The sequence below is a fragment of the Streptomyces sp. NPDC050085 genome (genome assembly GCF_044460595.1).
Taxonomy (GTDB): Bacteria; Actinomycetota; Actinomycetes; order Streptomycetales; family Streptomycetaceae; genus Streptomyces.
The window spans coordinates 1-112,478 of sequence record NZ_JBITJZ010000019.1; the positions used below are offsets into that span (position 1 = coordinate 1).

At 70.9% G+C, this 112,478-nt stretch carries 106 protein-coding genes and 2 pseudogenes (1 of these 108 running past the window's edge); 39 read left to right on the top strand and 69 right to left on the bottom strand.

Annotated features, from left to right (window positions below):
- A pseudogene (locus ACIBUY_RS38455) lies at positions 1-196 on the top strand (2-oxoacid:ferredoxin oxidoreductase subunit beta); the annotation flags it as partial.
- A 219-nt stretch (positions 197-415) separates the two neighbouring features.
- Complete coding sequence (locus ACIBUY_RS38460) at positions 416-652, top strand: hypothetical protein (protein WP_365576900.1); 237 nt, start codon at positions 416-418, stop codon at positions 650-652.
- Between the two features lie 11 nt (positions 653-663).
- On the opposite strand, the gene ACIBUY_RS38465 is transcribed toward ACIBUY_RS38460, so the two are convergent.
- Together ACIBUY_RS38465 and ACIBUY_RS38470 are read right to left on the bottom strand one after the other, a co-directional pair.
- The gene (locus tag ACIBUY_RS38465; RefSeq protein WP_365576898.1) at positions 664-1,170 is read right to left on the bottom strand and encodes a DUF6082 family protein; all 507 of its coding nucleotides are present in this window, start codon (positions 1,168-1,170) and stop codon (positions 664-666) included.
- Positions 1,171-1,392: 222 nt separating this feature from the next.
- A complete protein-coding gene (locus tag ACIBUY_RS38470; RefSeq protein WP_399155137.1) occupies positions 1,393-1,794 on the bottom strand; it encodes a winged helix-turn-helix transcriptional regulator in 402 nt (133 codons plus the stop codon).
- Positions 1,795-1,885: 91 nt separating this feature from the next.
- Here ACIBUY_RS38470 and ACIBUY_RS38475 point away from each other — a divergent pair, with 91 nt between their 5' ends.
- Positions 1,886-2,743, top strand: coding sequence for an SDR family oxidoreductase (locus ACIBUY_RS38475; protein ID WP_365576894.1), 858 nt, complete (start codon positions 1,886-1,888; stop codon positions 2,741-2,743).
- 197 nt (positions 2,744-2,940) lie between these two features.
- On the top strand, positions 2,941-3,855 hold the full coding sequence (gene rarD, locus ACIBUY_RS38480; RefSeq protein WP_399155193.1) for an EamA family transporter RarD: 915 nt from the start codon (positions 2,941-2,943) through the stop codon (positions 3,853-3,855).
- Here the strand turns inward: rarD and ACIBUY_RS38485 are convergent.
- The gene (locus ACIBUY_RS38485; protein ID WP_399155138.1) at positions 3,834-5,354 is read right to left on the bottom strand and encodes an MFS transporter; all 1,521 of its coding nucleotides are present in this window, start codon (positions 5,352-5,354) and stop codon (positions 3,834-3,836) included. The two genes, rarD and ACIBUY_RS38485, sit on opposite strands and share 22 nt — an antisense overlap.
- A gap of 99 nt (positions 5,355-5,453) precedes the next feature.
- Here ACIBUY_RS38485 and ACIBUY_RS38490 point away from each other — a divergent pair, with 99 nt between their 5' ends.
- On the top strand, positions 5,454-5,933 hold the full coding sequence (locus ACIBUY_RS38490; RefSeq protein ID WP_365576888.1) for a helix-turn-helix domain-containing protein: 480 nt from the start codon (positions 5,454-5,456) through the stop codon (positions 5,931-5,933).
- On the opposite strand, the gene ACIBUY_RS38495 is transcribed toward ACIBUY_RS38490, so the two are convergent.
- Entirely contained in the window at positions 5,867-6,952 is a 1,086-nt protein-coding gene (locus tag ACIBUY_RS38495) for a hypothetical protein (RefSeq protein WP_365576886.1), read from the bottom strand. The two genes, ACIBUY_RS38490 and ACIBUY_RS38495, sit on opposite strands and share 67 nt — an antisense overlap.
- A 161-nt stretch (positions 6,953-7,113) precedes the next feature.
- On the opposite strand from ACIBUY_RS38495, the gene ACIBUY_RS38500 reads away from it, so the two are divergent.
- Entirely contained in the window at positions 7,114-7,563 is a 450-nt protein-coding gene (locus ACIBUY_RS38500) for a VOC family protein (protein ID WP_365576884.1), read from the top strand.
- An 83-nt stretch (positions 7,564-7,646) separates the two neighbouring features.
- Here the strand turns inward: ACIBUY_RS38500 and ACIBUY_RS38505 are convergent, their stop codons facing one another.
- Complete coding sequence (locus ACIBUY_RS38505) at positions 7,647-8,525, bottom strand: oxidoreductase (protein ID WP_365576882.1); 879 nt, start codon at positions 8,523-8,525, stop codon at positions 7,647-7,649.
- Positions 8,526-8,784: 259 nt separating this feature from the next.
- Here ACIBUY_RS38505 and ACIBUY_RS38510 point away from each other — a divergent pair, with 259 nt between their 5' ends.
- Both ACIBUY_RS38510 and ACIBUY_RS38515 read left to right on the top strand, forming a co-directional pair.
- Positions 8,785-9,729: a M28 family metallopeptidase gene (locus ACIBUY_RS38510; protein ID WP_399155139.1), complete on the top strand. Its 945-nt coding sequence runs from the start codon at positions 8,785-8,787 to the stop codon at positions 9,727-9,729.
- A 103-nt stretch (positions 9,730-9,832) separates the two neighbouring features.
- Positions 9,833-10,420 carry an NAD(P)H-dependent oxidoreductase gene (locus tag ACIBUY_RS38515; protein WP_365576879.1) on the top strand — a complete coding sequence of 196 codons (588 nt, stop codon included), beginning with the start codon at positions 9,833-9,835 and terminating at the stop codon, positions 10,418-10,420.
- 25 nt (positions 10,421-10,445) lie between these two features.
- Here ACIBUY_RS38515 and ACIBUY_RS38520 read toward each other — a convergent pair whose 3' ends face one another.
- From ACIBUY_RS38520 to ACIBUY_RS38530, 3 genes are all read right to left on the bottom strand, one after another.
- Positions 10,446-11,357: an ABC transporter permease gene (locus ACIBUY_RS38520; protein ID WP_365576877.1), complete on the bottom strand. Its 912-nt coding sequence runs from the start codon at positions 11,355-11,357 to the stop codon at positions 10,446-10,448.
- Positions 11,344-12,315 (bottom strand): ABC transporter ATP-binding protein, encoded by a 972-nt coding sequence (locus tag ACIBUY_RS38525; protein ID WP_365576875.1) that lies wholly within the window; start codon positions 12,313-12,315, stop codon positions 11,344-11,346. Before ACIBUY_RS38525 ends, ACIBUY_RS38520 begins: the two co-directional genes overlap by 14 nt.
- 77 nt (positions 12,316-12,392) lie before the next feature.
- Positions 12,393-13,619, bottom strand: coding sequence for an outer membrane lipoprotein carrier protein LolA (locus tag ACIBUY_RS38530; RefSeq protein ID WP_399155140.1), 1,227 nt, complete (start codon positions 13,617-13,619; stop codon positions 12,393-12,395).
- A 310-nt stretch (positions 13,620-13,929) separates the two neighbouring features.
- Here ACIBUY_RS38530 and ACIBUY_RS38535 point away from each other — a divergent pair, with 310 nt between their 5' ends.
- Positions 13,930-14,442, top strand: coding sequence for a hypothetical protein (locus ACIBUY_RS38535; protein WP_399155141.1), 513 nt, complete (start codon positions 13,930-13,932; stop codon positions 14,440-14,442).
- 28 nt (positions 14,443-14,470) lie between these two features.
- On the opposite strand, the gene ACIBUY_RS38540 is transcribed toward ACIBUY_RS38535, so the two are convergent.
- The gene (locus ACIBUY_RS38540; RefSeq protein ID WP_365576869.1) at positions 14,471-15,481 is read right to left on the bottom strand and encodes a polyprenyl synthetase family protein; all 1,011 of its coding nucleotides are present in this window, start codon (positions 15,479-15,481) and stop codon (positions 14,471-14,473) included.
- 234 nt (positions 15,482-15,715) lie between these two features.
- Between ACIBUY_RS38540 and ACIBUY_RS38545 the strand changes: the two genes are divergently transcribed.
- Both ACIBUY_RS38545 and ACIBUY_RS38550 read left to right on the top strand, forming a co-directional pair.
- Entirely contained in the window at positions 15,716-17,221 is a 1,506-nt protein-coding gene (locus ACIBUY_RS38545; protein WP_365576867.1) for a peptide MFS transporter, read from the top strand.
- Between the two features lie 10 nt (positions 17,222-17,231).
- Positions 17,232-19,244, top strand: coding sequence for a CocE/NonD family hydrolase (locus ACIBUY_RS38550; RefSeq protein WP_399155142.1), 2,013 nt, complete (start codon positions 17,232-17,234; stop codon positions 19,242-19,244).
- A 39-nt stretch (positions 19,245-19,283) separates the two neighbouring features.
- On the opposite strand, the gene ACIBUY_RS38555 is transcribed toward ACIBUY_RS38550, so the two are convergent.
- From ACIBUY_RS38555 to ACIBUY_RS38570, 4 genes are all read right to left on the bottom strand, one after another.
- Complete coding sequence (locus tag ACIBUY_RS38555) at positions 19,284-20,090, bottom strand: HAD family hydrolase (RefSeq protein ID WP_365576863.1); 807 nt, start codon at positions 20,088-20,090, stop codon at positions 19,284-19,286.
- A 156-nt stretch (positions 20,091-20,246) separates the two neighbouring features.
- Positions 20,247-21,257 (bottom strand): hypothetical protein, encoded by a 1,011-nt coding sequence (locus tag ACIBUY_RS38560; protein ID WP_365576861.1) that lies wholly within the window; start codon positions 21,255-21,257, stop codon positions 20,247-20,249.
- Positions 21,258-21,269: 12 nt separating this feature from the next.
- On the bottom strand, positions 21,270-21,728 hold the full coding sequence (locus tag ACIBUY_RS38565; protein WP_399155143.1) for a hypothetical protein: 459 nt from the start codon (positions 21,726-21,728) through the stop codon (positions 21,270-21,272).
- The gene (locus tag ACIBUY_RS38570) at positions 21,718-26,445 is read right to left on the bottom strand and encodes a DUF6531 domain-containing protein (protein WP_399155144.1); all 4,728 of its coding nucleotides are present in this window, start codon (positions 26,443-26,445) and stop codon (positions 21,718-21,720) included. Before ACIBUY_RS38570 ends, ACIBUY_RS38565 begins: the two co-directional genes overlap by 11 nt.
- 159 nt (positions 26,446-26,604) lie before the next feature.
- Here ACIBUY_RS38570 and ACIBUY_RS38575 point away from each other — a divergent pair, with 159 nt between their 5' ends.
- Complete coding sequence (locus tag ACIBUY_RS38575; protein ID WP_399155145.1) at positions 26,605-27,450, top strand: helix-turn-helix domain-containing protein; 846 nt, start codon at positions 26,605-26,607, stop codon at positions 27,448-27,450.
- Positions 27,447-27,656 carry a DUF397 domain-containing protein gene (locus ACIBUY_RS38580; RefSeq protein ID WP_399155146.1) on the top strand — a complete coding sequence of 70 codons (210 nt, stop codon included), beginning with the start codon at positions 27,447-27,449 and terminating at the stop codon, positions 27,654-27,656. Before ACIBUY_RS38575 ends, ACIBUY_RS38580 begins: the two co-directional genes overlap by 4 nt.
- On the opposite strand, the gene ACIBUY_RS38585 is transcribed toward ACIBUY_RS38580, so the two are convergent.
- A complete protein-coding gene (locus tag ACIBUY_RS38585; RefSeq protein ID WP_365576852.1) occupies positions 27,653-28,855 on the bottom strand; it encodes an FAD-dependent oxidoreductase in 1,203 nt (400 codons plus the stop codon). The two genes, ACIBUY_RS38580 and ACIBUY_RS38585, sit on opposite strands and share 4 nt — an antisense overlap.
- A 101-nt stretch (positions 28,856-28,956) precedes the next feature.
- The gene (locus ACIBUY_RS38590) at positions 28,957-30,249 is read right to left on the bottom strand and encodes an ATP-grasp domain-containing protein (protein ID WP_399155147.1); all 1,293 of its coding nucleotides are present in this window, start codon (positions 30,247-30,249) and stop codon (positions 28,957-28,959) included.
- A 289-nt stretch (positions 30,250-30,538) separates the two neighbouring features.
- On the opposite strand from ACIBUY_RS38590, the gene fahA reads away from it, so the two are divergent.
- Positions 30,539-31,783 (top strand): fumarylacetoacetase, encoded by a 1,245-nt coding sequence (gene fahA, locus ACIBUY_RS38595; protein ID WP_365576848.1) that lies wholly within the window; start codon positions 30,539-30,541, stop codon positions 31,781-31,783.
- Between the two features lie 135 nt (positions 31,784-31,918).
- Here the strand turns inward: fahA and ACIBUY_RS38600 are convergent, their stop codons facing one another.
- From ACIBUY_RS38600 to ACIBUY_RS38675, 16 genes are all read right to left on the bottom strand, one after another.
- Positions 31,919-32,488 carry a TIGR03086 family metal-binding protein gene (locus ACIBUY_RS38600; RefSeq protein WP_399155148.1) on the bottom strand — a complete coding sequence of 190 codons (570 nt, stop codon included), beginning with the start codon at positions 32,486-32,488 and terminating at the stop codon, positions 31,919-31,921.
- Between the two features lie 102 nt (positions 32,489-32,590).
- Positions 32,591-34,561 (bottom strand): DNA helicase RecQ, encoded by a 1,971-nt coding sequence (gene recQ, locus ACIBUY_RS38605; protein ID WP_399155149.1) that lies wholly within the window; start codon positions 34,559-34,561, stop codon positions 32,591-32,593.
- 145 nt (positions 34,562-34,706) lie between these two features.
- Positions 34,707-36,356, bottom strand: coding sequence for an NADH-quinone oxidoreductase subunit NuoN (gene nuoN, locus ACIBUY_RS38610; protein WP_365576842.1), 1,650 nt, complete (start codon positions 36,354-36,356; stop codon positions 34,707-34,709).
- A gap of 8 nt (positions 36,357-36,364) precedes the next feature.
- On the bottom strand, positions 36,365-37,939 hold the full coding sequence (locus tag ACIBUY_RS38615) for an NADH-quinone oxidoreductase subunit M (RefSeq protein ID WP_365576840.1): 1,575 nt from the start codon (positions 37,937-37,939) through the stop codon (positions 36,365-36,367).
- 5 nt (positions 37,940-37,944) lie between these two features.
- A complete protein-coding gene (nuoL, locus tag ACIBUY_RS38620; protein WP_399155150.1) occupies positions 37,945-39,840 on the bottom strand; it encodes an NADH-quinone oxidoreductase subunit L in 1,896 nt (631 codons plus the stop codon).
- Positions 39,841-39,853: 13 nt separating this feature from the next.
- Complete coding sequence (gene nuoK, locus ACIBUY_RS38625) at positions 39,854-40,153, bottom strand: NADH-quinone oxidoreductase subunit NuoK (protein ID WP_365576836.1); 300 nt, start codon at positions 40,151-40,153, stop codon at positions 39,854-39,856.
- Complete coding sequence (locus ACIBUY_RS38630; protein ID WP_365576834.1) at positions 40,150-40,956, bottom strand: NADH-quinone oxidoreductase subunit J; 807 nt, start codon at positions 40,954-40,956, stop codon at positions 40,150-40,152. Before ACIBUY_RS38630 ends, nuoK begins: the two co-directional genes overlap by 4 nt.
- The gene (gene nuoI / locus ACIBUY_RS38635) at positions 40,953-41,582 is read right to left on the bottom strand and encodes an NADH-quinone oxidoreductase subunit NuoI (protein WP_399155151.1); all 630 of its coding nucleotides are present in this window, start codon (positions 41,580-41,582) and stop codon (positions 40,953-40,955) included. The genes ACIBUY_RS38630 and nuoI overlap by 4 nt, the downstream gene beginning before the upstream one ends.
- On the bottom strand, positions 41,575-42,948 hold the full coding sequence (gene nuoH / locus ACIBUY_RS38640; RefSeq protein WP_365576904.1) for an NADH-quinone oxidoreductase subunit NuoH: 1,374 nt from the start codon (positions 42,946-42,948) through the stop codon (positions 41,575-41,577). The genes nuoI and nuoH overlap by 8 nt, the downstream gene beginning before the upstream one ends.
- Before the next feature lie 11 nt (positions 42,949-42,959).
- Positions 42,960-45,458, bottom strand: a complete 2,499-nt coding sequence (locus ACIBUY_RS38645) for an NADH-quinone oxidoreductase subunit G (RefSeq protein WP_399155152.1) — start codon at positions 45,456-45,458, stop codon at positions 42,960-42,962.
- Positions 45,455-46,822 carry an NADH-quinone oxidoreductase subunit NuoF gene (nuoF, locus tag ACIBUY_RS38650; RefSeq protein WP_365576829.1) on the bottom strand — a complete coding sequence of 456 codons (1,368 nt, stop codon included), beginning with the start codon at positions 46,820-46,822 and terminating at the stop codon, positions 45,455-45,457. Before nuoF ends, ACIBUY_RS38645 begins: the two co-directional genes overlap by 4 nt.
- On the bottom strand, positions 46,822-47,646 hold the full coding sequence (gene nuoE, locus ACIBUY_RS38655; RefSeq protein ID WP_399155194.1) for an NADH-quinone oxidoreductase subunit NuoE: 825 nt from the start codon (positions 47,644-47,646) through the stop codon (positions 46,822-46,824). The genes nuoF and nuoE overlap by 1 nt, the downstream gene beginning before the upstream one ends.
- Before the next feature lie 44 nt (positions 47,647-47,690).
- A complete protein-coding gene (locus ACIBUY_RS38660) occupies positions 47,691-49,013 on the bottom strand; it encodes an NADH-quinone oxidoreductase subunit D (protein ID WP_365576825.1) in 1,323 nt (440 codons plus the stop codon).
- Positions 49,010-49,729, bottom strand: a complete 720-nt coding sequence (locus tag ACIBUY_RS38665) for an NADH-quinone oxidoreductase subunit C (protein ID WP_399155153.1) — start codon at positions 49,727-49,729, stop codon at positions 49,010-49,012. Before ACIBUY_RS38665 ends, ACIBUY_RS38660 begins: the two co-directional genes overlap by 4 nt.
- Positions 49,726-50,280: an NADH-quinone oxidoreductase subunit B family protein gene (locus tag ACIBUY_RS38670; RefSeq protein WP_006133126.1), complete on the bottom strand. Its 555-nt coding sequence runs from the start codon at positions 50,278-50,280 to the stop codon at positions 49,726-49,728. Before ACIBUY_RS38670 ends, ACIBUY_RS38665 begins: the two co-directional genes overlap by 4 nt.
- 34 nt (positions 50,281-50,314) lie before the next feature.
- On the bottom strand, positions 50,315-50,674 hold the full coding sequence (locus tag ACIBUY_RS38675; RefSeq protein WP_007383963.1) for an NADH-quinone oxidoreductase subunit A: 360 nt from the start codon (positions 50,672-50,674) through the stop codon (positions 50,315-50,317).
- Between the two features lie 718 nt (positions 50,675-51,392).
- On the opposite strand from ACIBUY_RS38675, the gene ACIBUY_RS38680 reads away from it, so the two are divergent.
- A complete protein-coding gene (locus tag ACIBUY_RS38680) occupies positions 51,393-52,205 on the top strand; it encodes a C40 family peptidase (protein ID WP_365576821.1) in 813 nt (270 codons plus the stop codon).
- A gap of 1,155 nt (positions 52,206-53,360) precedes the next feature.
- On the opposite strand, the gene ACIBUY_RS38685 is transcribed toward ACIBUY_RS38680, so the two are convergent.
- Complete coding sequence (locus tag ACIBUY_RS38685) at positions 53,361-54,662, bottom strand: geranylgeranyl reductase family protein (protein ID WP_399155154.1); 1,302 nt, start codon at positions 54,660-54,662, stop codon at positions 53,361-53,363.
- 143 nt (positions 54,663-54,805) lie between these two features.
- Between ACIBUY_RS38685 and ACIBUY_RS38690 the strand changes: the two genes are divergently transcribed.
- Positions 54,806-55,321: a GNAT family protein gene (locus tag ACIBUY_RS38690; protein ID WP_365576815.1), complete on the top strand. Its 516-nt coding sequence runs from the start codon at positions 54,806-54,808 to the stop codon at positions 55,319-55,321.
- Between the two features lie 124 nt (positions 55,322-55,445).
- Positions 55,446-55,730: a PASTA domain-containing protein gene (locus ACIBUY_RS38695; protein WP_365576902.1), complete on the top strand. Its 285-nt coding sequence runs from the start codon at positions 55,446-55,448 to the stop codon at positions 55,728-55,730.
- Between the two features lie 17 nt (positions 55,731-55,747).
- Here ACIBUY_RS38695 and ACIBUY_RS38700 read toward each other — a convergent pair whose 3' ends face one another.
- From ACIBUY_RS38700 to ACIBUY_RS38710, 3 genes and pseudogenes are all read right to left on the bottom strand, one after another.
- Positions 55,748-58,036, bottom strand: coding sequence for a hypothetical protein (locus ACIBUY_RS38700; protein ID WP_399155196.1), 2,289 nt, complete (start codon positions 58,034-58,036; stop codon positions 55,748-55,750).
- A 90-nt stretch (positions 58,037-58,126) separates the two neighbouring features.
- Positions 58,127-58,195, bottom strand: a pseudogene (locus ACIBUY_RS38705) (zinc-ribbon domain-containing protein); the annotation flags it as partial.
- A 162-nt stretch (positions 58,196-58,357) separates the two neighbouring features.
- Positions 58,358-59,047 carry a demethylmenaquinone methyltransferase gene (locus tag ACIBUY_RS38710; RefSeq protein WP_365576813.1) on the bottom strand — a complete coding sequence of 230 codons (690 nt, stop codon included), beginning with the start codon at positions 59,045-59,047 and terminating at the stop codon, positions 58,358-58,360.
- A gap of 81 nt (positions 59,048-59,128) precedes the next feature.
- Here ACIBUY_RS38710 and ACIBUY_RS38715 point away from each other — a divergent pair, with 81 nt between their 5' ends.
- Positions 59,129-59,482, top strand: coding sequence for a hypothetical protein (locus ACIBUY_RS38715; protein WP_399155155.1), 354 nt, complete (start codon positions 59,129-59,131; stop codon positions 59,480-59,482).
- A 21-nt stretch (positions 59,483-59,503) separates the two neighbouring features.
- Here ACIBUY_RS38715 and ACIBUY_RS38720 read toward each other — a convergent pair whose 3' ends face one another.
- The 5 genes from ACIBUY_RS38720 to ACIBUY_RS38740 form a co-directional block, all read right to left on the bottom strand.
- Complete coding sequence (locus ACIBUY_RS38720; protein ID WP_399155156.1) at positions 59,504-60,097, bottom strand: imidazolonepropionase-like domain-containing protein; 594 nt, start codon at positions 60,095-60,097, stop codon at positions 59,504-59,506.
- Positions 60,098-60,115: 18 nt separating this feature from the next.
- Positions 60,116-61,324: a cyclic dehypoxanthinyl futalosine synthase gene (mqnC, locus tag ACIBUY_RS38725; RefSeq protein ID WP_365576807.1), complete on the bottom strand. Its 1,209-nt coding sequence runs from the start codon at positions 61,322-61,324 to the stop codon at positions 60,116-60,118.
- A gap of 46 nt (positions 61,325-61,370) precedes the next feature.
- Positions 61,371-62,042, bottom strand: a complete 672-nt coding sequence (locus tag ACIBUY_RS38730; protein ID WP_365576805.1) for an A24 family peptidase — start codon at positions 62,040-62,042, stop codon at positions 61,371-61,373.
- 4 nt (positions 62,043-62,046) lie between these two features.
- Positions 62,047-63,720: a protein kinase gene (locus ACIBUY_RS38735; protein ID WP_399155157.1), complete on the bottom strand. Its 1,674-nt coding sequence runs from the start codon at positions 63,718-63,720 to the stop codon at positions 62,047-62,049.
- Between the two features lie 235 nt (positions 63,721-63,955).
- On the bottom strand, positions 63,956-64,849 hold the full coding sequence (locus ACIBUY_RS38740) for a menaquinone biosynthesis protein (protein WP_365576801.1): 894 nt from the start codon (positions 64,847-64,849) through the stop codon (positions 63,956-63,958).
- 280 nt (positions 64,850-65,129) lie between these two features.
- Between ACIBUY_RS38740 and ACIBUY_RS38745 the strand changes: the two genes are divergently transcribed.
- Positions 65,130-65,333 carry a cold-shock protein gene (locus tag ACIBUY_RS38745; protein WP_266600482.1) on the top strand — a complete coding sequence of 68 codons (204 nt, stop codon included), beginning with the start codon at positions 65,130-65,132 and terminating at the stop codon, positions 65,331-65,333.
- Positions 65,334-65,439: 106 nt separating this feature from the next.
- On the opposite strand, the gene ACIBUY_RS38750 is transcribed toward ACIBUY_RS38745, so the two are convergent.
- Positions 65,440-66,012 carry an XRE family transcriptional regulator gene (locus tag ACIBUY_RS38750; RefSeq protein ID WP_365576799.1) on the bottom strand — a complete coding sequence of 191 codons (573 nt, stop codon included), beginning with the start codon at positions 66,010-66,012 and terminating at the stop codon, positions 65,440-65,442.
- A gap of 112 nt (positions 66,013-66,124) precedes the next feature.
- On the opposite strand from ACIBUY_RS38750, the gene ACIBUY_RS38755 reads away from it, so the two are divergent.
- Together ACIBUY_RS38755 and ACIBUY_RS38760 are read left to right on the top strand one after the other, a co-directional pair.
- A complete protein-coding gene (locus ACIBUY_RS38755; protein WP_399155158.1) occupies positions 66,125-66,883 on the top strand; it encodes an AzlC family ABC transporter permease in 759 nt (252 codons plus the stop codon).
- Positions 66,880-67,194, top strand: a complete 315-nt coding sequence (locus tag ACIBUY_RS38760; RefSeq protein WP_365576795.1) for an AzlD domain-containing protein — start codon at positions 66,880-66,882, stop codon at positions 67,192-67,194. Before ACIBUY_RS38755 ends, ACIBUY_RS38760 begins: the two co-directional genes overlap by 4 nt.
- Here the strand turns inward: ACIBUY_RS38760 and ACIBUY_RS38765 are convergent.
- Positions 67,160-68,392, bottom strand: a complete 1,233-nt coding sequence (locus ACIBUY_RS38765) for an MFS transporter (RefSeq protein WP_365576793.1) — start codon at positions 68,390-68,392, stop codon at positions 67,160-67,162. The genes ACIBUY_RS38760 and ACIBUY_RS38765 overlap by 35 nt on opposite strands.
- Positions 68,393-68,471: 79 nt before the next feature.
- On the bottom strand, positions 68,472-68,918 hold the full coding sequence (locus tag ACIBUY_RS38770; RefSeq protein WP_365576791.1) for a DUF2000 domain-containing protein: 447 nt from the start codon (positions 68,916-68,918) through the stop codon (positions 68,472-68,474).
- Positions 68,919-68,967: 49 nt separating this feature from the next.
- Here ACIBUY_RS38770 and ACIBUY_RS38775 point away from each other — a divergent pair, with 49 nt between their 5' ends.
- Entirely contained in the window at positions 68,968-69,807 is an 840-nt protein-coding gene (locus tag ACIBUY_RS38775) for a helix-turn-helix domain-containing protein (RefSeq protein WP_399155159.1), read from the top strand.
- Here ACIBUY_RS38775 and ACIBUY_RS38780 read toward each other — a convergent pair.
- Positions 69,804-71,210: an MFS transporter gene (locus tag ACIBUY_RS38780; protein WP_399155195.1), complete on the bottom strand. Its 1,407-nt coding sequence runs from the start codon at positions 71,208-71,210 to the stop codon at positions 69,804-69,806. The two genes, ACIBUY_RS38775 and ACIBUY_RS38780, sit on opposite strands and share 4 nt — an antisense overlap.
- Positions 71,211-71,439: 229 nt before the next feature.
- On the opposite strand from ACIBUY_RS38780, the gene ACIBUY_RS38785 reads away from it, so the two are divergent.
- Positions 71,440-72,285 carry a helix-turn-helix transcriptional regulator gene (locus tag ACIBUY_RS38785; RefSeq protein ID WP_365576785.1) on the top strand — a complete coding sequence of 282 codons (846 nt, stop codon included), beginning with the start codon at positions 71,440-71,442 and terminating at the stop codon, positions 72,283-72,285.
- A gap of 3 nt (positions 72,286-72,288) precedes the next feature.
- On the opposite strand, the gene ACIBUY_RS38790 is transcribed toward ACIBUY_RS38785, so the two are convergent.
- Positions 72,289-73,572 (bottom strand): acetyl-CoA C-acetyltransferase, encoded by a 1,284-nt coding sequence (locus tag ACIBUY_RS38790; RefSeq protein ID WP_399155160.1) that lies wholly within the window; start codon positions 73,570-73,572, stop codon positions 72,289-72,291.
- Between the two features lie 69 nt (positions 73,573-73,641).
- On the opposite strand from ACIBUY_RS38790, the gene ACIBUY_RS38795 reads away from it, so the two are divergent.
- Both ACIBUY_RS38795 and ACIBUY_RS38800 read left to right on the top strand, forming a co-directional pair.
- Complete coding sequence (locus tag ACIBUY_RS38795) at positions 73,642-75,006, top strand: 3-oxoacyl-ACP reductase (RefSeq protein ID WP_399155161.1); 1,365 nt, start codon at positions 73,642-73,644, stop codon at positions 75,004-75,006.
- 152 nt (positions 75,007-75,158) lie between these two features.
- The gene (locus tag ACIBUY_RS38800; protein WP_399155162.1) at positions 75,159-76,025 is read left to right on the top strand and encodes a MaoC family dehydratase; all 867 of its coding nucleotides are present in this window, start codon (positions 75,159-75,161) and stop codon (positions 76,023-76,025) included.
- On the opposite strand, the gene ACIBUY_RS38805 is transcribed toward ACIBUY_RS38800, so the two are convergent.
- From ACIBUY_RS38805 to ACIBUY_RS38815, 3 genes are all read right to left on the bottom strand, one after another.
- Positions 76,014-76,628 carry a helix-turn-helix domain-containing protein gene (locus ACIBUY_RS38805; protein ID WP_365580674.1) on the bottom strand — a complete coding sequence of 205 codons (615 nt, stop codon included), beginning with the start codon at positions 76,626-76,628 and terminating at the stop codon, positions 76,014-76,016. The genes ACIBUY_RS38800 and ACIBUY_RS38805 overlap by 12 nt on opposite strands.
- A gap of 170 nt (positions 76,629-76,798) precedes the next feature.
- On the bottom strand, positions 76,799-78,112 hold the full coding sequence (locus ACIBUY_RS38810; RefSeq protein ID WP_365580653.1) for a dicarboxylate/amino acid:cation symporter: 1,314 nt from the start codon (positions 78,110-78,112) through the stop codon (positions 76,799-76,801).
- A gap of 352 nt (positions 78,113-78,464) precedes the next feature.
- Positions 78,465-78,758, bottom strand: a complete 294-nt coding sequence (locus tag ACIBUY_RS38815; protein ID WP_365580655.1) for a DUF4229 domain-containing protein — start codon at positions 78,756-78,758, stop codon at positions 78,465-78,467.
- Positions 78,759-78,866: 108 nt separating this feature from the next.
- On the opposite strand from ACIBUY_RS38815, the gene ACIBUY_RS38820 reads away from it, so the two are divergent.
- A complete protein-coding gene (locus ACIBUY_RS38820; RefSeq protein ID WP_399155163.1) occupies positions 78,867-79,391 on the top strand; it encodes a GNAT family N-acetyltransferase in 525 nt (174 codons plus the stop codon).
- A 1-nt stretch (position 79,392) separates the two neighbouring features.
- Here ACIBUY_RS38820 and mqnE read toward each other — a convergent pair whose 3' ends face one another.
- Positions 79,393-80,556 carry an aminofutalosine synthase MqnE gene (gene mqnE / locus ACIBUY_RS38825; protein WP_399155164.1) on the bottom strand — a complete coding sequence of 388 codons (1,164 nt, stop codon included), beginning with the start codon at positions 80,554-80,556 and terminating at the stop codon, positions 79,393-79,395.
- A 62-nt stretch (positions 80,557-80,618) separates the two neighbouring features.
- Positions 80,619-81,074, bottom strand: coding sequence for an Lrp/AsnC family transcriptional regulator (locus ACIBUY_RS38830; protein WP_164301061.1), 456 nt, complete (start codon positions 81,072-81,074; stop codon positions 80,619-80,621).
- A gap of 182 nt (positions 81,075-81,256) precedes the next feature.
- On the opposite strand from ACIBUY_RS38830, the gene ACIBUY_RS38835 reads away from it, so the two are divergent.
- A complete protein-coding gene (locus ACIBUY_RS38835; protein WP_365580676.1) occupies positions 81,257-81,385 on the top strand; it encodes a hypothetical protein in 129 nt (42 codons plus the stop codon).
- Here ACIBUY_RS38835 and ACIBUY_RS38840 read toward each other — a convergent pair.
- The gene (locus ACIBUY_RS38840) at positions 81,382-82,062 is read right to left on the bottom strand and encodes a UbiX family flavin prenyltransferase (protein ID WP_399155165.1); all 681 of its coding nucleotides are present in this window, start codon (positions 82,060-82,062) and stop codon (positions 81,382-81,384) included. The two genes, ACIBUY_RS38835 and ACIBUY_RS38840, sit on opposite strands and share 4 nt — an antisense overlap.
- A 95-nt stretch (positions 82,063-82,157) precedes the next feature.
- On the opposite strand from ACIBUY_RS38840, the gene ACIBUY_RS38845 reads away from it, so the two are divergent.
- From ACIBUY_RS38845 to ACIBUY_RS38855, 3 genes are all read left to right on the top strand, one after another.
- Complete coding sequence (locus ACIBUY_RS38845) at positions 82,158-82,769, top strand: rhomboid family intramembrane serine protease (protein ID WP_365580666.1); 612 nt, start codon at positions 82,158-82,160, stop codon at positions 82,767-82,769.
- Positions 82,770-82,849: 80 nt separating this feature from the next.
- Positions 82,850-83,419, top strand: a complete 570-nt coding sequence (locus ACIBUY_RS38850) for a hypothetical protein (protein WP_399155166.1) — start codon at positions 82,850-82,852, stop codon at positions 83,417-83,419.
- A gap of 101 nt (positions 83,420-83,520) precedes the next feature.
- Entirely contained in the window at positions 83,521-84,546 is a 1,026-nt protein-coding gene (locus ACIBUY_RS38855) for a hypothetical protein (protein WP_365580671.1), read from the top strand.
- A gap of 80 nt (positions 84,547-84,626) precedes the next feature.
- Here ACIBUY_RS38855 and mqnP read toward each other — a convergent pair whose 3' ends face one another.
- Positions 84,627-85,529 (bottom strand): menaquinone biosynthesis prenyltransferase MqnP, encoded by a 903-nt coding sequence (mqnP, locus tag ACIBUY_RS38860; protein WP_365571302.1) that lies wholly within the window; start codon positions 85,527-85,529, stop codon positions 84,627-84,629.
- Positions 85,530-85,605: 76 nt separating this feature from the next.
- Positions 85,606-87,063: a menaquinone biosynthesis decarboxylase gene (locus ACIBUY_RS38865; protein WP_365571299.1), complete on the bottom strand. Its 1,458-nt coding sequence runs from the start codon at positions 87,061-87,063 to the stop codon at positions 85,606-85,608.
- 258 nt (positions 87,064-87,321) lie between these two features.
- Here ACIBUY_RS38865 and ACIBUY_RS38870 point away from each other — a divergent pair, with 258 nt between their 5' ends.
- The 6 genes from ACIBUY_RS38870 to ACIBUY_RS38895 all read left to right on the top strand — a co-directional run bounded on the left by ACIBUY_RS38870 (position 87,322) and on the right by ACIBUY_RS38895 (position 93,056).
- Positions 87,322-87,714: a PLD nuclease N-terminal domain-containing protein gene (locus ACIBUY_RS38870; protein WP_365571296.1), complete on the top strand. Its 393-nt coding sequence runs from the start codon at positions 87,322-87,324 to the stop codon at positions 87,712-87,714.
- A gap of 119 nt (positions 87,715-87,833) precedes the next feature.
- Complete coding sequence (locus ACIBUY_RS38875) at positions 87,834-89,228, top strand: purine-cytosine permease family protein (RefSeq protein WP_399155167.1); 1,395 nt, start codon at positions 87,834-87,836, stop codon at positions 89,226-89,228.
- 15 nt (positions 89,229-89,243) lie between these two features.
- Complete coding sequence (locus tag ACIBUY_RS38880) at positions 89,244-89,702, top strand: nucleoside deaminase (RefSeq protein ID WP_399155168.1); 459 nt, start codon at positions 89,244-89,246, stop codon at positions 89,700-89,702.
- Positions 89,703-89,806: 104 nt separating this feature from the next.
- The gene (locus tag ACIBUY_RS38885) at positions 89,807-91,216 is read left to right on the top strand and encodes a purine-cytosine permease family protein (protein WP_399155169.1); all 1,410 of its coding nucleotides are present in this window, start codon (positions 89,807-89,809) and stop codon (positions 91,214-91,216) included.
- Between the two features lie 53 nt (positions 91,217-91,269).
- Positions 91,270-92,238: a zinc-binding dehydrogenase gene (locus tag ACIBUY_RS38890; protein ID WP_365571284.1), complete on the top strand. Its 969-nt coding sequence runs from the start codon at positions 91,270-91,272 to the stop codon at positions 92,236-92,238.
- A 224-nt stretch (positions 92,239-92,462) separates the two neighbouring features.
- Complete coding sequence (locus ACIBUY_RS38895; RefSeq protein ID WP_365571281.1) at positions 92,463-93,056, top strand: TetR/AcrR family transcriptional regulator; 594 nt, start codon at positions 92,463-92,465, stop codon at positions 93,054-93,056.
- On the opposite strand, the gene ACIBUY_RS38900 is transcribed toward ACIBUY_RS38895, so the two are convergent.
- A complete protein-coding gene (locus tag ACIBUY_RS38900) occupies positions 93,005-94,279 on the bottom strand; it encodes a PucR family transcriptional regulator (RefSeq protein ID WP_399155170.1) in 1,275 nt (424 codons plus the stop codon). The genes ACIBUY_RS38895 and ACIBUY_RS38900 overlap by 52 nt on opposite strands.
- 112 nt (positions 94,280-94,391) lie before the next feature.
- On the opposite strand from ACIBUY_RS38900, the gene ACIBUY_RS38905 reads away from it, so the two are divergent.
- Positions 94,392-95,459 carry an isopenicillin N synthase family dioxygenase gene (locus tag ACIBUY_RS38905; RefSeq protein ID WP_399155171.1) on the top strand — a complete coding sequence of 356 codons (1,068 nt, stop codon included), beginning with the start codon at positions 94,392-94,394 and terminating at the stop codon, positions 95,457-95,459.
- On the opposite strand, the gene ACIBUY_RS38910 is transcribed toward ACIBUY_RS38905, so the two are convergent.
- The 9 genes from ACIBUY_RS38910 to hemL form a co-directional block, all read right to left on the bottom strand.
- The gene (locus ACIBUY_RS38910) at positions 95,456-96,424 is read right to left on the bottom strand and encodes a CU044_5270 family protein (RefSeq protein WP_399155172.1); all 969 of its coding nucleotides are present in this window, start codon (positions 96,422-96,424) and stop codon (positions 95,456-95,458) included. The two genes, ACIBUY_RS38905 and ACIBUY_RS38910, sit on opposite strands and share 4 nt — an antisense overlap.
- A complete protein-coding gene (locus ACIBUY_RS38915) occupies positions 96,421-97,047 on the bottom strand; it encodes an RNA polymerase sigma factor (RefSeq protein WP_399155173.1) in 627 nt (208 codons plus the stop codon). Before ACIBUY_RS38915 ends, ACIBUY_RS38910 begins: the two co-directional genes overlap by 4 nt.
- Before the next feature lie 116 nt (positions 97,048-97,163).
- A complete protein-coding gene (gene ccsB / locus ACIBUY_RS38920; protein ID WP_399155174.1) occupies positions 97,164-98,261 on the bottom strand; it encodes a c-type cytochrome biogenesis protein CcsB in 1,098 nt (365 codons plus the stop codon).
- Entirely contained in the window at positions 98,258-99,994 is a 1,737-nt protein-coding gene (locus ACIBUY_RS38925; protein ID WP_365571266.1) for a cytochrome c biogenesis protein ResB, read from the bottom strand. The genes ccsB and ACIBUY_RS38925 overlap by 4 nt, the downstream gene beginning before the upstream one ends.
- A gap of 2 nt (positions 99,995-99,996) precedes the next feature.
- The gene (locus ACIBUY_RS38930; protein ID WP_399155175.1) at positions 99,997-100,770 is read right to left on the bottom strand and encodes a cytochrome c biogenesis CcdA family protein; all 774 of its coding nucleotides are present in this window, start codon (positions 100,768-100,770) and stop codon (positions 99,997-99,999) included.
- 6 nt (positions 100,771-100,776) lie between these two features.
- A complete protein-coding gene (locus ACIBUY_RS38935) occupies positions 100,777-101,397 on the bottom strand; it encodes a TlpA disulfide reductase family protein (protein WP_365571261.1) in 621 nt (206 codons plus the stop codon).
- Positions 101,398-101,522: 125 nt separating this feature from the next.
- A complete protein-coding gene (locus tag ACIBUY_RS38940) occupies positions 101,523-102,773 on the bottom strand; it encodes a hypothetical protein (protein WP_399155176.1) in 1,251 nt (416 codons plus the stop codon).
- A 171-nt stretch (positions 102,774-102,944) separates the two neighbouring features.
- Positions 102,945-103,649 carry a histidine phosphatase family protein gene (locus ACIBUY_RS38945; RefSeq protein WP_365571256.1) on the bottom strand — a complete coding sequence of 235 codons (705 nt, stop codon included), beginning with the start codon at positions 103,647-103,649 and terminating at the stop codon, positions 102,945-102,947.
- Positions 103,646-104,971 carry a glutamate-1-semialdehyde 2,1-aminomutase gene (gene hemL, locus ACIBUY_RS38950; RefSeq protein WP_365571253.1) on the bottom strand — a complete coding sequence of 442 codons (1,326 nt, stop codon included), beginning with the start codon at positions 104,969-104,971 and terminating at the stop codon, positions 103,646-103,648. Before hemL ends, ACIBUY_RS38945 begins: the two co-directional genes overlap by 4 nt.
- Before the next feature lie 251 nt (positions 104,972-105,222).
- On the opposite strand from hemL, the gene ACIBUY_RS38955 reads away from it, so the two are divergent.
- Positions 105,223-105,834 carry a hypothetical protein gene (locus ACIBUY_RS38955; protein ID WP_365571250.1) on the top strand — a complete coding sequence of 204 codons (612 nt, stop codon included), beginning with the start codon at positions 105,223-105,225 and terminating at the stop codon, positions 105,832-105,834.
- Positions 105,831-106,325, top strand: coding sequence for a DUF664 domain-containing protein (locus ACIBUY_RS38960; RefSeq protein WP_365571247.1), 495 nt, complete (start codon positions 105,831-105,833; stop codon positions 106,323-106,325). The genes ACIBUY_RS38955 and ACIBUY_RS38960 overlap by 4 nt, the downstream gene beginning before the upstream one ends.
- Here the strand turns inward: ACIBUY_RS38960 and ACIBUY_RS38965 are convergent.
- The 6 genes from ACIBUY_RS38965 to ACIBUY_RS38990 form a co-directional block, all read right to left on the bottom strand.
- The gene (locus ACIBUY_RS38965; RefSeq protein WP_399155177.1) at positions 106,318-107,061 is read right to left on the bottom strand and encodes a leucine-rich repeat domain-containing protein; all 744 of its coding nucleotides are present in this window, start codon (positions 107,059-107,061) and stop codon (positions 106,318-106,320) included. The genes ACIBUY_RS38960 and ACIBUY_RS38965 overlap by 8 nt on opposite strands.
- Before the next feature lie 18 nt (positions 107,062-107,079).
- Positions 107,080-107,946 carry an LLM class flavin-dependent oxidoreductase gene (locus ACIBUY_RS38970; RefSeq protein WP_399155178.1) on the bottom strand — a complete coding sequence of 289 codons (867 nt, stop codon included), beginning with the start codon at positions 107,944-107,946 and terminating at the stop codon, positions 107,080-107,082.
- An 89-nt stretch (positions 107,947-108,035) separates the two neighbouring features.
- On the bottom strand, positions 108,036-108,653 hold the full coding sequence (locus ACIBUY_RS38975) for a TetR family transcriptional regulator (RefSeq protein WP_365571238.1): 618 nt from the start codon (positions 108,651-108,653) through the stop codon (positions 108,036-108,038).
- Positions 108,650-110,236, bottom strand: a complete 1,587-nt coding sequence (locus ACIBUY_RS38980; RefSeq protein ID WP_399155179.1) for an MFS transporter — start codon at positions 110,234-110,236, stop codon at positions 108,650-108,652. Before ACIBUY_RS38980 ends, ACIBUY_RS38975 begins: the two co-directional genes overlap by 4 nt.
- Positions 110,237-110,344: 108 nt before the next feature.
- Positions 110,345-111,772 carry an ATP-binding protein gene (locus tag ACIBUY_RS38985; protein ID WP_365571232.1) on the bottom strand — a complete coding sequence of 476 codons (1,428 nt, stop codon included), beginning with the start codon at positions 111,770-111,772 and terminating at the stop codon, positions 110,345-110,347.
- 1 nt (position 111,773) lies between these two features.
- Positions 111,774-112,478 carry the 3' portion of a response regulator transcription factor gene (locus ACIBUY_RS38990; protein WP_365571229.1) on the bottom strand. Its footprint extends 27 nt past the window's final position, so the window shows 705 of its 732 coding nt (coding positions 28-732); its start codon lies off the right edge, out of view — the gene reads right to left on this strand; the stop codon is at positions 111,774-111,776.

Here is a 112,478-nt window from a genome sequence, read left to right on the forward strand (position 1 = left end):
GACGGCCTTCGCGCTGTCGCGCCTCGCCGACCCCGACACCCTGCACCACACCCCCATCGGGGTCCTGCGCAGCGTCGAGCGGCCCATCTACGACACGTTGATGGCCGACCAACTCGACACCGCCATCGAGCAGAACGGCAAGGGCGACCTCGCCGCACTCCTCGCCGGCGGCGACACCTGGACCGTCGTCGGCTGACCCGGCCCCGGTCCACCGGACCCCGGACCTCGGCCGACCTGCCCGGTTGCGCCCGTACGACCGTGCGAGCGCAACCGTCAGGGGCCCGTGGCCGTTAGAGGGAACATCGTGAACGAATCCGACGTGGCTCGTTCAGGGGGGCGTGGCCAAGTGATCGGATTCCGTTCGGCGCCGGGACCGCGCGCCCATCGCCGCATGCCGACCGAGGAGTTCCCCGAAGTGAAGATCGTCCGTCGCATGGGGGATTCGCCGCTTTTGCGCGGTTGTGCCACCGGAGAGACCTGCCCCGACATCTTCCTCCTGAGCGACGGCAACTTCGCGGTGATCGGCACCGAGTCGACCGCGGCCCTCGACTCCGCGCTCCCCGCCGGCACGTCCCGGAGCGAGCGTCAGCGCATCGTCGTGATCACGCGCGAGACCCTGATCAGGGCCAAGCGCGACCTGCCGGACGTCTGAACCCGCCCGGGCTACTCCCCCAGCTCGCCCGTTCCGCCCACGACCCACCACTCCTCCGGGTCCGTGGCCAGTTCCTCGAGCATGCCGTCCATCGCCTGGCACGCCTTGGCGTCCAGTGAGCCGTCGGGCAGGCTGCGGCGGTGCTCCACGGTCCGCTGCCAGTAGTCCTTGAAGATCTCGTTCTTGCACAGCACCCGCAGGTGCCCGATGAGCTCGTCCCACTCGAACGTGCCCACCCGGTGGGCGAGCAGCAGGACGGCGTACTCGCGGTTCGCGATGAGCATTCTGCGGCGGTCCTGGACCGTGAGCCCCGGCAGGGTGCTCAGCGCGGCCGCGTAGTCGGGATCGTCGATCGCGCGGTCCAACTGGTCGATGAACAGGGCGTGTTGACGCAGCACGTTGGCGCGGCGGATCTCCTCGACGAGCAGCGAGAGGAGCTCCTCCCGGCGTCGGCCGCGGCCGAGCCCGGACCTCACCCGGGCGCCGATCCCCCGCAGCGGCGTTATCAGTGTGGACATGGTGGATGAAGACCCCCCGGTCGGCGCTACGGGCGGAACGTACGGCCTCCAGGGTGCCCAGCAGGAACGGATGGCGCGGGAGGCGGACAGGGGGCGCACGGGTGGATGGCGGGTTTGGTGTAGACCGGCCCCCTATCGGGTGTGTGCCCCTTACGTGCCGTACGCATGCCGGGCCGAACGGCCCTGAGCCCTTCAAAGCCCTTGCCGCGGGCGGTAGTTACGTCAGCCGGACGACGCGGCCGCCCGGATCTCGTCGTACCCCGTCCGCGCCTGCTCGACCTCGCCCAGGCGCCGCTCGGTCCACTCCGCGAGCGAGCGCACCAGCGCCGAGGCCTCCCGGCCCAGCCCGGTCAGCGAGTAGTCGACGCGCGGCGGGATCACCGGTTTGGCGTCCCGGTGCACCAGGCCGTCGCGCTCCAGGGTCTGCAGGGTCTGCGTCAGCATCTTCTCGCTGACGCCGCCGATCTCCCGGCGCAGTTCGCCGAACCGGAACGAGCGCTCGTCGAGCGCGAGCAGAACGAGGACGCCCCAGCGGCTCGTGACGTGCTCGAGGACCAGGCGCTGCGGGCACATGCCCCCGCCCTCCATGGCCGTGGTCCACTGCCTCACCTTACTTACTACCATACCAGTACCTTACTTCAAAGTGGGTACTTTCGAATCCACAGCGCAGGTCGTACGGTGAGGACAGAACCAACCACTGAGGGAGATTCCAGACATGAGCCTCGTCGTCACCGGTGCCACCGGCCAGCTCGGCCGTCTCGTCGTCGAAGGGCTGCTCGCCGCGGGCGTGCCCGCCGGGCAGATCGCCGCCGTCGTACGCAGCAAGGAGAAGGCCGCGGACTTCGCCGAGCGCGGCGTCGAACTGCGGGTCGCCGACTACAGCGCGCCCGAGACGCTCGCGGGCGCCTTCCGCGCCGGCGACAAGGTGCTGCTGATCTCCGGCAGCGAGGTCGGGCAGCGCGTCCCCCAGCACCAGGCCGTCATCGACGCCGCGAAGGACGCGGGCGTGGCGCTGCTCGCGTACACCGGTGTGCTCGGCGGCCCCGAGGCCGACTTCGCGCTCGCCGACGAGCACAAGGCGACGGAGCAGGCGATCCTCGACTCCGGCCTGCCGTACACGTTCCTGCGCAACGGCTGGTACCACGAGAACTACACCGCGAACCTGGCCCCGGTCCTGGAGCACGGCGCCGTCCTGGCCAACGCGGGCGAGGGCCGGGTCGCCTCCGCCGCGCGCGCCGACTACGCCGCGGCCGCCGTCGCCGTACTGACCGGCGAGGGGCACGAGAACACGGCGTACGAGCTGAGCGGCGACGTCGCCTGGTCGCTGGCCGAGTACGCCGCCGAGGTCGCGAAGCAGTCCGGCAAGGACGTCGTCTACCGCTCCGTGACGCCCGAGCAGAACCGGGACGTACTGCTCGGCGCCGGGCTGCCCGCCCCCTTCGCCGACATCCTCGTCGGGGTCGACACCGCCATCGGTCAGGGGCTGCTCGCCCGCCGCAACGGTGACCTCGCGCGGCTCATCGGGCGGCCGACGACGCCGGTCGCCGACGCCATCGCCGACGCGCTGAAGTAGTCGCCGATACGGCAGGCCACGGCGTCAGGACCGTATGGCGATACGGGCATGACACGCACTGTCCCGCGGCGCTACCTTCTTGGGTGGCCGCCGCGGGGCTGCCGCATGTCATGAGGAGGACGGCCGTGGCCGACAGGGAACAGAGGCAGCAGCAGGACGGGCGCGTCGGACTCCTCAACGGATTCGCGGCCTATGGCATGTGGGGGCTCGTGCCCCTGTTCTGGCCGCTGCTCAAGCCCGCCGGGTCGGTGGAGATCCTCGCCCACCGGATGGTCTGGTCCCTGGTGTTCGTCGGCATCGCGATGGTCTTCTTCGTACGGAAGTGGGACTGGGCCCGGGAGTTGCTGCGGCAGCCGAAGCGGCTCGGGCTCGTCGCCCTCGCCGCGACCGTCATCACCGTCAACTGGGGCGTCTACATCTGGTCCGTGAACGCCGGGCACGTGGTGGAGGCCTCCCTCGGCTACTTCATCAACCCGCTCGTCTCCATCGCGCTCGGCGTGCTGCTGCTCAAGGAGCGGCTGCGGCCCGCGCAGTGGGCGGCCGTCGGGGTCGGCGTCCTCGCCGTGCTCGTGCTCGCCATCGGGTACGGGCAGCCGCCGTGGATCTCGCTGGTCCTCGCCTTCTCGTTCGGCACGTACGGGCTCGTGAAGAAGAAGGTCAATCTGGGCGGGCTCGAGTCGCTGGCCGCCGAGACCGCCGTCCAGTTCCTGCCCGCGCTCGGCTATCTGGTGTGGCTCGGCGCGCAGGGCGACCTGGTGTTCGGCAGCGCGGGCTCCGGGAACGCGCTGCTGCTCGTGTCCACCGGCCTGGTCACGGCCATCCCGCTGGTGTGCTTCGGGGCGGCCGCGATCCGGGTGCCGCTGACGACGCTCGGGCTGCTGCAGTACCTCGCGCCGGTGTTCCAGTTCGTGCTCGGGATCGTGTACTTCCATGAGGACATGCCGGCGGAGCGGTGGGCCGGGTTCGGTCTTGTGTGGGTGGCGTTGGTGGTGTTGACCTTCGATGCGTTGCGCTCCGCTCGGGCCGGGCGGGCTGCGTTGGACCGGGTTCAGGTTGCTGCCGGGCGGGGTGTGGGGGAGCCGGAGGTTGTTCAGCGGGAGCCGGTTGTTTGAGGCTTCTCGTCTGCCTTGTTGATGTCTCGTGGCCGGGTGCCGGTTGTACGTGGCTGGTCGCGCTCCGCGGCGGAGCCGCTGATCGACACAGCCCCGCGCCCCTGGAAGGTGCTGCGCACTCCCAGCGCCATAGTGGTTGCTCCCAAGATGACCATGGCCACCGGGACCGTCAGTGCTGTGCGGTAGGCCGTCAGGATGTCTGTCGGGGTCGTGCCGTTGAGTGACAGGCCGTACACCGCTGTCACCGCCGAGATGCCGAGGGCCGAGCCGAACTGGGTGGATGTGTGCAGGAGGCCGCTTGCCAGGCCCTGTTCGTGTTCCGCGACGCCGTCCGTCGCCGCTATCGTCAGCGGGCCGTAGGCCAGGGCGAACGCCGTGCCCGCGAGGACCAGCGTCGGGAACATGGCCGCGTACGCCCAGTCCATGCCGACCGGCAGGAACAGGCCGTAGGCGAGGATCGCCAGCAGGAAGCCGGTGAAGGCGACGGGGACGTTGCCGAAGCGGTTCACCAGGCGCGGAGTGAGCGTCGGGGCGAGGACCGCGTCGCAGCCCATCACCACCAGGGCGATCGCCGTCCGCAGTGAGGACCAGCCGCGCAGCTCCTGCAGGTACAGGGTCAGGATGAACTGGAAGCCGAAGAAGGCGCCGACGAAGAGCATCGCGCCCAGGTCGGCGCGGACCGTCGCCCTGTTGCGCAGGAAGCCGAGCCGGACCAGGGGCGCCCTGCTGCGCCGCTCGACCCGCACGAAGGCGAGCAGCAGGAGCAGACCGGCGAGGACCGCCCCGGCCGTCAACTGCCAGTCGTGCAGGCCGTGTTCGAGGCGTACGACGCCGAAGGCCAGCAGCAGCATCGCGCCCGCCGCCGTGAGCGCGCCGAGCGCGTCGAAGCCGGTGCCCGTGCGCCCGGGGGCGGGCTGCGGCGGGATCACCCGCAGCGCCGCCGCCAGGAGGCCGGACGCGAGGAGCACGGGCGCGAAGAAGACCCAGCGCCAGCCGAGTTCGGTGAGCAGCCCGCCGATGACGAGGCCCAGCGAGAAGCCGCCCGCGGCGGTGCCCGCGAAGACCAGGAGCGCCTGGTTGCGGCGGGGTCCTTCCTCGTAGGACGTCGTGATGAGGGAGAGTGCGGCCGGGGTCATGAACGCGGCCGCGACGCCCGTCATGAACCGCGCCACGATCAGTATCAAGGCGTCGGTGGCGAGACCGCCGAGGCCGGAGAAGAGGACGAAGACCGTCAGCCAGGTCAGGAACATGCGGCGGCGGCCGAGGAGGTCGGCGGCGCGGCCGCCGAGCAGGGTGAAGCCCGCATAGCCGAGGACGTAGGCGCTCATCACCCAGGCCGCCGCGCCCGTGCCGAGTCCCAGGTCGGATCTGATCGAGGGCACGGCCACCGCGAGCATCGCGACGTCGATGCCCTCCAGGAAGATCGTGCCGGACAGGACGAGCAGCAGGGCCCGGGCGCGGGCTCCGTTCAACCCGCCCTTCGCAGCCGTCGAGGTCATCGCCGGACTCCTCAAGTCGCGTACAGGAATGGGTGGTTACGCGAATGAGGGTCGGTTCCCTCTTGTAACCACTGGCATCCTGCGGCAGCATCGGCAGGCATGGAAGAAGGCACTTCTGAGTCACTCGGTTACTGCGCGCATACCGCCTCCGACCAGGACTACGGCGACGCCGATCCCTTCCAGTGGGACACCCGCGAGGACTGTCAGGTGCGGCAGATACTCGACCGGGTCGCCGACAAGTGGTCGCTGCTGGTGATCGCACTGCTCGACACCAGGTGCCTGCGGTTCAGCGAACTGCGGCGCGAGATCGACGGGATCAGCCAGCGCATGCTGACCGTCACGCTGCGGCAGTTGGAGCGTGACGGGCTGGTGAAGCGGACCGTGCATCCGGTGGTGCCGCCGCGCGTCGACTACGAACTGACCGCGCTCGGCGGCACGTTGCACGAGACGATCCAGTCCCTGGTGACCTGGACCGAGCGCCACCAGGGCGAGGTCGCGGCCGCGCGGACGGCCTATGACGCGCGGGCCGCCGCCGAGGGCGCCGCGACCGAGGACGCCGTGAGCGGCGGGCGGACCTGACGGGTCCTGCGGTCGACGGCCGTCGTCACGATCCACAACAGGGCGAGGTCCAGGGCGAGTTCGGTGACCGCAGCGAACTGGTTCACCGTGAACTTGAAGATCTGGCCGCACAGGATGTCGGTGAGCAGCGCGTAGCGCAGCAGCCGGTACGGGCGCGCCGGGTCGCCCCCTTCGGCCGGGCGCAGCAGCCGGACCAGACCGAGCACCCCGAACGTCCCGCCGAGCGCGGCGCTGGCCAGGATGCCGGCGCTCGCACCCTGCTGCGGGTCGCCGTCGAGGCCACCGCTCAGGAAGCTGATGCCGACCCACAGCACGAGCACGACCGCCTCGATCACCACCCACAGGACGGCGACGGTGACGGCGGGGCGGCTGCGGGCGATGCCGCGCAGGGTCCGTTCCGTACGGGTCAGGGTGCGGCGCAGGCGGCTCGCGGGTCCCGGGGCGCGCTCCGGCAGGGCCGCCAGGAGCCCGGCGAGCGCCCGGTCGACCTCGTCGGACGAGTCGCCGACCAGGCGCAGCGCGTCCTGGCGCTGCTCGGCGGTGAGACCCGAGGTGACGCCGGTCAGGGCGAGGTCGGCGGCGTTCGCGGTGCGCTCGCGGGCGGTGAGCGGGGCACGCCGGGACCGGTGGTGCACAAGCCGGGCCAGCAGCACGAGCAGGACGAAGCTGGCGTAGATGAGGCCCGCGGCCGGGCGGTAGAAGTAGCCGGGCTCGTCCGTGATCTGCTTGCCGATCTCGTCGATGAACAGGCCGAATCCGACGCCCCCGGTGACGGCGGCGCCGAGCCGGGCCGCGCGGCCCAGGAACACGACCGCGAGCAGCACCGCGGCGGCCATCAGGAGGCCGCCCCACAGCATGTGCGCGATGTGCAGGTGGCCGCCGCCGCCCAGCTTCGGGTATCCGGCGCTGGCCAGGAAGAAGCGCGTCGTGAGGACCGTGCCGATGCCCGCCAGGGCGAACGTGGTCAGGCAGGCGGCGGCGCCCACGCCGCGCACCGGACCGCCGTGGACCGCCGTCATGTCCTGCTCCCCTCGTCGTCGCCCGTGGTGCTCGTTGTCCTGTGCCGCTCGTCCAGGGTGCGGGTGCGGGGCGGGGGCACGGATCCGGGACATCCCCGACGCCGCCCTCAACTCCCCCTTAGGTGACGCCGGTTCACGCCTCGCCGGTCTATAACGGGGGCATGACCTTTGACTGGAAGCTCGTCGTCGATGCCGCCGATCCGCATGCACAGGCCGCGTTCTGGGCCGCCGCGCTCGGATACGAGGTCGAGGACAACGCCGCGCTCATCGGGGGCCTGCTCGGGGCCGGGGTGCTGAGCGAGGCGGAGACCGTGGAGTTCCAGGGGCGCCGGGCCTTCCGGGACCTCATCGCCGTACGGCATCCCGGTGATCCGGTGGACGAGCGGTCCGGCACGGGGCTGGGACGGCGGATCCTGTTCCAGCGGGTGCCGGAGGCGAAGGCCGGCAAGAACCGGCTGCACATCGACGTCCACGTGGGCCCCGAACGCCGCGCGGCCGAGACCGACCGGCTGGTCGGCCTCGGCGCGAAGGTGCTGAACACCTTCAAGGAGCAGGGCGGCGAGTGGGTGGCGATGGCCGACCCGGAGGGGAACGAGTTCGACGTGCAGTAGCGTCGCGCGGCGCAGTACGAAGGGCGGTGGCGGTGCGCCTGTGCACTTCGGGCCTGCTCGGCGAGCAGGCCGTCCGCGTTCCCTCAGCGCGGGCCGGCGTCCGTCCCCCGCGAGACCTTCTCCCACTCTGCGAGATCCGCCCGCTGCGCGTCCAGATGCCCGACGATGGCGTCCACCGCGTCACCGCCGAGCGGAAGGCGCAGCGGCGTGCGCTCCGCGTCCAGGGCGAGCCGGATCGCGGCCGCGGCCTTGGCGGGGTCGCCGGGCTGGGTACCGTCGGAGCCCTGCACCATCCGGCGGGTGGCGCCGGCCGTCTCGTCGTACGCGGGCAGGGGCTCGGAGAAGTAGGCGGCGCCCTTGCCGAAGAGGTTGGTGCGGAAGGCCCCGGGCTCCACGACGAGGACCTTGATCCCGTACGGCGCGACCTCGGCGGCGAGCCCCTCGGAGAGCTGCTCCAGGGCGGCCTTCGTCGCGCTGTACGCGGAGAACCCGCCGAAGGAGAGCTGGCCGCCGACGCTGCTCATGTTCACGACCGCGCCGCTGCCCCGCTCCCGCATGTGCGGCAGCAGCGCCCGGGTAAGCCGGGCCGGGCCGAAGACGTGCAGGTCGAAGAGGTCGCGCAGTTCGGCGTCGGTGGTCTCCTCGAAGGCGCCGACCTGGGTGCGGCCCGCGTTGTTCACCAGGACGTCGACCCGGCCGTGGCGCTCCAGGACCTCGGCGGCCACCGCGTCGATCCGCTCGCCGTCGGTGACGTCCAGGGCGATCGCCTCCACCTGGCCGGGGTGTGCGGCCACCAGATCGGCGAGGCCCTCGGTGCGGCGGGCCGTGCCGATCACCGTGTCACCGGCCGCCACCGCGGCCTGGGCGATGGCCCGGCCGAAGCCGCTGCTCGCGCCCGTGATCAGCCAGACCTTGGTGTTGTTCCCGGTCGTGCTGTTCCCGGTCGTGTTGTTCCCGGTCATCTCTGCTTGTCCCCCATCATTGTCAACTGCCGTTCGGGGCTTCCCCCTTGGCGTACTTCATCCTTGCGCCGTGCGCCGTTCCGCGTCCAAGGCCTTCCGTCATAGCCGTTGGTTATGGATACCGCGGCCCACCCCGACCGGCCGGTGTCCGCCATGCGAACAGCCCTGACCGGATTGCGCTCTTGACGGTGCACCGACAGGCCAGGACCATCGGGCCACCTCAATTCCCGTACCCCCAAAGGAATCAGGAGCCCCCCACATGCCCCTGCGCCCCATACGCGGACGGCTGGCCGCCGCCGCCCTGCTCGCCGCCACCGGACTCGTCGCCTCCGGCACCACCAGTGCCGGTGCGGCACCCACCGCCGCCGCGCCCGACATCCCGGTGGCCTCCGTCAAGGCCCATCTCGCCCAGTTCCAGTCCATCGCCACGGCCAACGGCGGCAACCGCGCCCACGGCCGGCCCGGCTACAAGGCCTCGCTCGACTACGTGAAGGCCAAGCTGGACGCGGCCGGATTCACCACCTCCGTCAAGCAGTTCACGTCCGGCGGCCGCACCGGCTACAACCTGATCGCCGACTGGCCCGGCGGCGACACCAACCAGGTCGTCATGGCCGGCGCCCACCTCGACAGCGTCACCGCGGGCCCCGGCATCAACGACAACGGCTCGGGTTCCGCCGCGGTCCTGGAGACCGCGCTCGCCGTCTCCCGCGCCCAGCTCAAGCCGGCCAAGCACCTGCGGTTCGGCTGGTGGGGCGCCGAGGAGCTCGGCATGGTCGGCTCCCGCAACTACGTCAACTCCCTTGCCACGGGCGACCGTTCGAGGATCTCCGGGTACCTGAACTTCGACATGATCGGCTCGCCGAACCCCGGCTACTTCGTGTACGACGACGATCCCGCCCTGGAGAAGGTCTTCCAGGACTACTTCACCGGCCTGAACATCCCCACGGAGATCGAGACCGAGGGTGACGGCCGCTCGGACCACGCCCCGTTCAAGAACGCGGGGATTCCGGTCGGGGGGCTGTTCAGCGGCGCCGACTACACGAAGACGGCCGCGCAGGCGCAGAAGTGGGGCGGCACCGCGGGCAAGCGCTTCGACGCCTGCTACCACGCGTCGTGCGACACCGCGTCGAACATCAACGACGCCGCGCTCGACCACAACAGCGACGCAATTGCCTATGCCCTGTGGGAGTTGGCCGCACAGTAGGACGCGGCTGGACACGGCCGGGCACGGTTCCCCCTATCCGATTTACTTGCATACGCATATACTGCAAGCGCAAGTAGTCGCCGCCTGCACCCATGGGGGAGCCATGTCCGACCGCCACTTCCTGTTCCTGCTCGGCAGCAGCCGACCCGGTGGCAACACCGAGATCCTGGCCCGCAAGGCCGCCGAGCAGCTGCCCGCGGGCGTGACCCAGCGGTGGATCGACCTGGCGGAGCACCCGCTTCCCGACTTCGAGGACCTGCGGCACGACAGCGATCACGTGCGGCCGCAGGGGGACGACGTCGCGCTGCTGCTCGACGCCACCCTGGAGGCCACCGACATCGTGATCGCGTCGCCCCTGTACTGGTACTCGGTGTCCTCCTCCACCAAGCGCTACCTCGACTACTGGTCGGGCTGGCTGCGCACCCCCGGCGTCGAGTTCAAGCAGACCCTCGCCGGGCGCACCCTGTGGGGCGTCACCGCGCTCGCGCACGAGGAGTTCGAGGTCGCCGACCCGCTGGTGGGCACCCTCAACAACTCGGCCGCGTACATGGGCATGCGCTTCGGCGGCGTCCTGCTCGGCAACGGCAGCAAGCCCGGTGACGTGCTCAAGGACGAGGAGGCGCTGAAGAACGCCAAGACGTTCTTCGCGCAGGACGCACCGCCGGCCACGTTCCCTTACGAAGACCGGTAGTTGGAGAGAGCAGGAGCAGTAGTGGTTACGCCGTGATGTCCTTCGCCGTGAAGCGCGCCCAGGCCGCCGAGCCGAACACGGCCGCGTACAGCGCCTGCAGTTCGAGGTTCTTGACCAGGTCGTCCCAGTAGACCGGGTCGCGCATCAGGTCGGCGAAGGACAGCCAGTGGTGCGAGAAGAAGTACGGCTGGATCGCGTGCAGTTGGGGGATCTGGTCCAGGATCTGGATCGTGATCAGCAGGCCGACCGTGGTGGCCATCGCCGCGATGCCGCTGCCGGTGAGCGTGGAGACGAACAGGCCGAGCGCGGCGATGCCGATCAGGGACGCCGCCACGGTGAGGGCGATGAGGAGCGCCCGCCACAGGCCGTCGGCGAAGCTGATCCGCGTACCGGAGATGGTGATCACGTCGCCGAGGGGGAACAGGATCGCCCCGGTGATCAGGGCCGAGACCGCCACCACCAGGGTCGCCACGACGCAGAACGCCATCGTGGTCGCGTACTTGGTGAGGAGGAGGCGGGTGCGTCCGGCGGGAGCGACGAGGAGGTAGCGCAGGGTTCCCGCGTTCGCCTCGCCCGCCACCGCGTCTCCCGCGATCACGCCCACCGACATCGGCAGGAAGAAGGGGAGCGTCGCGGCGAGGGCCGTGAACACGAGGAACAGGCCGTTGTTCGTGATCTGCGCGATGAACGCCGGGCCGCCGCCGCTCCCGTCGGGTCCTCCCGCGCCGATCGACGAGCCGTCGCTCGTCTCGATCTTGACCGCGATGCCGATCAGGATCGGGACGCCCGCGAGGACCGCGAGCAGGGCGAGGGTGCGCCAGCGGCGGAACGTCGTGGACAGCTCGCTGCGCAGCAGGCCAAGCGACCACAGGGGGTTCACCCGGTCCGCGCCGTCCGCCTTGAGGGCCTGCGGCGTCACCGCTTCAGCCTGCGACATCGAATCCCTCTCCCGTCAGGGCGACGAACGCGTCCTCCAGGGACGCGCGTTCCACACCGAAGCCGCGGACGCGGACGCCCGCGGTGACCAGCGCCGCGTTCAGCTCCGCCAAGTCCGTCTCGGGAGGCGGGGGTTCGGCGCACACGCGGTCGTCGTCCGTCGTGTCGAGGAGCGTCAGGCCGTGCTCCTTCAGTACGCGCGCCGCGTCCGCCGGGTCGGGCGTGGTGACCGTGAGCCTGCCGCGCGCGCCCGCCGCGAGCTCGGCCACCGGGCCCTGCGCGAGGAGGCGGCCCTGCGCCATCACGGCGGCGTGCGTGCAGACCTGCTCGATCTCGTCGAGGAGGTGGGAGGAGAGGAAGACCGTGGTGCCGTCGGAGGCCAACTCCCTTACCAACGCCCGGATTTCCCGCATGCCCTGGGGGTCGAGGCCGTTCGTCGGCTCGTCCAGGACCAGCAGGCGGCGCGGCTGGAGCAGGGCCGCGGCCAGGCCGAGGCGCTGCTTCATGCCGAGCGAGTACGCCTTCGCCTTCTTGGCCGCCGCGGCCGTCAGACCCACCCGGTCCAGGGCGTGCGCGACGCGCGCCCGGCGGGTCCGCGGATCGGCCGTCGGGTCCGCCGAGTCGTAACGCAGCAGGTTGTCCCGGCCGTTGAGGAAGCCGTACAGCGCCGGGCCCTCGATGAGCGCGCCCACGTGCGGCAGCACCTGGCGGGTCGCGCGGGGCATCGGGCGGCCGAGCACCCGGGCATCGCCCGACGTCGGCTCGATCAGGCCCATCAGCATCCGGATGGTGGTGGTCTTGCCCGATCCGTTCGGCCCGAGGAAGCCGAAGACCGCCCCCTCGGGGACGGTGAGGCTCAACCGGTCCACCGCGAGCTGCCCGCCCCGGTACCGCTTGGTGAGCTCCCGGGTCTCGATCACCGACGACACCGGCGACACCGGCGACACGGTCGACGCCATGCCCCTCCTTCCACGCCAGGCGGTGAGGGGGCGGTGCGCACCGCCCCCTCACCGTTACCGTCCCCACTGCCCTGTCGTCAGCCCGCGTCGGCCGCCTTCACCAAGGCGTCCTTGGTGACCGCACCGGCGTACACCTTCCCGTCCTCGGTGATCAGTACGTTCACCAGGCGGGTCGAATACACCGTGCCGCTGCCGAACTTCCCGGTCACCTTGTCGCCCAGGGAGTCCAGGAACTTCTGCGCGTCGGCCGGCATGTCGCCGCTGTGCTCGCCGGACGCCAGGCCCGCCGCACCCGAGTCGCCGGGCAGCTTCAGCTCGGCGATGGAGGTCCAGCCCTTGCCGAGCACGGTCAACCCCTCCAGGTCGCCCGCGCCCTTGAAGTCCTCGGCCCCGCGGCCGGCGCCGTGGTCCTGCGGGTCCTGCGCCGCCAGCTCGTCGGCCTCGGTGACCTTGGTGCCCTTCGACGGCTTGAAGTCGAAGGTGGAGGCGGCCGGCTTGCCGAAGTCGACCGTGGTGAAGCCCGCGTCGACGACGGCCGCGCCGCCGCTCGCCGGGGTCAGCGTGAACTTCAGCGGCGTACCGGTCTTGGCGTCCACGGACACGGTGATCGCGCCGACCGTCGACCCGGACTGCTTCGGCTTGATCTGCAGCCGGTACGCGTCACGGCCCGCGACCTGCGCCGTCCCGTCGACGCTGAACGACGTCGTGTCGCCGGACGCCTTGAGGATCTCGTCCGTCAACTCCTTGGGCGTGGCCGGGACTTCGGACGGCTTCCGCTTCGCGTCCCGGTCCGCCGCCCCGGTGTCCTTCGCGTGGTACGCCTGGTTCGACTTGCTGTCGTAGGCCCACAGGTCCGCGCCGTTGTGGATCACGCTGTACTCGGACGCGTCCTCCAGGATCGACAGCTTCTGCCGGTCCGGGCCGTCCGCGGCGACGCGCAGCGTGTGCGTGCCGGTGGCCAGCTCGGTGAGCTTCGCCTTCGGGTCCGCCGCCGAGCCGCCGTCCCGGTCACCTCCCTGCCCGCCGCCGATGCCGCCGGCGCCGCCGGTGAGCGCGCCGCCGAACGACGGCAGACCGAGATCCGTGTGGATCTTCACGGTGCCGGACAGCTGCTCGGTGTCCGACTTGGCGATCTTCTCGATGAGTTCCTGTGCGGTGACCTTGGGGAGATTCGGGTCGCCGGAGTCCGCGAGCGCCGGGACGAGTCCGATCGTCGCCGCCGCCACCCCCACCACGGCCACCGGGACCGCGTACCGCGCGGCTTTCCGGCGGCCGGTGCCCTCTTCGGTTTCGTTCGGTGCCATGTCTGTGCCCTACCTCCGTGATCGGCGGCGGCTTACCGTCCTGTGCACTCGTCCACCCCAAGCCGCCATTCTCACCCGAATTGGTCGGGAGTGGTGTTCTCAATCTGACCAAACCGGCCACGGGGAAGCGTCAGCCCCCGGGATCAACTCCGCGTACGCCCACGGGATGACATGGAGGTGCGCCGCCTCCCCCGACCCGTAAGGGGTGGCCCCGATGTGAGCTGCGTCACATTCCCTGTGGAAGGCGGGAAAGGCGACCCCGCGTCCGTACCTGAGGGTGGCAGCAGCAGGCACGGACTAGGGGGTCGTCATGCTCGCCATCAGGTATCTCACCGGATTCACCACCGCAGGCCTCGCCGTCGTCGCGCTCACGCTCGCCGGGTGCAGCGACAACAGCTCCGGGGGCGGCAAGGAGAGCACGCCGGACAGGGCGAGCGGGGGTGCCACGCTCGTCGCCGCCAAGGCGGAGAAGGTCACCGGCACCGTGGTCACCGACCGGGAGGGCTACGTCCTGTACCGGTTCGACGCGGACTCGGCGAAGCCGACGAAAGTGACCTGTTACGGGGGCTGCGCCAAGCTCTGGCCCGCGGCGACGGCCCCCTCCGGGGGCATCACCGTGAACGGGGTCGACCGGAAACTGGTGTCGACCGTCCAGCGGACGGACGGCACGAAGCAGCTCACGCTGGACGGCTGGCCCCTGTACCGGTACGCCAAGGACGATCAGCCCCGGGAGGCGTACGGCCAGGGCGTCGGCGGGACGTGGTTCGCGGTGACGCCCGCCGGCGGCAAGGCCTCGGGCGGCGCGGGCGGCTCCGGGTACTGAGAGCCCGCGGGGGTTCAAAGACAGGCTCTCAGCCCGCCCGGTGCACCACCGCGTCGCACAGCTCCACCAGCGCCGCCTTCGCCTCGCACTCCGGGAGCGGGGCGAGGGCCGAGCGGGCGTCCTGCGCGTACCGGACGGTGTCGCGGCGGGCCTGCTCGAGGGCCGGGTGGACGCGCAGCCGCGAGACGGCCTCGGCGAGCCGGGCGTCGTCCGTGAGGTCGGAGTCCAGGAGCTCGACCAGGGCCTTGTCCTCGGGCAGGCCGAGCAGGGCCGCGCGCTCGCGCAGCCGCAGGACCGGCAGCGTGGGAATGCCCTCGCGCAGGTCGGTGCCCGGCGTCTTGCCTGACTCGTGCGAGTCGGAGGCGATGTCGAGGACGTCGTCGGCGAGCTGGAAGGCGACGCCGAGCCGCTCCCCGTACTGGGTCAGGACGTCGACGACCGTCTCGTCCGCGCCGGACATCATCGCGCCGAAGCGGCACGCGACGGCGATCAGGGAGCCGGTCTTGCCGCTGAGCACGTCCAGGTAGTGGTCGACCGGGTCGCGGCCGTCGGCCGGGCCCGCGGTCTCCAGGATCTGGCCGGTGACCAGGCGCTCGAACGCCTCCGCCTGGATGCGCACCGCGTCCGGGCCGAGGTCGGCGAGGATGTGCGAGGCGCGGGCGAAGAGGAAGTCGCCGGTCAGCACCGCCACCGAGTTGCCCCAGCGGGTGTTGGCGCTGTCCACGCCGCGGCGCACGTCCGCCTCGTCCATGACGTCGTCGTGGTAGAGCGTCGCGAGGTGCGTGAGCTCGACGACGACGGCGGAGGGCACGATGCCCGGCGCGTACGGGTCGCCGAACTGGGCGGCCAGCGTCACGAGGAGCGGCCTGAAGCGCTTGCCGCCGGCCCGCACCAGATGCTGGGCGGCCTCGGTGATGAAGGGGACCTCGCTCTTGGTCGCTTCGAGCAGTCCCTCCTCGACAGCCACCAAACCGGCCTGGACATCGGCTTCCAGAGCCTGGTCCCGCACGCTAAGACCGAAAGTCCCGACGACGGTCACGAGTGGGTCTCCTGTCTGCTGACGATCACGACGATCACATGGCTAAACGCGGTCGATCTGGTCGATCATTCGGTCGATGACACGGTTTGTCGATGTGTCGCTGCCATCACCCGAGTCAGCGTATCCGGTCGCGTTTCGATCACAGGGGGCGCCTGCCCGCACAGGCCAGATCGGGCGGCCCTCTGACACCCCCGGTATGTTCTTGATCAGCCGATACGACCGGGAGTACGCACTTTGTCCCGCACCGCGACCGACACCGACCCCGCGGCCGAGCAGCCGCCGCCGGAGGACGACACGGCCTTCTTCGGGCAGCCCCGCGGCCTGCTGACCCTGTCCGGCCTGGAGGTCTGGGAACGCTTCTCGTTCCTCGGCATGCAGGCCATTCTCGTCCTGTACTTCGCCGACTCCGTCGCGGGCGGCGGCATGGGCATGGACCCCGGCACCGCCGCATCGGTCTCGGCGGCGTACGGAACGCTCGTCTACCTGGTCTCCGTCGCCGGCGGCTGGCTCGCCGACCGGATCCTCGGCTCGTACCGCGCGGTCCTGTGGGGCGGCATCCTCATCGCCTGCGGCCACTACTCGATGGCCGTGCCCACGCCGACGATGACCTGGGTCGGCCTCGGCCTGATCAGTGCGGGCACCGGCCTGCTCAAGCCGAACGTGGCCTCCATGGTCGGCAAGCTCTACCGCACCGACGACGAGCGCCGCGACGCCGGCTTCGCGCTGTACTACATGGGCATCAACATCGGCGCCTTCGCCGGACCGCTGATCACCGGCTGGCTCGGCGACCACAAGGGCTGGCACTGGGGCTTCTCCGCGGCCGCGATCGGCATGACCTTCGGCCTGATCCAGTACGTGGCCGGACGGCGTCACCTGGCCGGACGCAAGCACGCCGCCGAGTACGCGCTGCCGCCCGAGGGGATGCGCCGGGCGGTGCGGATGATCGTCATCGGCGCGCTCGTGGTCGCGGCCCTCGCCGTGGTCCTCGCGCTGGCCGGCTGGCTGACGATGGACCGCTTCGTCGACTGCCTCACGGTCATCTCGGTGATCGCACCGGTCGTGTACTTCGCGGTGATGTTCAGGAGCCCGCGGGTGACGGCCGAGGAGCGGGGCCGGCTCAAGCCCTATCTCGTGCTGTTCGTCGCGTCGGTCGCCTTCAACTTCATCCTGTTCCAGGCGTACTCGACGATGATGCTGCTCGCCTCGACGAACGCCGAGACGACCATCCTCGGCTTCCACTTCCCCGCCAGCTGGTACGCGTCCGCGCTCGGCGCCTTCGAGGTCGCCCTGGCGCCCGTGGTCGCGGGCCTGTGGGCGCGGATGGGCCCGCGCCAGCCGCACGCCTCCAACAAGATCGCCATCGGCGTGATCCTGGGCGGTCTGTCGTTCCTGCTGATGGTGATCCCGACGTCCGGGCACAGCGGTGACACGTACAAGATGGCGGCCTGGTGGATCGTCGGCTCGTACCTGCTGCTCGGCCTCGGTGACATCCTCCTGGAGACCTCGGGCATGTCGGCGACGACCAAGCTCGCGCCGAAGGCCTTCGCGAGCCAGACCATGTCGCTCTGGTTCCTCTCGCTCGCCCTCGCCAACGGCATCCAGGCCCAGACCGTGAAGCTCTACGGCGAGGTCTCCAACCCCGCCTACTTCGGTGTCAACGGCGCCATCGCCATCGCCGTCGGTGTCGCCGTGATCGCCCTGGCGCCGTGGCTGCGGCGCACCATGCACCCCGTCCGCTGAGGTACCTCCCATGAGCACTCCGAAAACGCCGAAGATCCGAACCGAGTTCCCGTACGGGACGACCCGCGAGGACATCCGCGTACCCCTCTCCGACGGAACGACGCTCTTCGCGCGCGTCTGGCGCCCGGTGACCGACGAACCGGTCCCGGTGCTCCTCGAATATCTGCCGTACCGCTTGAGCGACTGGACAGCGCCGCGCGACTGGCAGCGTCATCCCTGGTACGCGGGCCACGGCTACGCCTCCGTACGCGTCGACGTGCGCGGGCACGGCAACTCCGAGGGCATGCCCGGCGACGAGTACGACGCGCAGGAGCTCGCGGACGGCGTGGAGGTGGTGAACTGGCTGGCCGCGCAGCCCTGGTCGTCCGGCAGGGTCGGCATGTTCGGCATCTCCTGGGGCGGCTTCAACTCCCTGCAGATCGCGGCCCTCGCGCCCGAGCCGCTCAAGGCGATCGTCACGGTCTGCTCCACGGACGACCGCTATGACAACGACGTGCACTACATGGGTGGTTCCGTGCTCGCCGTCGACATGCACGCGTGGGCGGCGACGATGCTCGCGTTCGTGTCGCGCCCGCCGGACCCGCAGTTCGTCGGCGAGCGCTGGAAGGACATGTGGGTCGAACGACTTGAGGCCGTGGATCCCTTCATCCACACCTGGCTGAAACACCAGACGCGCGACGACTACTGGCGGCACGGCAGCGTCTGCGAGGACTACTCGGCGATCACCGCGGGCGTCCTCGCGGTGGGCGGCTGGCACGACCCGTACCGCGACACGGTGCTCCGCCTCGTCGAGCACCTCCCCGACGACCGGGTGCGCGGGATCATCGGCCCGTGGTCGCACCAGTACCCCGACCGCTGCCTGCCGCCGGGCCCGCCGATCGGCTTCCTCCAGGAGACGCTGCGCTGGTGGGACCACTGGCTCAAGGGCGAGGACACGGGCGTCATGGCGGAGCCCAAACTCCGCTCGTACATCAGCGATTCGCACCCGCCCGCCACGGTCTACGACGAACTGCCCGGCACCTGGGTCGGCGACCCGTCCTGGCCGTCCCCGCACGTCTCCCCCGTCTCGTACGCGCTCCAGGGCTCCCCGGTCCAGGTCCGCTCCCCGCAGCAGACGGGCCTGGACGCGGGCCGCTTCTTCCCGTTCGGCAACGACGGGGACCTGCCGCCGGACCAGCGGGACGAGGACGCGAAGTCGGCCTGCTTCGAGTTCGAAGTGCCGTCGGACGTCAGGGTGTTGGGACGGGCCAGGGTGACCCTGCGGCTGACGTCGGCGGCCCCCCGGGGCCAGGTGGTGGCCCGCCTGTGCGACATCGCGCCGGACGGCTCCTCCACGCTCGTCACCCGCGGCGTCCTCAACCTCTCCTCCCGCCACGGCCGGGCCGCGAACGTGCCCTGGCTGCCCGGCACCACCGAGGACGTCACCTTCGAGCTGAACGGCATCGGCCACACCTTCCCCGCCGGGCACCGCATCCGGCTCGCGGTGTCGTCGACGTACTGGCCGTGGATCTGGCCGCAGCCCGGTTCGGAAGCGGGCTTCACGCTCGACCCGGTGGGCAGCGTCCTCGAACTCCCGGTGCGCGACGGCGACTTGGGCGCGCCCATCACCTTCGGCGACCCGGAACAGTCCGAGCCGCTGGGCGTCGTCCACCCGGCCCCCCTGGACGAGCAGCGGCCCGAGCGGCTGCTCGTACGGGACGTCGCGAAGGGCGAGTGGAAGCTGGAGGTCGACCCCCGCTACGGCGGCACCCGCGTCTACCCGGACGGCCTCGAGTTCACCGAGGACGCCCTGGAGACGTACGTCATCAACGAGTCCGACCCGCTCTCGGCCCGCACCCGGTCGGACTGGTCGATCCGGCTGCACCGGCCGGAGCTCGCCTGGGACGCGCGCATCGAGACGCGGTCCGAAATCTCCTGCACGGCAACGGAGTTCGTCACGTCGAGCGAGGTGGTGTGCCGGGACGGGGGTGAGGTGGTGTTCCACCGGACGTGGGAGGAGCGGATTCCGCGGACGGCGGGGTGACGGCGACGAGACCGCACCCCACAGACGAGAAGCCGCCCTCTACCCCCCGAACATCCGCTCCAGGACCACGGCCACCCCGTCGTCCTCGTTGGACGCACACACCTCGTCCGAGACCGCCTTCAACTCCGGGTGCGCGTTCGCCATGGCCACCCCGTGAGCCGCCCACAGGAACATCGGCACATCGTTCGGCATGTCGCCGAAGGCAACCGTGCCTGCGGGGCCCGCGCCGAGACGCTCCGCGGCCAGTTCGAGGCCCGTCGCCTTGGTGACGCCGCGCGGCTGGAGCTCGACCGTGCCGGGGCCGGACATCGTGACGGTGGCCAGGGGGCCCACCGCCGCTCGTGCCACCGTCGCCAACTCGTCGTCCGTCAGGGCCGGATGGCGCAGCAGCACCTTGCTGATGGGCTCGGCCCACAGGGCGGACCGGCCGGGGACGCGGACCGCGGGCAGCGTCGGATGCGGCATGAGGTACCCCGGCTCGATGAGCGTGAGGCCCTCCACCCCGTCCTGGTCCACGGCCGCGTACACCTGCCCGACCTCGGCCTCGATCTTCCCGAGTGCCTGCTCGGCCATGTCCCGGTCCAGGGTCAGGGACCACAGCAGGCGGTCGGCCGCCGCGTCGTACAACTGCGCGCCCTGTGCGCACACCGCGAGCCCCTCCCCGCCCAGGTCGTCGAGGAGCGGCTTCACCCGGGGCGCGGGGCGGCCCGTCACCACGATGTGCCGGGCGCCGGCCGCGGCGGCTGTCGCCAGCGCGGCGCGGGTGCGGTCCGAGACGGTGTCGTCGCCGCGCAGCAGCGTTCCGTCCAGGTCAGTGGCGATGAGGGCATATGCGGGTGCGGCCATGATCCGAAGAATACGGACCAACTGCCCCGGGAGCCCGTCGAGTACCGGCCGTGTGCAGAGCGCGGCGGCCGCCCCCGCACCGGGCCGTACGGGGCCCCGTACGGCCTTCGGGCGCGGGGCATCACCGCCTGCACGGGTGACATTCCGAGGACGGCATCACCCGGCGGACCGCCACCGCCTGATCACGTCCCCCTCCACGGTGAGCCACGTCCCGTCCCCGAGCGCGAGCGGGTCCGCGCAGGACGTGCCCGGATAGGTGAGTTCGGCGAGCGGCAGCAGGGTGTGGCCGTCCAGGACCAGATGGCGGGTGTCCGTCGACTCCGGTTCCGCGGCGACGGCGCTCAGCACGCGGTCCTTGTCCAGGAACCCGGCGTGGTGGCCCGCGAAGCACAGGTCGTCGGGCAGGACGTCCTCGGCCTCCACGACGACGTCGTCCCGCCCTTCCTCCCAGCGGCTGAGCCAGCCGCCGCCCACGTCCGCCTTGATGACGGCGCCGTTCAGGCTCACCCCGGCGAACGGGTCGTTCTCCAGGCCGAACTCCGCCACGTGCAGGACGTCGTCGCGCAGGGAGACCTCGAGGCCGTAGAACGTGTCGCCCTGCAGCGCGTTGAGCAGCAGCTGCGCGGGGTCGGTGAGGGACTGCTGGAAGGCGTAGCCCGCGGTCGCCGACGGCAGCACCGCGTGCGCGACACGGCGGCCGTCCGCCAGGTCCAGAGCGACGCACAGGTCACCGGCGTACGCCCCGTCGCCCGCGTCGGGTCCCGGCGTCGTGACGAGCAGGCGGCGGCCCGAGGCGTCGTCCACGCAGGACGCCGACGCGTTGCCGCGGTCGGACCACGGCTCGAACGCGTGGCTCCACCGGGCCCGGGCCGCGTCGTCGTACACGGTGACCCGTCCCTCGCCGACGACCGCGAGCCCGCCGTCCTTCAACGGCGAGACGAATCCCCGCGTTTCACCGGCCGGGGCGGAAGGACCGCGGCGCCGCTCGGCGAGGATCCGGGAGGGGTCGGCGGCCACCCGGGCCGCCACGGTCCCGGCCGCGTCCTCGGCGACCAGCCAGCAGGAGCGGTCCCGGACCAGGAAGGCGTCGTACCAGGAGGACCGGTCTCCGTGGCCCGGCAGTTCCTCCTCGGCGAGCAGCTCGGCGGCGATGTGCGCGTAGGTCATGGCCCCGGGACGTCACCCTTCCGCGAGGACGTGTGCCTCGTAGCAGTACTCGGCCTCCGCGATCACGACGGCCTTGTCCAGCGTCGTCGCCAGGAACATCCAGGGGTCCTCCACCGCGCCGCGCACCCGCTCCGTCCAACCGGCGGCGCCGACAAGACACTCCAGCCACGGCGGGTCGCTCAGGTGCGTGGCCACGTACACCCGGCCCGCGGCCGTCCCGGTCAGGCCCTGCTGCTCCAACAGCCCTTCCAGCCAGGCGCTCAGCTCCGCGGGCGACGCGTCGTCGGGGAGCGTCTCGGCTGGTTCGGTGAAGATGTCCCAGGTGGTGCTGATGGCCTCGCCCGTCCAGGTCGGCACCTCGGCGGGGCCGAGCGTCCGGCCGGTCAGCAGGTCACCGAGGTGCGCGCGGGCCGACTCCAGGGCCGCCTTCTCCCGGCGCTCTCGCAGGCGTTGCTGCAATCTACTTTCCATTGCAGCGCCCTCCTGTGTAGTAGAAGTGGTGCTTCGGCTGGATCTGCTTGTACGTCTTGCCTTGCATGTTGATGTCCCGGGGTGATCCCTCCGGCGGCTTCCCCGCGTGGAAGTGCGGGTAGGGCGCCCGCGGATCGTCGGTGTGCTCGGCGATGACGCGGGTTCCGTCGGGGGTGTCGTACTGGTAGTAGCGCCCCCAGCCGGCCCGCGGGTCGCGGTCGGGGTCCGCGTTCGGATCGTACGGCCGGTAGACGTAGTTGGCGCGGCCCGCCTGCGTCGGGTCCCCGCCGATGGTCCACTGGTGCGTCGGCTGACTGGAGTTGGGGATCCCCGCCATGTCGCGCGCGGCGTTGAACGCCTCCCGTCGCGTGTCGAACTCCGGGTTGTGGTCCGCGGCGAGGCCGAGGGGGTCCGACCAGGTCAGCGGGTGGTGGACGTAGGCGACCGGGTTGGCTGCCGGTCCGAGGCCCAAGGGGTCGGGGCCGGTGTAGCGGGCGGTCTCCGGGTCGTAATGCCGGAAGTAGTTGTAGTGCAGCCGGGTCTCGTGGTCCGCGTACTGTCCGGGGAACCGCAGCGGGGTGTAGGCCTCGGCGCCCTTGTTCCACGCGGTGTCGCCCCAGACGGTCGCCCGGGTCCGCCACGCGACGGTGCCGTGCTCGTCGACGAGTTCGGTAGGGGTTCCCACCAGGTCGGTGACGATCGCGAAAAAGCGTGCGTCGGTCTCGGCCCCGTCCCTGGACACGTGCTTGCTCTCGATCTGGCAGACGGGGTGCAGGCCCCGGTGCTCCCAGGTGAGCGTGAGAGCCGGCGGCCCGGCCTCCGGCACGGAGGTGGTCTGCTCGGCGAGCGTCGTGCCGTCCCAGACGAAGTCGGTCCGCTCCACGACGTCCTGCCCGTCAGCGGCCAGGCGCTCCTTGGCGATACGGCGGCCCAGCGGGTCGTAGCGGTAGCGCCAGGCGACACCGTCGGGTGTCACGACGCGGGTGAGGCGGCTCTCCGCGTCCCAGGTGTAGCGCCACACCTCGGGCCGCCGCGACAGACGGCTGCGGGTGCGCACCGTCGTACGGCCTGCCGCGTCGTACTCGTAGCGGACCCGGCCCGCGCTGCGCACCCGGGTTCCTTCGTAGGTGCGCTCCCCGACGGCATCGCGGCCCGGCATGTTCTCCGGCCACTGGGCCCGCAGTTGGTTGCCCGCGGCGTCGTAGGCGTAGGTCTCGCTCCAGCGCGTGGCGTGGACGGCGGTGATCCGGCCCACCGGGTCGAGGTCGAACCGGCGGCGGCCCGACCGCAGGTCGTCCACCCCGGCGAGCGAGCCGTCGGGGCGGTAGGTGTAACCGCGGCCGAGCAGGGTGCTGTCGTCGGGGCCCGTCAGTTCCTGGCGGACCGCCCGGCCCAGCGGGTCGTAGCGCCGGGTCAGGGTGAGGTCGCCGACGCTCCGGGTCACCTCGCGCCCTGCCGCGTCGTGGGCGAAGGTGAGGCTCCGCCCTGCGGCGACGAGACCGGCGGGGTTGCCCGCGGCGTCGTAACTCCACTCGGTGCGGGCACCGGCCGGTGTGGTGCGGGACACCCGTCGGCCCGCCCTGTCGTACGTGTAGCGGGTGGCCCGGCCGTTGACGGTCTCGGCGACGAGCCTGCCCACCGCGTCCCGTTCGAGGGCGAGTTCGGCGTCGGGGCCCGTCGCGCCCACCAGGTCCCCGGCCCGCGAGTAGACGAACGCGGTGATCGTGCCGTCCGCGTCCTTGCGGACCACGCGGCCCTGGGCGTCTCGCTCGAACCGGAGCACGCCCCCCGCGGAGTCACGGCGTGAGGTCAGCCGGCCTGCCGCGTCGTGCCCGTAGCGCACCTGCCGCTCGTCGAAGTCCGTCTCCGCGATCAAGCGGCCCGCCTCGTCGTACGTGTACGCCCAGGTGAGGCCCTGCGGTCCGGTGACCTTGCCGAGGCGCAACTCGGTGTCGTGCTCGAACTCGTAGCGGGCTCCGTCCGGTCCTGTCCGTGCCGCGAGCAGATCGAAGTGGGTGTACTCGAAGCGGGTGACCGAGCCGGTGGCGTCCGTGTGGCTCGTGCAGTTGCCCTCGCCGTCCCAGGTCCAGGACTCCACGGAGCCGTCGGCTGCCGTGAGCCGGGCGGGCCTGCCCTCCGCCGTCCACTCCATCCTCGTGACGGCGCCGAGCGGATCGGCGATCTCCACCACCCGCCCGAAGCCGTCGCGTCGGCAGGTGCTGACCGCTCCCAGCGGATCGGTGAGCCGCAGCACGAGCCCCGCGCCGTCGTGCTCGGCGGCCGTCGTGTGCCCCAGGGCGTCGGTGACGGTGGTCACGGCGCCCGTGCTGTCGTGGGTCCAGCGGAAGCCGCCGCCGTCGGGGGCGACGAGAACGGTCAGGTTGCCGCGCTCGTCGAAGGTCTGGACGCTGCGCCGGCCGTCGGGGCCCGTCCACTCGGTCGGCAGGTGCAGCGCGTTGTACGCGATGCGGCTGCTGTTGCCGTCGGGCGTGGTGATGGACACGAGGTCACCCGCGTCGTCCCACTCCCAGCGCGTGGTGTTGCCCAGCGGATCGGTACGGGACAGCAGGTGATCGCGGCTGTCCCAGCGCTGGGTGGTCATCGCGCCCAGCGGGTCGGTGACCGCGACGATCTGGCCGTGCCGGTTGGCGCGGTAGACCGTGGTGTTCCCGAGGGAGTCGGTGTAGGTCGCTGTGGTGGCGCCCGCCTGGTCCGGATCTCCGTAGGTGACGGTCGAGTTGAGGAATCCGTCCGTGCCCCGGGTGGCGCTCACCCGCCCCTGCGCGTCGTACTCGTACGCGAAGGTGGTGTCGTTCGAGTCGCGCCAGCCGGTGATGCGGTGCGCGTCGTCGTACGTCAGGTGCAGCGGGGCGTCGACCGCGTTGCGCACCTCGGTCAGGGCGGCGGTCGCGTCGTCGTACGCGAAGGCGCGGAGGCGGACGGGTCCGTCGCCGGTCAGGGCGTGCAGGGCGGTGACGCGGGGCCGGCCGCGGACCGGCTCGCTGCCCGCCTCCAGGACGTATCCCCCGGTGTGGGTGATGGCCTGTGGGGTTCCTGCCTCGTCCCGGTCGATGCCTACGGTGTTGCCGTTGCGGTCCTCGACCGCCGTCAGCCACCAGGTGTCCGTGTCGTCCATGGCGTCCATGGCGTCCATGGCGTCCGTGGCGTCCGTGGCGTCCGTGGCGTCCCCGTCCTCCGTGGCGGACTCGAAGAATCGCGTCAGGCCGGTGTGCGGGTCCCGTACGGCGAGGACGTACGTGGTGCCCCGGGTGATGCAGGTCAGCGGCAGCGGATGGCCCATGACAGGCAGGACGTGGTCGCCGGGCAGGTCGGGGCGGCGCGGGTAGAGCAGCACAGAGCCGTCCTCCCGGTACCAGCGGATGCCGCCCGACTCCCGGTCGTCCGCCAGGCGTTCGTCCAGGGTCGACGCCCAGGAAGGGCCGAAGAAGCGCCCGTACCCGTAGCCGGACAGGTGGGTGCGGCGCAGGATCAACGGCAGGACGCCGGGCAGGTCGACGTCGGTCTGCGCCATGACCAGCTGCCCCGATGCCATGTCGATCGGGTCGCCGCAGGTCTCCTTGTCGGACAGCGCACGGGCGTCCTTGGCACGGTCCACCAGATCCGGATCGTTCTTCCGGGCCTCGTCGATCTTGAGGGGTGAGCCCGAGTCGCCCTTCCTGTGCCCGTCGCCCTTGCCGTCGCCGTGCTTCTTGCCGTCGAGGATGGCCTCGACCTTCTCGCGTACGTCGTGGTCCTTGCCCTTGTGCAGCCGCGAGGCGCCCTTGACCCGCTCAGGGACGGTGTCGGTGAGGTGCTTGGCGACCTTGCCGAGGGCCTTCTCCGAGCCCTTGAGCGCGCCGTGCAGCACGCTGTCGAAGGCCTGCGTGAACGGATCACGGCCCTTGCTCCGGCCGAACGCGCCGCGCGCCTTGCCGAGCGAGGAGGATGCGGCCAGGTGCAGTTCACCGCCGTGCTTGGAGACCTTCCCCGCACCGTCCTCGAACTCGAAGTGGTCGATGTGGGTGCGCTTCTGGGCACCGCCGCCGGCCGAGGCGATCTGCATCGCGCCGGCTCCGGCCGAGGCGATGTGCATCCCGCCGCCGTGCTTGCCGCCGCCACCGCTGCCGTCCGCGGGCGGCATGTGGAAGGCGCCCTCGGCGAGGTCGAGGACCATGTCCTCGACCATCGACTCCAGCTTCGCGTTGATCGGCTGGGTGATCTTCGCCAGGACCTCGTCGACGATCCGGTCCACGGCCTCGTCGATGATCCGCTTGACCACCTGCCGCATGGCCGCGACCTCGCCCGCACCGATCAGCGCGGAGAGCCCTCCGGTGACGACCGCGAGCCCGGCCGAGATGCCCACCGAGGCGGCCATCGCCCCGAGTTCGATCTCGGCCTTGGTCTTCATGCCGAAGATGATGTCGGCGAGGATGTCGCACGCGTCGGCGAACAACCGAGCAAGCTCGGGGAGTTTCTCCAGGTGACTGGCCTTGATCTGGTTCCAGTGCTGCTCCATGGAGTCGACCGCCCAGCCCTCCGAGGAGGACAGGATCCGGGAGAACGCCTTGTGCGCGTCCCCACCGTGCCCCTCGAACTTGTCCGCGAACTCCCGCATGGCGTCCGCCATTTCGCGGTAATCGTCCTCGTCCACGTTCGGGAAGTTGATCCCGATGAAATCCAGGACGTCGTCGAGCCAGCCCGGAATCGTGTAGCCCATGTCTCCCGATCCTCCCCCGAAGTCTCGGCTGCACCTCCAGTGTCACTGACGCATGCATACGAGGAAAAGTTCCTGCGCCCCCCGTCCCGGTTCTGTCCGGTGTTGTCCTGCCTGTCCCGGACCGCGTACGGGTAGGGGTGGGCCTCGGAGGTGGCAGGCGTGAACAAGGCTGCGGACGAGGCGGGTTGGGACGTCGAACCCGGCGACGAGATCGAACCGGTCGTACAGGCGGTGGGCCGGCTGTTCAAGGTGTGCCGGGAGGCGGCGGGGCTGCGCGCGGGCGAGCTGGGTGAACTCCTCGGGTACGGGGAGGACTTGATCCGCAAGATCGAGCGTGGGGCGCGCATTCCTCGGCCGGAGATGCTGGACCAGGCCGATGACATCTTGGGGGCTCAGGGGCATCTGCGGGCGTTCATGGAGGACATGCGCAGGGCGCGGTATCCGAAGAAGGTGCGGCAGCTCGCGCAGATGGAGGAGCGGGCGGCGGAGATGCTGTTGTACAGCTGCCACAACGTGCATGGGTTGTTGCAGACGCCGGAGTACGCGAGGGCCGCGTTCGACGTCAGGCAACCGGCGTACTCGCGGGAAGAGGTCGATCACGGCGTCGAGGCACGGATGGCCCGTAAGTCGGTCTTCGACCGCGACCCCGCCCCCACCCTCAGTTTCATCCAGGAACAGGTGACGCTGGAGCGCCCCATCGGAGGCCCGGCCGTGTTGCGCAGACAACTCGAGAGCCTGTTGAACACAGCCCAGTTGAGGCACGTCACGCTTCAGGTGATGCCAACCGCACGCGAGGACCACGCGGGGCTTCAGGGCCTGATCGAGGTGCTCAAGTTCTCTGATGGCACAGCCATCGGCAGGTCCGAAGGGGCATTCAACAGCCGACCGGTCTCAAACCCCAGGGATCTTCGTATCCTTGAGCTGCGCTACGGAATGATCCGCGCGCAGGCTCTCCCGCCAAGGGAGTCGCTGGCCTTCATCGAGCAAGCCCTGGGGAGACTATGAGCACCTCGGAACTCCACTGGTTCAAGAGCAGCTACAGCAGCAGCAGCGAAACCGACAGCTGCGTAGAGGTCGCCCTCACCCCGGCCACCATCCACGTCCGCGATTCAAAGCACCCGCACCCCGCCGGCCCCCGGTGCACCACGACACCGAGGGCCTGGCAGAGCTTCATCGCCTACGCGGCAGGGGCCGACGCCGGGTCCAACTAGCCGTGTGCTGAGGCCAGATGACGGGCAAGCCGCGGTGACGCGAACTCCGTGCCGCACACGAACCGCATCACCGGACCGTACGACGACCCGCCCAGCATCCCCGTGAAGTACAGGCCGGGGACGGACGAGACATAGCCCGCGCCGAGGCGTGGCGTGCCGCGGCTGGTGGCGAGGCGGGTGCGCAGGCCGTCGCCGAGGAAGGGCATGGCCGCGAGGTCGACCCGGTAGCCCGTCGCAGCGATGACGTGGTCCGCGGTCAGGTCCGTGCTGCGGCCGCCGTGCGTACGGACGGTCAGGACGGGCGCGCCGTCCGACGCCGCGGCCCGCTCGATCGCCGCGACGTCCCGCACGGCGACCTTCCCCTCGAACCGCTCGCGCAGCCACCACGCGCCGAGCGGACCGAGTACCCGCTTGACCAGGAAGTGCCGTGCCTGCGGCGGCAGTTGACGGTACTGATGCGGGTAGTACGTGAGCGCGTACAGCGACCAGGCCTTGCCGAACGGGGTCTCCGGGCGGAACCTGGGCTGCTGCCACGGCGGCGCCCCGAACCTGACCCGGCCCCGGCCGCGCGCCACCACCTTCACGCTCGCCCCGGCCTCCGCCGCGAGCGCCGCCGTCTCCAGGGCCGACTGGCCCGCGCCGACGACGATCAGCTCCTTGCCGGAGAACCGGGTCAGGTCGTGGTGCTGGGCGCTGTGCGAGAGCGGGCCCGTGGGGGTGGGTCCGTCGGGCACGGCCGCGGCGAGTTCGCGCGGCAGGTGCTCCAGGCCGGACAGACCGGTGGCGACGACGACGGCCCGCGCCGTGAACTGCTCGCCCGAGTCGAGCTTCAGCTCGAAGCCCTCCCGGCCGCGCCGGTCCACGGAGACGACGCGGACGCGCTCGAGCTCGGGCACCAGCTTCTGCTGGAACCAGTCGCCGTACGCGACGAACACCTCGGCGGTGATGAGGTCCTCGTCGGTGACGAGACGCTTGATGCCGGCCGCGTCGCAGTAGTCGGCCAGGGTGTGGCCGCGCTGCGGGGCGTCGATGTTCGACGCGGACGGGACCGACTTGAGGATCATGCCTTCGGGCATGTGCGAGCGCCAGCTCACCATGGGTTCACCGAAGACCCTGACGGGGATGCCGCGCGCCCGCAGATGAGCGGCGGTCGACAGGCCGTACGGGCCTGCCCCGATGACAGCTACCGGATGGATCACGAAGTCCCTCCCCAGGACGACGCAGCGTCACTTACTTCGTGCCGGTTCCCCTGTGCTGCAGACGTGCTGCAGACGTGCTGCGGACATGCCGCAGACGTGCTTCAGGCAGGCGAACCGGTGCCGCTGCCGCGGCGGTTGGTCCGCCACAGCTGATAGAGATGCTTGGCCCCTGGTCGTACGAAGCGGGCGAGCATCGTGAAGAACGGCCGCGGATCGTCGGCCGCCCACCACGCCAGTTCCGTACCGCTCGCGCGGGACGGGGCGTGCGGGGTCGTGTAGCCGCTGCGCCGGTACGCGAGCAGGGCCGGCAGGTCGATGTTCTCCACGACGTACCGGTGGCCCGCCCGCTGTTCCCCCTCCGGGACGTCGCGGCCGGTCAGTTGCAGGTGCAGGGCGCGGACGACGTCGATACCCGCCTCGTTCTCGAAGAGGCGGAACTGGGCGCCCATCCGCGGATTGAAGTCGAGGAGCTTGTACTGTCCGTCGCGCCGGTCGAAGCGCAGGTCGAGGTCGATGATGCCGGTGAAGCCGATCTGCTTGATGAAACGCACGGCGATGTCCGCGAGTTCCGGATTGTCGACGACGTAGGCGTTCGCCGTCATTCCGGCGTGCGGCGGCCAGGAGCGGACCTTGACCCCGGTGAACATCGCGCGCGGGTTGGAGTCCTGGTCGAAGTACGCGTGCACGATCCAGTCCTCCGCGTCCTCGCGCGGCAGGTACTCCTGCAGGATCACGCCGGGCCGCACCCCCCAGTCGCGGGCCAGGGCCCGCAGGGCGTCGGGGGTCGCGATCCTCGTCGTCCCGTTCACCGCGGGGCTGCTGCGGCGCGTGAACGCCTCCCTGTTCTTCGCGACCACCGGGAAGCGCGCCTTGGCCGCGAACTCCTCGATGTCCTCCTGGCTGTCCGGGAACGCGGCCGACGGCGAGGCGATCCCGTGCTCCACACACAGCTCGTGCAGCCCCTGCTTGCTGGCGAGGCGGCGCGGCAACTCCCGCTCCACGCGCGGGAAGAGAAACCCCGCGTCTGCCAGCGGCCCCTGGTGTTCGGCGATGAGGACGGCCGCTTCCTCGTCCGTCGGGATCATCACCGTCGGCCGGCCGATGCGGCGCGCGATGCGCACCAGCCCCTCGACGAGCCGCGCCGGTTCCTCGGCCCCGGTGGTCCGCCAGGGAAAGGCCCCGGTCAGATAGCGCGAGGCCGCCGCGGGCGTGTATCGGTCCTCGGTGATCGCGTACATGGGCACGCCGAGACGGCCCAGACTGCGGATGACGCCCACTCCTCCGTGGTGCAGCGGATAGTCGCCGAACTTGACGACGAGGCCCGGCACGTCCCGGTCCACGCCCAGCGGCGCACCTCCCCCACCGCTCCGAGCGCTGCCGGCACTTCTGGCCACGGGTCCCCCCACGTGTCCCCCTTCGGACACGGCCCACCCCGTCCGCGCCCACCGGACATTGACGCTAAGCCTGAACCGACCACTCCATCAACGGGTCATTCGGACATTGCGAACTCTTTAGGCACTGCCCGAACTGGTGTCTCCCACGTAACGTGAACCGAACATCGATGGCCCGTACCGATGGACCGACCGATGGACCGACCGATGGACCGGCCCATGGACTGGCCGTATCGATGGACTGGCCGTATCGATGGAACGACCGTATCGATGGAACGTGAGGCAGGCAGGCATGGCTGGCACGACCGGCGTCACCGAGCACACCCCGCTCGACCTCCCCGAAGGCCACCCCTTCGGCGCGCACAACCTCCCCTACGGAGTCTTCTCGTACGCCGACGAGTCACCCCGCGTCGGCGTCCGCATCGGCGACCACGTCCTGGACGCGGGCGGCGCCGCGGCGGCCCTCGGCTCCCCGTACGTCTCCCTCCTGGCCCGCCCGAACCTCAACTCCCTTCTCTCCGCGGGCCGTACGGCCTGGTCGGACGTGCGCCGCGCCCTGACGGCCTGGCTGACGGTCCCGGCCCACCGCGAGACGGTCCTGCCCTTCCTCCACCCGCTGGACTCGGTCACGCTGCACCTGCCCTTCGATGTCGCGGACTACGTCGACTTCTACGCCTCCGAGCACCACGCCTCGAACCTGGGCCGCCTCTTCCGCCCCGACGAGGAGCCGCTGAAGCCCAACTGGAAGCACCTGCCGGTGGGTTACCACGGCCGGGCAGGCACCGTCGTCGTCTCCGGGACCGACGTGGTGCGCCCCTCGGGCCAGCGCAAGGGCCCGGCCGACCCGGCCCCCGTCTTCGGCCCGTCCGCCCGCCTCGACATCGAGACGGAGGTCGGCTACGTCGTCGGAGTCCCGTCCGCACAAGGCACGTCCGTCCCCCTCTCCGCCTACCACGACCACGTCTTCGGCCTCTGCCTCCTCAACGACTGGTCGGCGCGCGACATCCAGAACTGGGAGACGGTGCCGCTCGGCCCGCACCTCGGCAAGTCCTTCGCGACGTCGATCTCCGCCTGGATCACCCCGCTTGAGGCCCTCGACGCGGCCCGCGTGCCCGCACCCGAGCGCACCGTCCCCCTCCTGCCCTACCTGGACGACGCGGACCCGGACCTGGACCCCGCGGGCTACGACCTGCACATCACGGTGACCCTCAACGGCCAGGTCATCTCGGAACCCCCCTTCTCCACCATGTACTGGACCGGCGCCCAGATGCTCGCCCACATGACGGTCAACGGCGCCTCCCTGCGCACCGGCGACCTCTACGGCTCCGGCACGATCAGCGGCCCCGAGGAGAACCAGCGCGGCTCCCTGATCGAAATGACCTGGAACGGCACCCGGCCCCTGGACCTCCCGACCGGCAAGCGCGGCTTCCTCGAGGACGGCGACGAAGTAACGCTCTCGGCCTGGGCCCCGGGCCCGAACGGAACCCGGGTGGGCCTCGGCGACGTAACGGGCAGGATCGTGCCAACCGCCCAGTAGGAGCGCCCCGCAAGGGGCGCGGGGAACTGCGCGAGCAACCACGACGAAGCCGCACCCGCCAACGCACCATCACCCCCAACGGCGCTCACGCGAGGGGAGACCGCGGGTGGCACACCCAGCCACCCGCGCCACTCGCTAGGCAGCCGACAGCTCGCGCCCAAGGAACGCCAGGAGTCTTCGGTGCGCCGGGGCCTCCACCGGCGCCGGTATCTCGGGGCCGAAGAGCCCCGGGCCGCGGAACTTCCCGAAGTCCATGGCGCCCAGATCCACCAGCAGATCCGCACACGCCTGCTCGTCGATCAGCTCGGGCCTGCCGACGGCGAGGGCCAGATCGGCGCCGTGCACCACCAGTTCGAGGAGGTGGACGAGCGCGCCCATCGGCGCGGGTACGGTCCCGAAGCCCAGCCGCACCACACCGTCCAGGGCGTCCGGGCGCGCCCAGGCCGCCCGGTCCAGCTCCGCGGCCACGGTGAACGCACCTCGCGGGTCGTCCCCCAGCCAGTCCGCCTCATGGGCGGCGCCGGCCTCCGTGCCACTGACCTCGGCCGCGAAGATGCGCATGCCGCCCACCACATGGTTGAGCTCCGTGCGCACGTCCCAGCCCGCGCAGGGCGTCCCACGCCCCCACGCGTCGTCGCCCAGGGCCGCGACCACCCCCGCCGTCGTCCCGACGGCCCGATCGATCCTGCTCACCACATCGGGCATGAGCCCCCCTGCTCAGTTGGGTCGATATCAGTTCGGTGCGGGTCGATGCCGGGGCGATGCCACGTCCATCGACAGTGGATCGATCCCGTCAGACCCTCGGTGTCACCAGTCCACGTCGTCGGGCTCCGGCTCGGGCTCCGGGCCGAAGTCCGGCTCCGGCCCGAGGTCTTCCTGCTCACCCCGCGCACCCCGCGCACCCCGCGCATCCACCGGCGCTCCTGCGCCGCCTCCGCCTCCGCCGAGCTCGGCCAGCACCGCCAGCACGCCCTCCCCGTACGTCGCCAGCTTCTTCTCGCCGACGCCGCCGATCGTGCCCAACTGGGCCACGGACGTGGGCTGTTGCAGGGCGATCTCGCGCAGCGTCGCGTCGTGGAAGATGACGTACGCGGGCACCCCGTTCTCCTTGGCCTGTGCGCCGCGCCAGGCCCGCAGTGCCTCGAAGACCGGCACCAGCTGCTCGGGCAGCTCGGCCGCGGGCGACTTGGCCCTGCGCTCGCGCGGGGTAGAGCGCGACGCGGCGGGCTTCGGGGCCTCCTTGCGCAGCCGCACCTCCCGCTGCCCGCCGAGGACGGTCCCGCTGCCCTCCGTGAGCACCAGCGTCCCGAACTCGCCCTCGACCGCGATCAGCGACTGGGCCAGCAACTGCCGCACCACGCCCCGCCATTCGGTCTCGCTCAGCTCTTCGCCGATGCCGAAGACGGAGAGCTGGTCGTGGTCGAACTGGATGACCTTGGCGGTGCGCTTGCCCAGCAGGATGTCGATGATCTGGCCCGCGCCGAACTTCTGCCGCCGCTCCCGGTCGAGCCGCACCACGGTGGAGAGGATCTTCTGCGCGGCGACGGTCCCGTCCCAGGTCTCGGGCGGGGTCAGACACGTGTCGCAGTTCCCGCAGGAGGCGGGCGCCTCCTGGCCGAAGTACGTGAGGAGCTGGGCGCGCCGGCAGTGCGCCGTCTCGCACAGCGCGAGCATCGAGTCGAGATGGGCGGAGGCACGGCGGCGGAACGCCTCGTCCCCCTCCCCCATGTTGATCAACTTCCGCTGCTGGACGACGTCCTGCAGCCCGTACGCCATCCAGGCCGTGGACGGCATTCCGTCCCGCCCGGCGCGGCCCGTCTCCTGGTAGTAGCCCTCGACGGACTTCGGCAGGTCCAGGTGCGCGACGAACCGCACGTCCGGCTTGTCGATGCCCATGCCGAACGCGATGGTCGCGCAGACGATCAGGCCCTCCTCGCGCAGGAACCGCGACTGGTGCGCCGCGCGCGTGCCCGCGTCCAGGCCCGCGTGGTAGGGCACCGCCTCGATCCCGTTCCTGCACAGGAACTCGGCGGTGGCCTCCACCGACTTGCGCGACAGGCAGTACACGATGCCTGCGTCGCCCTCGTGCTCCTGCTTGAGGAAGGTGAGCAGCTGCTTCTTCGGGTCGGCCTTGGGCACGATCCGGTACTGGATGTTGGGCCGGTCGAAGCTCGCCACGAAGTGCTTGGCGTCCGGCATGCCCAGGCGCTGGGTGATCTCCTGGTGCGTGGCGTGCGTCGCGGTCGCGGTCAGCGCGATGCGCGGCACGTCCGGCCAGCGCTGCCCGAGCACCGACAGGGTCAGGTAGTCGGGGCGGAAGTCGTGCCCCCACTGCGCCACGCAGTGCGCCTCGTCGATGGCGAAGACGGAGATCTTGCCGCGCGAGAGCAGGTCGAGCGTGGAGTCGAGCCGCAGCCGCTCCGGCGCCAGGTACAGCAGGTCCAGCTCACCGGCGAGGAACTCGGCCTCGACCGTGCGGCGCTCGTCGAAGTCCTGTGTCGAGTTCACGAACCCCGCGCGCACGCCCAGGGCCCGCAGCGCGTCCACCTGGTCCTGCATGAGCGCGATCAGCGGCGAGACGACGATGCCCGTGCCCGCTCTGACCAGGGCCGGGATCTGGTAGCACAGCGACTTGCCGCCGCCGGTGGGCATGAGGACGACCGCGTCCCCGCCCGCCACCACGCGGTCGATGATCGCCTCCTGCTCGCCGCGGAAGGCGTCATACCCGAAGACGCGGTGGAGCGTGGCAAGCGCCTCGCTCTCGGTCACCTCGCTCATACCGTCTGTCCCGTCCGTCGTCTCGACTTCTGCTGCAACGATAGGGGGCGGCACCGACAACCCCCGAAGTTATCCACAGGCTGGGGTTCCCGGACAGCACGAAGCCCGGCCCCGCCTGGGGACCGGGCTTCCGAACCGTCCGTCGCTAGCGGACGAAGACGCTCGCCTGGCTCGCCAGATCCAGGAAGTACTGCGGTGCGAGACCGAGCACGACCGTCACGGCGACACCCACCGCGATCGTCGTCATGGTCAGCGGCGACGGCACGGCGACGGTCGGCCCGTCCGCCTTCGGCTCGCTGAAGAACATCAGGACGATCACGCGGATGTAGAAGAACGCGGCGATGGCCGACGAGATCACACCGACCACGACGAGCGCCCCTGCGCCGCCCTCGGCCGCCGCCTTGAACACGGCGAACTTCCCCGCGAACCCGGAGGTCAGCGGGATGCCCGCGAAGGCCAGCAGGAAGACGGCGAAGACCGCCGCCACCAGCGGTGACCTGCGTCCGAGCCCGGCCCACTTCGACAGGTGCGTCGCCTCGCCGCCCGCGTCGCGCACCAGCGTCACCACGGCGAAGGCGCCGATCGTGACGAAGGAGTACGCGCCCAGGTAGAAGAGGACCGACGAGACGCCGTCCGGGGACGTGGCGATGACACCGGCCAGGATGAACCCGGCGTGCGCGATCGAGGAGTACGCGAGCAGCCGCTTGATGTCGGTCTGCGTGATCGCGACGATCGCACCGGCCAGCATCGTGACGATGGCGACGGCCCACATGACAGGACGCCAGTCCCAGCGCAGCCCGGGCAGGACCACGTACAGGAGCCGGAGCAGCGCGCCGAAGGCCGCGACCTTGGTGGCCGCCGCCATGAAGCCCGTGACCGGCGTCGGAGCGCCCTGGTAGACGTCCGGCGTCCACATGTGGAAGGGGACGGCGCCGACCTTGAACAGCAGGCCCATGACGACGAGCGCCATGCCGATGAGCAGCAGCGCGTCATTGCCCATGGTGTCGGCGAGCGCCGGGTCGATGTTCTGGATCGAGCCGTCGACGACCTGGGCGATCGTCGCGTACGAGACCGAGCCCGCGTAGCCGTACAGGAGCGCGATGCCGAACAGGGTGAAGGCCGAGGCGAAGGCGCCGAGCAGGAAGTACTTGACCGCGGCTTCCTGCGACATGAGCCGGTTGCGCCGGGCCACGGCGCACAGCAGGTACAGCGGGAGCGAGAAGACCTCGAGGGCGATGAACAGCGTCAGCAGGTCGTTCGCCGAGGGGAAGACCAGCATGCCGCCGATCGCGAAGAGCGCGAGCGGGAACACCTCGGTGGTGGTGAACCCGGCCTTCACGGCGGCCTTCTCGCTGTCGCTGCCGGGCACGGACGCGGCCTGCGCGGCGAACGAGTCGACGCGGTTGCCGTGCGCCTCCGGGTCGAGCCGCCGCTCCGCGAAGGTGAAGATCGCGACCAGCCCGGCCAGCAGGATGGTGCCTTGGAGGAAGAGCGCGGGACCGTCGACGGCGATCGCGCCCATGGCCGCGATGTGCGCCTTGGTGGTGCCGTATCCACCGGCCGCGAGCGCCACGACCGCCGCGAAGGCGGCCGCGAGCGCGACGACGGCCAGGAACACCTGGACGTAATAACGGGACTTGCGGGGCACGAACGCCTCGACCAGGACCCCCAGGACGGCGGCACCGATAACGATCAAGGTGGGCGACAATTGCCCATATTCGATCTTGGGTGCGTCGATCTTGGAGATCGGATCGGCGGCGGTTGTCCACAGGCTGTGGACGGCGGGAGTGCTCACCAGGGAACTCACTTGTGGGCCGCCTCCACTTCCGGCTTCGGGTCCTTCTTCTGGACGTCGGACATGGTGTGCTTGACCGCCGGGTTCACCAGCTCGGTGAGCGGCTTCGGGTACACACCGAGGAAGATCAGCACGCCGATCAGCGGGACCACCACCGCGAGCTCACGCACCCGCAGGTCCGTGATGCCCTCGGTCGACGGCTTCACCGGGCCGGTCATGGTGCGCTGGTAGAGGACCAGCGTGTAGAGCGCGGCGAGCACGATGCCGAAGGTGGCGATGATGCCGACCACCGGGTAGCGCGTGAACGTGCCGACCAGGACCAGGAATTCACTGACGAAGGGCGCGAGCCCCGGCAGCGAGAGCGTGGCCAGACCGCCAATGAGGAACGTGCCCGCGAGCACCGGGGCGACCTTCTGCACACCCCCGTAGTCGGCGATGAGCCGCGAGCCGCGCCGCGAGATCAGGAACCCGGCGACCAGCATCAACGCGGCCGTCGAAATGCCGTGGTTGACCATGTAGAGCGTCGCGCCGGACTGGCCCTGGCTGGTCATCGCGAAGATGCCCAGGATGATGAAGCCGAAGTGCGAGATCGACGCGTACGCCACCAGGCGCTTGATGTCGCGCTGCCCGACGGCGAGCAGGGCGCCGTACACGATGCTGATCAGGGCCAGCACCAGAATCACCGGCGTCGCCCACTTGCTCGCCTCCGGGAACAGCTGGAGGCAGAAGCGGAGCATCGCGAACGTGCCGACCTTGTCGACGACTGCCGTGATCAGTACGGCTACGGGGGCCGTGGCCTCGCCCATCGCGTTCGGCAGCCACGTGTGCAGCGGCCACAGCGGGGCCTTCACCGCGAAGGCGAAGAAGAACCCGAGGAAGAGCCAGCGCTCGGTGCTGGTCGCCATGTCGAGCGAGCCGCTGGCCCGCGCGGCGGCGATCTCCTGGAGCGAGAAGTTCCCCGCGACCACATAGAGACCGATGACGGCCGCCAGCATGATGAGGCCGCCGACCAGGTTGTACAGGAGGAACTTGACCGCGGCGTACGAGCGTTGAGCCGCCGCGTTCTCGTCCGTGCCCGCGTGGGCCCGGTCCCCGAAGCCGCCGATGAGGAAGTACATCGGGATGAGCATGGCTTCGAAGAAGATGTAGAAGAGGAAGACGTCGGTGGCCTCGAAGGAGATGATCACCATCGCCTCGACCAGCAGGATCAGGGCGAAGAAGCCCTGTGTCGGCCGCCACCGCGTGTTCCCGGTCTCCTGCGGGTCGGCGTCGTGCCACCCGGCCAGGATCACGAACGGGATCAGCAGCGCGGTCAGCGCGATGAGCGCAAGGCCGATGCCGTCCACACCCAGCTCGTAGCGGACCCCGAAGTCCTTGATCCACGAGTGGGACTCGGTCAGTTGATAGCGGTCGCCGTCCGGGTCGAAGCGGACCGCCACCACGGCCGCGACCACCAGTGTCGCGAGGGAGAAGAGCAGCGCGAGCCACTTGGCCGCGGTGCGCTGCTTCGCCGGCACGGCGGCCGTGGCGATCGCGCCCACGGCCGGAAGCACCGCCGTCGCTGTCAGCAGAGGAAAGGACATCGGTATCAGACCGCCCTCATCAGCAGGGTCGCGGCGACGATGACCGCCGCACCGCCGAACATCGAGACGGCGTACGAGCGCACGTAGCCGTTCTGGAGCTTGCGCAGCCGGCCGGAGAGGCCGCCGACGGAAGCCGCCGTCCCGTTGACCACTCCGTCGACCAGGGTGTGGTCGACGTAGACCAGCGAGCGGGTCAGGTGCTCGCCGCCGCGGACGAGGACGACGTGGTTGAAGTCGTCCTGGAGCAGGTCGCGGCGGGCCGCCCGGGTCAGCAGCGAGCCGCGCGGGGCGACGACCGGGACCTCGCGGCGCCCGTACTGGAGCCAGGCGATGCCGACGCCGATGACCAGGCACACCATGGTGGCGCCGGTGACCGCGCCCGCGCTGATCGGCGCGTGCCCGTGGTCGTGTCCTGTGACCGGCTCGAGCCACTTCAGGAAGCGGTCCCCGAGGGAGAAGAAGCCACCGGCGAAGACCGAGCCGACCGCGAGCACGATCATCGGGATCGTCATGGACGAGGGCGACTCGTGCGGGTGCGGCTCGTGGCCCTCGGCGTCCGGCTGCCAGCGCTTCTCGCCGAAGAAGGTCATGATCATCACGCGCGTCATGTAGAACGCGGTGATGGCCGCGCCCAGCAGGGCGACGGAGCCGAGGATCCAGCCCTCCGTGCCGCCCTTCGCGAACGCCGCCTCGATGATCTTGTCCTTGGAGAAGAAGCCGGACAGACCCGGGAAGCCGATGATGGCCAGGTACCCGAGCCCGAACGTCACGAAGGTGACCGGCATGTACTTGCGCAGCGCGCCGTACTTCCGCATGTCCACCTCGTCGTTCATGCCGTGCATGACCGAACCGGCGCCGAGGAAGAGGCCCGCCTTGAAGAAGCCGTGCGTCACCAGGTGCATGATCGCGAAGACGTAGCCGATGGGGCCGAGGCCCGCGGCGAGCACCATGTAGCCGATCTGCGACATCGTCGAGCCGGCGAGGGCCTTCTTGATGTCGTCCTTCGCGCAACCGACGATCGCACCGAAGAGCAGGGTGACCGCACCGACGATGGTCACGACCAGCTGCGCGTCGGGCGCACCGTTGAAGATCGCCCCCGACCGCACGATCAGGTAGACGCCCGCGGTCACCATCGTCGCGGCGTGGATGAGGGCCGAGACCGGGGTCGGGCCCTCCATCGCGTCACCGAGCCAGGACTGCAGCGGCACCTGCGCCGACTTGCCGCACGCGGCGAGCAGCAGCATCAGGCCGATCGCGGTGAGCTTGCCCTCGGAGGTGTCACCGACGCTGTCGAGCACCGGCTTGAAGGCGAACGTCCCGAAGGTCGTGAACATCAGCATGATCGCGATCGACAGACCCATGTCGCCGACGCGGTTGACCAGGAACGCCTTCTTGGCGGCGGTGGCCGCGCTCGGCTTGTGCTGCCAGAAGCCGATCAGCAGGTACGAGGCGAGACCCACGCCCTCCCAACCGACGTACAGGAGCAGGTAGTTGTCGGCGAGGACCAACAGGAGCATCGCCGCGAGGAACAGGTTCAGGTAGCCGAAGAAGCGACGGCGCCGCTCGTCGTGCTCCATGTACCCGATCGAGTAGATGTGGATCAGCGTGCCCACACCCGAGATCAGCAGCACGAACGTCATCGACAGCTGGTCCAGCTGGAACGAGACGTCGGCCTGGAAGCCCTCGACGGGGATCCAGCTGAACAGGTGCTGGCTGAGCGTGCGCCCCTCGGTGCCCTTGCCGAGCAGATCGGAGAAGAGCACGACGGCGATCACGAAGGAGGCGGCCGCGAGCACGGTGCCGAGCAGATGACCCACCCGGTCCAACGCCCGCCCGCCGCACAGCAGTACGGCCGCTCCGAGCAGTGGCGCCGCTACCAGCAGCGCAATCAGGTTCTCCACTGGATGCGACCCCTTACAGCTTCATCAGGCTGGCGTCGTCGACCGAGGCCGAGTGGCGGGAACGGAACAGCGACACGATGATCGCGAGCCCGACCACGACCTCGGCGGCGGCGACGACCATCGTGAAGAACGCGATGATCTGCCCGTCGAGATTGCCGTGCATCCGGGAGAACGCGACGAACGCGAGGTTGCACGCGTTCAGCATCAGCTCGACGCACATGAACACCACGATCGCGTTCCGCCTGATGAGCACGCCGGTGGCACCGATCGCGAACAACAGGCAGGCGAGATACAGGTAGTTGACCGGATTCACTTCGACGCCTCCTCTGAACGCTCCAGGCGGTCGGCCGAGCGCTGCTCAAGGGCCTTGAGATCGCTGAGCGCCTCACTGGAGACGTCCCGGATCTGACCGCGCTCGCGCAGCGTCTGCATGACCGTGAGCTCCGAGGGCGTGCCGTCGGGCAGCAGGCCCGCGATGTCCACCGCGTTGTGCCGGGCGTAGACGCCCGGGGCGGGCAGCGGCGGCAGGTGCTTGCCCTCGCGCACGCGCTCCTCGGACAACTCCCGCTGGGTCTTGGCCCGTTCGGTGCGCTCGCGGTGCGTGAGCACCATCGCGCCGACCGCGGCCGTGATCAGCAGGGCGCCGGTGATCTCGAAGGCGAAGACGTACTTGGTGAAGATGAGGGTGGCGAGGCCCTCCACGTTCCCTCCCGCGTTCGCCTTGCCCACGCCGTTGAACTGCTTCAGCGACGCGTTCGCGATGCCCGCGATCAGCAGCACCCCGAAGCCGAGCCCGCACAGGGCGGCCAGCCAGCGCTGCCCCTTGATGGTCTCCTTCAGGGAGTCCGCCGCGGTGACGCCGACGAGCATGACCACGAAGAGGAACAGCATCATGATCGCGCCGGTGTAGACGACGATCTGCACGATGCCCAGGAAGTACGCCCCGTTGGCCAGGTAGAAGACCGCGAGGATGATCATGGTTCCGGCCAGGCACAGGGCGCTGTGCACGGCCTTCTTCATCAGGATCGTGCACAGTGCGCCGATGACGGCGACGGTGCCCAGGACCCAGAACTGGAAGGCCTCTCCGGTGGAGGTGGTGTAGGCGGCGAGCGTCATGCCTCCACCCCCTCTTCCGCCACCGCTTCGGAGTGCTTCTCGCCCTTGGAGACGGCCACTTGGCGCTCGGTACCCGGCGCGGCCTCGGTGACGAGCCCTCGGTAGTAGTCCTGCTCGTCCATGCCGGGGAAGATCGAGTGCGGCGACTCGACCATGCCCTCGTCAAGACCGGCGAGCAGCTGCTCCTTGGTGTAGATGAGGTTGGCGCGACTGCTGTCGGCCAGCTCGAACTCGTTCGTCATCGTCAACGCGCGCGTGGGGCACGCCTCGATGCACAGGCCGCACAGAATGCAGCGGGCGTAGTTGATCTGGTAGACGCGGCCGTACCGCTCGCCCGGGGAGTAGCGCTCCTCCTCGGTGTTGTCCGCGCCCTCCACGTAGATGGCGTCCGCCGGGCAGGCCCAGGCGCACAGCTCGCAGCCGACGCACTTCTCCAGGCCGTCCGGATGGCGGTTGAGCTGGTGCCTGCCGTGGAAGCGGGGAGCGGTGGTCTTCTCCTGCTCCGGGTACTGCTCGGTCAGCCGCTTCTTGAACATGGCCTTGAAGGTCACGCCGAAGCCGGACACGGGATTCATGAACCCCGGCTTGGTGTCCTTCTCGTTCGGCTCGTTCGTCTCGTCAGCCATCGGACGCCTCCTTTCCGTCACGAGATCCGCCAAGTGATTCGTCACTCGCAGTATCGGGCCCACCACTGACAATCAACTCCCGCTCCTGGCGGGAGCGCCTGCGCGGCACGGGCGGCAGGCTCTGTCCGGGCAGCGGCGGCACGGGGAATCCACCGGCCATCGGGTCGAACGCGGCCGGTTCCTCAACTGCCGCGTCCTGCTTGCCTCCCCGGTCGCGGAAGATGTCCACGACGAACGACAGGAGCAGGAGTACGAGGATGGCGCCGCCCACGTACAGGGCGATGGAGGCGAAGTCGTAGTCCTCGTTGCGCAGGGTCCGCACGGTGGCGACGAGCATCAGCCACACCACGGAGACCGGGATGAGGACCTTCCAGCCGAGCTTCATCAACTGGTCGTAGCGCACGCGCGGGAGCGTGCCGCGCAGCCAGATGAAGAAGAACAGCAGCAGCTGGACCTTGACGACGAACCAGAGCATCGGCCACCAGCCGTGGTTCGCGCCCTCCCAGAACGTGGAGACCGGCCACGGTGCCCGCCAGCCGCCCAGGAACAGCGTCACGGACACCGCGGAGACCGTCACCATGTTCACGTACTCGGCGAGCATGAACATCGCGAACTTGATGGACGAGTACTCGGTGTTGAAGCCGCCCACGAGGTCGCCCTCGGACTCCGGCATGTCGAAGGGGGCGCGGTTCGTCTCGCCGACCATCGTCACGATGTAGATCAGGAACGAGACGGGCAGCAGCACGATGTACCAGCGGTCGTGCTGCTGGGCGACGATCTCCGAGGTGGACATCGAGCCCGAGTAGAGGAACACCGAGGCGAACGCGGCGCCCATCGCGATCTCGTACGAGATCATCTGCGCGCACGAGCGCAGGCCGCCGAGCAGCGGGTACGTCGATCCGGACGACCAGCCGGCGAGCACGATGCCGTAGATGCCGACGGAGGCGACCGCGAGGATGTAGAGCATCGCGATCGGCAGGTCGGTGAGCTGCATCGCCGTACGGGTGCCGAAGATCGAGACCTCGTTGCCCGACGGGCCGAACGGGATCACGGCGATCGCCATGAAGGCGGGGATCGCGGCGACGATCGGCGCAAGGATGTAGACCACCTTGTCCGCGCGCTTGACGATCAGGTCTTCCTTGAGCATCAGCTTGATGCCGTCGGCGAGCGACTGGAGCATGCCCCAGGGGCCGTGCCGGTTGGGGCCGATGCGCAGCTGCATCCAGGCGACGACCTTGCGCTCCCACACGATGGAGAACAGCACGGTCACCATCAGGAAGGCGAAGCAGAACACCGCCTTGACGACGACGAGCCACCACGGGTCGGTGCCGAACATCGACAGGTCTTCGGCCGCGAGTGGGCTCACTGCCAGGGAACTCATGACTGCACCTCCGGGACCGCGGCGAGCGCCGGGCCGATCTTCACCAGGTCGCCGGGGACGGCACCGGTGTCCGAAGCCACACCGCCACCCGCCGAGTTCAGCGGGAGCCAGACGACTCGGTCCGGCATCTCGGTGACCTGGAGCGGGAGTTGAACGGCACCGGCCGGGCCCGTGACGGCCAGCACGTCGCCGTCCTTCACACCCGCCTCGGCGGCCGTCGCGGCGGACACGCGCGCGTGGGCGGCGTGCCGGGTCCCTGCCAGGGCCTCGTCTCCGTCCTGCAGACGGCCCTGGTCGAGCAGCAGCCGGTGCCCGGCGAGCACGGCCTCACCGGAGGCGGGACGCGGCAACTGCGCGCCCGTCTCCAGGGGTTCGGTCGCGTGCGGCCCGTCCCAGCCGCCGAGGCGGTCCAACTCCCCGCGCGCGGCGCGCAGATCGGGCAGCCCCAGGTGTACGTCCATGGCGTCGGCCAGCATCTGCAGCACCCGCCCGTCGGCCGGGGCGACACGGCGGGTCATCTGGTCGGGCTTGAGCGCGGCCTCGAACATCCGGGCCCGGCCCTCCCAGTTGAGGAACGTGCCCGCCTTCTCGGCGACCGCGGCCACCGGGAGCACGACGTCCGCGTGCTCGGTGACCTCGCTGGGCCGCTGCTCCAGGGAGACCAGGAACTCGACCTCGTGAAGCGCTTCACGCGCGCGTGCCGGGCTCGGCAGGTCGGCGACCTCGACACCCGCCACGACGAGGGCACGCAGTTCGCCGGTGGCGGCGGCCTCCACGATCTGGCCGGTGTCGCGCCCGTAGCGGTGCGGCAGTTCGGCCACCCCCCAGGCGGCGGCGACCTCCTCCCGCGCGCGCGGGTCGGTCGCCGGGCGGCCGCCCGGCAGCAGCGAGGGCAGCGCGCCGGCCTCGACGGCGCCGCGCTCACCGGCCCTGCGCGGGATCCACACCAGTGCGGCGCCGGTCGCGGTCGCGGCCCGTACGGCGGCGGTCAGGCCGCCCGCGACGGCCGCGAGCCGCTCGCCGACGACGATCACGGAGCCTTCGGTGCGCAGCGCCTGGGAGGCGACGGAGCCGCCCTCCTCCAGGCCGACCCCGGAGGCGAGCGCGTCCAGCCACTCGGTCTCCGTGCCCGGCGCGGCGGGCAGCAGCGTGCCACCGGCCTTCTCCAGGCCGCGCGTCGCGTGCGTAGCGAGCGAGAACACCTTCTGACCGTGCTTGCGCCATGCCTTGCGGAGCTTGAGGAAGACGCCGGGCGCCTCCTCCTCCGACTCGAAGCCCACCAGGAGGACGGCCGGGGCCTTCTCCAGCTTCGTGTACGTGACGCCGCTGCCGTCCAGGTCACGGCCGCGGCCGGCGACCCGTGCGGCCAGGAAGTCGGCTTCCTCGCTGCTGTGCACGCGCGCGCGGAAGTCGATGTCGTTCGTGTCGAGGGCCACGCGCGCGAACTTGCTGTACGCGTAGGAGTCCTCGACCGTCAGCCGGCCGCCGGTGAGCACGCCGGTCCGGCCGCGCGCCGCGCTCAGCCCCCGGGCCGCGGCCTCGAGCGCCTCCGGCCAGGAGGCGACGCGCAGTTCACCGGTTTCGGCGTCCCGCACCAAGGGGTTCGTCAGCCGGTCCGGCTTCTGCGCGTACCGGAAGCCGAAGCGGCCCTTGTCGCAGATCCACTCCTCGTTGACCTCGGGGTCGTCGGCCGCGAGGCGGCGCATGACCTTGCCGCGCCGGTGGTCGGTGCGGGTCGCACAGCCACCCGCGCAGTGCTCGCACACCGACGGGGAGGAGACGAGGTCGAAGGGCCGGGAGCGGAACCGGTACGCCGCCGAGGTGAGTGCGCCCACCGGGCAGATCTGGATCGTGTTCCCGGAGAAGTACGACTCGAAGGGGTCGCCCTCGCCCGTGCCGACCTGCTGCAGCGCGCCGCGCTCGATCAGCTCGATCATCGGGTCGCCCGCGACCTGGTTGGAGAACCGGGTGCAGCGCGCGCACAGCACGCACCGCTCGCGGTCGAGCAGCACCTGCGTGGAGATCGGGACCGGCTTCTCGTACGTACGCTTCTTGCCGTCGAAGCGGGAGTCGGACTGGCCGTGCGACATGGCCTGGTTCTGCAGCGGGCACTCGCCGCCCTTGTCGCAGACGGGGCAGTCAAGGGGGTGGTTGATGAGCAGCAGCTCCATGACCCCCTTCTGCGCCTTCTCGGCGACCGGGGAGGAGAGCTGGCTCTTGACCACCATGCCGTCGGTGCAGGTGATGGTGCAGGACGCCATCGGCTTGCGCTGGCCCTCCACCTCCACGATGCACTGGCGGCAGGCGCCGGCCGGGTCGAGGAGCGGGTGGTCGCAGAACCGGGGGATCTCGATGCCGAGCAGTTCGGCGGCGCGGATGACCAGGGTGCCCTTGGGGACGCTGATCTCGATGCCGTCGATGGTCAGGGAGACGAGGTCCTCCGGTGGAACGGCCGCCTCACCGCCCCCGGAGGGAGCGTTGGTCGTGACGGTCACGCGTTCACCTCCGTGCGGTGCTGGTCGGTCCGGTCGGCCCAGAGAGTCGAGCGGGCCGGGTCGAAGGGGCAGCCCTTGCCCGTGATGTGCTGCTCGTACTCCTCGCGGAAGTACTTGAGCGAGGAGAAGATCGGCGAGGCGGCACCGTCACCGAGCGCGCAGAACGACTTGCCGTTGATGTTGTCGGCGATGTCGTTGAGCTTGTCGAGGTCGTCCATCGACCCCTTGCCGGCCTCGATGTCGCGCAGCAACTGCACGAGCCAGTACGTGCCTTCGCGGCAGGGCGTGCACTTGCCGCAGGACTCGTGGGCGTAGAACTCGGTCCACCGCGTGACCGCGCGCACGACACAGGTCGTCTCGTCGAAGCACTGCAGCGCCTTGGTGCCGAGCATCGATCCGGCGGCGCCGACGCCCTCGTAGTCGAGGGGCACGTCGAGGTGCTCGTCGGTGAACATCGGCGTGGAACTGCCGCCGGGCGTCCAGAACTTGAGGCGGTGGCCCGGGCGGATGCCGCCGCTCATGTCGAGGAGCTGGCGCAGCGTGATGCCGAGCGGGGCCTCGTACTGTCCCGGCGAGGCGACGTGGCCGCTGAGCGAGTAGAGCGTGAAGCCCGGGGACTTCTCGCTGCCCATCGACTTGAACCAGTCTTTTCCGCGATTGATGATCGCGGGAACCGATGCGATGGACTCGACGTTGTTCACCACAGTGGGGCACGCGTAAAGGCCCGCGACCGCAGGGAAAGGGGGACGGAGTCGCGGCTGGCCACGGCGGCCTTCGAGCGAGTCCAGGAGTGCGGTCTCCTCACCACAGATGTACGCGCCTGCGCCGGCGTGCACGGTGAGTTCAAGGTTGAGGCCGGACCCGAGGATGTTCTGCCCGAGATACCCCGCGGCGTAGGCCTCGCGCACGGCCTCGTGCAACCGCCGCAGTACGGGGACCACTTCACCGCGCAAATAGATGAACGCATGCTCGGAACGGATCGCGTAACAGGCGATCACGATGCCCTCGATGAGGCTGTGCGGGTTCGCGAAGAGGAGCGGGATGTCCTTACAGGTGCCCGGTTCCGATTCGTCGGCGTTGACAACTAGATAGTGCGGCTTGCCGTCTCCCTGCGGGATGAACTGCCACTTCATCCCGGTCGGGAACCCGGCGCCACCGCGTCCGCGAAGACCCGAGTCCTTCACATAGGCGATGAGATCGTCCGGCGACATCGCGAGGGCCTTGCGCAGCCCCTCGTAGCCCTCGTGCCGGCGGTACACGTCCAAAGACCAGGAACTGTCCTCGTCCCAGAAGGCCGACAGGACCGGAGAGAGCAGCTTCTCCGGGCTGGTGTCGTTGTTGCTGAGCTCGGCGGCCAAGGTCATCACTCCCCCTCCTCGGCAGCGGGACCCGCCGGGTGGGCCGGGTCGGAGGCCGATGTGTCCTGCGGTGCGTCGTGCGAGCTCAAGTGCTCGGCGGGCGACGGATCATGGGGCTGCTCGCCCTGGGCTCCGGCGGCGCGCGGGTGCACCACGCGCGCGGGCGAGGCCACCTCGCCCTTGGCCAGGCGCAGCCCGATCAGTGAAGCGGGACCGGCGCTGCCGCTCGCCTCGACGGCGCCCTCGCGCTCGTCGGGGAAGCCGGCCAGGATGCGCGCGGTCTCCTTGAAGGTGCACAAGGGGGCGCCGCGCGTGGGTGACACCTGCCCGCCCGCGCGCAGGTCGTCGACGAGCTGCTTGGCGGACTCGGGCGTCTGGTTGTCGAAGAACTCCCAGTTGACCATCACCACGGGAGCGAAGTCACAAGCGGCGTTGCACTCGATGTGCTCGAGGGTGACCTTGCCGTCCTCCGTGGTGCCGCCGTTGCCGACGCCGAGGTGCTCCTGGAGCGTCTCGAAGATGGCGTCGCCGCCCATGACGGCACAGAGCGTGTTGGTGCAGACGCCGACCTGGTAGTCGCCGCTGGGGCCGCGCCGGTACATCGTGTAGAAGGTCGCGACGGCCGTGACCTCGGCGGTGGTCAGGCCGAGCACGTCCGCGCAGAACTGCATGCCGGTGCGCGTGACGTGGCCCTCCTCCGCCTGCACGAGGTGCAGCAGCGGCAGGAGCGCCGAGCGGGAGTCGGGGTAGCGGGCGATGACGTCCTTCGCGTCCGCCTCCAGCCGGGCTCGGACGTCGTCCGGGTAAGCGGGCGCGGGCAGTTGGGGCATGCCCAGGCTGACGCCCTGCTCAGAGGGTTCTGTGGAACTGGTGGTCACCGGTCGACGCCTCCCATCACGGGGTCGATGGATGCGACAGCGACGATGACGTCGGCGACCTGGCCGCCTTCGCACATCGCGGCCATCGCCTGCAGGTTGGTGAAGGACGGGTCGCGGAAGTGGACCCGGTAGGGGCGGGTGCCGCCGTCGGACACGGCGTGCACGCCGAGCTCCCCCTTGGGCGACTCCACGGCGGCGTACGCCTGTCCCGGCGGGACGCGGAAGCCCTCGGTCACCAGCTTGAAGTGGTGGATGAGGGCCTCCATGGAGGTGCCCATGATGTTCTTGATGTGGTCGAGCGAGTTGCCCAACCCATCGGGACCGAGGGCCAGTTGGGCGGGCCAGGCGATCTTCTTGTCGCCGACCATCACCGGTCCGGGGGCGAGCCGGTCCAGGCACTGCTCGATGATGTGCAGCGACTGGCGCATCTCCTCCAGGCGGATCAGGAAGCGCCCGTAGGAGTCGCAGGTGTCGGCGGTCGGGATCTCGAAGTCGTAGTTCTCGTAGCCGCAGTACGGGTCCGTCTTGCGCAGGTCGTGCGGCAGGCCGGCGGAGCGCAGGATCGGGCCGGTGGCGCCGAGGGCCATGCAGCCGGCCAGGTCGAGGTAACCGACGTCCTGCATACGGGCCTTGAAGATGGGGTTCCCGGTGGCGAGCTTGTCGTACTCGGGAAGGTTCTTCTTCATCTTCTTCACGAACTCGCGGATCTGGTCCACCGCGCCGGGCGGCAGGTCCTGGGCGAGTCCGCCGGGCCGGATGTACGCGTGGTTCATCCGCAGGCCGGTGATCAACTCGTAGATGTCGAGAATGAGTTCACGATCACGGAAGCCGTAGATCATGATCGTGGTCGCGCCGAGTTCCATGCCGCCGGTGGCGATGCAGACCAGGTGCGAGGACAGCCGGTTCAGCTCCATGAGGAGCACACGGATGACGGAGGCCCGGTCGGGGATCTCGTTCTCGATGCCGAGGAGCTTCTCGACGGCGAGGCAGTACGCCGTCTCGTTGAAGAACGGCGTCAGGTAGTCCATGCGCGTCACGAACGTGGTGCCCTGCGTCCATGTCCGGAATTCGAGGTTCTTCTCGATGCCGGTGTGCAGATAACCGATTCCGCAGCGGGCCTCGGTGACCGTCTCGCCGTCGATCTCCAGGATCAGGCGCAACACCCCGTGCGTGGAGGGGTGTTGGGGGCCCATGTTGACGATGATGCGCTCGTCGTCGGACTTGGCCGCGGACTGGGCGATCTCGTCCCAGTCGCCACCGGTGACCGTGTAGACGGTGCCTTCGGTGGTGGCGCGAGGGGTTGCGTGGGGTGTGGTCACGAGTACGACCTCCGCTGGTCCGGAGCCGGGATCTGGGCGCCCTTGTACTCGACGGGGATGCCGCCGAGGGGATAGTCCTTGCGCTGCGGGAAGCCCTGCCAGTCGTCCGGCATCATGATCCGCGTCAGCGCGGGGTGGCCGTCGAAGACGATGCCGAAGAAGTCGTACGTCTCGCGCTCGTGCCAGTCGTTCGTCGGATACACGGAGACCAGGGACGGGACGTGCGGGTCCGCGTCGGGCATGGAGACCTCGAGGCGGAGCAGCCGACCGTGGGTGAGCGACCGCAGGTGGTAGACGGCGTGCAGCTCGCGCCCCTTGTCGCCGGGGTAGTGCACCCCGGAGACGCCCGTGCACAGCTCGAAGCGCAGGGCCGGGTCGTCGCGCAGCGTCTGGGCGACGCGGACCAGGTGCTCGCGCTCGATGTGGAAGGTGAGCTCGCCGCGGTCGACGACCGTCTTGTCGATGGCGTTCTCGGGGACGAGGCCCTGCTCTTCCAGGGCGCCCTCCAGCTCGTCGGCGACCTCGTCGAACCAGCCGCCGTAGGGGCGGACGGCCTCGCCAGGCAGCCGGACGGACCGGACAAGTCCGCCATAACCCGACGTATCGCCGCCATTGTTGGCGCCGAACATGCCCCGCTGGACGCGGATCTCCTCGCCGGCCGTGCCGCGCTGCTCCGGCAGCGCCCCGCCGGACCCGTTCAACTGCTCGTCACTCACCGCAGCAGCCCCTTCATCTCGATCGTCGGGAGCGCCTTGAGCGCCGCTTCCTCCGCCTCACGGGCCGCCTCCTCGGCGTTCACGCCGAGCTTGGAGGACTGGATCTTCTGATGGAGCTTGAGAATCGCGTCCATCAGCATCTCGGGCCGGGGCGGACAGCCGGGCAGATAGATGTCGACCGGGACGACGTGGTCGACGCCCTGCACGATCGCGTAGTTGTTGAACATGCCGCCGGAGGAGGCGCAGACGCCCATGGAGATGACCCACTTGGGGTTGGGCATCTGGTCGTAGACCTGGCGCAGGACGGGCGCCATCTTCTGGCTCACCCGCCCGGCGACGATCATCAGGTCCGCCTGTCGGGGCGATCCGCGGAACACCTCCATGCCGAACCGCGCCAGGTCGTAGCGCCCCGCGCCCGTCGTCATCATCTCGATGGCGCAGCACGCGAGCCCGAACGTGGCAGGAAAGACGGACGATTTGCGCACCCAGCCCGCGGCCTGCTCGACGGTGGTGAGAAGGAATCCGCTCGGCAGCTTTTCTTCGAGTCCCATTGGTCTGTGGCTCCCGGTCTCCCCTATACGGGGCTCAGTCCCATTCCAGGCCGCCGCGCCGCCATACGTACGCGTACGCGACGAAGACGGTGAGCACGAAGAGCAGCATCTCCACGAGCCCGAAAACCCCCAGGGCGTCGAAGGTGACGGCCCAGGGGTAAAGGAAGACGATCTCGATGTCGAAGACGATGAAGAGCATCGCCGTCAGGTAGTACTTGATGGGGAAGCGCCCGCCACCGGCCGGCGTGGGGGTCGGCTCGATCCCGCATTCGTAGGCCTCGAGCTTCGCCCGGTTGTACCGCTTTGGACCGATAAGCGTGGCCATGACCACGGAGAAAATCGCAAAGCCTGCCCCGAGGGCTCCCAGTACGAGGATGGGCGCATACGCGTTCACCGCTCCTCGCTCCTCTCAGTCGGCACTGACTGCATGGGGGTCCCCCCTGCCCCTCAAGAGCCAGGGGGAGGTTGCACGAGCTCGTGGCACCCCGCCCCTCCTGCAAACGGTCGAAGATCGCTTACATGTGAAGCAGGTCACAAGCCCAACTTGCCCCGCATCCTATGCCTGGTGCTCTGTGATCTGCGACACGGGGTGCGCCAACTACTTTGTGATCTCCACCACCTGACGAAGGATCATGAAGTCGGATGAGCGGTGATCTTCACACTCGAAGCACCTGAGTGATCACCAGAGGTGACAACTTGCCACGTAACCGCTGGTAGGAGGCTCGGCGCTCTATCAAGAGGTGGGCGCTGCAGGCAAATTGGTGCTGGACGGCGGTGGCTGATAGTGGACGTCGTTCACACATCAGGGGGAGCGGTGTGGATGGAAGTGGACGCCAGGGGCGCCCCCTAGGGGTTCGGTGTGACCTGCGTCACGCACCAAGTAACGCTACGGAAACCGGGCTTGGCCAACGGTGTCAACGAATGGTAGGCGCCGGGCAATTCGGACGTATTGCGGAAACGCAGTGATCACAGCCCCGAACGCCCGTGTCCGTATTGCCCTTTACGGCGTCAATAAGGGCCGCTGGGGCGGGGATTCACGCCGCGGCTTCACAACTGTGGCGCACCACACGTTTCTTGAAGGGAACCGTGAAGCCCTGATAGCGGTTGTACTCATGTCCCACACCGCTCACATACCCAGCCACCGGAAGCCCCGTCGCAGCGCCTCGAAGATGGCCCTGCGCGCCGGAGTTACCGGTGGCGTCCTCAGCACCCTGGCAGTGGCTGGTGCGTCCGGTGCGGCGAACGCTGCCGAGCCGGTCACCCAGACCATCGAGCTGCCCACGCTCACCGCCGACCTGTCCTCCCAGGTCGCCCAGTCCGCGGACGCCACGCAGCAGGCCGCGGCCAACTACCAGCTCCAGGCGGAGCGCGACGAGGCGTTCGCCAAGGCTGCCGACCAGGCGAAGAAGGACCAGGCCGCCGCCGAGAAGAAGGCGGAGGCCAAGAAGAAGGCCGAGGCCAAGGCGAAGGCCGCGCGTGAGGCCGCCGAGCAGGCCGCCTCCCGCTCCAGCGCGCGCACCACGCTCTCCACCGCCTCCACCGGCTCCGAGACCGCCACGGCCCCCGCCAGCGGCTCCGTCGGCGCCGTCATCAGCTTCCTGAAGGCTCAGCTCGGCGACGCGTACGTGATGGGCGGCACGGGCCCCAACTCGTGGGACTGCTCCGGCCTCGTCCAGGCCGCGTTCCGCCAGGCCGGCGTGGACTTGCCGCGCACCTCGCAGGCGCAGTCGACGGCTGGCACCCCGGTCTCCCTCTCGAACGTCCAGGTCGGCGACCTCCTGTACTGGGGCGGCGCGGGCTCGGCGTACCACGTCGGTGTCTACATCGGCAACGGCCAGTACCTCGACGCCGCCAACCCGTCCAAGGGCGTCGTCATCCAGGACCTGTCCGGCTACCCGGCGAGCGGCGCGGTCCGCGTCCTCTGAGATTCTCTGAGGTTCTCTGAGGTTCCCTGTCGTACGGCGAAGGCCGCCGCTCCCCGCCCCGGGGCGCGGCGGCCTTCGTGCATCCGCTCACATGCGTGCCTCAGGCGGTCCTGCGGCGCAGCACGAGGACGACCGCGTCGCCGAATCCTCGCCGGACGAACCGGCGTTACCGGACGAACCGGTGCTATCGGTGGATGAATCGGTGTTACCGGATGAACCGGATGAATCCGACGAACTGACGTGGTGCCGGTGGACGGGGACGGGCTCGCGGAGGAGCCGCCGTCGGATGAGCCGCCCGTGCTCGGGTCATCGCCGGTGCCGTTGAGGACGATCCAGGCGGTGTTGTTGCCCTGGTTCGAATCGTGCGGACTGTCCGCGTACTCCAGCAGGACCTTGCCCTTGGCGTTCTCCACCACCTTGTCGATCCGCAGCTCGAACGGGAACGTCAGCTTCGCGTCCTCCAGGAGCGGTTGCGGCACCCAGCACCGGCAGCCCTCTACGCCCCCTGTTCGTGGCGGTCACGCCCTTGGGGACCTCGACCGTGAAGGAGAAGGGCTCGCCGCCGGTGCGCTGGGCGCTCATCCGGCCGGGGCCGTCGTGTTGCGGAAGCCGACCGGCGCCTCGGACGTGTCACCGGCCTTGAAGCCCTCGGGCTCGGCCCGGGAGGTCCGCGCCGCTCACCAGGACGTCTCGGCGTTGTCGCCCTGAAGGAGCAGGTTCACGCGGTTCTACCCGTGATGGCGACCTGGATCGGAGCAGCGCCGGAGGCGGCGACGGCAGGTGCGGCCGCTCAACGTCGAAGGGGGGGCGAGCCGCGGCACGGCTCGCCCCCCCCCTTCGGCTCCTCAACCCCGGCGATCGTTGCCCGCGGCTGCGTCACAGGAACATCTCAGGGCTCAGATCTCAGAGCTCAGGGCTCAGAGCTCGGCTACAGATGTCGCGGGTACGGAGCCCCATGGCGCGCTCCGGGTCCTGACTTCCCTCCCCGCGGCGGAGGTTGCTGCCCCCGTTGAATCCGTTTCGGCTGCTTCGGGTCGGACGGGGGCTGCGGGCCTGCGTACGGATCGTTCATGTCGCCAGCCTCGCCGCGGGTCCGGCCCTCCGCGAGCCGACGGAGCCGAAAGCGTGGGTCGGCCAGGAGGGCCGGGGCGGCGGTCAGGCCTTGGGGGCCACCTTGCTCAGGCCGTTGATGATCCGGTCCATGGCGTCGCCGCCCGTCGGGTCCGTCAGGTTCGCGAGCATCTTCAGCGTGAACTTCATCAGGACCGGGTGGGTCAGACCGCGCTGCGTCGCGATCTTCATGACCTTCGGGTTGCCGATCATCTTCACGAAGGCGCGGCCCAGCGTGTAGTAGCCGCCGTAGGTGTCCTTGAGGATCTGCGGGTAGCGCTGGAGGGCGAGTTCGCGGCTCGCGTCGGTCGGGCGGGCGTGCGCCTGCACGATGACGTCGGCCGCGATCTGGCCGGACTCCATGGCGTACGCGATGCCCTCGCCGTTGAACGGGTTGACCAGGCCGCCCGCGTCGCCGACCAGGAGCAGGCCCTTGGTGTAGTGCGGCTGGCGGTTGAAGGCCATCGGGAGGGCGGCGCCGCGGATCGGCATCGTCATGTTCTCCGGGGTGTAGCCCCAGTCCTCCGGCATCGACGCGCACCAGGCCTTGAGGACCTCGCGCCAGTCCAACTCCCGGAACGCCTTGGAGGAGTTGAGGATGCCGAGGCCGACGTTGGACGTGCCGTCGCCCATGCCGAAGATCCAGCCGTAGCCGGGCAGGAGGCGGTCCTCGCCAGGGCCGCGCTTGTCCCACAGCTCCAGCCAGGACTCCAGGTAGTCGTCGTCGTGGCGGGGCGAGGTGAAGTACGTACGGACGGCGACGCCCATCGGACGGTCCTCGCGGCGGTGCAGGCCCATGGCGAGGGAGAGCCGGGTGGAGTTGCCGTCGGCGGCGACGACCAGCGGCGCGTGGAAGGTCACCTCGCGCTTGTCGCCCGCGTCGCCCAACTTCGCGTGCACTCCCGTGATCCGGCCGGTGCGCTCGTCGAGGATCGGCGCGCCGACGTTGCACTGCTCGTACAGGCGGGCACCCGCCTTCTGCGCCTGCCGGGCCAGCTGCTCGTCGAAGTCGTCCCGCTTGCGTACGAGACCGTAGTCCGGGTACGAGGCGAGGTCCGGCCAGTCCAGCTGGAGGCGGACGCCGCCGCCGATGATGCGCAGGCCCTTGTTGCGCAGCCAGCCGGCCTCTTCGGAGATGTCGATGCCCATGGAGACGAGCTGCTTGGTCGCGCGCGGGGTCAGGCCGTCACCGCACACCTTCTCGCGCGGGAACGCCGTCTTCTCCAGGAGCAGGACGTCGAGGCCCGCCTTGGCGAGGTAGTAGGCGGTCGTCGAACCGGCCGGGCCGGCCCCGACGACGATCACGTCTGCGCTGTGCTCGGAGAGGGGCTTGGGCTGCTCGGTCACGGCGGGGTCTCCCCAAGGCTCGAAAACGGTGGGCTCGAAAATCGGTCGTCCCGAAGAACGTGGTCGCGAAAACGGTGTGCCGTCCGGCACGGACATGGGCAGTCTATTCAGCGGTACCGATCACCCAGCCGAAGGGCCAGCCCATGAGCCGCGTATACGTGCCGCCCGCCGTGGAACTGCGCGTCCCCACCCACGAGGACGCCTTCGCCTGGCACCGGGTGTTCGACGACCCGGAGGTCATGGAGTTCCTCGGCGGCCGGGCCGCGGCGTCCGAGCTCTCGGTCCACCACGAGGCGACGGCCCGGCAGCGCATGCACGACGCGGAGTTCGGCTTCTGCCTGTGGTCCCTGCTCAACGAGGAGGGCGAGGTCATGGGCTTCGCAGGGGCGCAGCCCTGGCGGCACGCCTGGGGCCCGACCGGCGAGATCGAGATCGGCTGGCGACTCGGCCGCGCGTACTGGGGCAAGGGCTATGCGACGGCCGCCGCGCACGCCACGCTGGAGCGGGTGCGGGCCGCGGGGATCGGCAGCGTCGTCGCGATGGTCGACGCGCGCAACGAGCGCTCGATCGCGGTGACCCGGCGCCTCGGCATGGATCTCGCCGAGACGTTCGTGACGCCGACCGGCCGCCAAGGGCACTGCTTCCGCCTGGTGTTGTAACGCCGGTGTGCAGCACGGGCGTTCAGAGCTACCCTGCCGGTACCTCCTGGGGGTGACATCTGTGCGGAAGACGCCCAAGACGCCCGAGACACCGGAAGTCCGCGTGCCGAAGCTGGTCGGCCTGATGGCGGTCGACGCACGGCAGGCGGCGTACGAGCACGGTGTGCTGCTCGCCGCCGCCGACCGCGGTGACTTCGACCTCGTGACGGTGGACTACGTGGTGCGCCAGTACCCCTTGCCGGGCGTCGAGGTCCCCCGCAGCGCGGTGGTCACCGTCTGGTTCGACCTCGGTGACGGCGAGGGCGACGGCGGGGCGGGCGTGCGCGTGCCCCTAGAGCCGGGCCCGAAGGGCGGTGGCATGCGCCGCGAACTCCCGGAGCCCGCCGAGCCGTTCACTCCGTGTCCGTGATCAGTCCGTGTCCGTGATCAGTCCATGTCCGTGAGCCGCCAGGAGTCGAGGCCGATCTGATAGGTCCCCCGCAGGTCGGTCCAGACGTCCTCCTTACCGGTGAGGAAGATCGTGTACTCGGTGCCGTCGGCGGCGATGTACGACTGGTCGATGCCGTGAACGGTCTGCCCGGCCTCGTCCTTGTACGTGTACTCCCAGACGGCGCCGTCCTCGCCCTGGAAGGTGTTCGTCTCCAGGCGGATGCGCTGGTACCCGGTCTTCTTCTTGTCCTCCTTGAGGTGCTTCTCCATCGTGAGGAGATTGCCCTGCGAGGTGTAGTCCGCGTTCGGGATGACGCCGATGACGTACTTCTCGAAGCCGGTGCTGCCCGCGTACGTGATCTGGCTGTCGTTCTCGATGCCGACGCGGCTCCAGACGTCCGGGACGACGAAAGAGAAGCCCTTCTCGTCGAAGACCTGGTGGTAGCCGGTCGGCACGTCGGGCATGCCGGTGGGCGCACCGGCGGCATCCGGGCTCGCGCTCACCGAAGGCTCCGATGTCGGCGAGGACGAAGGTGACAGTGAAGGTGACAGTGAAGGTGACGGTGACTGCTGGGTCTGCGCGGCCGCCGGCTTCTTGTCCTTGGCGTCGTCCTTGCCGTCGCCGCCGTCGTCCTGGAGCAGCAGCACACCGGCCGCGGCACCGCCGCCGATGACGAACGCCCCGGCGATCGTGCCGATCCAGATGCCGACGCGCCGCTTGGGGTGCGCGCCGTCCGCGGGCGGCGGGGCGAGGTGGACGGTGCCCGGGTCGTACGGGTCGTACGCCTCGCTCGGCGCGTACGACCCGGCTGCCTGCTCCGGCAACTGCGCGGGCGGGGCCGTGAAGGGCGCGGGCATCCCCTGCGCAGGCATCCCCGGTACCGGCATCCCCGGCACCGGCGCGAGCCCCGCCCCGCTCCCGCCCCCAACCATCCGCAGCAGATGCGGGCCGACGAACGCCGCACCGCCCACCCACAACAGCCCGAACAGCAGCGCGTCCGGCACGCTGACGCCCATCTCGAACCGGCCGCCCCCGCTGCCGAAGAGGTCGCTGCCTGCCGAGCCCTCCACGGCGAGGCCGCCGACCCCGGCGAGCAGCAGGAACAGGCCGAAGAACAGCCCGCAGGCGAGGAGTTGCTCCCGCCGGTCGAGCGAGCGGCGGGCCGTGAGGACACCGATGAGCAGCGCGCAGACGAGGCCGAGGACGAGGGCGTAGACGAGGGCGCCCGAGCCCAGTTCGTCGCCGAGCCGGGACAGGCCGAGCGACGCCTTCTCGTAGCTGCTGCCGCTGCCGAACGAGGAGGACGAGCCGCGCCCCTCGGCCTCCAGCGGAGCACCCCAGCACAGGCCGAGCACGGCGAGCGCGAGGTTGGGCAGCAGCATCAGGAACGCGCCGAGGCCCGCGGCGGCCGAGCCGTCGAAGTCGGAGTCGGCGGCGTCCGACAGGTCGGAGGGGCTGTTGCCGCCGTCCTCGCCGAAGAGGGCGAGCCCGATGTAGCCGAGCACGGCCGCGACGAGCAGCACCCAGCCCATGACGCGCACGGCCGTCCCGAAGGCCCGCACCGTCATCCGCACCCCGGGCCGCGCGGCCGCGACCCGGTACCGCAGGTCGTCGGCGTGGAGCACTCCCCCGGCGACCGCGAGGGCGAGCAGCAGCGTCCACAGCGCGGTCAGGAACGGGGCCGTGGACAGCGACACGTCCTCGATGTCCGGCTGCCCGATCAGCGCGAGGACCAGCGTCCCGCCGGCCACGAGGAGCGCGACGCGCACCGCCGCTTCGAGCCCTGCGGTGGCCCCGTCGGACGCGCCGGGCACGCCGGGCACGCCGGGCACGATCCGTGCGTACAGACGCGTGCGCAGCATCCGTACGCCGATGACGAGGGCCACGATCCACAGCACCGTCACCAGGAGCGGGACGACGGAGATGGACGCGGTCGCGGTGGCAGTGGCGGTGGAGGACGCGGAGTCGAAGTCGCTGCCGTACATCGAGCCGCCGGAGCTCTTGCCGGAGATCTCCAGGCTGCCGCCGACTCCCTGGAGCAGGGAGGCGAGCGCGATCCGCATCCGGTCCCCGAAGCCGACCACGACGTCGCCCGAATCCTGCCCGTACGACGGTATGGCGAAGGCGAACGCGGCGATCAGCAGCAGCCCGACCGGCCACAGCGCGGCCTGCGCGGCCCCAGCCCAGTCGCCGCGCAGCGCACGCGAGAAGAACTGCCCGACGGCCGAGGGCTGAGCGGGGCCCGGGGCATGAGCGGGAGGGGCGGGGGGAGGCGGCGGGCCCATGGGGAGGTGGGCCGGAGGGGGCGGCGTGGCAGGGGCGGCTGGTGCGGCCGGTGCGGCTGGTGCGGCTGGTGCGGCTGGGGAGCGTTCCCGGCCGCATCTCATGCAGAAGCGGGCGTCATCGGGAGCCTCGGCTCCACAGTGCGGGCAGAACGACGGCATCGGAGTGCTCCGTGATGTTCCGGGGGACGATCCGGGGACGAACGGGTGACACACCGTCACCGGTCGTCACCACGTAATCAACGGACACATCTTCCCGCCGTCCGGTTCCCCGCCAACGCCCGTGGGAGTCAGTGAAGTTGAACCGTTACAGGAGCAGACGGACTACTTGGTCCCGCGGTGCAGCGCGACGATGCCGCCGGTCAGGTCGCGCCAGGCGACCCGCTGCCAGCCGGCGCCCTGGAGGCGGGCCGCGAGCTCCGGCTGCGTGGGCCAGGCGCGGATGGACTCGGCGAGGTAGACGTACGCGTCCGGGTTCGAGGACACGGCGCGCGCGACCGGCGGCAGGGCGCGCATCAGGTACTCGGTGTAGACGGTCCGGAACGGCGCCCAGGTCGGGTGGCTGAACTCGCAGATCACGACGCGGCCGCCCGGCTTGGTGACCCGGTACAGCTCGCGCAGCGCCTGGTCGGTGTCCTGGATGTTGCGCAGCCCGAAGGAGATGGTGACGGCGTCGAAGGTGTCGTCCTTGAACGGCAGCTTCGTCCCGTCCCCGGCCGTGAACGGCATCCAGGGGTGACGCTGCTTGCCCACGCGCAGCATGCCGAGCGAGAAGTCGCAGGGCACGACGTACGCCCCGGCCTGCACGAAGGGCTGCGAGGACGTGGCCGTACCGGCGGCGAGGTCGAGGACCTTCTGCGCGGGCCGCGCGTCGACCGCCTTGGCGACCTCCTTGCGCCACTGCCGCGCCTGCCCGAGGGAGAGCACGTCGTTCGTGAGGTCGTACTTCTCCGCCACGTCGTCGAACATCGAGGCGACTTCGTGCGGCTGCTTGTCCAGGGATGCGCGGGTCACCCGCCCATTGTGGCAGTACGGACCCCGCGCCCGGCCGACCGGGCCCACCTAGGATGCGGGGGCATCGAACGAGGCTCGGAGGTGGGCGAGTTGGGGGCGGCGCGGCGTTGGGCGGCCGGGGCGTGGGTGGGTCTGGTGGTGGGTGGCTGGGCGGTGACGCAGGTCATGGAGGGCGGCATCGAGCCGACGAGCGGGCCGCGGCCCGCGGGTCACGCACCGCCGTCACCGACGCCGATCACGCTGCCGGGGGCGTGCCCGTCCCCAGAACCACGGCCGCCGGTGCCGACGGCGTACCCCGTGCCGGATCCCTCGTCGCACGGGATCGACCTGCAGTTCACCGAGACTTTCGAGGCCACAGATGCCGCAGAGGCCACCGGGGACGCCGGGGTGGTGAGCGGAGATCCCGGGAACTGCGTGGTCGTCACCACCCGCTGACCGGGCGGATCCGTGCGCCGGTCAGCGCGCCCGGTACACCAGCCGACCGCCGATCACGGTCGCCACACAGGTCGACGCCCCGCGCCGCACCAGGTCGTCCCGGTCCGTCACGTCGAACACCGCGAACCGCGCGGGCCCGCCCACCGCGAGCGCGGGCAGCAGCACCAGCGGCTTCGGGGACAGCGAGACGGGCCCGGGCAGCCGCTCGGGGCGGCCGCCGAAGACGAAGCCGGAGCGCTGCGCCACCTCCAGGACCGCCTTGGCCGTCAGCTCCCCCGCGAGGGCGACCGTGCCGTGCGCGAACAGCCGCTGCACGCCCCGGCGCGCGCTCGCGCCGAGCCGCGAGGGGTCGGCGCGGAAGATCTCCCGCGCCCGCTCCCCGCCGATCGGCACGGTCCCGTACGTGTCGGCCTCGCGCGGATCGGGGTGGTACGTGGACTCGAGGATCTCGGGGCCGTACGGGTTGAGCAGTCCCGGCGTGAGGATGCCGGGCCAGCGCCGCACCCGCGCCTGCGGAGCGGCGGCGGCCAGCTCCTCGTACGGGCCGAGTGCCTTGACGTACTCGCCGTCGACGAGGACGGCGGAGTCGTCGACGACGACGTGAAGTGTCAGCACAGGGGCGTCAGTTGGGCGTCAGTTGGTGGCGACGAGCTTGAGCTCGGGGTGTGCCGTGCCGCCCTCGATCGCGGTGGACGAGATGTGGGACATGACGCGCTCGTCGACCGGGTCGTTCGCCGGGTCGTCGTGCACGACGAGGTGCTCGTACGTCGTCGCGCGCTGGGCGGGGACGCGGCCGGCCTTGCGGATGAGGTCGATGATCTCGAGCCGGTTCGACCGGTGCTTGGCGCCGGCGGACGACACCACGTTCTCCTCCAGCATGATCGAGCCGAGGTCGTCGGCGCCGTAGTGCAGGGAGAGCTGGCCGACCTCCTTGCCCGTGGTCAGCCAGGAGCCCTGGATGTGCTGGACGTTGTCGAGGAAGATCCGGGCGATCGCGATCATCCGCAGGTACTCGAAGAGCGTGGCCTGCGTACGGCCCTTGAGGTGGTTGTTCTCCGGCTGGTACGTGTACGGGATGAAGGCCCGGAAGCCGCCCGTCCGGTCCTGTACGTCGCGGATCATGCGCAGGTGCTCGATGCGCTCGGCGTTGGTCTCGCCGGTGCCCATGAGCATGGTGGACGTCGACTCGACGCCCAGGCCGTGCGCGGTCTCCATGATCTCCAGCCAGCGCTCGCCGGACTCCTTCAGCGGCGCGATGGCCTTGCGCGGCCGCTCGGGCAGCAGCTCGGCACCGGCGCCGGCGAAGGAGTCGAGACCCGCGGCGTGGATGCGCTGGATCGCCTCCTCGACGCTGACCTTGGAGATCCGCGCCATGTGCTCGACCTCGCTCGCCCCCAGGCTGTGGATGACGAGCTGCGGGTACGCCTTCTTGATCGCGGAGAAGTGCTCCTCGTAGTACTCGACCCCGTAGTCGGGGTGGTGCCCGCCCTGGAACATGATCTGGGTGCCGCCCAGCTCGATCGTCTCCGCGCAGCGGCGCAGGATGTCCTCGAGGTCGCGGGTCCAGCCCTTCTTGGTGTCCTTCGGGGCCGCGTAGAAGGCACAGAACTTGCACGCCGTGACGCACACGTTCGTGTAGTTGATGTTCCGCTCGATGATGTACGTGGCGATGTGCTCGATGCCCGCGTACTTGCGGCGGCGGATCGCGTCGGCGGCGGCGCCGAGCGCGTGCAGCGGGGCGTCGCGGTACAGGACGAGCGCCTCTTCGGGGGTGATGCGCCCACCGGCGGCGGCGCGGTCGAGTACGGCACTCATTGACTGCTGCGCGGCCTTCTCGGTCACCGGGCGATCCCCTTTCGGAGGTGTAGAGCTGAAATCTCAGCGTACGTCAGCGGGCTGCGGCCCCCAGCAGAACCCCCGTCAAGGCCCCCACGATCATGAACGGGCCGAACGGGATCTCCGTCTTGCGCCCCGCACGCCGGGCGACGACGAGGACGAGGGCGTACAGGCCGTTGCACAGCACGCCCGCGAGCACGCCGATGGCCAGCACTCCGAGGCCGTACCAGCCGAGCGCGGCCCCGAGCCCCAGGGCCAGCTTGACGTCGCCGAACCCCATGGCCCGGGAGTTGGCGAGGTGGAGCACCAGGTAGAAGGCCGCCATCGCGAGCGCGCCGAGCAGTGCGCCGCGCCACGAACCGCCCGGCTCGGGCAGCAGCGCGGCCAGGCCGAGGGCGCCCACGGTCAGCCCGGCCAGCGGGAGCGTGAGCACGTCCGGCAGCCGGTGCACGGCGAAGTCGACGGTGGCGAGGAGGACGCCGAGGGGAGCGAGCAGCAGCCAGGCGCCGAGTTCGGGCCGGGTGCCCGTGGCGGCGGCGAGCAGGGCGCAGGCGGCGGCGGTGACGACGGCGAGGACCGGTGCGGACGGTCCGGGGCGCGGACCGAGCCAGCCGCGGGCCGCGCGCCACGGTTCGTCCGGTTCGACGGAGAGGCGGTGGGCGGGGCGCGGCAGGAGCAGTCCCGCGGCGGCGCCCCACAGGGCGGCGAGGGCGACCAGGGGCACAGTGCTACTCCAGTCGTTCCAGGTCGGCCCGCGGATTGCCCGCCTGGGTGTCGTCCGAGGTGAACTTCAGGCCCTTGCCGTCGGGGCGCAGGTGCACGAGGTGGGCTCCTTGCAGGCACTGGCCCGGGTTGCCGTCGCGGCCCCGGCCCACGGCGACGAGTTCCTTCTCGGTGACGGACTTCAGGCTGAGTTCGTCGACGCACTGGCCGCCGAGCGCGTCGGTCTGGGTCGCCGTCCCGATGGGTCTGCCGGTCGCCCCCTGTTTGACGACGACCACGTAGGTGCCGCCCGGCAGCGTCTGTCCGAGCCCGGTCACGGTGGCGTCGCCGCGCCAAGTGCCGAGGTAGGAGGACGGAATGGGCCCGGCAGGGGCGGACGCCGAGGAGCCCGCGGAGGGCCGGCCCCCGCCCACGGCGCCGCTGTCGCCGCCCTTGTCACCCTTGTCGCCCGGCAGCATGTTGATCACGACGATCCCGCCCACGGTGACGGCCGCCAGCGCACCGGCCACCGCGAGGGCGACCGAGCAACTGACCTTGCGGCCACGGCCGTTGGCGGACGCGGGCGTGGACGCCGCGGACACCGACACGGAGAACCGGCCGGGCTTCGCGTCCGCCACGGGCGCTTCCGTACGCGGCTCGGGCACGGCCGCGGGGGCAGACGCGGGGCCGGGCACGGGCGACGCCGCGTACGCCGGGTCCGGCGGCCCGAAGACCCCGGCGGGCCCTGAACTCCCCGTCACCGAAGGGCTGCTGAACCCGACGGGCCCCGTGGCCGTCGACGCCGCGCCCTCCAGGTCGAGCAGTTGCACCGCGCTGCGCGACACCTGCTCGACCAGCGCCCCGGGCAGCCACCCGGCCGCGACGAGCCGTGCCGCTCCCTCGGGCGCGAGCCGCCGCGCGACCTCGGCGGGGCTCGGCCGCGCGGCCGCGTCCTTGTCCAGGCAGGCGGCAGCGACGTCCCGCAACTCGCCGCTCAGCGCGCCCAGTTCGGGCTCTTCGTGCACGACCTTGTAGAGCAGCGCCGCCGAGGAGTCACCGGGGAACGGGGACCGTCCCGTCCCCGCGTACACGAGGACCGCGCCCAGCGAGAACACGTCGGCCGCGCCCGTGACGCCCTTGCCGAGGATCTGCTCGGGCGCCATGTAGCCGGGCGAGCCGATGGAGACGCCGGTGGAGGTGAGCGAGGCCGTGCCGTCGGTGGCCCGCGCGATGCCGAAGTCGATGAGGCGCGGCCCGTCCACGGTCAGCAGCACGTTCGACGGCTTGACGTCCCGGTGGACGAGCCCCAGGCCGTGCACCGCCGCCAGCGCCTCCGCGAGGCCCGCACCCAGCACCCGTACGGAATGCTCGGGCAGCGCCCTGTCCTCACCGGCGGCCTGCGCGAGCGAGGGCCCGGCGACGTATCCCGTCGCCACCCAGGGCACCCGCGCCTGAGGGTCCGCGTCGAGCACCGGCGCGGTCCACGAGCCGCCGACCCGCCGCGCCGCGTCCACCTCGCGCCGGAAGCGCGCCCGGAACTCGTCGTCGAGCGCGAAGTGCGGATGGACGACCTTCACGGCGACGGTGCGGCCGCCCGCGCTGCGGCCCAGATAGACCCGGCCCATGCCGCCGTGCCCGAGCCGGCCGAGGAGCCGGTAGGGGCCCACCGTCGCCGGGTCGTCGTCCTCAAGCGGCTGCATCCCGCGCACCTCCCCCGAGCTCTCCCCTGCGCGTGCCCCAGCAGCGTAGTCCCGCGACACGAATGCCGTCTCTTCCCCCTGACTTCACCCTGCTTTCATCAGGGCAACGGAATTCGGCAACGGCACGCACCGCAATTCCACGGCGCACCCCCTGCCGAATTCCGTACCGCCGGCCCCCGGAATCCCGGAACCCGCGAACCCGCGAACCCGCGAGCCTCCGCAGAGAACGACGGGATCAGGGCGCGAGCAGTTGCACCGCGACGTCCGCGGGAAATCCCGTGGTCGGCCCGACCCGTCGCGCGAACTCGGTGACGCCCGCCAACTGCGCGGGTCCGAACCGGAAGTCGAGCGTCGTGAAGTACTCCTCCAGAACGGCCTCGTCGAAGACCTCCCAGCGCGCCGCCTGCTCGGCGACCTTGGTGACCTCCTCGAGGGACAGGTCCCGCGACGCGAGGAACGCCTCGTGCACCTGCCGCGTGATCACCGGCTCCCGCGCGGCGTACTCCTTGCGGGCCGCCCACACGGCGAAGACGAACGGCAGGCCCGTCCACTCCTTCCACATCGCGCCCAGGTCGTGCACCTGGAGCCCGAGCCGCGGGGCGTCGTGCAGATTGGCCCGCAGCGCCGCGTCCCCGATGAGCACCGCGGCCTCCGCGTCCTGCATCATCAGGCCGAGGTCGGGCGGGCACGTGTAGTAGTCGGGCCGTACGCCGATGCGCTCGGCCAGCAGCAGCTGCGCCAGCCTGACCGACGTGCGCGACGTGGAGCCGAGCGCCACGCGCCGCCCGTCGAGCCGGTCGAGCGGCACCTGCGACACGATCACGCAGGACATCACGGGGCCGTCGCAGCCGACGGCCAGATCGGGGAAGGCGACCAGGTCGTCGGCGGCCTTCAGGAATTCGACGAGGGTGACGGGCGCGATGTCCAGGTCGCCCTTGACCAGCTGCTCGCTGAGCTTCTCCGGGGTGTCCTTCGTGAGCTCGAAGTCGAGCAGCGATCCCGTCCGGGCAAGGCCCCAGTACAGGGGCATGCAGTTCAGGAACTGGATGTGGCCTACGCGCGGCCGGGTGCGCCGCGCGGCCTGAGAGATCTCGGGAGAATTGTCCACATCGGCGAGGCTAGACCCCATGCGGTACGGTGCAGGCTTCGGGTCACCGACCGGAATCAAGCCTTCCGGTCAACCCGGATCGGGCCTCCGTCAAACCTCCGGGTGACGTGATCTTGCCCTCTATTGCTTTCGGCTGCCTGCGTGCTAGGCTCGCCGCAAGTTGCAGTTTGGTTTCCCTTGCAGTACAGAGCCTGCGGAGCATGTAACCGCGGGCTCTCGTCGTATTCAGACTTTTGCAGTTGTTCGCAAGCGCATTTGCAGGTTCTGGAGCAGGGCGACCCTTTGGCCCATAGGAGGGCTTATGGCTACCGGAACCGTGAAGTGGTTCAACGCTGAAAAGGGCTTCGGCTTCATCGCCCAGGAGGGCGGCGGTCCGGACGTCTTCGTCCACTACTCCGCGATCAACGCGAACGGCTTCCGCTCCCTCGAGGAGAACCAGGCCGTGACCTTCGACGTGACGCAGGGCCCGAAGGGCCCGCAGGCGGAGAACGTCACCCCCCAGTAGTTCGGGTGGCTTGATCCGGAACCTATAGCAGTACCCAAGGAGCCCCGCGCCGCAAGGCAGCGGGGCTCCTGCCTTTTCCCGTACGTGCCGCCTTCTTCCGTACGCGCTACGCGTGCTGCATGACCAGGACGCAGGTCGTGCCGGGCTCCAGGGCGCGGCAGGTGTGCGGGACGTCGCCGGGATAGGCGAGGTAGTCGCCGGGGCCGAGTTCGACGGGGGCGTCCTGGGGTCCCGCGAGGACGCGGCCCGTGCCGACGACGATGTGCTCGGTGGTGCCGTGCATGTGCGGGTCCGAGTCGCGGGCACTGCCCGGCTCGACCTGGAGGAAGTAGAGGTCGCGGCGGGCGCCGGGCGGGCTGGCGGAGAGCAACGTGGCGCTGTAGTCGGCCAGTTCGGACGGGACGGCCGGGCCCTGGCCCGCGCGGATCACCTGCACCGCGGCCCGCGGCGGGTCCAGCAGGGTGCTCGGCGGTACGTCGAGGGCGACGCTCAGCGCCCACATCGTCTCGAGGCCCGGTTTGCCGTTCGCGGCCTCCAGTTGGGAGAGCGTGGACTTCGCGATGCCCGCGCGCTTGGCCAGCTCGGACAGGGACAGTCCGGCCCGGACGCGCTCGCGGCGCAGGGCCGCCGCGATGCGGTCCAGGGGCAGGGCGCCTGCTGGTGCGTCCGGCTTGGTCATGGCACGTCTCCCGTCGTCGGCCTCGGGGCGTTCGCCGCGTCGAGGGCGTTCGCTGTGCCGACCCTATCGTTCGGCTTGACGAACACCCAGTCGTCCGCGCATGCTCGCTCCCATGCGTTCGCCGTACCGAACAATCAGCCCGCCAGACCGAACAGGGGCGGAGGTGGACCGGGGACTCCTGCGGGACGTCGCCCTGGTCTGTCTCGCCGACGCCGTCGTGGGTGTCTCCTTCGGGGCCGTCGCCGTCGCGAGCGGGCTGCCCGGGTGGCTGCCGATCGTGATGTCGCTGCTGGTCTTCGCGGGCTCCGCGCAGTTCAGCGCCGTGGGGGTGTTCGCCGCAGGCGGCGGGCCCGCCGCAGCGGCCGCGACCGGGCTGCTGCTCAACACGCGCACCGCCGCGTTCAGCCTGGCCGTCTCCGACGCGCTCGGCAGGACCTGGCCCGTGCGTCTGGTCGGCGCCCATCTGGTGACCGACGAGACGGCCGCGTTCGTCCTGGCGCAGTCCGATCCCGCGAAGCGGCGAACTGCCTTCTGGCTGTCGGGGATCGGGCTCTTCGTCGCCTGGAACCTGAGCGTGGCCGCCGGTGCGCTCGCCGGGTCCGCGCTCGGCGACACCGACCGGTTCGGGCTCGACGCCGCGTTCCCCGCGGTGCTGCTCGCGCTCGTGCTGCCCGCGCTGCGGGACGGGCGGGGCGTGCGCCGGGCCGCGGCGGCGGGGGCCGTGATCGCGGTCGCCGCGACACCGTTCCTGCCGGCCGGGGTGCCCGTGCTGCTCGCCCTGAGCGGGCTGCTGCTCACGCGGGCCACCCGGGACACCGCCGAGGCGGCCGGAACGGCCAGGAGGCCCAGAACCGCCAGGAGGCCCCGGTGAACGCCCAGTTGATCGCGGTGCTCGCACTCGCCGCGGGCACCTACGCCTTCCGGCTGACCGGGCCGCTCCTCCAGGGGCGGGTCGAACTCCCCGTACGCGTACAGGAGTTGCTGAGTCAGGGAGCGACCGTGCTGCTCGTCGCACTGCTGGCCACCGGAGCGCTGACGGCCGGGCACGAGTTCGCCGGGTGGGCGCGGCCCGCCGGGGTCGTCGCGGGCGGGGTGCTCGCGTGGCGGCGGGCTCCGTTCGCGCTGGTGGTCGTGGTGGCGGCGGCCGTCACCGGGCTGCTGCGCTGGGCCGGGGTGCCGTAGCGGCAGCCGGGCGCGAGCGCTCGGCCCAGCGCGCCACCGGGCCCATCGCCGTGCCCGCGGCCAGGAACACGGCGCCGAGCAGCAGCCACCCGGGCACGCCCCACGTGATCAGCAGCGCGGTCAGCACGAGCGGGCCGACGGTGCGGGCCAGCGGGACGCCCGTGCCGAAGAAGCCCTGGTACTGGCCGACCTGGTGGGCGGGGGCGAGGGCGAACGCCAGCTGCCAGGAGCCCGCCGACTGCTGCATCTCTCCCACGAGTTGGAGGACGGAGGCCAGGACGAGGACGGCCGCCGCGCCCCACGCCCCGAGGCCGGTCGCGGCCGACGCGGCGAACACCGCGCAGGACGCCAGCATCACGACGCCGGAGCGGCGCACCGCGCGGGTCGCGCCCCGCAATCCGTCGACGCCGCGCGCCATCCGCACCTGGAACGCCATCACCCCGAGGGTGTTGAGCACGAACAGCGCCGACACCAGCCAGCCCGGTGCCGCCGTGTGCTCGACGATCCACAGCGGCACGGCGAGCGAGAGCAGCGGCATGCGAAGGAGCAGGACGGCGTTGAGCAGGGTCACGGCGGCGTACGGGCGGTCGCGCAGAACGGCGAGGCGCGGCTCCTTCGCCGCGCGGACCGGGGTGGGCGTCACCTCGGGCAGCCGGGCCAGGATCAGGGCGCAGACGACGAACCCGGCGCCGTCGAGCGCGAACACGGCGAGATAGCCGCCGGCCGTGTCGTGCTGCAGGGCGAGTCCGCCGATGCCTGCCCCAACGGCCAGTCCCGCGTTGAGCGTTGACTGCAGCCGGGCCAGGACCGCGGTCCGCTCCCCCGGTGCGACGAGCCCCGCGAGCAGCGCCTGGCGGGCCGCGGCGAGGCCGCACTGCGCGACCGCGTAGGCGACGACCGCGAGCAGGAACGCCGGGTACGAGCGGATCACCAGGAAGGACAGCACCGCCGCGGCCGTGGCGAGGGCGAGGAGTGCCGAGGTCCCGCGCGGCCCGCGCCGGTCCGCGAGCGCGCCGAGCGGCACCCCGGCGACGGCGCCGATCGCCCAGGCCAGCGTGAGGGCGAGCCCGATCTGGGTGGGCGAGAGGCCGACGACGCGGGTGAAGTAGAGGGCGGAGGTCACGTAATAGGCGCCGTCGCCCACCGAGTTGGCGAGCTGGGCGGCGGCGAGGGAGCGGACGCGCGAGGGGTTCGGCATGCGTCCAAAGTAGAGAAGAATGGCCCACGCCAAGTAGGCAACTCAGCACTCTTCCCACTGGGCCAATCAACTGGGCCACTTACCCGTGCATCCGGGCGCCCTTCAGCACCTTGTCGACCGCGTTCCGCGGCCCGTACACGGCGATGCCCACCAGGTCCAACTCGCTTGTCCCGACGGCTCGTACGGCCGCCCGGTTGTCCGTGTCGTTGCCGGTGGCGAACAGGTCGGAGGTGAAGACGGCGCGCGGCAGGGCCCGCTTGAGCGCGCGCTCGTGAGCCGCCTCGAGCACCTCCTTGCCGCCCTCGAAGACCAGCACGGGCTGGCGGAACATCGGCAGGTACGGGGTGCCGTCCGCGTCCTCGTACGGCTCGCCGATCACCTCGGGCAGCTGCGTGCCGAGCCCGCTGACGAGGAAGGCCGTCACGTTCAGCCGCTGCCAGGTCTCCAGGTCGTCCCGGAGCAGCACGGCGATCTTGGTGTCGAAGCGGACAGGGGCGGGGGCTGCGGAGGGGGTCTCGGTGCTCATGCTTCGAGACTCCCGCGCAGCCCACAGCCCCGTCTTGTACGTTCTTTGCATGGCGGCCCGCGACAAGGATCCGGAGCAGATCACCGCGTGGCGCCCGGCGGTGCAGGGCGTCACGGAGGTCTTCCACGCCCGTTTCACGCGGCACGCGTACCCGATGCACGTCCACGACACCTGGACGCTGCTGATCGTCGACGAGGGTGCCGTCCGCTACGACCTGGAGCGCCACGAGCACGGCACCCCGCTCGGCACGGTCTCGCTGCTGCCGCCGCAGGTTCCGCACAACGGCTCGGCGGCGACCCCGTCCGGCTTCCGCAAGCGGGTGCTGTACCTGGAGTCGGGGACGTCGGGGGCGGGGCCGCTGGACGACTCGTTCATCGGCCCGGCCGTCGACACCCCGGACCTCGTCGATCCGCTGCTGCGCCACCGCATCGGACAGCTGCACGCGGCGCTCGCGCACCCCGGGGACGAACTGGAAGCGGCGGCGCGGCTGACCCTCGTAGGGGAACGGCTGCGGGAGCGGCTGCGCCCCGCTTCGGCCGCGGACCGAAATCCCGTACCGGACAAGCGCGTTGCGGCCCGGCTGCGTGAACTGCTGGACGCGCGTGTGGTCGAGGGCGTCGACCTGGCGGAGGCGGCGCGCCTGGTGCACGCGCACCCGGCGCACCTGGTGCGCTCGTTCGGGGCCGCGTACGGGATCGCGCCGCACCAGTACCTCATGGCGCGACGCGTGGACCGGGCGCGCCGTCTGCTGCTCGACGGGCGCCCGGCGGGCGAGGTTGCGGGCGAGTGCGGGTTCTACGACCAGTCGCACCTGAGCCGGCACTTCAAGCGGGTGGTGGGGGTGCCGCCGGGGCGTTACGCAGGCGGGGGTTCCAGGACCGGCTCTTAGGCCTTGCGCGGGAGCAGTACCCAGCTGAGCACCGAGGTGGCGACCAGGAGCGCGCCCGCCACCACCAGGCTGATCCGCATCCCGCTCAGGGAGAACGCGGCCCCGCCGTCCGCCGCGACCAGCGCCCCGAACAGGGCCACGGCCAGGGCGCCACCGGTCTGGCGCAGGGCGTTGAGCAGGCCGGAGGCCGTGCCCACCCGCGGTCCCGGGACGGAGTCCATCAGCATCGCGGTGACCGCGGGGATCGCGAACGCGCCGCCGAGGCCGGTCGGGACGAGCAGCACGAGCAGCAGCCAGACCGGGGTGTGCGCGGCCAGCGGGAGCAGCGCGAACATGGCCAGGGCCAGGACGAGTTGGCCGATGACGATGACCGGGCGGCGGCCGTGGCGCTCGGCCATCCGCGGCGAGACCAGGTTCGTGCAGGTGATGATCGCGGCCAGCGGCACGAACACCAGGCCCGCCGCCGTCGCGGACATGCCGCGCAGTTGCTGCAGGTAGAGGCCGAGCAGGAAGACGACACCGTAGAAGCCGACGTTGACGGCGAAGCCGATCACCAGGGACACCGACACCGAGCGCGTACGCAGCATGCTCAGCGGGACCATGGGGGCGCGGTGCCGCTTCTCGGTGACGTAGAAGGTGACGGCGCAGACCACCGCCACGGCGAGCGCGCCGAGGACGGGGACGGAGGACCAGCCCGTGTGGCCGCCCTCGATGACGGCGAAGGTGACACCGGCGAGGGTGAGGACGGCGGTGACCTGGCCGGGGATGTCGAGGGGTGCCGCGCGGCGCGGGGACGGGGCGACCTTCGTCAGCAGGGCCAGGATGGCGGCGCCGACGGGCAGGTTGAGGAAGAACACCGCGCGCCAGCCGACGTGTTCGGTCAGGACGCCGCCGAGCACCGGGCCCGCCGCCATCGACACCGAGCCGCCGACCGTCCACAGGGCCACGGCCCGCGCCCGGCGCCGCGCGTCGTCGTACGCCTGGCGGATCAGGGCCAGGGAGGCGGGCATCAGCAGGGCCGCGGCGCCGCCCTGCACGACGCGGGCCGCGATCAGCGCGCCGAGTCCCGGGGCCAGGGCGCAGGCCAGGGAGGCGACCGTGAACAGGGCGGTGCCGAGGACGTAGGCACGGCGTGCGCCCGTCCGGTCGCAGAGCGCGCCCGCCGACAGCATCAGTCCGGCGAACATCAGCGTGTACGCGTCCGCCACCCACTGCAGGCCGGTCATGCCGCTGTGCAGGGAGGTGCGGATGTCGGGCAGGGCGATGTTCACCGCGGAGACGTCGATGGTGATCACGGCGAAGCCGAGGAGCGCGGCCAGGAGGGCGGCGGTGGCACCACCGGACCGGGCTTCCGACTCCCTGACGGGCGGTGCCGTGGACGGCGTACGGGCCGTACGGGTCAAAGTGGTCACGCTGTCCTCCTGGAACGGGGTCGATGTGCGGGGGGACGGAAGGCGCGGGCCGCGGCCCTGTGACATGCACTCCCTGGGCCCTGCGCCTTCCGCCCCTCGCAGCGGTCTCCACTCTGGGCCCGCGCCGCGAAAGGTGGCAGGCCGCACTCCACCGGGGTGCCGCGTTCCTGGCCCTGACACGGCCCCCCACCCCCCTGGACGACCGTGGACAATGGAGGGCATGGCTGCTGAGACCACGGAATTGGGCAAGTACCTGCGCGCCCGTCGCGCCCAGGTCACTCCGGCCGACGCGGGCCTGCCCGCGGGCACCGGCCTGCGCCGCACGCCCGGCCTGCGCCGCGAGGAGCTGGCCACCCTCGCCGGGGTCAGCGTCGACTACTACACGCGCCTGGAGCGGGGCCGCGAGACCAACCCGTCGACCGCCGTCATCGACGCCCTCAGCCGCGCCCTGCGGCTGCGCGGAGACGCGCACGAGCGCCTGCACGACCTGGCCGAACTGGCGTCGGGCCGGCTCAGCGCCCCGGAGCCCACGACGGACGACACGGTCCGCGACTCGGTGCTGCAGATGCTGGAGGCGCTGCGGCCGATGCCCGCGTACGTGGTGAACAGGTTCAGCTACATGCTGGCCGCGAACCCGGCGGGCCGCCGCCTGCTGCCCGGCATGTGGGACCTGCCGCCCGAGCAGCGCAACGTGACGCGCTATCTCTTCCTGCACCCCGTCGGCCGGACCCTGTACGTGCCGTGGGAGGACACCGTCGCCCACTCGGTGGCCCATCTGCGCGCGGTGGGCGGCACCGACCCCGACGACCCGAGGATGGCGGCGCTGGTCGGTGAACTCCTGCTGAAATCACCGGAGTTCGGGAAGATGTGGGACCGGTACGAGGTGCAGGAGCGCGGCGGCGGCACGAAGTCGTTCGCCCACCCGAAGGTCGGCGACATGACCCTCACGTACGAGGTGATGTCGCTGGCGCGCACGGGCGGCCAGCGCCTGGTGACGTACCAGGCACCGGCCGGTTCGGCGGACGAGGCGGCGATGCTGAAGCTGGACCCGGCCGCCCGCTCCTGACGGTCAGGCCCGCTCCAGGACCGCCGTCACGCCCTGCCCGCCCGCGGCGCAGATCGAGATCAGCCCGCGCCCCGACCCCCCGCGCTCCGCAAGCAACGTGGCGAGGGTGGCGACGATCCGGGCTCCGGTGGCCGCGAAGGGGTGCCCGGTGGCCAGCGAGGACCCGGCCACGTTCAGCCGCTCCCGGTCCACCGGCGCGAGCCCCGCCTTCTCCCAGGCGGCCAGCGTCGCCAGGACCTGCGACGCGAACGCCTCGTGCACCTCGACCAGGTCGAAGTCCTCCATCCCGAGCCCGGCCCGCTCCAGCATCCGCGGCACGGCGTACGCGGGCGCCATCAACAGCCCGTCACCACCGCCCCCGGTGACATCCCCACCGACGAAATCAACGGCGGCGGTCTCGTACGCGGTCAGGTACGCCAGCGGTTCAAGGCCGCGCGCCTGCGCCCACTCCTCACTCGCGAGCAGCACCACGGCGGCACCGTCCGTCAGCGGCGTCGAATTCCCCGCGGTCATGGTCGGGTTGGGGTCCTTGGTCCCGAACACCGGCTTCAGCGTGGCGAGTTGCTCGACGCTGGATCCGGGCCGGAGGTTCTGGTCCCGCTCAAGTCCCCGGTACGGAACGACCAGTTCGTCGAGCAGCCCGCGGTCGTACGCGGCGGCGAGCCGCTGGTGGCTGGCGGCGGCGAGCTCGTCCTGGGCCTCCCGCGTCACGCCCCACTCGCGCGCGGTGACGGCGGCGTGCTCGCCCATCGACAGACCGGTGCGCGGCTCGGCGTTGCGCGGGATGTCGGGGACGAGGTGGCCCGGCCTGATCCGGGACAGGGCCTTCAGACGGGCGCCCGCCGACTTGGCGCGGCGGGCGGCGAGCAGGATCTTGCGCAGCTCGTCGTTGACGCCGAGCGGGGCGTCGCTCGCCGTGTCGGAACCGCCCGCGATCGCGCTCTCGGTCTGCCCGAGGGCGATCTTGTTGGCGGCGGCGATCACGGCCTGAAGCCCGGTGCCGCAGGCCTGCTGGATGTCGTACGCGGGTGTCCGCGCGTCAAGGGCCGAACCGAGCACGGTCTCGCGCGCGAGGTTGAAGTCCCGGCTGTGCTTGAGCACGGCACCGGCCACGAACTCGCCCACGGCGCCCGGCTCGTGGAGCTTCAGCCGACCGACGAGGCCGTCGAGCGCGGCGGTCAGCATGTCCTGGTTGGACGCGGTCGCGTACGGACCGTCGGAGCGCGCGAACGGGATGCGGCTGCCGCCGATGACGGCGACGCGGCGCGGGGTTTTCCCTGGGGACATCTCGACAACTCCTGACTACTGAGTAACCTTACTCAGAAGTAAATTTACGACCGAGCAGGGAGTTGGACAATGGCCGACCGCTATCTGAACTTCACCGGTACGGCCCCCGGCCGCTTCCTCACCAGGCGCCTCGGGCTGCCGCAGCCCGCGCCGCTGCGCCGCTGGAGCGCCGAACACCCGTCACTGGAAGGCCAGTTGCTCCACTTCACGGCGGGCGCGTCCACGTACCGCAAGGAGCTCTCCGACCTCCTCGCCCGCACCGGCCACCCCGGCCTCACCGTCCGCGGCTCCCTGTCCGGGGGCGGCTCCGGGCGGCCCGCTGCGGTCGTCGTGGACGCCACCGCCGTGACGGGACCCGAGACGCTCGCCGAGGTGCACGCCGCCCTGCACCCGGTCGTCCGTACGCTCGCGGCGAGCGGCCGCGTGATCGTGCTCGGAGCGCCGCCGTCCGCCGACGACCACCACCAGGCGGCGGTGCAGCAGGGCCTGGAAGGTCTCGTACGTTCCCTGGGCAAGGAGATCGGCGGCGGCCGCACGGTGAACCTGGTCCGGATCACGGGCCCGTCGGTCGCGCCCGCCGAGTCGACGCTGCGCTTCCTGCTCTCGCCCCGGTCGGCGTACGTCAGCGGCCAGGTCGTCGAAGTGGGTGCCGCCGAGGGCGAGTTGGCGATTCCCGAGGACTGGTCGCAGCCGCTCGCCGGGCGCACCGCGCTGATCACGGGCGCCGCGCGCGGCATCGGCGAGGCCGTCGCCGAGACACTGGTCCGCGACGGGGCGCAGGTCGTGCTCCTCGACGTGCCGTCCGCCGAGGCCGACCTGGCGAAGGTCGCGGAGCGCCTCGGCGGGCGCGCGCTGCCGCTGGACATCACGGCGGACGACGCGGGCGAGCGCATCGCGGAGTTCACCGGGGCCCTGGGCGGCCGCGGCGGCCTCGATGCACTCGTCCACAACGCGGGCATCACCCGGGACCGGCGCCTCGCCAACATGCCGGCCGAGCGCTGGAGTTCGGTCATCGACGTCAACCTCACGAGCGTGCTCCGCACCACCGACACGCTCCTGAAGGCGGGCGGGCTGCACCGCGGCGGCGCCATCGTCGCCACGGCGTCCATCGCCGGGATCGCGGGCAACGCGGGCCAGACCAACTACGCCGCGAGCAAGGCCGGCATCGTCGGCCTCGTCCGCTCCCTCGCGCCGCGGGCACTGGCCGAACACGGGGTGACGGTGAACGCGGTCGCCCCCGGCTTCATCGAGACGAAGATGACGGCGGCGGTCCCCCTGTTCATCCGGGAGGCGGGCCGCCGGATGAACTCCCTTGCGCAGGGCGGGCTTCCGGTGGACGTGGCGGAGACGACGGCGTGGTTCGCGGGTGCGGGTTCCGGGTCGGTGAACGGGCAGGTCGTCCGGGTGTGCGGCCAGAGTCTGCTGGGGGCGTGACGCCGCGGAGCCGCTAGTGACACGGCCCCGCGCCCCTGAGATGGCGCACGAAGTGCGCATCTCAGGGGCGCGGGGAACTGCGCGACCAGCCACGACGAGAGCCGCACCCACCGGCCAACGAGAAGCTCCTACGGCGAGAAGGACCGGCCAAGATGCCCCGCACCCTCACCCTGACCTCCACCCCGCCCCTGCTCCCCCTCATGCTCCGCGGCGCCCTCACCTCCCCCCTGAAGCGACACCCCCGCCCCGACGCACAAGCACCCCGCACCCAACTCCTCGTACCCGGAACACACATCACCCCGTCCCACCTCACCGCGTACGAACGAGTCTGCGGTTTCGCGACGGGCCGGCCCGAGCTCCCCGTGACGTATCCGCACGTCCTCGGGTTCCCCCTGGCCATGCGGCTGATGTCGGAGCGCGCGTTCCCGCTGCCGCTGCTCGGCCTCGTCCACACGTCCATCGACATCACCCAGCAACAGGACCTGTCCCCCACGGACACGTACGAACTGGCCGTGTCCGTAAGGGAGTTGAGGCCCCACAGGCGCGGCACGGAGGCCGTGGTCGGCACGGAACTCCGTACGGGCGACGGCGACGGAGCCGTGTGGCAGTCCACGAGCACGTACCTGGCCCGGCACAGGACCTCCGGGGCGACGACCGAGCCCCGGCCCGAGGCACCCGCACCCGAACCGCTGCCCCCGCTCGCGCACTGGGACCTCTCCGGCGACCTCGGCCGCCGCTACGCCGCCGCGTCCGGGGACCGCAACCCCATCCATCTGCACCCGCTCACGGCCCGCGCCTTCGGCTTCCCGCGCGCCATCGCCCACGGCATGTGGACGGTCGCCCGGTGCCTCGCGGAATTCGGTGCGCGCGGACCCGTACACGTACAGGCGCAGTTCAAGGCGCCGGTCCTGCTCCCCGGCAAGGTGACGTACGCGGCGAAGGGCCCGTCGTTTGAACTGCGCGCGGGCCAGGGCCAGCGGATCCACCTCACGGGCCGGGTCACGCCCCTAACGGGGTGACCAGCGCCGCCCGTCCATCAGGTTCCCGAGGCCCGCCCACGCGAAGTTCATCATCGTCGCGGCGGCCTCCTTCGCGGAGACGGACGGATCGGCGTTGGCCCACCCCGCGAGGGCCTCGGCCGCGCCGACCAGGGCCTGCGCCAGGCCCGCGACCTCGCGCTCGGCGAGTTCGGGGTCACCGTGCGCCGTGCGGGCCGCGTCCGCGATCAGGGACGTCACGAACGCGACGATCTCCTCCCGCATCACCGCGACCTCGGCCACGAACGGCTCCCCGCCCGACCGCGCCTGGCTGTGCAGCACCGCCCACCCCTCGGGCTGCTCGGCGGTGTGCGCGAAGAACGCGGTGAGCCCGTCCCACAACTGCCGGTCGGCGTCGACGTCCGTCCGTACGCCGGCGCGCACGGCGGCGACCAGGGCGGCCGCCTCCCGCCGGATGCAGGCCGTGAACAGCTCTTCCTTCGAGTTCAGATACAGGTACACCAACGGCTTGGAGACACCGGCGAGTTCGGCGATCTCGTCCATCGACGCCGCCCGGTAACCCCGCTGGCCGAACACCCGCACCGCGGCATCCAGCATCTGCCGCTCCCGCTCGGCCCGGGGCATCCTCTTCTGCCGCACCGCCCCCGACTCCACGTCGCCACCCACCCCGGCCACCTTCCCTCCACACGTCGTGCGGGCTCAGCCTACGCAGCGCACCGGGGCCCCGGACACACGCGTGCCCCGCACTCAGCAGGAGTGCGGGGCACGGTGCGCGGCGTGCGAGCCGGGGGACGTCAGGCGGCGACGGCCACTGCCTGCGGCTCGTCCACCGGGGAGGAGGACGCGTTCGCGTACGCCTCGCGGTCGAGGATGTTCTCGCGGGCCGAGACGATCACCGGGACGAGGGCCTGGCCGGCGACGTTCGTGGCCGTGCGCATCATGTCCAGGATCGGGTCGATCGCGAGGAGCAGACCGACGCCCTCCATCGGCAGGCCGAGCGTCGACAGGGTCAGGGTCAGCATGACCGTGGCGCCCGTCAGACCGGCCGTGGCGGCGGAGCCGACCACCGAGACGAAGGCGATGAGCAGGTAGTCACCGACCGAGAGGTTGATGTCGAAGATCTGCGCGACGAAGATCGCGGCGATCGCCGGGTAGATCGCGGCGCAGCCGTCCATCTTGGTCGTGGCGCCGAACGGCACGGAGAAGGAGGCGTACTCCTTCGGAACGCCGAGGCGCTCGGTGACCTTCTGGGTCAGCGGCATCGTGCCCACCGAGGAACGGGAGACGAAGGCCAGCTGGATCGCGGGCCAGGCGCCCTTGAAGAACTGCAGCGGGTTGAGCTTCGCGACGGTCGACAGGAGCAGCGGGTAGACGCCGAACAGGACCAGGGCGCAACCGATGTAGATGTCGGCGGTGAAGGTCGCGTACTTGCTGATCAGGTTCCAGCCGTACGTGGCGATCGCGTTGCCGATGAGGCCGATGGTGCCGAGGGGCGCCAGCTTGATGACCCACCACAGGGCCTTCTGCAGCAGCTCGAGGACGGACTCCGACAGCGTCAGGATCGGCGCGGCCTTCTCGCCGATCTGCAGGATCGCGATGCCGGCGACGGCGGCCATGAAGACGATCTGCAGGACGTTCAGCTCGGTGAACGGCGTGATGACGTCGGTCGGGATGATGCCCGTCAGGAAGTCGAGCCAGGAGCCCGCGTGGTCCGGCTTCGCGCCGTCCTTCGGGGTCAGGCCGGTGCCCGAGCCCGGGTTGGTGACCAGGCCGATGACGAGGCCGATGGCGACCGCGATCAGCGACGTGATCATGAACCAGAGGAGCGTACGGGTCGCGAGGCGGGCCGCGTTGTTGACCTTGCGGAGGTTGGTGATCGACACCAGGATCGCGAAGAAGACGAGCGGGGCGACAGCCAGCTTCAGGAGCTGGATGAAGATCGAGCCGACCTTGTCCAGCGTGGTGCCGAGCCAGGCGACGTCGTAGTTGCGGGCGATCCAGCCGAGCAGCACACCGAGGACGAGACCGCCCAGGATCTGCGCCCAGAACGGGATCTTGGGTATGCGGAAGCCGGACTTCTGGCCGGCTGCGGGGGTGTTCGCGGACACGGAGGCACTCCAGTGAAGACGCGTGGAATCAGGGAACCGGGAAAAGGGGGCGGAGCGGCCACCGTGAGGCGGCGCCGCTGCGGCGGGAAGGTCGCGTCAGAGGCGACAGGCCGCGGACATGCAGCGGCAGAGATCGACATGCAGGCGCGCCACGAGCGGAACGCTCATGGCAATGCGAGGCGCGGCTGATGTCTTCATGACAGGCACGTTAACACCAGCGCTTTGAGAACATCAAAGGGCTTCTTTGGGGAAACTGCGACGCACGTATGCCTCGAAAGCCGCAACTGCCTTGAAAACACAGGCGGCCCCGGCACCTGTACGGTGCCGGGGCCTAAAGGATCTGTGAGGTAACTTACGCGCCCTGAGCCCGGGCGGCGTCGTCGGCGTCGTCCTCCATGGTGCGGTTCGCCTCCATGTTGGCCTTCGCGCGGTCCACGCGGGCGACGATCTTCTCGGAGGCGCGGTCGCGCTCCTTGCGCAGCAGCACGAAGCTGAGCGGCGCGGAGACCACCAGGGCGAGCAGCGCGATCCAGAGGTAGTTGGAGCCGCCGAGGCCGCGCGGGACGATGCCGGTGGTGACGAGACCCCAGACGACGAGGAAGCAGCCCACGAAGATCCCGAGGCGCATCAGCGTGTAGCGGAGCATCTCAATCCACTCTTCCGTTGCGATCCGTTGCGAAATGGTCCCCCCAGTGAAGCACGGCACCGCGAGACGCTGTTGAGCGGTCCCGCATGTAAGGGTTACTCTCCGCCCATGCCGCTTACGTTCACTCTCGACCCGTCGATCGACCCGGCGCTGCGCGACGGCGTCCTCGCCCTGTGGGCGGACGTCTCGAACGCGGGCGGGGCCGTCGGCTTCGTCCCGCCCGTCACCCCCGACGAGATACGGCCCGAGCTGATGCGGCACCTCGTGGCGATGGCCGAGGACCGCACCCGTCTCCTGGTCGGCCACGACGAGGAGGGCAGGATCGCGGCGACCGCGTTCCTCTCCTTCAACCAGCACCGCCTCATGCGCCACCACCTGTGGCTCTACACGGTGATGGTGCACCCCGCACACCAGGGCAAGGGGTACGGCCGGGCGCTGATGGCGGCGGCGGAGGAAGCGGCCCGCGGCTTCGACGGCATCGAGGCCCTGCGCCTCACGTGCCGCGGCGGCACGGGCGCGGACTCCTTCTACGCGGCGTGCGGATACAAGGAGGTCGGCCGCGTCCCCGGCGCGATCCGGGTGGCCCCGGGCGACGACAGGGACGACGTCCACATGATGCTGCCGCTGCGGTGACTCAGACCCGCATCGGCTGCGGCGAGTCCCGGCGCCCCGGGTCGGAGCCCTCGTACTCGCGGATGATCTCGTACCGCGTGTTCCGCTCGACGGGCCGGAAGCCGGCGTCCCTGATGAGGTCCAGCAGGTCCTCGCGGGTCAGCTTGTTCGGCGTGCCGTAGTTGTCCGCGTCGTGCGTGATCTTGTACTCGACGACCGAGCCGTCCATGTCGTCGGCGCCGTGCTGGAGCGCGAGCTGGGTGGTCTGCAGACCGTGCATGACCCAGAAGCACTTCACGTGCGGCACGTTGTCGAACAGCAGGCGGGAGACCGCGAAGGTCTTCAGCGCCTCGGCTCCGGTGGCCATGGTCGTACGGGCCTGGAGGCGATTGCGCACCTTCCCGTCCTTCATGTCCACGAAGTCGTGCTGGTAGCGCAGCGGGATGAAGACCTGGAAGCCGCCGGTCTCGTCCTGCAGCTCGCGCAGGCGAAGGACGTGGTCGACGCGGTGACGGGGCTCCTCGATGTGCCCGTAGAGCATGGTGCTCGGGGTCTTGAGGCCCTTCTCGTGCGCGAGGCGGTGGATCCGCGACCAGTCTTCCCAGTGGGTGTCGTGGTCGACGATGTGCTGCCGGATCTCCCAGTCGAAGATCTCGGCGCCACCGCCGGTCAGCGACTCCAGACCGGCCTCGATCAGCTCGTCGAGGATCTCGGAGGCGGTCAGGCCGGAGATCTTCTCGAAGTGGTGGATCTCGGTGGCCGTGAACGCCTTGAGCCCGACGTTCGGCAGGGCCTCCTTGAGGGCCTTGAGCGAGCGCGGGTAGTACCGCCACGGCAGGTTCGGGTGCAGGCCGTTGACGATGTGCAGCTCGGTGAGGTTCTCGCTCTCCATCGCCTTGGCGAGCTTGACGGCCTCTTCGATGCGCATCGTGTACGCGTCCTTCTCGCCCGGCTTGCGCTGGAACGAGCAGTAGGCGCAGGAGGCGGTGCACACGTTCGTCATGTTCAGGTGACGGTTGACGTTGAAGTGGACCACGTCGCCGTTCTTCCGCGTCCGCACCTCGTGGGCGAGGCCGCCGAGCCAGGCCAGGTCGTCCGACTCGTAGAGCGCGATGCCGTCCTCGCGGGACAGCCGCTCACCGTCCCTGACCTTCTGCTCCAGCTCGCGCTTGAGCCCTGCGTCCATGCCCGTACCTCTCCTCACTCAAAGCCTCCGCCCACCGTACGCTGCCGCACCGACAGGCCTGCTCACACCTCTTCGGGAAGCTCCCCGACCCGGTTCTCCCACTTCGTGGAGAGCACGATCGTCGTGCGCGTACGGGAGACGCCCTTCGTGCCGCTGAGGCGGCGGATCGTCTTCTCCAGGCCGTCGACGTCGCCGATGCGCACCTTGAGCATGTAGGAGTCGTCGCCCGCGATGAACCAGCAGTCCTCGATCTCGTGCAGGTCCTTCAGGCGGCGGGCGACGTCCTCGTGGTCGGCGGCGTCCGAGAGCGAGATGCCGATGAGGGCCGTGACGCCGAGGCCGAGCGAGGCGGAGTCGACGGTGGCGCGGTAGCCGGTGATGACGCCGGCCGCCTCGAGGCGGTTGATGCGGTCCGTGACGCTCGGCCCGGACAGGCCGACGAGCCGGCCCAACTCCGCATACGAGGCGCGGCCGTTCTCGCGCAGGGCCTGGATGAGCTGCCTGTCCACGGCGTCCATAGGTCCAAAGCCTTTCATTATTCAGCGTTGACGCGAGTTTACGTGTAGAATCTAAGGCGTGCGGGGGCGACACCCCGCAAGATCTAAAGCTCAGTCACCGGATCACCGAAGATCCGCCGACTCATCGAGTCACCGATTCATCGAAGTCATCGAAGTCATCGAATTTCAGGAGTGTTGTCACCGTGTTCACGATCGAGATGGCCTACGCCCGCATGCGCGAGATGCAGGACCAGGCCAATCGTTCCCGTGTCCACCAGTCCGCCGCCGGGCGCCGTGCGAAGAAGGCCGCCGCCCGCGCCAAGAAGCGCTAGCGCTCACGAGAGCCTCCCCCCAGCTCTCCCTCCCATCGGCGGTACAGCGTGTGCGGCACTCCTGCCGCGTCCAGCGCCCGCCCCGCGACGAAGTCCACCAGATCCTGGATGTGCGTCGCCCCCGCATAGAACGCCGGCGAGGCGGGCAGCACGACCGCGCCCGCCCCGTCCAGCGTCACCAGGTGCTTGAGCGTCTGCCCGTTCAGCGGCGTCTCCCGGACCGCGACCACCAGCCTGCGCCCCTCCTTGAGCGTCACGCTCGCCGCGCGCTGCAGCAGGTCCTTCGACAGGCCGAGCGCCACCCCCGCCACGCACGCCGTCGACGCGGGCACGATGATCATGCCCTTGACCGGGTACGAACCCGAGGACGGACCCGCGGCCAGATCGCCCGCCGGCCAGTGCCGTACGTCGCTCAGATCGATGTCGCCGAACGTGCCGGGCTTGCCGTCCGCACCCCGCGCCAGCCACTCCCCCAGGTCCTCGCGCCAGTGCGCGTCCCGGAAGGAGATGCCCGTCTCGTCGAGCAGCGTGAGCCGCGAGGCCCGCGAGACGACCAGGTCCACGGCCTCGCCCGCGGCAAGGAGGGCGCGCAGCACGGAAGCGGCGTACGGGGTTCCCGATGCGCCGGACACCCCGACGACCCAGGGGGTGCGGCTGGTTGCGTTGACGTGCTCCACACCACGAGCCTATCCGGCGGCCCACCATGGGAACTTGCGCAGGGGCCGTAGGCGTTGGGTCCGTAACAGGCGGGCCCATGGGGGTGGGGGCTGAGATGACGAACGGCACGAGTGCGGCACGAGCGGGCGGGCGGGTGCTCCTCGCCGGTCAGCTGATGGTCGGGTGGGTGGCCCTGCTGTGGCTGCTCGAAGTGATCGACGTGGCATCGGGCCACGCCCTGGACGGTCTCGGCATACAGCCGCGCGACCCCGCCGAGCTGATCGACGTCGTCCCCGCGGCCTTCATCCACTTCGGCTTCGGCCACGTCGCGGCGAACTCGATACCGCTGCTCGTCCTCGGCTTCATAGCGGCGCTCTCCGGCATCCGCCGCTTCCTGCTGGCCAGTGCGCTGATCGTCGTCGCGGACGGCCTCGGGGTGTGGTTGGTCGCCCCCGACCACTCGAACACGGCGGGCGCGTCGGGCCTCATATTCGGCCTCTTCGGCTTCGTGGTCCTCAGCGGCTTCGTGGAGCGCAGGCCGCTGGGCATCGTCGTCGGCCTGCTCGTCGCGGCGTACTGGGGCACGACGTTCCTGGCGGGCCTGTCCCCGACGAACGAGGGCGTGAGCTGGCAGGGCCACCTCATCGGGCTCGTGGCCGGGGTGGCCGCCGCGTTCCTCTTCAGCCGCCGCCAGACCAGCCACCCGACCCCCAAGTCCCTTACCTGAGTACGGAGTTGAGCACACGGACTCAGGTGTCCCCCGGTCCGTGAACCGCGCCCTGGAACCTGTACTTCCGGGCCCGTTCCGTGGTGCACGAGGCCGCCGTCAGCCGGGAGAAGGGGATCGTCGTCCCCGCCGACCGGGACGCGGAGGCCGCCCGGATCGCCACCGTCATGCTGCGCACCGCGATCGGCGCGCACCTGGGTACGGCCGCCGTCGCGGTCCTCGCCGCCTGGGCCACCGGGCGCGCGGCGGGCTACTGGCTCGCGGGCTGCTCTCTCCTGAGCACCCTGTTCCGGCCCGCGGGCGCCTATTTCGGTGCGCTGCTGCACCGGCTGCGGGTGCTCTCCACCGAGGTGCGCCATCCGCGCGACGACGTCGTCGAGGTGCGCGCCGCACTCGCCGAACTGCGCAGGACCACGGCGATCCAGGAGAGCAGGACCGAGGAGACGTACCGCGACGTGGGCCGGGTGCGCACCGCCATCGACGCCGTCGGCCTGTCCGCGCACGAGCGGGCGGACCGGACGGACCGCCGCGTCGAACTGATGGGCCGCGAGTTCGAGTCGGTCGTCGACCGGCTGACGGACAACCGGGAGATCATCAGCGGGCTCCACGCGTTCCTGCGGCTGCTGCGCTCCGACCCGGCAGGCACGTGACGAAAGTCCCGCGGACCCGGGTCTCTTGCCCTGCGGTGCACAGACTTCGCTTATCTACCGTTGACGCGACAACCCACCGCACTTTCCTCCGGAGTTCCGTCATGCCCAGCAAGCTCAAGGTTCTCGGTGCCGTCGGCGCCGTCACGGTGATCGCCGCCGCCACGGCCGCCTGCGGGCCCGGCGACAAGGAGGGCGCCGGCGCCAAGGTGAGCTCGGCGTTCACGAAGCTCGGCGAGGAGAAGAGCATCGGCGCGACGCTCACCTTCGACGGCAGCGCCGACCAGATCTACGCCGCGATGAAGGGCGAGAAGGACTTCAAGAGGGCCGACGCGCAGATGCTCGCCGACCTGAAGGCGTCGGCCGGTGTCGCCTACGACCGGCCGCTCAAGGACGTGCGGAACGACAGCGAGGCGAAGGGCCTGTCGCTCGCCGTCAGCAGCAAGGGCACGAACGTCCTGGAAGTCCGCGGCGTCGGCAAGCAGCTCTACATACGCTTCGACCTCAAGCAGGTCATGGCGCTGGGCGAGGCCTCCGCCAAGGAGAAGAAGGAGATCCAGGAGTTCCTCGACAGCGCGGACGGCATGCCCGCGCCGGTCCGCGCCGCGCTCAACGGCAGCTGGGTCCGCATGGACCAGAAGGAGTTCGAGGAGTTCGCCAAGGAGACGGGCACCGACTCGCAGCTGCCGGACAGCTCGTCGCTGGACGCCAAGGCCCAGCGCAAGGTGATCGAATCCCTGCAGAAGACCCTCACCGAGGACGCCACGTACAAGGACGCGGGCAGCAAGGACGGCGTCGACCACGTCACGGTCACCGTCCCGGCGAAGAAGGCCGCCGAGAGCGTCGAGTCGACGCTCGAGTCGCTGAAGCAGAAGGACGGCTTCAAGGCCTCGGACGTCCCCGACAAGGACGTGAACATCGACGTCGCCATCAAGGACGGCAAGATCTCCGCCCTCGCCCTCGACCTGAGCGACCTCGCCGAGGACACGAAGGGCAAGCTCCCCGCCACCATCGCCCTGAACGACGGCGCCGACGCCGTCGCCGCCCCCAAGGGCGCACAGAAGCTCGGCGTCTCCGACCTGATGGGCGCGTTCATGTACGCCGCGATGCAGGGCGGCGACCTCCAGTAGGACCCGGACCCGCGCACGGAAACGGTTGAGGGCGGCGGCACCGCATCGGTGCCGCCGCCCTCAACCACGTACAGGAAGCGCTAGACCGTCAGCCCCCGCACCAGCAGGTCCAGCAGCGCGCACACGAAGAGCGCGATCCCGATGAACCCGTTGACCTGGAAGAACGCCCGGTTCAGGCGGCTGAGGTCATGCGGCTTGACGATGCTGTGCTCGTACACGAAAGCGCCCGCGACGATCACCAGACCGACCCAGAAGAACGTCCCGGCGTCGGTGACCACCGCGTACCAGACGAACAGCGCCGTCGTGATGAAGTGGCAGACGCGCGCGCCCCAGATCGCGCCCGGGATGCCGAAGCGCGCCGGCACCGACTTCACACCGACCTCGCGGTCCGTCTCCACGTCCTGGCACGCGTAGATCAGGTCGAAGCCGCCGATCCAGACGCCGACCGCGAGGCCGAGGATCACCGCGGTCCACGACCACTCGCCCGTGATCGCGATCCACGCGCCGATCGGGCCCATCGCCTGGGCGAGACCGAGGATGGCCTGCGGGAAGTTCGTGAACCGCTTGCCGTACGGGTAGACGACCATCGGGATCACCGCGATGGGCGCCAGCGCCAGGCAGAGCGGATTCAGGAGCGCGGCCGCGCCGAGGAAGATGACGAGCGCGATCAGCGCGCCGGTCCACGCCGACTTCACGGACACCGCGCCCGTGACGAGTTCGCGGTGCGCGGTGCGCGGGTTGCGGGCGTCGATCTCGCGGTCGATGATCCGGTTGGCCGCCATCGCGAACGTGCGCAGGCCCACCATGCAGATGGTGACCAGGAGCAGCCGGCCCCAGTGGATGTTGCTGTCCCACTCGAACATCGCGGTCAGCGCCGCGATGTAGGCGAAGGGCAGCGCGAAGACGGAGTGCTCGATCATCACCAGGCGCAGGAACGCCTTGGTCCGTCCCGGCTGCGGGAGGACTCCTTCAGCTGCGCTCACAGTCCGTACTCCGGTTCACCCCCGCGTCGGCGGGGAAACCCCGTCTCCGCGCTGGACCTCATCTTGCGGACAGGCATCACAGCCCGTACTCCTTCCAGCGCTTTGTCACCCGTTCGTGTGTCGCGGGATCGGAGACGACCATCTCGGGCCAGCCGCCGTCCCGCGTGTAGCCCTCCTCGGGCCACTTCTTCGTCGCGTCGATGCCCGCCTTGCCGCCCCAGAACTGCTGGTAGGAGGCGTGGTCGAGGTGGTCGACCGGCCCCTCGGCCACGGTCAGGTCGCGGGCGTAGTCCGTGTTCCCGAGGGCCCGCCACGACACTTCATGAAGGTCGTGCACGTCGCAATCGGAGTCGACGACGACGATCAGCTTGGTCAGCGACATCATGTGCGCGCCCCAGATGGCACTCATCACCTTCTGGGCGTGCTTCGGGTACTTCTTGTCGATCGAGACGATCGCACAGTTGTGGAAGCCGCCCGACTCCGGCAGGTGGTAGTCGACGATGTCCGGGACGATCACCTTGAGCAGCGGCAGGAAGAAGCGCTCCGTGGCCCTGCCCAGCGGCCCGTCCTCGGTCGGCGGCCGCCCGACGACGATGGACTGGAGCAGCGGGCGGCGCCGCATCGTCACACAGTCGATCTTCAGCGCGGGGAAGGGTTCCTGCGGCGTGTAGAACCCGGTGTGGTCGCCGAAGGGGCCCTCGGGCAGCATCTCGCCCGGCTCCAGCCAGCCCTCGATGACGACCTCGGCGTGCGCCGGAACCTGCAGCGGAACCGTCTTGCAGTCGACCATCTCGACGCGCTTGCCCTGGATGAACCCGGCCAGCATGTACTCGTCCATGTCGCCCGGCAGCGGGGCCGTCGACGCGTACGTGACGGCGGGCGGGCAGCCGAAGGCGATCGCGACGGGCAGCTTCTCGCCGCGCTTGGCGGCCACCTGGTAGTGGTTGCGGCTGTCCTTGTGGATCTGCCAGTGCATGCCGATGGTGCGCTTGTCGTGGCGCTGCAGGCGGTAGAGCCCGAGGTTGCGCACGCCGGACTCCGGGTCCTTGGTGTGCGTGAGCCCCAGGTTGAAGAAGGAGCCGCCGTCCTCGGGCCAGGTGAACAGCGCGGGCAGCTGCTCCAGGTCGACGTCGTCGCCGGTGAGGACGACCTCCTGGACGGGCGCGTGGTCGGACTTCACCTTCTTCGGCGGTACGTGGGTCATCGCGCCGAGCTTGCCGAACGCCTCGCGGATGCCGACGAAGCCGTGCGGCAGCTCCGGCTTGAGCAGGCCGCCGATCTTCTCGCTGATGTCGTCGTACGACTTCAGGCCGAGGGCCTTCAGGAGGCGCCGGTCGGTCCCGTACACGTTCATCGCGAGGGGCATCGCCGAGCCCTTCACGTTCTCGAAGAGCAGGGCGGGACCGCCCGCCTTGTTGACGCGGTCGACGATCTCACCGACCTCCAGGTACGGGTCGACCTCGGCCTTGATGCGCTTGAGGTCGCCCTCGCGCTCCAGTGCCCTCAGCAGGGAGCGAAGATCGTCGTAAGCCATGCGTTCCAGTTTGTCATCCGCGGTGGGAGATCTTGCCGCGGGCCGGGGAGACGCACCCTCAGGCCCCGGCCGCGCACAGGGCGGCGGCCCGGCGGGCGTTCGTGCCGTGCACGTTGTCGACGTCGCTGCCGTACAGCAGGGACGAACAGGAACCAGCCCGCGTACGCGCAGCACAGCCCCGCCGCGATCAACAGCCCGGTGCCCCGTGCCCGTTCCCGCTAACCTGTGCGCGTCATCTTGCAAGGGGGTTGCCCGGTCGTGCTCAGGTATCTGCCGTTTCTGTTGGTCCTGGCGTTGTGGATCTACGCCTTCATCGACTGCCTCAACACTCCCGAGGAGGAGGTGCGCGGCCTGCCCAAGGTGGTCTGGGTGCTCATCATCCTGTTCTTCGGCGAGGTGCTCATCGGCCCGATCGCCTGGCTGGCGGCGGGCAGGCGGCGGCACGCGCCCGCCGGGGGCGCCACGCCCTCCGAGTGGCACCGCAACCACCGCACGCAGTACGTCGCACCGGACGACAACCCCGAGTTCCTGGCCTCCCTCAAGGAGGACAACAAGAAGGACGAGGCGCTCCTCAAGGACTGGGAGGCCGATCTGCGCCGCCGCGAGGAGGAGCTGCGCCGGCGCGAGAGCGGCGAGCAGGGCACCGACTGAGCGACCCCGGGGGCGAGGGACCTAGGGCCCTCAAAACGCGGGATGCCTGTAGCGCACACTGGAACGGAACGCCCACCTCCGCCCCGCTCCCCGTGAAGGCCCCTTTCCCTGTGCTCCCCGTGTCCAGACCCCCGCATGCCCAGGCGCCCGATGTCGCCACCGGTCCCGAGAAGCTGATCGCCGTCGAGGAGCACGGGGCCGAGCCCGTACCCGCCGGGCGGCGCCACGGCAGTCCCCGTCAGCTGCTGTGGACGTGGGCCTCGCCGCAGGTCGGGTTCGCGACCGTGTTCATCGGCGTGCTGTCCGTCTCCGCGTTCGGCCTGAGCTTCTGGCAGGCGGCCGCCGCCCTGGTGCTCGGCGCGGGCCTCGGCTCCCTGGCGCACGGGCTGCTGTCGACGGACGGACCCCGGTTCGGCGTCCCGCAGATGGTGATCGGGCGGCTGTCGTTCGGGTACCGGGGCAATGCCCTGCCGTCCGGGGTCAACGCCCTGGTGGCGGGCGTCGGCTGGTTCGCCGTGAACAGCGTCGGCGGCGCCTTCGCGCTCAATTCGCTGACCGGCCTTCCGCCGCTGCCCAGCCTGCTGATCCTGGTCGTCCTCGAGATCGTCATCGGATACGTGGGCCACGACCTGGTGCACCGCTTCGAGCGGTACGCGTTCCCGGTCCTGGCCGCGGTGTTCCTGCTCGCCGGGGTGTGGATCTTCAAGGGCGCCGCCCTCGAAGGGTCCGGATCCGGCGGTGGGTTCGGCGGGTTCATGCTCGCCTTCAGCGCCGTCTTCGGCTTCACGGCGGGCTGGAACCCGTGCGCCGCCGACTACGCCCGCTATCTGCCCGCGGACACCTCCCGCCGGGCCACCGCCTGGTACGCGGGGCTCGGCCTGTTCGTGTCGGTCGCCGTCGTCTCGGTGATCGGCGCGGCCTCCGCCACCCTCGCCGCCCCCGCCGGGGCCAGCCCGACCGACGCCTTCACCGGTCACCTGCCGGACTGGCTCGGCAACCTGACCCTCGTCGCGATCATCCTGGGCGCGATGGCCGCCGCCACCCTGAACGTCTACTCGGCGGCCGTCTCCATCTCCTCGCTCGACCTGAAGCTGCCTTCGTGGCTGAACCGTGCGGCCCTCGTCGCGGCCGTCGGCGTCGTCGGCACCGTCGCCGGCTGGGCCTCGCTCGCCGACGCGGGCCACGCCTTCGAGAACTTCCTGCTCGTGATCGCGTACTGGATCGCACCCTGGCTCGGCGTCGTCCTCATGGAGCACTGGCTGCGCGCCCTGCCCGACGACGCGCTCGCCGCCCGCCTCCAGGACCGCACGTTCGGCAACCCCGCGGGGCTGATCGCGCTGCTCGTCGGCGTCGCGGTGTCGGTGCCGCTGTTCTCCAACCAGACCGTGTTCGTCGGCTGGGTACCGTCGCAGTGGCCGGGTGTCGGCGATCTGACCTGCCCGGTCGGCTTCGCGGTCGGTGCCCTGCTGTACGCGCTGCTCGGGCGGCGCGACCGTATCAACTCCCGTGTGTAGAAAGGCTCGTACGTCATGGAACTCGATCTCGCCCGCACCTGGCTCGCCACCGCCGTCGAGGAGGCGAAGGCAGGTCTCGCCGAGGGCGGCATCCCGATCGGCGGCGCCCTGTACTCCGCCGACGGCTTGGTCCTCGGCCGCGGCCACAACCGGCGCGTGCAGGACGACGACCCGTCCGTGCACGGCGAGACGGACGCGTTCCGCAACGCCGGGCGGCAGCGCACGTACAAGGGCACCACGATGGTGACGACGCTCAGCCCCTGCTGGTACTGCTCGGGCCTGGTGCGCCAGTTCGGCATCTCGCGCGTCATCATCGGCGAGGCCCGCACCTTCCACGGCGGGCACGACTGGCTGGCCGAGCACGGCGTCGAGATCGTGCTGCTCGACGACCCCGAGTGCGTCGGCATGATGGAGGACTTCATCGCCGCCAAGCCGGAGCTGTGGCACGAAGACATCGGGGACATCGGCGAGTAGCCCGGCCGCTGGACAGCCCCCTACAGGTTGTACGTCGTCACGCCCCCTGAAGCGGACAGTGCGCCCCTGTGCGGCGGCCGCGCGCGCCCGGACACTCAGGGGGCATGACGACCCTCTCCCCCGAAGCCGGCGCCGGCTCCTCCCCTCCCGCACCGTCGTACGGCGACAAGGTCATCGCCGTCGAGACCGCCGGGTCCGAGCCGATCCCCGACGCCGAACGGCACGGCGGGCCACGGCAGTTGCTGTGGACGTGGGCCTCGCCGAACATCGAGTTCGCCACGGTCTACATCGGCGTGATCGCCGTCCTCTTCTTCGGGCTCAGCTTCTGGCAGGCCGCGGCCGCCCTGCTCCTCGGCACCGCGCTCGGCTCGCTGACGCAAGGGCTGCTCTCTCTCGACGGGCCGCGGTTCGGCGTCCCGCAGATGGTGATCGGGCGCCTCGCCTTCGGGTACCAGGGCAACGCCCTGCCGTCGGCGGTCAACGCCCTGGTGGCGGGCGTCGGCTGGTTCGCCGTGAACAGCGTCAGCGCCGCCTTCGCCCTCAATACGCTGACGGGCCTGCGGCCACTGCCCTCGCTGCTCCTGGTCGTCGTGGCCGAGGTCGCGATCGGCTTCATCGGGCACAACTTCGTGCACGCCTTCGAGAAGTACGCGTTCCCGGCCCTCGCCCTCGTCTTCCTGCTGGCCGGGGTGTGGACCGTCGGCAAGGCGGACCTGTCGGCACCCGGCGGCGGGGGCGGGATCGGCGGGTTCCTGCTGGCGTTCAGTTCGGCGTGGGGGTACGCGGCCGGCTGGAACCCGGGCGCATCCGACTACTCGCGCTACCTCCCGCGCACGGCCAACCGGCTGCGCACCGCGCTGTATCCGGCACTCGGCCTCTTCCTCTCCGTCTCCGTGGTCTCGCTGATCGGGGCGGCGTCGGCGACGATCGCGGCCCCCGCGGGCGCGACGCCGACGGCGGCCTTCACCGGTCATCTCCCGTCCTGGCTGGGCCACTTGACGCTGGTCGCGATCATCCTGGGCGCGGTCTCGGCGAACGCCCTGAACATCTACTCGTCCGCGATGTCGGTCACCGCGCTCGGCCTGCGGCTGCCGCGCTGGCTGGGCCGCAGCGCGCTCGTGGTGGTCTCGGGCGCGGCGGGGACGGCGGCGGCCTGGTCGTCGCTGGCCGACGCGGGGCATGCGTACGAGGCTTTCCTGCTGGTGATCGCGTACTGGATCGGGCCGTGGCTGGGCGTGGTGCTGGTGGAGCGGTGGCGGTCGGCGCGCGTCGGCGAGGGCGAGCTCGCCGGGCGGCTCGCGAACCCCGCCTTCACCAACTGGCCAGGATTCACTGCCCTGTTGGTGGGCATCGCGGTCTCCGTGCCGCTCTTCTCGAACCAGGAGAAGTACGTGGGCTGGGCGCCCGAGCGGTGGCCTTCACTGGGCGATGTGACGTGCGTGGCCGGGTTCCTGGTGAGCGCGGTGGTGTACGCGATCGCTTGCCGGGTGTTCGCTTCGCGTCGTACAGTCTGACGCATCAGGTGTTCGCTCCACAGCGAACACTCGCGTCTGTGGAGGTGTGCGCCATGCGTGCGGTGCGATTCGGCGAGTACGGCGGTCCCGAGGTCCTGGCGACGGTGGACGTCGAGGTCCCCGAGCCGGGGCCCGGGCAGGTGGCGATCGACGTCGCGTACGTCGGGGTGAACTTCGCCGACCTCAAGGCGCGCTCCGAGGGATACCGGGTGACCGCGCTCCCCTTCGTCCCCGGCCTGGAGGTGTCGGGCCGCATTCGCGCCCTGGGAGCGGGAGTCGAGGGCTTCGCCGTCGGCCAGGAAGTGGCCGCGCTCACCGAGGGCGGGGCGTACGCGGAGGTCGTCGTGGCCGACGCCGTCACGGTCTTCCCGCTGCCCGCCGGGCTCACCCTGCGTACCGCCGCGACACTGCCGACCGTGCTGCCGACGGCGTACGCGCTGCTGCACTCGGTGGGGCGGCTGCAAGCCGGTGAGAGCGTGCTGGTCCAGGGCGCGGCGGGCGGAGTCGGCACGGTGGCCGGGCAGTTGGCACGGGCCGCCGGTGCGGGACGCGTCATCGGGGTCGTGTCGAGCGCGGCCAAGGCGGAGTACGCGCGCAAGTACGGCTACGACGACGTGGTCCTGACGGACGGATTCGGCTCTGCCGTACGGGAGTTGACCGGCGGCCGCGGCGTGGACCTCGCCCTCGACCCGGTCGGCGGCGAGGTCCTGCGCGAGACGCTCGGCGCGCTCACGGTGTTCGGCCGGCTCGTCTCCTTCGGCAACGCCTCGTCGGCCCCGGCCTGGCAGGTGGGCCAGCCCGAGCTGTATCCGACGGCGCTCTCGGTGGGCGGCTTCTCCATCCTCACGCTGGCGAGGACCGCGCCCCGGGAGCTGCGGGCGCTGGCCGAGCGGGCCTTCGCCGTACCGGGGATCGAGCTGCCGGTCACGGGCGAGTTCGCCCTGTCGGACGCGGCCGAGGCGCACCGGGCGATCGAGTCGCGCACCAGCACGGGCAAGCTGCTGCTGCGGGTGGCGGAGTAACCGCCAAAACCCCCGGCCGCGGAGGCATCCCCCTCCCCCGCGGCCGCGAGTCCGGCCGGCCGGCGAGCGGTCCCCCGTGCCGCTCGGCCCGGGCCGGAATGATCAGTGTGACGCCCCGCAGTGCGGAACTGGAGTACTTTTCTAGAAATCCACTCCAGAAATTCACTGCGGAAACCACGAACGGAAGCAGGCGTTCTGCGCCCGGTTCCAGACGGGCAGTCACCTTGAGCCCCAAGCAGCAACGCGGCGCGGAGACCTCCGACCGCCTCCTCGACGCCGCCCTGCGCGTGTACGCCGACACCGGCGAGCAGGGTGTCACCGTCCACGCCCTGACGCAGGCGAGCGGGGCCAGTCCGGGCAGCCTGTACCACCACTTCGGCAGCGTGGACGGGCTGATGAACGAGTTGCTGATGCGCTGGCTCGGCCGCCTGCTGGGCGAGTTGGGCCCGTGCCTGGCGCCCGCCCGCACCGCCTGCGCCGGCATCCGTGCGCTCACCCGGGCGTATCTGGCGTTCATCACGGAGCACCCGGACGCGGCCCGGCTGCTGCACTCCTCGCGCGCCGACCGGCTGACGATGGCGCAGGCACAGCAGTTGCGGGACGCGCAGGAGGCCCGGCTCTCACCGCTGACCGGCTGGCTCAGGCACCACGTCGCCTCCGGTGAACTGGCCGCGCTGCCCGAGCCGTTGCTCGAGTCGATGATCCTCGGCCCGGTCATCGCAGTCGCCCGCAGCTGGCTCGCCGGGGTCCGTGACATCGACCTCGATCAGGCCGCACGGGTCCTGCCCGAGAGGATCTGGCGCTCCGTCGCCGCCTGAGCGGGCCCGGCCCGCACGATCCGCTGGGCGCAGGCCGCGGTGAGCAGGCCCCCGAGCAGGTCCGGGTCGCCGACCTCGACCCCGAGCAGCGACTCGATCCGCTCCAGGCGCTGGTAGAGCGACTGCCGGCCGATGTGCAGGAGCGCGGCGGTGCGCGTGGGGCTGCAGCCGTGCCGCAGATGCACCTCCAGGGTGTGCACGAGGTCGCTGCCGTGCGTGGCCTCCCAGGCCAGGAGCGGGCCGAGGGTGTCGCCGACGAGCCGGGTCAGACGCTCCCGGTTGGCCTCGACGCCGCCGCGCGTCAGCTCCCGCTCCAGGGCGAGGGCCCGCGCCGACGTCACCAACGGCCCTTCCCCGTACGGCGGTTCGGCCGGCGGCACGGTCAGGGCGAGGTCCAGTGTCGTACGGGCGGCGCGCAGGGTCTCGCTCCACCGCAGCCAGCCGTCGCCCGCGCCCACCGCATGGCCGACGGCGACGGTGAGGCCGGGCGACGACGGCACGGCAGTCGCCAGGAAGGCGTCCCGCACCGCCCGTACGGCGTCGCGTCCCGGCGGCGGCACGACCAGGGCGAGGACGTCGCCGGGGAACGCCGCGCGCAGGGCGGTGCGGCCCGCGACCCGGTCCACCGCCGCGAGCGCCGCACCGCGCGGGCCGTGCACGCAGACCCCGACGAGACGTGCGCCGGGGCCCGGACGGAACCCGGCCAGTGCCGAACGGGCCGCCACCGCGGGCTGGTTGAGGGCGGCCCGGCCCGCAAGGTCGGCGAGGAGCGCGGCGCCGTGGTCGGCGGCCCGGAGCGTCGCGGCCGCCGGGGAGGTCAGGCCGTGGGTCACGATCGCCCGGTTGGCCGCCTCCGCGATCCGCACGAACGGCACGACGCGCCGCAGCGCCACCAGCGGAAACCCCAACTCCCGGGCACTGTCGACCACTTCGGCAGGCATCCGCTCCAGGGACCGGCCCACCTCGACGGCCAGACCTGCCGCGCCCCGGGCCGTCAACTCCCGTACGTACCGGCGCAGCGCCCCCTCGTCGGCCCCCAGGAACGCGAACCCGTTGGTGAGGAGCAGCTCCCCGCCGTCCAGGAAGTTCGCCCCCTCGTACACCTCACTGGAGTGCACCCAGCGCACGGGACCGTCCAACGCACCTTCCCCCGCGAGGAGTTCGGGCGAGGCATCGCCGACGACGTCGAGGGCCAGGATCTCGCGGAGCGTGAGCGCAGACACAGAGCCTCCTTGGGGCCTGTCCGGCGCGGCGGACATTCCGTCGGGGTGCGGGCTGCCCGGAGAGTACGGTGCGCACGTTGCCCCGGTGTTTCCTCGGCCCGAGAGTGGACGCATGACCTCCTCCCCCGGCCCCTCCCCCTCCGCTCCCTCCGCCCCCTCCGCCCCCTCCTCGGCTGCCGCGGCCCCCGGCACGCCGCGCATCCCCACCATCGACCTGCGGCCGTGGCTGTCCGGCGACCCGGTGGCCCGCGCCGAGATCGCCGGGGCCGTCGACTCGGCGCTGCAGACCGCCGGGTTCCTGCTGGTCACGGGCCACGGCGTGGACCCGGCGCTGCGGACCGGGATCAGGGACGCGGCCCGCGCCTTCTTCCGGCAGCCGCCGTCCGTGAAGGAGCCGTACGCGGTGCAGGTGGGCGGCCGCGGCTGGCTCGGCCCCGGCGCCGAGGCCAACGGGTACGCGGAGGGCACCGAGACGCCGCCCGACCTGAAGGAGTCCCTCTCCTTCGCCACCGCCACGGCGTTCGACGACCCGGCGGTGCACGCCGAGTGGTCGGGGCAGAACGTCTTCCCCGCCGAATCACCCGAGCTGCGCGAGCTCGTGGAGACGTACCTCGCCCACATGCAGGCGCTCTCCGACCAGTTGCTGGAACTCCTCGCGGTGGCCCTGAACGAACCCGCCGACTTCTTCACCCGCCACACCGCGCACCCCACGTGGGGCTTCAACATCAACTGGTACCCGGGAACGGAGGTCGTCGGCGAGCCGGAGCCGGGCCAGTTCCGCATCGGCCCGCACACCGACTTCGGGACGGTCACCGTCCTCGACCGGCAGGCGGGCAAGGGCGGCCTGCAGGTCTTCACCGACCCGAAGGAAGGGGGCGGCGGCTGGGAGGACGCGCCGTTCGACCCGGAGGCGTTCACCATCAACATCGGTGACCTGATGGCCCGTTGGACCGGCGACCGCTGGCGCTCGGGCCGCCACCGGGTCCTGCCGCCCCCGGCGGACGCACCCACCGAGGAACTGATGTCGCTCGTCTACTTCTACGAGTGCGACCCGCGTACGACGGTCACGCCGCTGCCCGCACCGAAGGGCAGGGTCGCGTACGAACCCGTCGACTCGCACGTCTATCTGCGGGGGAAGCTGGACGCGATCACCGTGCCCCAGGGCGCGGAGACCTCCTAGGGCGTGTCGCCCGAGTGGTCGACGACGGCGCGCTCGAGGATCGCCGTGCCGCGCAGGGCGTCGCCCACGCCGGTCGCGTCGCACGCGTCCTTGCGGGGGGAACCGTCGAGCAGGCTCTCCCCGAGGAACCTGCGGTCCGCCTTGTCGAAGACGAGGACCTCGCGGTCACCGCCGGACGTCCCCATCGCCACACCGACTCCGGGGCGCCCCGCGACGTCGTGGACCGTGTCGACGAGGGTGACCCCGTCGAAGCGGGCGAGCGCCGCGTACACCGCGCCCTCGACCTTCGGCACGAGGAGTTCGGCGTCCAGGAGCCGGGCGGCCTTGTCGAAGCCGTCGCGCTCGCTGCCCGTCCCGCCGCCGCTCGCACCGGTCAGCCACCGGTACATGCCGTCCGCGTCGGTCGGCAACTGCTGCGTGGCCCGGAAGGAGAGCGGCAGTCCCGAACCCGCGGCCCGGTCGTTCGCGGTGGAGGGGGCGCTCCCCGCGTCCTGCGCGATGCTCTGGCTCCTGCCGTCCACGGACTCCCACCACGCCTGATCGCCGTACGGAGAGGACTCGTCGGTGGCGGCGCAGCCCGCGACGCGGCGAGCAGGGTCCATCTTCCAGTGGTACTCCTTGAGTTCGGTGTAGATCCACGCGCTGTCCTTGACGGCGTACGGCTTCTGCGTCGCGGAGAACCGGGACAGGCTCCGCAGGAACTCCCCCGCGGGCTTCTCGCTCGCGCTGCTCGCCGGGACCGGCGCCTGCTCAAGCCGCCCGCCGTCCCGGGTCACGGCAAGGCCGACCACGACGGCGACGGACAGGGCGGCGGCCGCGACGGGGGTCAGCACGGCGGGGCGCAGCCAGGGCCTACGGCGGGCCTCCTCCTGCCGGGGCCGGATCTCGCGCAACAGGTGCTCCTTGCGGGCGTGTTGGCGGCCCGGCGGGAGGTCGCGTTCGGGGGCCTGCGGGATGTCGCTCACGTGCGTCCCTCCTTGGGAGCCGGGGCGGGCCCGGCCGCGTACGGCGCGTCGCCCTTCACCTGTCCGCGCCCGGCGGCGAGTTCCGCGGCGAGCCGGGCGCGGGCCCGCGACAGGCGCGAGCGCACGGTGCCGACGGGGATGCCGAGCGCCTCGGCGGCGGCCGCGTAGTCGAGGCCGCCCCAGGCGCACAGGGCGAGCACCTCGCGGTCGGGGCGGCGCAGCCGGTCGACGGCGACGCGGACGGCCCGCAGGTACGCGGCGTCGTCGAGGCGGCCCGCGACGTCCCCGGCGATGTCGCACACGGGCTCGGGCGGCGCGAGGCGGGCCAGGGCGGCGGCGTGGCGGCGGGCCGCGCGCCGTGTGTTGCGGGTGACGTTCGTGGCGATGCCGAGCAGCCACGGGCGCAGCGAGCCACCGTCCGGGTCGGTCCGTGCGCGCAGCCGCCACGCCTCCAGGAACGTCAGCGAGACGACGTCCTCGGCGGCCGACCAGTCGCCGGTCAGGCGGAAGGCGTGGTTGTAGACGGCGCGTGCGTACGCGTCGAAGAGCTCGGCGAACGCGACCGCGTCACCGTCCCTGACCCGCGCCCGCAGCGCGTGCCCGTCCCCCTGGTTCGCCTCCACACCCTTCACCTGTCCGTACGACGAAGGCCGGTTCCCGTGACGTGCGTCACAGGAACCGGCCTTGGTGGTACGGCAGTCGGTGTCTCTTCGGTGTGCTGAGGTTCCTTTTCGGTGTCTCAGACCCCGGCGTAGGAGTGCTTGCCGGTCACGAAGATATTGACTCCGTAGTAGTTAAAGATCCAGCAGCCGAAGGCGATCAGCGCCAGGTAGGCGGCCTTGCGGCCCTTCCAGCCCGCGGTCGCCCGGGCGTGCAGGTAACAGGCATACGCGACCCAGGTGATGAACGACCAGGTCTCCTTGGGGTCCCAGCCCCAGTAGCGGCCCCAGGCGTCGCCGGCCCAGATGGCGCCCGCGATGATCGTGAACGTCCACAGCGGGAAGACCGCCGCGTTCACCCGGTAGGAGAACTTGTCCAGGGACTGCGAGGCGGGCAGCCGCTCCATGACGGAGGTGGCGAACTTGCCGGGCTGACCGCCGTTGGCCAGCTTGTTCTCGTACGAGTCCTTGAAGAGGTACAGGATCGTGCCGACCGCGCCCACGTAGAAGACCGCGCCGCAGAAGATCGCCGTCGAGACGTGGATGTACAGCCAGTACGAGTGAAGAGCGGGAACCAACTGGTCACTGGCGGTGTACAAGACAGTGACAGCGAGGCCGAGGTCGAGGAGGACCGTGGTGACCAGGGGGAGGCCGAGCCAGCGGACGTTCTTCTTCAGCGCGAGCAGGACGAGGAAGACACCGACGGCGACGGTGGAGAAGGTGATGTTGAACTCGTACATGTTGCCCCAGGGCGCGCGCTGCACGGACAGCGCACGCGTGAGGACACCGGCGAGCTCGATGAGGAAGGCGAGGACGGTCAGCGAGATGGCGATACGTCCGTAGAGGTCGCCCTGCTCGTCACCGCCGGAGGCCCCGGGCCCGTCCGGCACGTCGCGGGCGCCCGCGACGGCACGAGTGACGACCTTGGGCCGGTCCAGTACGGCGGTGCTGCCGTTCTTCTGCTTGACCTGGATCTTCACCGAGGAGGCTGCGGCGGCCTCGGCCTGCTCGCCCTTGCCGGTGAGGGCGGCGGCGGTGCGGCCGACCTTGCTGCGGCTGCCGAAGATCCACTCGGCCATGTTCGCGAAGAACGCCAGCAGGTACACGGCCATGGACGAGTAGATGAGGACGTTGCTGGTGTGCGCCAGGTTCTCGTTGGTTGCGGCGGCGAGATTCACTTCTCAGCCCCTTCGGCGGCAGGTACGGCTGTGGGTGGTTCGGAGGTCCCGGAGGTCCCGGAGGACTCTGAGGACTCGGGGGTTTCTGGGGCGCTGGGCGCCTGGAGGTGCAACTGGTCGACCAGGCGGCCCAGTTCTTCGGGGAGCTTCGCGGACTCGCTGCGGCCGAGGCCCGCGATCTCGACGACGGTGACCCCGTCGGGGCCCTCGGCGGCGCGCACCCAGACGCGGCGGCGCTGGATGAACAGGGAGCCGGCCAGACCGAAGATCGCGGCGACGGCACCGCCGAGCGCCCAGGTGTCACCGGGCTGGTGGGAGATCTGGAAGGTGACCCACTCGCTGATGTGCTTGTCGAAGGTGATGGAGCCCGCCCCGTTCGGCAGCTTCATCGTCTCGCCGGGCAGCAGGCGGGTCTTGAGGTCCTTGCCGTTGGCGTCCTTGAACGCCTTCATGTGGGAGGTGTCCAGTTGGTACACGTTCTGCGGCAGGCCCGCGTTCACGCCCAGGTCGCCGTGCGTCGCGTTGAGCGCGAGCACGGGGAAGTCGAGCGCGGGGAACTGGGAGAACATCGTGCCCTTGCCCGCGCCCGCGAAGGTCGGCACGAACCAGGCGCTGAAGCCGAGCTGTTCCTTCACGCCCTTGGCGTTGCGGTAGCCGTCCATCACCTTGATCGCGCCCTGCGACGAGATGTTGGAGTCGATCGGCAGCATCGGCACGGCCTGCTGCGAGACGACCTTGCCCTTGCCGTCGCGGACGGTGACGTTGACGGCGTAGCCGTGCCCGTTGAGGAAGATCTTGGTGCCGTCGATGTCCAGCGGGTGGTTGGACTCGATGGAGGTCTTCTTCTCCTGGCCGTCGGCGCCCTTGCTGTAGGTGACGTCGGCGCGGAAGGTGCGCGGGGTGCCCTTCTCGGGCCCGGTGCGCGCGTACGTCGCGGTGAACTTGTCGAGCGTGAAGCTGAACGGCGACAGGTCGCGGTCGCTGTCGAAGAGGTTGCCGGACTTGAAGTCGTCGTACTGCGTGAGCGTATTGGCGAAGCCGTCGCCCTCGACGACGAGCTTGCCCCCTTCGAACTTGAAGAGCTGCCCCCAGGCGAAGGCGATCAGCATCACGATCAGCGCCATGTGGAAGGCCAGGTTGCCGACCTCGCGCAGATAGCCCTTCTCGGCGGCGACCGCGTCCCCGGCGACGTGCGCGCGGTAGCGGCGCTTCTTCAGCGTCGCGAGCGCGGCGGTGCGCACCTGCTCGGGGTCGGCCTCGGTGCGCCAGGTCGCGTACGCGGGCAGGCGCGTCAGGCGCTTGGGGGCGCCCGGCGGACGGCCGCGCAGCTGGCCGACGAACTGCCAGGTGCGGGGCACGATGCAGCCGATGAGCGAGACGAACAGCAGGATGTAGATCGCGGAGAACCACACCGAGCCGTAGACGTGGAAGAGACCGAGCTTGTCGTAGAGCGGCGCGAGCGTGTCGTGCCGCTTGCGGAAGTCCTCGACCTTGAGCGGGTCCGTGCCGGACTGCGGGATCAGCGAGCCGGGGATGGCGCCGAGCGACAGCAGGAACAGCAGGATCAGGGCGACCCGCATGGACGTGAGCTGCCGCCAGAACCAGCGGACCCAGCCGATGACCCCGAGCTTGGGCAGGGTGGGGCCGCGGTCCTCCTCGGGGGCGGTGCTCAGCTGAGCCCCGGCCGCCTGCTCGGTGGAGTCCAGCTCCTCGGGGGCGTTCGTCTTGCTCATGGTCAGATTCCCACCTGGAAGCCGGTCGACCAGGTCTGCATCTGCCGCACGAGGGTGTCCCAGACACCTGTGAGCAGGAGGGCCCCGGTCAGGATCATCATGATGCCGCCGATGCGCATCACCCACGTGTAGTGCTGCTTGACCCAGGTGAACGCGCCGAGCGCCTTGCGGAAGGCGATCGCGGTGAGCACGAAGGGGACACCGAGGCCGAGGCAGTAGGCGACCGTCAGTATCGCGCCTCGTCCGGCTCCGCCCTGGGTCGAGGAGAGGCTCAGCACGGAGCCGAGGGTCGGGCCGATGCACGGCGTCCAGCCGATGCCGAACAGCGCACCGAGCAGCGGCGCCCCGACCAGTCCCGCGGCGGGCTTCTTGTGGAAGCGGAACTCGCGCTGGGTCATCCAGGGCATCAGCCCCATGAAGAAGATCCCCATGAGGACCATGAGCACGCCGAGCACCTTGGTCAGGGTGCTCTGGTGCTCCTGCAGCGTGGTCCCGAAGTAGCCGAACAGCGCGCCGCCGGAGACGAACACGGCGGTGAACCCGAGGACGAACAGGCCGGCACCGGCCGCCATCCGGCCGCGGCGCCGCTCCATCAGGTCCGTGCCGGTGACACCGGTGACGTAGGAGAGGTAGCCGGGGACGAGGGGCAGCACGCACGGCGAGAAGAAGGAGACCAGACCGCCGAGCACGGCGATCGGGATGGCCAGGATCAGCGCACCGTTGAACACGGTGCCCTCTATTCCGTCAGAGGCGAGGGTGACGAGTGTGGGGGGCACCGTCGCTCACTTCTCCGCGAGGACCGGGTCGATGATCCCGCGCAGGCTCTTCTCGCTGAGTGCCTTCAGGGAGCGCGCCGCGATCTTGCCGTCCCGGTCCACCACGAGCGTGGACGGGATGGCCTGCGGGTTGAGCGTGCCCTTCGCGAACTGCAGCAGCAGCTTGCCCGTCGGGTCGTAGTAGCTCGGGTACGTGACGCCGAAGTCCTTCTCGAACTCCTTGGCGGGGCTGGTGCTGCCGTCGCGGGTGTTGATGCCGAGGAACTGGATGTCCTTGTCCGCGTAGGCCTTGTCGACCTTCACGAAGTTCGGCGCCTCCGCCCGGCACGGCGGGCACCACGAGCCCCACACGTTGAGGACGACGACCTTGCCCTTGTAGTCGGCGAGCTTGAGCTGCTTGCCCTCGAGGTCCTTGCCCGTCAGGTCGGGAGCGTCATGGCGCTCGGACTTCTTGACGGTGGCGATGCCGCCGGAGTTGGTGACGAAGTTCGTGTTGTTGCCGCCCCCGGAGGTGCCGCCGGAGCCGCAAGCCGTCAGCGCCAGGGCCGCGACGGCGGCTCCTGCGGTCAGCTTGGCGGCGCGGCGCGTGGTCGCGGAGGTGCGGGGGGCGCGGCAGGCGGCACTCATGTGAAAAGTTTCGCATGTCTGTTTAGGGGATCTTCCGCACCCCCCTCAAGGACGGAAAAGCCCATATCAGGAGGGGTTTGCGACCCGAAGCGGCACTAGGCGGCACTAGGCGGCACTAGGCGGCACTAGGCGGCGAGGAACTGCTTCCAGCCACCTGCGGGCCGCTGGCCGACGTCGAGGGTGCGCAGCTTGGCGAGCACCTTCGGATCCTGGGCGTCCATCCAGTCGACGTACTGCCGGAAGGAGACGAGGCGTACGTCGCTGTGCTTGTCCGCGGTGGCCGCGATGTGCTTGAACGCTTCCTCGACGGCGTCCATGTAGATCCCGCCGTTCCACTGCTCGAAGTGGTTGCCGACGAAGAAGGGTGCCCGGTTCGTCTCGTATGCCCGCTTGAATCCCTGGATGTACGCCTGGGCGGACTGCTTGCGCCAGGCCGGGTAGTTGTGGGGCGGCGCCTTCGTGGAGTTGACCGACTGGTTCGCCAGCATGTTGTAGTCCATCGACAGGACCTCGAAGCTGCGCCCGGGGAACGGGATGGCCTGCAGCGGCAGGTCCCACACCCCGTTCTTCTTGTCGGGCCAGCGCTGGCGGCCGCCGGGCGAGGACGCGTCGTAGCGCCAGCCGAGCTCGCGGGCCGTCGGCAGCAGGTTGTTCTGCCCGAGCAGACAGGGCGTGCGGCCGCCGACCAGCTCCTTGTCGTAGTCGAAGGGCAGCGGGGGCAGGTCGTGCCAGCCCGTGTTCGTGCGCCACTGCTTGACGAAGGATTTGGCCTGGTCGATCTCGCTGCGCCACTGCGCGGGCGTCCAGTTGGCGACGGTGCCGGAGCCGGAGCAGAAGTGCCCGTTGAAGTGCGTGCCGATCTCGTGCCCGTCGAGCCAGGCCTGCCGCGTGTACTTGAGCGTCTCCTTGATGTGCGCGTCCGTCAGATAGCCGATGTCGGAGGCGCCCACCCGGTTGTTGGGACCGTGGTAGAGCCGCTTCTTCGACTCGGGCAGCAAGTACAGACCCGAGAGGAAGAAGGTCATGTGCGCGCCGTGGTCCTTGGCGAGCTCCAGGAAGCGGGGGAACAGGCCGTTGCCCACCTCGCCCGCGCCGTCCCAGGAGAAGATCACGAACTGCGGTGGCTGCTGGCCCGGTTCGAGCCGCTCGGGCGCGGCCGGCTGGTGCGGCTGCTTGCCGGTGTACGACGTCGAGCCGTCGCCGATGGGCCTGCCCGCGGGCTGCTTGGGCGCACCGGGGTGGCCCGCGTGGCCTCCCTGGCCCTGCTTGCCGGGCGAGACGGCCGGAGAGTCTCCCGATCCGCACCCGGCGAGCGCCGCCGCGGCCGCCGCCCCGGCACCCAGACCGAGAAGTCCCCTACGACTGACATCCCGCATACCGTCCCCATTCGTCGCACCGTGCACCCATTCATGGCGGGCACACAGTTAGAGGGCGCGACGAACACGCGGGTTCCGACAAGTCGGATGTATTTGCGGTGTTTTGACGGGGGACGGCGCGGACCGCCGGTTGACGGCGGCCCGCGCGGGAAGTCCAACAGCCGGGTCAGGTCAGGCGCCGAACGCCTTGTCCTTGCCCTTCACGGGCTTCGCACCTGCGAGGAGGTGCGCGGGGACGAGATCGCGGGCGGGCTCGGTGTAGCCCACGGAGACGATCTTGTCGCCGAGATAGGTGAACGTGGTGAGCGAGGCGAGCGTGCACTGCCGCTTGCGCGGGTCGTGCCACAGGCGCCGCTTCTCCACGAACGAGCGCACGATCCAGATCGGCAGCTGGTGGCTGACGCAGACCGCCTCGTGGCCGCGCGCCGCGTCCTTGGCGGCGTCGAGCGCACCCATCATCCGGACGACCTGCTCGACGTAGGGCTCGCCCCACGACGGCTTGAACGGGTTGACGAGGTGCTTCCAGTTCTCCGGGTTCTTCAGCGCGCCGTCGCCGACGCCGAAGGTCTTGCCCTGGAAGACGTTGTCCGCCTCGATGAGCCGCTCGTCGCTGTCCAGGTCGAGGCCGTGCGCCTTGGCGATCGGCGTCGCCGTCTCCTGCGCCCGCTCCAGCGGGGAGGCCACGACGTGCGTGATGTCGCGGGTCGACAGGTGCTCGGCGACCCGGTCGGCCATGCGCCGGCCGAGGTCGGAGAGGTGGTAGTCGGGCAGCCGCCCGTACAGGACGCCCTCCGGGTTGTGCACCTCGCCGTGGCGCATCAGGTGGACGACGGTGATGTCCTTGTCGGACTTGGGCGTCGGGGACGTGTTGCTCATGCCGTGGCCTCCGCAGCCGCACGCGCGGCAGCCGGGAGCGCGGCGGCGATGCGCTCGACCGCCCGCTCGTCGTGGGCGGTCGAGACGAACCAGGACTCGAAGGACGACGGCGGCAGATAGACGCCCTGCGCCAGCATCGAGTGGAAGAACGGGGTGAAGCGGAAGGACTCCTGCGCCTTCGCCTCGTCGTAGTTGCTCACCTCGTCCTCCGTGAAGAAGACGGAGAACATGTTGGAGGCGTTCTGCACGACGTGTGCGACGCCCTCCTTGGTGAGCGCCTCGCTGACGAGGCCGCGCAGCTGCTCGCTGACCGCGTCGATCTTCGCGTACGCGGCGTCGTCGAGCAGCCGCAGCTGCGCGAGGCCCGCGGCGGTCGCGATCGGGTTCCCGGACAGGGTGCCCGCCTGGTAGACGGGGCCCGACGGGGCGAGGTGCGCCATGACGTCGGCGCGGCCGCCGAACGCCGCGGCCGGGAAGCCGCCGCCCATGACCTTGCCGAAGGTCATCAGGTCGGGGACGACGCCGTCGACGCCGAACCAGCCGGCCTTCGACGTACGGAAGCCGGTCATCACCTCGTCGGAGATGTAGAGGGCCCCGTTCTCCTGGCAGACCGTCTTGAGCCCGGCGTTGAAGCCGTCGCGCGGCGGGACGACGCCCATGTTGCCGGGCGAGGCCTCGGTGATGACACAGGCGATCTCGCCGGGGTGCGCGGCGAACGCGGCGCGCACCGCCTCGATGTCGTTGTACGGCAGGACGATCGTGTCGCCGGCCTGGGCGCCGGTGACGCCCGGGGTGTCCGGCAGGCCGAGCGTGGCGACGCCCGAGCCCGCGGCGGCGAGCAGCGCGTCGACGTGCCCGTGGTAGCACCCGGCGAACTTGATCACCTTGGCGCGGCCCGTGAAGCCACGGGCGAGCCGGATCGCGGACATGGTCGCCTCAGTACCGCTGGAGACGAGCCGGACCTGGTCGACGGGCGCGATCCGGTCGACGATCTCCTCGGCGAGGGCGACCTCGCCCTCGCCCGGCGTACCGAAGGACGTACCGCGCGCGACGGCCGCCTGCACGGCCGCGATGACCTCGGGGTGGGAGTGGCCGAGGATCATCGGCCCCCACGAGCACACCAGGTCGACGTACTCGCGTCCGTCGGCGTCCGTCAGGTACGGACCGGTGCCGGACACCATGAACCGGGGCGTACCGCCCACGGCGCGGAACGCGCGCACCGGGGAGTTCACGCCACCCGGCGTGACGGCGGCCGCACGGTCGAAGAGCCCCTGTGAAACGGGTGCCTCATAGGGATAGGGGGTGTTGTTCGCCTCTGCCATGCCTCTCAGCGTACGGCCCGTCTCCTGCGGGCCCTCCGCGCGGACCCGTCGCGCCATAGACTCTGGCTGTCACAGCGCTGTACGGCTTCTGTACGGCGGCGGGGGCGGACCACTCGCGCAGTTGTGCCACTCGCACGTTTCGGCGGGTGACCGTGGGGGAGGTCACTGACACGATGATCGGGTTGCGCGTCGGCGGTCGCGCGGCCTAGAAAAGGGCCGTGGCGCCCTGAGAACAGCAGTCGGGTGGAGATATGCATCGCGGTGGCGGCGGACTGGGCGAGGGGACCGACGGTCTGGGTCCCCGGCGTGCCCGGCGGGGGAAGCACCGGCGCGAGGGGACCGATGAGGCTGCGGCGTCGACGGCCCGGATCCAGCGGGCCGCGAAGAGCACGGACAGTGGGGACAGCGGGATTGGCGGCCGGGTGGGCGGGGTGACGTACAAGTACTTCGGCGCGCCCGACGGCGCGACGGCCGCCCGCGTTCCGATCTCCATGCGCCCCGAGGAGCTCGGCGGGGACGAGCTGGGCATGGGCGGCATGTTCACCAAGATCAAGCCGGAGACGATGGCCGCGATGGTCCTCACCGGCATCCAGGGCATACCCCTGCACAAGGTGCCCCCGCTCGAACTCGTCGTCCTGCACCCCGACTACGCGGTCGTGAAGCTGCCGACCACGGTCGTCGATCCGCTGCGCGGAGTGGGCGAGGAGGCCGTCGGCGCCGCGGCGTTCATCTGGTCCACGGTCCCCGACCGGGGCGGCCCGCGCGACGCGTTCAACGTGTACCAACTCCTGCACGAATGGCAGGACTTCAGCCACCGCCTGCACGAGGCGGGGCATCAGCCCTACTGCCTGGTGTGGCCGTGAGCCAGGAGACCGCGGCCCTGCTGGCCGCGTTGGACGGCCAGCGGCGGCACGTCCTGGGCATCATCGAGGGGCTCGACAAGCAGGCGCTGCGCCGCCCCGTACTGCCGTCCGGCTGGAGCTGCCTCGGCCTCGTCCAGCATCTGGCGCTCGACGTCGAGCGGTTCTGGTTCCAGGCGGTCCTCCTCGGGGACGAGGCCGTCATCGCGTCGCTTGACGACATCGAGGACGCCTGGCAGGTCGCCCCGGACGTACCGGCCGAGGACGTACTGGCCCGCTACCGCGCGGAGACGGAGCGCGCGGACGCCGTCGCCGCGGACGCGGCGCCGGACACTCCCCTGGCTTGGTGGCCCCGCGACCTCTTCGGCGAGCCGCACCTGCACACCCTGCGCGACCTCCTGCTGCACGTCATCACGGAGACCGCGTGCCACGCCGGACACCTCGACGCGGCACGCGAACTTCTGGACGGGCGGCGCTGGTTGGTCCTCACCTGACCCGACCGCCGTGCAGCGGCGCCTCAGGGGTGCGGCCCTGCGGCCCGCCCGGCGCGGCGGCCCGTACGCACTCCGGCGAGCAGGCCTGCACGAGCAGCGGCAGCACGTCGGTGGCCACCCGCCGCGCCACCCACGCCCACAGCGCCGTGCCGTCCGCGAGCCCGCCGTCGCAGACGCTGCAGCGCCGCCCCGCGGGCACCGGCTGCGGCCGCGAGGACAGGCGCGGATAGGGCGGCACGAACTTGAAGTTGCCGTACAGGGCCCGCGTGCTGACCGTGCTGTCCCGGAGTCGGCTGCAGCGCGTGATCTCGTACGGGAACCAGTGCAGCCGGTGGGAGGTGTACGGGTCGAACTCCTCCAGGGCGGCCATCGCGCCGATCTCGGGCGGGATGCGGACGACGTTGCTGCCGTACAGATGGAAGTGCTTGACCGCGGTGAGCTTGGCGATGGACGGCGGCAGCGTGACGATCTGGCGGCGTTCGGCCGGGTCGAGTTCGGTGAGCGGCTTGAAGACCTCCCGGCCGTCGGCCGCCGCCTCGTCGATCAGTTCCAGCAGGTGGCACCAGCCGGGCGCCGAGGTGTCCTGCCGGTCGGTGTGCAGTTCGACGGGCCGTCCCGGCTCGGCGAAGCAGTCGCACCGGTCGCGGTCGGGCCCCTGCCCCGCGGGCCCGACCGCGTCCGCGAACCGGTTGCTGAACACCCGCGGCGACTCCGGCCGCTCGTCATCCCCACCCATGGGGGCACGGTAGCCGGTTCACCAGGCGGGCGGGCCCGCCTCGATCCGCCGGAGCACGGCCTCGTACGAGTCGATGAACCCGCCCGTCTGCAACTGCCGCTCGTCCCACCAGGTGGCGCCCGCGTCGGCGAGCGGCCCGACGATGTCGAGGGCCCGGGACTTGTCCGCCGGGGTGAGCCCGCCGACGACGATCTCGAAGGGGGCGTCGGGCTGCTCCCGGTGCTGCTGCACGTACGCGACGACCTCCGCGAGCTGCTCGGGCCGCGGCGGCACTCCGTGCAGGGCGTCGGCGAACAGCGGGGCGGCGCCGTCCCAGCGGGCCGCGCGCCGCATGGGCGGCCGGTTGGGCCAGAAGCCGCCGATCCAGACGGGCGGGCGCGGCCGCTGCGTGGTGGCGGGCAGCAGTTGCGTCTCGTGTACGCGGTAGTGGGCGCCGGAGTGGGTGACGCTCTCGCCGGACCAGTACCGGTCGAGCAACTCGAGGCCCTCGTCGAGGCGTTCGGCGTGGACGGTCCGGTCGACGGTGTCGCCGAAGCTGCCGTACTCGTCGGCGGCGGGACCGCCGAGGCCGGCGCCGAAGACGACCCGGCCGCCGCTCAGGGCGTCCAACGTGGCGACCTGGCGGGCGAGTTGCTCGGGCCGGTAGCGAGGCACGGCGGTGACGAGCGGGCCGAGGCGCAGCCGGGACGTGGCGAGGGCGGCCGCGGTGAGCAGCATCCACGGGTCGCCGAACGGCTTGCCGCGCTGGGCCTCTTTGACGTGCACGACGTGGTCCCAGATCAACAGGCCGTCCCAGCCCGCCTCTTCGGCGGCGACGGCCGTCTTCGCAACCGTGCGGGCGTCGGCGAAGTCACCGAAGTTCGGAATGTTCACGGAGAAGCGCATGATCGTCATCGTGCCCGGCGGCGGGGTCGGCGGCCAGTGGATTGACGGAGCGCGTCAATGAGCCGACGGACGGGACGGGCCGCGGGGGCTCAGAAGTCGAACCCCCGCGCCAGCAAGGTCAGATGACGGTCGTAGAGCCCCATCAGGTCCTCCTTCCCGTCGCCCTCCACCCAGTGCCGCATCAGCGTGGTGAAGACGGCGATGACGGAGGCGGCCGCGCACTTGATCTCCAGGTCGGCCGCATCGCGGCCGGTGCGCTCCGCGATGACCTCGGCCATCGCCTGCTCGCTGCGCTCCTGCTCGGCCATCGAACGGGCCCTGATCACCGGGTCGGTGAAGGTGATCCGGGTGCGAAGGAGCAGCTGGTCGCGGTCGCCTTCGAGCATCTCGCCGAGCGGGCCCCGCAGGGCGCCGCGCAGCGCGTCGACGATGGGTTCGCCCGCGGGGCGGGCCCGCAGCGCCTCGGCGAGCGCGGGGTCGTACTCGTCCTGGGTGACGACGTCCTCCTTCGACGGGAAGTACCGGAAGAAGGTGGAGGGCGAGATGTCGGCGGCCTCGGCGATCTGGTCGACCGTCGTCGCCTCATAGCCGTGCTCCGCGAAGAGGCGGTAGGCCTCTTCGCGGATGCGCTGCCGGGTCTGCTGCTTCTTGCGCTCGCGCAGGCCCACGGTCTTCGCCGGCTTCGCCGATGTCGTACGCGTCGTCATACCAGCGATTCTGCGGTCTCGGGGACGGACCGGGCCACCTCTGTGGAGGTGATGACCGTCGCCTTGCGGGGCAGGACCACGGCCGCGACGATCGCGGCGAGCAGGGCGAGGGCGCCGCAGCCCAGGAGAACCAGGTCCATGCCGTGGACGAACGCGGCGTGCGCGGAGCCGGCGAGGTCGGGCAGGTTCAGCTGGGCGGCGACCGCGTCGGCGCCGCTGACCGAGTCGCGGGCGGCGTCGGCGGCCTGCGGGGGCAGCCCCGCCGTGTCGTCCGGGGTGAGCCGCTGCAGGTAGCCGTAGCCGAGGATGGAGCCGAGGCCCGCGACGCCGAGGGTGCCGCCGAGCTGCTGCACCGTCTCGAGGAGGCTGGTGCCGGAGCCGGTGCCGGTCTCGGGCAGGGCGCCCATGACGAGGCTGGTGGCGGGGACGACGGCGAGCCCGAAGCCGAGGCCGGTCAGGCCGAGCCACAGCGCGGTGAAGCCGTAGCCGGTGCCGGGTGCGGTGGTCGCGCCGAGCAGGGCGCCGCCCGCGAGGAGTGCGAGACCTGCGGGGATGACGATGCGGGCGCCGAACCGGGGCACGAGGGTCTCGCTCACGGTGGCGGCCGCCATCAGGCCGCCGATCAGGGGCAGGATGCGCAGTCCCGTACCGAACGAGTCGTTGCCGAGGACGGCCTCCAGGTACTGCGGGGCGACGAACAGGATGCCCATGACGGCGAAGTTGACGAAGACGGCGATCAGCGTGCCCACGCGGAACCGGCGGTCGGCGAAGAGGCCGAGGTCGACGATGGGGTGGGCGGTGCGGCGCTCGTGCCGGACGAACGCGGTGAGCAAGGCGGCCGCGCCGATGAGCGAGGCGAGGACCGCCGGGGAGGTCCAGCCGTCGGTGGGGATGAGGATCGTGCCGTAGACGAGGGCGATGATGCCGCCGGCGCCGAGCACGGTGCCGAGGAGGTCGAACGGGAGCTTGTGCGCGGTCGACCGGGCGTCGGAGGGCAGCAGCCACAGGCCCGCGACGAGGGCGAGCACGACCACGGGGACGTTGAACAGGAAGACCGAGCCCCACCAGAAGTGGTCCAGGAGCCAGCCGCCGACCAGCGGTCCGACGGGCATGCCGAGCGCGGTCGCGGCGGTCCAGGCGGCGACGGCCTTGGGCAGCTCCTCCTTGCTGAACAGGCGCGGCATGATCGCCATGGAGAGCGGAATGATCACGGCGGCGCCGACGCCGAGGACGGCGCGGGCGGCGATGACCGCGGCGGGCGATCCGGCGGCGGCGCCGGCCAGCGAGGCGAGGCCGAAGAGGCCGATGCCGCCGAGCAGCACCTTCTTGTGTCCGAACCGGTCGCCGAGCCGTCCGACCGGCAGCATCGCGACGGACAGGGCGAGCAGATAGCCGCCGCCGATCCACTGCAGCTGGGAGCCGCTGGCGTGGAGCTGGGCGGACATGGTCGGAAGCGCCACGTTGATGACCGTGCCGTCGAGGCCGACGATCAGGACGGCGAAGGTGAGGGCGGCCAGGGCGAACCAGCGGCGCGGGGTGCCTTTGATGTCGTCTTTCGCGGTGTCGTGCACGGTGCCGTTCATGGTGGGCCTCCGTAAGGGATGCGCGCGGGCCCGTTCCGGCCGACGCGCTGGGCTAGTACTGACAGAGTACTCCCAAATGAGAGTCGACTGTCAATATCTAGCCAGCTTTCACTTTCCCTGAGGCCCGGCCCCCTTGATCACGAACCCGATCACCGCTCCCCCGCCGGCCCGCCCCGCGGCGAACGGCACCCCGTCGTGCCCGGCCGCGACCTCCCGCACGATCGACAGGCCCAGGCCCGAACCGGGCAGGCTGCGGGCCGCCGGGGCGCGGTAGAAGCGGTCGAAGACGCGGTCCATGTCGCCCTCGGTCAGGCCCGGGCCGCGGTCCAGGACCTCCACCCGGACGCCGCCCGACACGCGGGTCACGACGATCTCGATCGGGGCGGTGCCGCCCGCGTCGAACTTGGCGGCGTTCTCCACCAGATTGGTCAGGGCCCGCTGCAGCTGGGCGGGGCGGCCGACGAGGGTGTTCTCCCCCTCGGCCCGCACCGTGACCGCCCGGCCCGTGCGGCGCCTGGCCAGCGTCGCCACGTCCTCGGCGGTCTGCGCGAGGTCCACGTCGACGACCGGCTCGTCGTCCTCCTTGCCCGCCGCGAGGTCCACCAACTCGTTGACCAGATCGGTCAGTTCGCGGGACTCGTCGGCGAGGTCGGCGACGAGTTCCTCCCGGGCCGCGGGCGGCAGCTCCTCGATGCGGCGCAGCAGCGAGATGTTCGTACGCAGCGAGGTGAGCGGCGTACGCAGCTCGTGGCCCGCGTCCTGGACCAGACGGCGCTGGTCCTCCACCGAGCGGGCCAGGCGCCCCAGCATCCGGTCGAAGGACCGGCCGAGGCTGCCGACCTCGTCGCGGCCCGCGACCGGCACCGCGACGTCGAGGCGGCCGGTGGACGCGACGACCTCCGCGGTGTCCGCGAGCCGGACCAGGCGCGAGGTGATGCGCCGGGCCAGCCACCAGCCGAACAGGCCCGCGGCCACGACCACCGCCCCGGCGAACAGGACCGTGCGCTTCTGCAGCTCGCGCAGCAGGTCCTCGGTGTCGCTGAACTCCTGGGCGACCTGGACGGCACCGCGGCCCCCGCCGAGCGCGACGGTCGCCGTGCGGTACGCGTCGTCGTCGAGCTCCACGTTGTCGTCCTCGGCGACGGTCCCCGCGGTCTGCGCGTCCGCGACCCTGATCGCCGCCGCGTCGACGGGCAGCCGCGGCTTGCCGGGGTCGATGACGGTGGCGCCGGTGCCGCCGGGGCCGAGTACCTGTACGTCGGTGCCGGCCGGCCGGGTCAGGTCCTCGCGCGGCCCGTCCCGGTCCGGGTCGCCGGAGGTGAAGTCGTCGGGGCCGAGCCGCTGTTCGCGCACCTGCGTGCGCAGGTCGTGGACGACCTGGTCGAACACGGCCTGCTGGTCGACCCGGACGAGCCGCGCGGCCGCGTCATAGGAGAGGAAGCCGACCAGGGCGGTCACGCCCGCGGCCACCGCGGCGAAGGAGACGGCGAGCTTCGCGCGCAGGCTCCGGTTCCCCACGCGGCTCGGGGCGCTCACCTCACCCCTCCCTCAGGACGTAGCCCACGCCCCTCACCGTGTGGATCAGCGGTATCCCGTCCGGCTCGTCCACCTTGCGCCGCAGGTAGCCGACGTACACCGCGAGGTTCTTCGAGCCCGGGCCGAAGTCGTAGCCCCAGATGCGGTCGTAGATCGTGGCGTGGTCGAGGACGATGCCGGTGTTGCGGGCCAGGAGTTCGAGGAGGTCGAACTCGGTGCGGGTCAGTTCCAGCTCGCGCTGCCCGCGCCAGGCGCGGCGGGCCGCCGGGTCGATGCACAGGTCGGCGGCGGTGACCCGGTGGCCTTCCGCGGGCCCGTCGGCGGCCGCGGGCTCCGGCGCGGTGCGGCGCAGCAGGGCGCGCAGCCGGGCGAAGACCTCCTCGACGTCGAACGGCTTGACCACGTAGTCGTCGGCGCCCGCGTCCAGGCCCGCGATCCGGTCCGGGGTCTCCACCAGCGCGGTCAGCATCAGGACCGGCGTGCGGTCGCCCTCGGCGCGCAGCACCCGGCACACCTGCAGGCCGTCGATGCCCGGCATCATCACGTCCAGGACGAGGATGTCGGGCCTGGCGCGGTGGGCCGCGGCGATCGCCTCGACACCGTCGGCGACGGCCGTGACGGCATAGCCCTCGAGCGTGAGGGCGCGCGCCAGCGCGTTGCGGATCGCGCGGTCGTCCTCGGCGAGCAGCACGGTGGGCGCGGGCGG

Bases quoted from the DNA above. Each gene is read 5' to 3' on its own strand.
- ACIBUY_RS38570 (WP_399155144.1), bottom strand. From the start codon at position 26,445: ATGGGCTACACGATTCCGGGCTGGCTCGACGACGTCCTGGATTTCATC.
- ACIBUY_RS38750 (WP_365576799.1), bottom strand. From the start codon at position 66,012: ATGACCAAGCCGGACGCACCAGCAGGCGCCCTGCCCCTGGACCGCATC.
- ACIBUY_RS38790 (WP_399155160.1), bottom strand. From the start codon at position 73,572: ATGTCCCCAGGGAAAACCCCGCGCCGCGTCGCCGTCATCGGCGGCAGC.
- ACIBUY_RS38945 (WP_365571256.1), bottom strand. From the start codon at position 103,649: ATGAGCAACACGTCCCCGACGCCCAAGTCCGACAAGGACATCACCGTC.
- ACIBUY_RS38680 (WP_365576821.1), top strand. From the start codon at position 51,393: ATGTCCCACACCGCTCACATACCCAGCCACCGGAAGCCCCGTCGCAGC.
- ACIBUY_RS38615 (WP_365576840.1), bottom strand. From the start codon at position 37,939: ATGTCCTTTCCTCTGCTGACAGCGACGGCGGTGCTTCCGGCCGTGGGC.
- ACIBUY_RS38500 (WP_365576884.1), top strand. From the start codon at position 7,114: ATGACCTTTGACTGGAAGCTCGTCGTCGATGCCGCCGATCCGCATGCA.
- nuoF (WP_365576829.1), bottom strand. From the start codon at position 46,822: ATGACCTTGGCCGCCGAGCTCAGCAACAACGACACCAGCCCGGAGAAG.
- ACIBUY_RS38700 (WP_399155196.1), bottom strand. From the start codon at position 58,036: ATGGGCCCGCCGCCTCCCCCCGCCCCTCCCGCTCATGCCCCGGGCCCC.
- ACIBUY_RS38940 (WP_399155176.1), bottom strand. From the start codon at position 102,773: ATGCGGGATGTCAGTCGTAGGGGACTTCTCGGTCTGGGTGCCGGGGCG.
- ACIBUY_RS38800 (WP_399155162.1), top strand. From the start codon at position 75,159: ATGCCCCGCACCCTCACCCTGACCTCCACCCCGCCCCTGCTCCCCCTC.
- ACIBUY_RS38890 (WP_365571284.1), top strand. From the start codon at position 91,270: ATGCGTGCGGTGCGATTCGGCGAGTACGGCGGTCCCGAGGTCCTGGCG.
- ACIBUY_RS38515 (WP_365576879.1), top strand. From the start codon at position 9,833: ATGTCCGACCGCCACTTCCTGTTCCTGCTCGGCAGCAGCCGACCCGGT.
- ACIBUY_RS38630 (WP_365576834.1), bottom strand. From the start codon at position 40,956: ATGACGCTCGCCGCCTACACCACCTCCACCGGAGAGGCCTTCCAGTTC.
- ACIBUY_RS38530 (WP_399155140.1), bottom strand. From the start codon at position 13,619: ATGGCACCGAACGAAACCGAAGAGGGCACCGGCCGCCGGAAAGCCGCG.
- nuoE (WP_399155194.1), bottom strand. From the start codon at position 47,646: ATGCCCCAACTGCCCGCGCCCGCTTACCCGGACGACGTCCGAGCCCGG.
- ACIBUY_RS38600 (WP_399155148.1), bottom strand. From the start codon at position 32,488: ATGCCCGATGTGGTGAGCAGGATCGATCGGGCCGTCGGGACGACGGCG.
- ACIBUY_RS38535 (WP_399155141.1), top strand. From the start codon at position 13,930: ATGCTCGCCATCAGGTATCTCACCGGATTCACCACCGCAGGCCTCGCC.
- ACIBUY_RS38510 (WP_399155139.1), top strand. From the start codon at position 8,785: ATGCCCCTGCGCCCCATACGCGGACGGCTGGCCGCCGCCGCCCTGCTC.
- ACIBUY_RS38690 (WP_365576815.1), top strand. From the start codon at position 54,806: ATGAGCCGCGTATACGTGCCGCCCGCCGTGGAACTGCGCGTCCCCACC.
- ACIBUY_RS38820 (WP_399155163.1), top strand. From the start codon at position 78,867: ATGCCGCTTACGTTCACTCTCGACCCGTCGATCGACCCGGCGCTGCGC.
- ACIBUY_RS38965 (WP_399155177.1), bottom strand. From the start codon at position 107,061: ATGGGTGGGGATGACGAGCGGCCGGAGTCGCCGCGGGTGTTCAGCAAC.
- ACIBUY_RS38905 (WP_399155171.1), top strand. From the start codon at position 94,392: ATGACCTCCTCCCCCGGCCCCTCCCCCTCCGCTCCCTCCGCCCCCTCC.
- ACIBUY_RS38490 (WP_365576888.1), top strand. From the start codon at position 5,454: ATGGAAGAAGGCACTTCTGAGTCACTCGGTTACTGCGCGCATACCGCC.
- ACIBUY_RS38740 (WP_365576801.1), bottom strand. From the start codon at position 64,849: ATGGGGTCTAGCCTCGCCGATGTGGACAATTCTCCCGAGATCTCTCAG.
- ACIBUY_RS38830 (WP_164301061.1), bottom strand. From the start codon at position 81,074: ATGGACGCCGTGGACAGGCAGCTCATCCAGGCCCTGCGCGAGAACGGC.
- ACIBUY_RS38975 (WP_365571238.1), bottom strand. From the start codon at position 108,653: ATGACGACGCGTACGACATCGGCGAAGCCGGCGAAGACCGTGGGCCTG.
- ACIBUY_RS38550 (WP_399155142.1), top strand. From the start codon at position 17,232: ATGAGCACTCCGAAAACGCCGAAGATCCGAACCGAGTTCCCGTACGGG.
- ACIBUY_RS38695 (WP_365576902.1), top strand. From the start codon at position 55,446: ATGGCGGTCGACGCACGGCAGGCGGCGTACGAGCACGGTGTGCTGCTC.
- ACIBUY_RS38845 (WP_365580666.1), top strand. From the start codon at position 82,158: ATGACGAACGGCACGAGTGCGGCACGAGCGGGCGGGCGGGTGCTCCTC.
- ACIBUY_RS38770 (WP_365576791.1), bottom strand. From the start codon at position 68,918: ATGAGCACCGAGACCCCCTCCGCAGCCCCCGCCCCTGTCCGCTTCGAC.
- ACIBUY_RS38745 (WP_266600482.1), top strand. From the start codon at position 65,130: ATGGCTACCGGAACCGTGAAGTGGTTCAACGCTGAAAAGGGCTTCGGC.
- ACIBUY_RS38555 (WP_365576863.1), bottom strand. From the start codon at position 20,090: ATGGCCGCACCCGCATATGCCCTCATCGCCACTGACCTGGACGGAACG.
- nuoI (WP_399155151.1), bottom strand. From the start codon at position 41,582: ATGGCTGACGAGACGAACGAGCCGAACGAGAAGGACACCAAGCCGGGG.
- ACIBUY_RS38795 (WP_399155161.1), top strand. From the start codon at position 73,642: ATGGCCGACCGCTATCTGAACTTCACCGGTACGGCCCCCGGCCGCTTC.
- ACIBUY_RS38980 (WP_399155179.1), bottom strand. From the start codon at position 110,236: ATGAACGGCACCGTGCACGACACCGCGAAAGACGACATCAAAGGCACC.
- ACIBUY_RS38970 (WP_399155178.1), bottom strand. From the start codon at position 107,946: ATGCGCTTCTCCGTGAACATTCCGAACTTCGGTGACTTCGCCGACGCC.
- ACIBUY_RS38755 (WP_399155158.1), top strand. From the start codon at position 66,125: ATGCGTTCGCCGTACCGAACAATCAGCCCGCCAGACCGAACAGGGGCG.
- ACIBUY_RS38865 (WP_365571299.1), bottom strand. From the start codon at position 87,063: ATGGCTTACGACGATCTTCGCTCCCTGCTGAGGGCACTGGAGCGCGAG.
- ACIBUY_RS38670 (WP_006133126.1), bottom strand. From the start codon at position 50,280: ATGGGACTCGAAGAAAAGCTGCCGAGCGGATTCCTTCTCACCACCGTC.
- ACIBUY_RS38805 (WP_365580674.1), bottom strand. From the start codon at position 76,628: ATGCCCCGGGCCGAGCGGGAGCGGCAGATGCTGGATGCCGCGGTGCGG.
- ACIBUY_RS38565 (WP_399155143.1), bottom strand. From the start codon at position 21,728: ATGGAAAGTAGATTGCAGCAACGCCTGCGAGAGCGCCGGGAGAAGGCG.
- ACIBUY_RS38520 (WP_365576877.1), bottom strand. From the start codon at position 11,357: ATGTCGCAGGCTGAAGCGGTGACGCCGCAGGCCCTCAAGGCGGACGGC.
- ACIBUY_RS38735 (WP_399155157.1), bottom strand. From the start codon at position 63,720: ATGCAGCCGCTTGAGGACGACGACCCGGCGACGGTGGGCCCCTACCGG.
- ACIBUY_RS38925 (WP_365571266.1), bottom strand. From the start codon at position 99,994: ATGAGCAAGACGAACGCCCCCGAGGAGCTGGACTCCACCGAGCAGGCG.
- ACIBUY_RS38560 (WP_365576861.1), bottom strand. From the start codon at position 21,257: ATGACCTACGCGCACATCGCCGCCGAGCTGCTCGCCGAGGAGGAACTG.
- ACIBUY_RS38955 (WP_365571250.1), top strand. From the start codon at position 105,223: ATGCATCGCGGTGGCGGCGGACTGGGCGAGGGGACCGACGGTCTGGGT.
- ACIBUY_RS38880 (WP_399155168.1), top strand. From the start codon at position 89,244: ATGGAACTCGATCTCGCCCGCACCTGGCTCGCCACCGCCGTCGAGGAG.
- ACIBUY_RS38815 (WP_365580655.1), bottom strand. From the start codon at position 78,758: ATGCTCCGCTACACGCTGATGCGCCTCGGGATCTTCGTGGGCTGCTTC.
- ACIBUY_RS38580 (WP_399155146.1), top strand. From the start codon at position 27,447: ATGAGCACCTCGGAACTCCACTGGTTCAAGAGCAGCTACAGCAGCAGC.
- ACIBUY_RS38885 (WP_399155169.1), top strand. From the start codon at position 89,807: ATGACGACCCTCTCCCCCGAAGCCGGCGCCGGCTCCTCCCCTCCCGCA.
- ACIBUY_RS38525 (WP_365576875.1), bottom strand. From the start codon at position 12,315: ATGGCGTCGACCGTGTCGCCGGTGTCGCCGGTGTCGTCGGTGATCGAG.
- ACIBUY_RS38485 (WP_399155138.1), bottom strand. From the start codon at position 5,354: ATGACCTCGACGGCTGCGAAGGGCGGGTTGAACGGAGCCCGCGCCCGG.
- recQ (WP_399155149.1), bottom strand. From the start codon at position 34,561: ATGAGCGAGGTGACCGAGAGCGAGGCGCTTGCCACGCTCCACCGCGTC.
- rarD (WP_399155193.1), top strand. From the start codon at position 2,941: ATGTGGGGGCTCGTGCCCCTGTTCTGGCCGCTGCTCAAGCCCGCCGGG.
- ACIBUY_RS38495 (WP_365576886.1), bottom strand. From the start codon at position 6,952: ATGACGGCGGTCCACGGCGGTCCGGTGCGCGGCGTGGGCGCCGCCGCC.
- ACIBUY_RS38935 (WP_365571261.1), bottom strand. From the start codon at position 101,397: ATGAGTGCCGCCTGCCGCGCCCCCCGCACCTCCGCGACCACGCGCCGC.
- mqnE (WP_399155164.1), bottom strand. From the start codon at position 80,556: ATGGACGCAGGGCTCAAGCGCGAGCTGGAGCAGAAGGTCAGGGACGGT.
- ACIBUY_RS38775 (WP_399155159.1), top strand. From the start codon at position 68,968: ATGGCGGCCCGCGACAAGGATCCGGAGCAGATCACCGCGTGGCGCCCG.
- fahA (WP_365576848.1), top strand. From the start codon at position 30,539: ATGGCTGGCACGACCGGCGTCACCGAGCACACCCCGCTCGACCTCCCC.
- ACIBUY_RS38785 (WP_365576785.1), top strand. From the start codon at position 71,440: ATGGCTGCTGAGACCACGGAATTGGGCAAGTACCTGCGCGCCCGTCGC.
- ACIBUY_RS38475 (WP_365576894.1), top strand. From the start codon at position 1,886: ATGAGCCTCGTCGTCACCGGTGCCACCGGCCAGCTCGGCCGTCTCGTC.
- ACIBUY_RS38765 (WP_365576793.1), bottom strand. From the start codon at position 68,392: ATGCCGAACCCCTCGCGCGTCCGCTCCCTCGCCGCCGCCCAGCTCGCC.
- hemL (WP_365571253.1), bottom strand. From the start codon at position 104,971: ATGGCAGAGGCGAACAACACCCCCTATCCCTATGAGGCACCCGTTTCA.
- ACIBUY_RS38465 (WP_365576898.1), bottom strand. From the start codon at position 1,170: ATGTCCACACTGATAACGCCGCTGCGGGGGATCGGCGCCCGGGTGAGG.
- ACIBUY_RS38470 (WP_399155137.1), bottom strand. From the start codon at position 1,794: ATGGTAGTAAGTAAGGTGAGGCAGTGGACCACGGCCATGGAGGGCGGG.
- ACIBUY_RS38855 (WP_365580671.1), top strand. From the start codon at position 83,521: ATGCCCAGCAAGCTCAAGGTTCTCGGTGCCGTCGGCGCCGTCACGGTG.
- ACIBUY_RS38505 (WP_365576882.1), bottom strand. From the start codon at position 8,525: ATGACCGGGAACAACACGACCGGGAACAGCACGACCGGGAACAACACC.